We start from the raw sequence: 115343 nt of genomic DNA, 5'->3' as shown, positions 1-115343 counted from the left end.
CTATTTTGCACACATGTGTTCATATTTGCACACAATATAGTTACAAATTGTTTACAAGTATTCAAAATTGTATACTTGTATTCAAAATTGCAATCATAATGATGAAAATACTATTTGTTATTAATATCCAGTTCTGAATGTGAAGAAACATGAAAAAAGAGCATATAAAAAAAGGCTGTAAAAAAACAGCCCTTTTATGAATCCAGTTTAACAAATAATACTTTCAAATAATTACCTTCTTTGAAGGAGGAAGTTGTTTTAAAATCATTGGGCAAGGAGAATTCCTCTATAATCTTATAGGAACGACGAGAATCCTTACATGCTTGATCAATGAATGACTTAAATTTACGCATGTTAAACTTCGCGCAGTTTGTAGATGCTACAATTGTTCCTTTGCTGTCAGTAATAGAGATCGTATCCGTTAATAGAGAAGTATAATCTTTCTCTGCTCTAAACGTTCTTTTCTTAGAGCGTGCAAAACTTGGAGGGTCTAACACCACTAAATCAAACAATAGATCTTTTCGGTTAGCATATTTAAAGTAATTAAATACATCTTCTACAATAATATCGTGCGCTTCGTAATCAATCCCATTAAGGCTGAAATTTTCAATGGTTTTTGCATAGCTTCGGTTTGCTAAGTCCACACTTGTTGTATGTTGAGCCCCGCCTAAAGCAGAAAAGAGGGAGAAAGCTCCAGTATAAGAGAAGGTGTTCAGTACTCTCTTTCCTTCAGAGTATCGATCACGTATCGTCTTTCTTACTTCCCTTTGATCTAAGAAAACGCCAACCATTGCCCCTTCATTTAAATAAACCGCAAAATTAACTCCATTTTCTTTAACAATAATAGGAAATGAACCCCTCTCCCCTGCTACAAACTCATCCTCTTCAATGTACTGCCCCTGCTTCCCGAACCGTTTCTTTTCATAGACCGCCTTGTATTGTACAAGATTTTTTAACGCTTTAAGTACATATTCTTTAAAACAGTATGCCCCTTCACTATACCAATTGATTAAATAATATTTATCAAAGAAGTCAATGGTCAGGCCTCCAAAACCATCTCCTTCTCCGTTAAAAATACGAAATGCATTTGTATCCGGATCATTATATAGAAACTTTCGGTATCCTATCGCTTTTTTTATTAACTTTTCCATGAAGGATTCGTCAATCTGCACAGAAGGATCATTCGTTAAAATCCACCCAATTCCCTTATTTTGAAGGCCGTAATAACCTCTCCCAATAAAGCTGCCTCTTTCATCAGTTATTTCAACAATTTCTCCCTCAACAATATTATTATTAGTCTCAGCAAGGGAACCCTTGTGTAGGAGGGGGTATCCCCTTCTAAATTTGTTTACCTCTTTATTTTTAATTTTAATTGATTTCATAACGCTCTCCTGCTCTATAGTAATTGTAGTACTATGTTAAAGTTAATTATTCTCAGTTGCAAGAAGATCGGCTGCAAGCAGATTATTTTGAGTCCCGAAATATGATTGATAATATATACTCTGATAATAACCTTTTAATAAAGGAAGATGATTAGATGTCTAACAAACAGTTACAAGATATAAACTATTCTGTGCTGGACTTAGCACCCGTTTTAGAAGGAGGCAGTCCCGCTCAATCTTTTCAAAACACAGTGGACCTTGCTCAGCATGTTGAAAGATGGGGGTTTACGCGATATTGGATGGCTGAACATCACAATATGCCTTTCATCGCTAGCTCTGCCACATCTGTCGCTATAAGTCACGTAGCTCACCACACCTCTACTATAAGAGTCGGATCGGGCGGTATTATGCTGCCAAATCACGCCCCCTTAGTAATTGCAGAACAATTTGGCACTCTTGAAACACTTTTTCCCGGTCGCATCGACTTAGGACTTGGTCGTGCTCCAGGAACAGACCAGACGACGGCTCACGCACTTAGACGGCATTTAGATAGTAATGCGGAAAACTTCCCTGCAATGCTGGAAGAACTTCGAGGCTACTTTGACCCAAGTCTGTCTACTGGTATTAGAAGTGTACATGCTATACCTGGAGAAGGTCTTACAATACCCATTTGGTTGTTAGGCTCTAGCGGATTTAGTGCACAATTAGCTGGACAGCTTGGCCTTCCTTTTTCATTCGCCAGTCATTTTTCACCAAATAATACCATGGGCGCTCTAGATCTATACCGAAGGCATTTTGAACCATCAGACACGCTTTCTGAGCCTCACGTCATGGTAGGAGTCAATGTTATTGCCGCAGATACAGATGAGGAAGCTGAACGTCTTGCCACCTCTCTTTACCAGCAGTTTTTAAACTTAGTACGAAATACGAATATGCTACTCCAGCCCCCTGTAGATAACATGGATGACATCTGGATGGAGCATGAGAAACATGCCCTTGACCAGCAATTAGGAGCTTCTATTATAGGGGGACCAGAAAAAGTAAAACGTGAACTGCAGCAATTCTTAGATCGTACGCAAGCAGACGAAATGATGATCATTTCTCAAATTTACAATCATGATGCCCGAGTACGTTCCTACGAAATTGTAGCCGATTGTATGAAGAACTAAAACCAGCCATTACGGCTGGTTTTTTTGTATGTGTTTAACATATAACTAAAGGGAAATTAAATATAAATGAAATAGACTTCTGCTGGACATCGTACTCTTGAACTTTAGGAGGGAACTAATGATTGAACTTGTTGGCACCTGTGCTGATTGTGGAAAAGCCGTATACTGTAAAGATGGTTTTTTGGATGGAGTCATAGATGAAAATCAACATCTACTATGTAATCGATGTGTAGAAAATGAGAGCCAATAACGGCTCTCTCAGCTTGTAGAGAATTCTTAAAGAGTGTAAAATTCCTAGCATTAGCGAGTGTAAAGGGTTTGAGGAAACGGACTCCCTTTCCGCGGGCGAATGGTGTGCCTCCTCGGGCTTTATCAGCCCTCCGGGGTCACACCTTATTCCCATTTCCCGCAGGAGTCTCATCGTTTCCTCAAACCCTTTTTCGAAATAAATCATGAGCATTCATTTACTCAAGCTGTGAAAGCAGCGTTTGCAAAAGGCTATTCACATTACGAAGGTTTCAAGATCCCATTCTGGTAAAAGGAAAGGAAAAAGTGCCGACTCCTGCGGGACGAGCAGACAGGAGAAGCCCCGGAGGTCGCAGACCGAGAAGATTTTCCGTCTTGCCCCGAGGAAAGCGGCGCTTTTTTCTGTTCCTTTCTTCATACTTATATGAGGTACATCTTAGCTTTTTCGACAGACTGAGAGAGTCAATAGCGGCTCTCTTTTAAAAATCCTGAAAAAATTCACAAACCGTTTCTATCCCTTTCGTAAAGTTCTTAATATGAAAATGCTCATTAGGAGCATGTAAATTCTCTGAAGATAATCCGAATCCCATGAGAACTACAGGCGCATCTAAGACGCGCGAAAACACTTCTACTATAGGGATGGATCCCCCTTCTTTAGGAAATAGAGGACGGACCTTGTATACACGCTCATAGGCGTCAGCAGCTTTTTGAATCATAGGATCTTTAGAATCCAATGCTACAGGTTTAGCTTTGATCAGTTGATTTAATGTCACTTTGGAGCCTGCTGGTTTATAGTTTTGTACGTGCTGCTCTATCCGATTATAAACATCTTGAGGGTCCTGTTCTCCGACAAGTCGACAACTTATTTTCGCATAAGCTTTAGCAGGTACGATCGTTTTAATACCTTCCTCCTGAAACCCACCGCTTATTCCATTGATTTCTAAAGTAGGACGAATCCCGGTTCGTTCTTTAAAACTATATCCTTCTTCCCCATAAAAGCTGTCTAAGCCTAATTCCTCCTTCGTTACTTCTTCATCAAAAGGTATTTGGGATACTTCTTTCCGGAGTTCTTCTGTCACCTCGGGTACACCTTCATAAAAGCCCTCTACTGCAACCCGCCCTTTTTCATCATGAAAGGAATCGAGGAGCTTAACTAAGCAATGGACAGCGTTAGGCACCCCTCCCCCATAAGAGCCGGAGTGTAAATCTGTATGAGCCGTCTTCAAATCCAGCTCTAAAGCAAGAGCCCCTCTTAAGGAAGTACAAATCGCCGGCTGCCCTTTATCAATAAAAGAAGTATCGGAAATAAGTACAGCATCGGCTGCTAGCTTCTCTTCATTCTCATGAATAAATGGATCAAGGTTTGGACTAGCTACCTCTTCTTCTCCCTCAATGCAGAATTTTACGTTTATTGGAAGGCTGCCTTTCTCTTTCAATAAAAGTTCTACCGCTTTAATATGAATATAGAGTTGACCTTTATCATCGGTGGCCCCACGCGCAAAAATTTTATCATCCTTTATAACAGGCTCAAATGGGGGCGTTTCCCAAAGGTCAAGAGGATCAGCGGGCTGTACATCATAATGTCCATAAATAAGTACAGTAGGTTTCCCGACTGCGTGCATCCAATCAGCGTATACTATAGGATGCCCTTTTGTGTCGATGACCTCAACATTGTCCATTCCAGCCTTGTTAAGTGCATCACTCAACCACTCAGCTCCTCTATTGACTTCACTCTTATACTCAGATAAAGCTGATATGCTTGGAATGCTGAGGAACTCCTTCAATTCATTTAAGAACTGCTCTTTATGTAAATTAATTTTCTCCTTCATAGTAAGCCTCCTGGTTATATTTTCTTTAAGTATAACAAGTTTTTAACATGCATGTGATTCATCTCTATGTATGAATCATAGATATACCAGGAATTATATAAAAAAGCTCTTTAGTCATAGCTAAAGAGCTTATCTAACCTATTCTATATGGAATCAGCTATGCTGATTTACTTCAAGTACAGGGGTAGATTGGTTTGTGGGCTGAGTTAGTTTCTTTCTCTTTTTGCGAGCGGATAAAATATTTTCAACCGCTGCCATAATTAAAAACATAAGTAATACAGTTAAAGACAACATATAGAGAGATGTTAACATTCGATCCAAGCCCCTTTCTAAATAAAATCTTTGATATATTAACAAATCTCTCTATATAATACCAAAAAATCCAGTAAAGTAAATATAAAATTTATATTCTTTTAAATACTGCTGTTTACTCTAAAATACAATAATTGCACTTTAACAAAAAATAAAAACCCATTGTCCTTAAAGGCAATGAGTTTCCAATTATCATTATATTTATTATAGCAGTGATAGGATAAATCCAATTACTACAATCGCACCAATAATCATTAGAATCGTTCTAAGCACAAGTCAACACCCTTTCTTTATTGTTTACTGTTTACATACCTTATTTATCAGCCATTGAAACTGAAATTATACAAATTCCTTCATTTTACTCATATACTTTTTCAAACGAACTAAAAAAACCAGCCCTTACCGGACTGGTTTATACTTATGGGAGTACAGTTGATCCCATTAAATATCGATCACATTCTCGTGCGGCTTCTCTACCTTCGTTAATAGCCCATACGATCAAGCTCTGACCTCTGCGCATATCTCCGGCGGCAAAAACGCCCTCTACGTTTGTTTCATACTTGCCATATTCAGCATCTATATTTGAACGTTCTGTTGTTTCAACTCCAAGTTTTTCAATAAGATCCTGTTCTGGACCGCTAAAACCAATAGCAAGTAAGACAAGATCCGCTTTCCAAACTTTTTCAGTGCCAGGAATCTCACGGCGTGAACGATTTCCTTTTTCATCAAAAATCAATTCAACGTTTACCGTATGAACTTCTTTGACACGTCCTTCTTCATCTCCAACAAAGCGTTTTGTCATAACGGCATAGGCCCGAGGGTCACGGCCAAGGTTAGCATCTGCTTCGTTGTGACCGTACTCTACACGGTGAACAATAGGATATTGTGGCCATGGATTCGTTAAGTCATCACGATCTGCCCCTTTTTTATCATAAATATCAAACTGGGTCAGACTCTTACAATTATGGCGGACAGATGTAGCTAAACAGTCTGTTCCTGTATCACCACCGCCGATTACGATCACGTCACGGCCTTCTGCAGAGATGTAGTTTCCATCTTCTAGATTAGAATCGAGTAGACTCTTTGTGTTGGAGTGAAGGAAGTCCATCGCATAGTGAATTCCTTTTAAGCTTCTGCCATCCGTGTCTATATTACGGTGAACAGTTGCTCCTCCACATAAGATAACGGCATCGTATTCTTCACGAAGTCTGGACACAGGGTAGTGACGTCCTACTTCAGTGTTTGTAATGAATTTAATTCCTTCCTGTTCAAGGATATTCACTCTACGTTCGACCACTGAATAAGGCAATTTCATTTCAGGGATACCATACGTAAGCAAACCACCTACTCGGTCATTTCGTTCATATACAGTTACCCAGTGACCCGCTTTGTTTAATTGAGCGGCTGTTGCTAAACCTGCAGGCCCTGAGCCTACTACAGCTACTTTTTTGCCTGTGCGAGACTTCGGTGGTTCTGGTTTAACCCAGCCATTCTCGAAGCCTTTTTCAATAATCGAGCGTTCCACTGTACGGATAGCGACAGGAGGCTCATTAATCCCTAACACACACGCTCCCTCACATGGAGCAGGACATGCAAACCCTGTAAATTCAGGGAAGTTGTTCATCTCATGCTCTTTTTTCAATGCTTCTTTCCACTGACCGCGATAGACTAAGTCGTTCCATTCTGGAATTAAGTGATATACAGGACAACCAGTAGTTGATCCGTTAATTTCCATCCCAGTTTGACAAGTAGGAACGCCGCAGTCCATGCAGCGTGCCCCTTGTAATTGAGCTTCTTCATCAGTCAACGGAAGAGTATAGTCATCCCAATCTTTAGTACGCTCGGCAGGATCACGTTCTTTTTGTGATTGCCGCTCGTATTCCATAAAACCTGTAGGCTTTCCCATTTGTATCCCCTCCTGTTGATATTAGGCTTTAACCGGTTCCTTTGTGCCTTCTTCAAAGGCTGTCATTTCAGCGTCAAATTTATCTAAACCGCTCTCTCTAAGCACTTTAATACGTTGTTGCATAGTCAAATACGTTTCAGGGATGACTCGTTTAAATTTAGGAAGCATCTCTTCCCATTCATTTAAAATACGCTGAGCTTTAGGACTCTTTGTATATTCAACATGCTGTTGAATCATTTCATACAGATCTGTAATTTCTTCATCCTCTTCTAACAAGTCGACATGAACAAGTTCTTTATTGATCTTTTGATCGAAGGTGTTCGCTTCATCTAAAACATAAGCGACTCCACCAGACATACCAGCTGCAAAGTTACGTCCTGTCTCTCCAAGGACTACTACTTTACCACCTGTCATATATTCACATCCGTGGTCACCTACACCTTCAACAACTACTTCTACCCCGCTGTTACGTACACAGAAACGTTCACCGGCCAGTCCATTCACATAGGCTCTGCCATCTGAAGCGCCATAAAATGAAACATTACCTACGATGGTATTTTCTTCAGGAATAAACGTTGATTTACGAGATGGATGAACGATAATCTTACCACCTGAAAGACCTTTTCCAACATAGTCATTGGCGTCTCCGATTAATCGAAGCGTCATTCCTTTAGGGATAAAGGCGCCAAAACTCTGACCGGCTGAACCTTTAAAGGTAAGACTGATTGTATCTTCATCTAAACCTTTCTCTCCGTAGCGGCGAGTAACTTCGCTTCCAAGTATAGTTCCCGTAACACGGTGAATGTTTCGAATCGAACCTGTGCCTGTAACCTTTTCACCTTTTTCAAGTGCATTTTTACACATAGGCAGAAGTTCTTCTTTATCAATCGTTTTCTCTAAGCCGTGATCTTGTTTCTTCGTAGCATATCGTCCTACGCCTTCTGCAACTTCCGGCTTGTAAAGGAGGGCAGACAAGTCGACTCCTTTTGCTTTCCAATGATCAATGTCTTCATTTGTCTGGAGGACATCTGTACGGCCGATCATTTCATTTATTGTTCTAAATCCTAATTCCGCCATAATTTCTCTAGCCTCTTGAGCAACAAAACGCATAAAGTTTGCTACATGTTCAGGGTCACCTGCGTATTTCTTTCTAAGCTCCGGATCTTGAGTGGCGATACCTACAGGACAAGTATTCAAATGACACACACGCATCATTACACAGCCCAGGACCACTAAAGGAGCTGTAGAGAATCCGTATTCTTCTGCGCCTAACAAAGTAGCGACAACTACGTCTCTTCCTGTCATCATCTTCCCGTCCGTTTCGACAACAATACGATCACGCAGTCGGTTTAACAAGAGCGTCTGATGAGTTTCAGCAAGACCGATTTCCCACGGAAGACCGGTATGCTTCAAGCTCGTTCGAGGTGCTGCACCTGTACCGCCATCGTACCCGCTGATAAGCACCAGATCTGCACGCCCTTTAGCTACACCAGCCGCAATTGTTCCTACGCCAACAGCCGATACAAGTTTTACACTCACCCGAGCACGCGGGTTGGCATTTTTCAAGTTATGAATTAACTCCGCTAAATCCTCGATTGAATAAATATCGTGGTGTGGCGGTGGCGAAATGAGCTCAACACCTGTGGTCGAACCACGGACCTCCGCAATCCACGGATAGACTTTCTTACCTGGAAGGTGACCGCCTTCACCTGGTTTAGCCCCTTGGGCAATCTTAATCTGAATCTCATCAGCGTTGACAAGGTAATGACTTGTTACTCCAAAGCGTCCGGATGCTACCTGCTTTATAGAGCTGCGTCTGGAATCTCCATTTTCGTCTTGAGTGAAACGATCAGGGTCTTCCCCGCCTTCACCAGTGTTACTGCGTCCTCCTACACGGTTCATAGCTACAGCCAGGGCTTCGTGAGCCTCTTGACTTATCGAACCGTAGGACATAGCACCTGTCTTGAATCTTTGACAGATATCTTCAACAGATTCTACTTCATCAATTGGAATCGAATCCCGTTTCTTAAATGAGATAAGACCGCGCAAGGACTGCAGGTTATTCGTTTCATCCGTCAGCATCTTAGAATAAGACTGGAATAAGTTATAATCGTTTGTCCGGCACGCGTGCTGGAGTGTATGAATGGTTTTTGGGTTATACTGATGATCTTCTCCCTTTGCTCGATACTGATAGTCGTCGCCGGGATCTAGTGTTTTCTCGCTCTTACGTTCATTTCCATAAGCATTATCATGTCTCATCAGAACTTCTTTTTCAATCATATCCAGTTTAATGCCGCCTAATCGTGATGCCGTTCGAGTGAAGTAACGATCAATCACTTCCGGGTGAATACCTACAGCTTCGAAAATTTGGGCCCCTCGATAACTTTGGATCGTTGAGATCCCCATTTTAGAAAGCACTTTAATCACCCCATCGGTAACGGCGTTTACAAATCGGTTAACCGCAATATCTAAGGAGTCAACGTCAAGGTCTTCTTTATTAATAAGATCTTGAAGAGATTCGAAAGCAAGATATGGGTTAATTCCTTCTGCTCCATAGCCAAGCAATGCTGCAAAGTGATGGACTTCACGCGGTTCGCCAGACTCTAAAAGGATACTGACTTTGGTTCTTGTGCCTTGACGAATTAAGTGGTGGTGCAAACCAGACACTGCAAGTAAGGCAGGGATCGCAGCATTCTGCTTATTTACGCCGCGGTCAGAAAGAATCAATAAAGTGGTTCCTTTATTCACTTCTTCATCTGCTTTCTTAAATAGATCCTCCAAAGCCTGTTCCATTGAATTTTCTTTTGCTTCAAACAAGATCGAAAGCGTCTGAGACTGAAAGCCTTCCACGTTTTGTTGTCTTAATGCTTCTAATTGATCATCGCGTAATACAGGACTTTTCAGTCGAATCTTTCTACAGCTGTTCGGCTGAGGATCGACTAAGTTTCCTTCTGCTCCAATTGTCGTTTCTACCATTGTAATAATTTTTTCACGAATCGCATCAATAGGCGGGTTCGTTACCTGTGCAAACAGCTGTTTAAAGTAACTGTACAGCAGCTGCGGCTTCTTAGAAAGAACAGCCAGCGGAGAATCATAACCCATTGACCCTACCGGATCTTTACCGTCTGATACAAGCGGCTTCAAAATCTTGTTCAATTCTTCTGTTGTATAGCCAAATGCCAGCTGATGATCAATCAGGTTTTCGGCAGACTTCTCCTGTTGATTCGCAGGTTTTGGTAAATCCTCAAGATCCATCTTATATTCTTCCAGCCATTTTCCGTAAGGCTCTTGGTTTGCAATATCAAGCTTAATGTCTTCATCCGGAATGATTTCTCCCTTTTCCAGATCCACTAAGAGCATTTTTCCTGGATGCAGACGATCTTTGTATAAAATGTCATCAGCAAAGATGTCCAAAGCACCTACTTCTGATCCAAGTACAATCATCCCGTCTTTCGTTACATAATACCGCGCAGGACGCAGTCCATTACGGTCAAGGCATGCTCCAATCTGCTTCCCGTCTGTGTAAGCTAATGCAGCCGGACCATCCCATGGCTCCATTAGACAACTATGATATTCATAAAAGTCTTTCTTCTTCGGGTGGATGGAAGCATCATTTGCCCAAGGTTCCGGCACCATCATCATGGCTGTATGCGCCAGAGAACGACCGGATAAGTAGAGGAATTCAAATGCGTTGTCAAACATAGAGGAGTCACTACCGTTGGAATCGATAACAGGTAAGAGCTTCTGTAAGTCTTCGTCACTGAAATGTTCTGATTTGCAAAGTTCCTGCCTTGCTCTCATCCAGTTCACATTACCTCTAAGTGTATTGAATTCTCCATTGTGTATGGTAAATCTATTTGGGTGCGATCGTTTCCAGCTTGGAAATGTATTCGTACTAAATCGGGAGTGCACTAGTGCTAGTGCTGTTTTAAAATCCGGGTGATTTAAGTCGATATAAAATGAGTCCAGCTGTTCAGGTACGAGCATTCCTTTATAGACGATCGTGCTTGACGAAAGACTGCTGATGTAGAAATCATCATAGCCTTCCATTCTTGCGATTTCGATTTCTGCACGTTTACGAATGATATATAAACGGCGCTCAAGTTCCATCCGATCATTAATCCCTTGAGCCGGCTCGATAAATGCCTGACGAATGAACGGTTTCGTTTTCTTGGCATCATTCCCTACGAAAGAATCATTAATGGGAACTGTACGCCATCCTAGAAAGTTCTGCCCTTCTTCGGCCACAATTCTTTCAAAAATCTCCTTACAATGCATACGAGTTTCGTGGTCCTCTGGTAAGAAAACCATGGCTACTCCATATTTACCTTCCGGAGGTAATTCAATATCTTCTTTTTCACATTGTTTCTCGAAAAAGTAATGTGGGATTTGAGTCAGGATCCCAGCCCCGTCTCCAGTGCTGATATCTGCAGCCTGGCCCCCACGGTGTTCAAGGTTACAAAGGATAGTAATGGCATTTTCGACAATGCTATGTGATTTTGTTCCATTAATATTAGCAAGCATTCCGATTCCACAAGCTTCATGTTCATTCTCAGGATGATATAATCCTTGAGGAATTGGATATCCATTTTTTTGCATAGTGGTTCCCCCTCATCTACTCATTCTTGAAGTCTGCAAGCAAAAGTGACAAAATTCTGTTTTTTTCAGTTTGATAACAGTATAGCATGAAGAATAGCACTTTTCACGCTTAAATAGCGGTAGCATAGGGATTTTCGCTTAGTTTTCAGATAATTCCATCAAATTAAAAAAGGCTGTAAATCCTTGCAATGAATGGAGTTTTCTAAAAGTGCAATTATAATGTAAGCGTAACCATTTTTTCTTGAAAAAAATTTAGATTGAAAGATTTTCTAACAAGAATTTTTCTTTAATCTTCCATTTTATGCACGATATTCACCCATTTTTGTATAACCTTACACTGTTATGCAAAAATGAAAAAAAGGAGGCTGCTTACATAATGAAACGATTGAGAGATTATGACATTAAAATTGGTCAAATGCCCACTGGCAGACAAAATCTAATTACAGATGTAAACGGAGTGGTTGTAGGCCACTCCACTCTAAGTAAAGGGGATGTACAAACAGGGGTTAGTGCGATCCTTCCTCACCGTAGGAACCTATTTAAGGAAAAAGTTATTGGATCCTGCCATGTAATTAATGGATTTGGAAAAACTATGGGCTCTGTGCAGTTAGAGGAGCTGGGAACAATTGAAACTCCTATTATTCTAACAAATACACTTAGTGTGGGAGCAGCAGCTGATGCTGTGATCGACTATACGCTAAGAACAAATGCAGACATCGGCCGATCTACAGGTACCGTAAACCCAGTTATCGGAGAATGTAATGATATGGTTTTAAACGATATTCGCAAGCAAGCCGTTAATAAGGAACATGTTTTAGCAGCTATTGAAAATGCAGCTTCATCGTTTGAAGAGGGGTCAGTCGGTGCGGGGACTGGTATGGTTTGTTACTCTCTTAAAGGAGGGATTGGCTCATCATCCCGACTCATTCCATTACCTCATGGGACCTATACAATAGGTGTTTACGTCGTGACCAATTTCGGGCACTTACAAGACCTCACCATCAACGGCAACAACATAGGTCAAAAGTTAAATCACTTCCTGCATCAAGAGGAAGAAGCAGATAAAGGCTCCATTATGTTAGTTGCAGCTACAGACTTACCAGTTACAGACCGCCAGTTAAAGCGAGTCCTCAAGAGAAGTGTAATAGGTCTGTCTAGAACAGGGAGTATGATCTCAAATGGAAGCGGAGATATCGTAATTGGATTCTCAACCGCAGCCACTATACCTCATGAAAAGCCAGATGACTTACTGCACCTTGCCTATCTACATGAGGAAGAGCTGGACCCCGCATTTAGAGCCATCGGAGAAGCCGTTGAAGAAGCCATCTTAAATTCTTTAATAACTGCCGACTATATAATAGGAAGAAACAAAAACGAAAAACCCACGCTATCCTATCTAATGAAAAAATACAACATGCTGCTTTAAAAGCAAAAAGATGCCAGCCCTTAAGTGAGCTGACATCTTTTTATTAGTCTGAAGCCTCTTCTTTATCAGATGGAAGAATTAAAGGTTTAGGCTTACATTTGGTTTTCGTCAATTCGGATACAATGAAAATAAATACGAATGCCGCAATACAAGCTAATGTCCTAAATGGAAACAGAACAATACCTTCTGGATCTATCATTGGATAAGGCAGAAAAGCCGGAAGACCTAATGCGGGTTCTCCTCCACCTAATCGCAGGAAAAAAGCAACGGCAAATCCTGCAATGGACCCGTATAAATTAGCATTTTTATAGAACAGGGCCATTGTAAGTTGTGGAAATAAAATCGTATAGACTAAATCGGACGCTAAATACCATAACGTATATACACTTTGCACATTCAATGCAATAATCATTGCACCTACACCTACAAGGATAATCGTACGCTTAATGACCTTTTTCAACTTATCCTGACTTGCTTTAGGATTAATCAATGGACGGTAGATATTCCAAGAAGCCATAGAAGATGCAGACAGGATTGATGAGTCCATAGAGGACATAACAGCGGCAGCTAAAGCTCCCAGTCCAATCGCTGATACAAGCTCAGGTGTTAAATATCTTAAGACGTGCGGCAATACTACGGAAGCATTTTCAGGACTTGGCAGACCCATTCCTGCCCAGTCAATGTTATATCCTACAACTCCGATAATGACAGCTGGAATTGCTGCGATTATACAAATGATACCAGCTGTAATGGACAGCCACATAGCTGTTTTCTCATTTTTAGCAGAAAGAACACGCTGGAAATAAACTTGCCATGCAATACCGCCAAATATTAAGAGCAATGCATAATCAATCCAGTTCCAGTAATAATCGCCCCAGTCAGGATGATTCCACCCGTCCAATGGTGGAAATAAATTAGCATAAGAGCCCATCTCTACTGAGTAGTTCCCCCATGCTGATTCTAATCCGCCTACGTGTCCAAGTGTAAATGGAATAACTAAAATGAGACCTATTAAAAGGACAGCCATTTGGAAAACATCTGTATATGCAACAGCCCACATTCCGCCTGCTACAGTGTAAGCAATGGCAATAATACCTGACAAAATAATAGATGTAGTAAAATCAATGTTTAATATAGTGCCGAAAGTGGTTCCTAAAGCTGTAAGAATAGCCGCGCTCCAAAACATTTCTCCCAATAAAGCAGGGATATATAGAATTCCGGCCATTCGCTTCCCAAAGCGTTGATGCAAAGGATCAAGAATAGTCATAAATTCGTAACGGCGCATTTTTCTAGCATAGAAAATACCGCCAATAATTAAACTGAGCGCATAACCCCATGGGGCTTGTGCCCAAACAAGTCCGTCGCTGTAAGTAAATTCTGCCGTCCCATTCACATAACCTCCGCCTACCCAAGTAGCGGCCATAGTGAACATTGCGACACCAAGGGGGATGCTGCGCTTGGCAACCATCATATCTGAGAGGGAATTTGATTTTTTTGTAGCGTAGAAGGCTCCTACATAATAAACAAGAGCGTAGAAAACAATCATTGCAATAAATCCGCCATAATGGATGTTATCATTCGTTATAAAAATATAAATCATAAACAAGGCAACTACAGTTCCAAGAATTAATGCTGCTGCATTCTTTTTTAAGAATGACTGACTTTGATTTGTCTGTTCTGTCATCGACTTCACTCCTATTTTCTTGTTGTTTTCTGAATATTCTGTAACTTATAGAAGGCGGACGTCTCCTTAAAAATAACCACAGGTTATTTTTGGAGACTCATATTTAGTTTTTTTCTTCGTCTTCTATAGGGATAATCTCAAAGATTTCTCCACTTTCAATAGAGGCTACCATCTTCTGCAGCCAATGGTAGTAGGGCTTAGAAGCTTCCATTTGCCTGTAGATCAAGATTGCTTCTTCCCGCAAATCCTCTTCTACATCAGGATCTTCAATAAGATCATGCAACTCTCGCTGTGCTTTTTGAATGGCATCTAAATTAATTTTTGCTTCCCTTAACCATTTCTTTGAAAAAAAGTTGGCGAAAAACTGGAAGAAATTCTTCTCTGCCACGAAGGTTTGTCTACGAGTACCTTTTCGAAAAGTTTGCTTCACAATATCATAATCCTGCAACTTCTTAACTCCAGTACTCATGCTTGGTTTACTCATTCCGAGCTTTTCACGCATTTCGTCCAGCGTCATGTCTTTTTCAAAATACATTGTCCCATACAGGTTTCCTGCACTTCGAGTGACACCGTATAAATCCATCGTTTCAGCAATAGAATCAATGACCAAAGACTTCGCTTTTTCTATTGAATCTCTTGCCTGGTCTTCATGTTGGTTCGACATTTACGACCTCCTCCAAACCAATCTTATTAATTTCGTTAAGTTTTTTCTTTACAAACTTATCTTAACGAATAATCTCAGTATGTCAAAAATATAAAAAAAATTAAAACCGCCCCAAAGCCTATAACGCCATAGGCTATACACGAATTTATTTTTTTTTAGCTTTGACAATATATTTTCAAACTGATATTGTAAAATTCATTAAAAACGTTAAGTTTTTTCTTAATATTTTTTATAGAAAAAGATATAAATACACAGCTTGTTACACTCATCCGCCGTATTATTCAAATCAGTTGAAAAAGTAGGAAAAGAGATTCTAATTAGATATTTAAAAATCAGAATTCACAGTATACAAGCAATCATTATCCGTCTTGAGTTATACCGGCAGGAATTAGAGGAGGACAAATCAAAAAAATAAGAAATTACTTATTTGAATAAGTAATTTCTTCGGAGATTTAGCTGTTTTATTTGGAATAATCGAATTTAGAGAGAGTCAGTTACGTATATCAAAACAGCTTAAACACATTCACCTGTACTTGGAGTGAACGAATGCTTCGGTGTTTTACTATGAAGTTATAGCAGCAAAGGTACTCCGTGCCATCAAGTTTGAGGCCTTAAGATCTCCCTTTTTTATAAAAAAACTGCCCCGAACGATCCGCTCAGGGCAATTTACATATTTCATAGGATAGTGTCGATATTTCCCGGGAAATCATGCAGCTTTTGAAATAACCGTTTTTCGAGGCACAGATAAGACGGTTAATCCTCCTAAAATCAGTGCAATCCCCACCCACGATAAAAACGAAAACTCTTCTCCTACTAAAAAGACACCTAAAATCGCTGCTGTTAAAGGTTCAGCTAAAGAGAGTGTTACAGCTGTTGAACCTTGTACTTGAACCAGGCCTCTAGAAAACAAGAGATAAGCAAATCCCGTTGCTAACACACCGAGATGAAGACTTACAATGATTCCATTCTCGTTAAATACCCAGCTGCTGTCAAAGATGAACAATAGAGGAGAAAGCATAATCGCACTAGATAGAAAAACTATAGCCGCTACAGAAATCGAGGAATCAGATTTGACCAGCTTTTCACTGAGTAAGGTATATCCGGCAAACGACAGCCCTGCTCCCAGCGCAAACAAAATGCCTAAAGGATCAATAACTACATCTCCACTGTTTATGAATAGCATTATACACCCCATAACGGAAAGAAAAGTGGCTCCCCACCAGCGTATCGATTTTCTCCGTTTCCTTACGACCCAATCTATAGCCCCTGCCATAATTGGTGCGCTTCCGATGCCAACCACTGTCCCTATAGCTACTCCTGTCATACTGACTGCAGAAAAGAAAAATGGCTGGTAACAAGCCATACAAACAGCTGCCATCAGCACATATCCCAAGGATAATTTTTTAAATGATAGTTTATTTAAAGCGATAGCTGTTAAAGTTAAGAATGCACCACCTACGGCTAATCTCATAGCGCCTACCGATATAGGGTGACTATTGTCCAGAAAAGTCTGTGCCGTACCTGTTGTTCCCCATAATACAGCAGCTGATAAAACCATGAAGAAAGGAATTTTCTTTTTCAAACAACCACCCCGCATGCTTCAATTAAAAAACAATCGTTTTATTTTCATGTACAATCAATCGATCCTCCAGATCCCACTTCACTCCACGTGCGAGTACAATTCTCTCTACAGAACGCCCCATTTTCTTAAGGTCATTCACACTGTCTCTGTGATCCACACGAACGATATCTTGTTCAATAATCGGACCTTCATCTAAATCATTCGTAACATAATGAGACGTCGCCCCGATAAGCTTCACTCCACGATCGTACGCTCTTTTATGAGGGTTGGCCCCAATAAAAGCAGGTAAAAAAGAATGATGAATATTTATGATTTTAAAAGGATGTGCAGCCACAAAATCGGGCGTAAGAATCTGCATATAGCGTGCGAGTACAATCAAATCGATATCGTACTCCTTAAGTAATTTAAGCTGTTTCTCCTCTACTTGCTTGCGTATGTCTTTATTCGATGGGATATGGAAAAACGGCAGCCCAAAAGATTCTACTAACTCTTTACAATCCTCATGGTTACTAACCACCATTTTAATATCGGCAATTAAATCACCACTCTGCCACTCAAGCAGCAGTTCACGTAAACAATGCAGCTCCTTAGAAACAAAGATAGCTGTTTTCTTAACGTCATACGCACCTTTTAGTGACCATTCCATATTGAACGTTTCAGCTATGACAGCAAAATCTTTTTTTATTTCTTCCTCAGCTTCAGGAAGTCTGGAAGATTCAAATTCTATTCTCATAAAAAACTTTCCGTCCTGTGGATCTGTTGTATATTGGCTTGACTCAATAATATTCGCATCATTTTTATGCAGAAAGTGAGTGACGGATGAGACAATTCCCGGTTGATCAGGGCACTTAATAAGTAAACGTCCTGTTTGTTTGTTTTTCTCTTTATAGGCTTGGATTTGTTCTTTCGGATATGATTTCATGATGATTCTCCTTTTCTCATGTGGCCTCAAAGGGCTTACGTTAATTTTCTTTTTGGTGAAGAAGGGATTTTTAATCTTTCACGGTATTTAGCCACCGTACGGCGAGATACCTCAATTTTATATTCGCTTCTCAATTCCTCGGCTATCCGTTGGTCTGATAACGGTTTACGTTTATTTTCCTGCATAATCAACTTTTCAATCAATTCTTTTACATACCTGGAGGATACCGTCTCCCCTTCTTTGGTTTCAAGACTAGAAGTGAAAAATTGATCTAACCGAAAGAGACCATATGGGCTTTTCACGTATTTATCCGCCACTGTACGGCTGACCGTTGACTCATGCATCTCAACTTCTTCTGCTACTTTTTTTAATGTTAAAGGAGTAAAAGGACCTTTCTCCTTTGCATCTAAGTATCCGGTTTGCTTATCAATAATAGCTTGGGCCACTTTCAGCATGGTGAGTTTACGCTTTTCTATGCTGCGTATCAGCCAATTCGCTCGTTGATAGCATTGCTTTAAAAATTCCTCCCCTTCTTTATCTACCTTTTGACTATATGAAGTAATGTATACGCTCGGTTCGCCCCGCCTGTTTAAAGAGGCGGTGTACGAACCATCGATGTATTTCACAGTAAAGTCAGGCACAATATACGATTCACTGGGAGATAAAGGAAGCAACGGTCGCGGCTGGAGCGTTTTTACGTACTGGATAGAGGATTGAACGTCCTCAACCGAAACAGCTAATTTATCGGATAGCTCTTGTAGATAGCCAGCCGCTACTTCAGGCAGATAATGTTGAATAATCTTTTTAGTAATCTCGTTGTTATGATCACTCTCTTGTACTTGAAAAAGCAAAAACTCCTTAAAATCATAGCAGCCTGCTCCATTTGGTTCCAGCTTTTTTAACTGATTACGCAATTTCTCAATTTTATTAATATCTAATTGAAGACGATCAGCCAGCTGTTCATCTCTGTATGGTAAAAAGCCTTGCTCATCTAAGGAATCAATGAAATCGTTGAGCGTCCTGTAGTCTGAAGGGGCTAACAACAACATTTTTGCCTGCTCCAGCAAAGATTGTCTCCAGTCTTTTGAAACCTGTGGATAATCTTCAACCGTAAACTCTTGTGGATCGGGACCGCTCCCTTGCCCTTCAAGCTCTAATAGAGGATTCTCCATAGCTTGTTCTTTTATGAATTCATTCATCTCTTGATGAGAATATTGGAGCAAAGATATAGCTTGACGAAGCTCCTTAGTCATTTTCAACTGAGTGGTTTGCTTTTGATGTAAGCCAAGCTTCACTTTTTCCCTCCTCCACCTTAGAGTTATCTCTTATTTTCCTTGATATGATCGTATTTTTCAAGGATGACCGTACTTTTTTCAACGCTCCCCCTGCCTTACTAGAAGACAACCAGTCTCGTCGTAATAGATATGATTATAACAATGTACTCCTCCCTTGTTATAATGTTATTGTATGAAAATTCGAACACGGATGCCTTGAGTAAATGATTATAGAAAACTTCTCTAGAAAGGTGGATGTCAACAAGTGAGTAATAAACCAAAAATTCTCGTTCTAGGTGCAGGCTATGCAGGGATGATGACAACTAAAAGGCTTTCTCAGCAGCTCCGACCAGATGAGGCGGATATCACGTTAATTAACAAGCACAATTATCATTATTTAACAACGTGGCTGCATGAGGTCGCAGCAGGGACCACAACGCCAAATAGTTCAAGGGTAATGATCAGCGATGTCATCAATACAAAACGCGTACAGCTGCACTTTGATTCAGTTGTCGAGATTAAGAAAGATGAACAGCGCGTTATTCTAGAAAATGGAGAGCTCAGCTATGATTATTTGGTCATTGCTTTAGGTTTTGAAACAGCAACCTTTGGCATCCCCGGAATTAAAGAACATGCACTAAAAATTGAAAATATTGATAGCAGCCGGCACATTCGTGACCATATAGAATTTCAATTCGCCCGGTACAGCAGCGGGGCTGAAAAGAGTGAGGATGCTCTTAACATCTTAGTAGGCGGAGCTGGTTTTACAGGAATTGAATTTGTCGGAGAACTGGCAAAACGTGTGCCTGAACTATGTAAAGAGTACAATATCGATCGTAAGAAGGTCCGTATTATTAATGTAGAAGCCGCTCCTACTATATTGCCGGGTTTTGACGATGATTTAGTGGAATATGGACAAAAATCATTAGAAGAGCGAGGCATTGAATTTAGAATCGGCGCGAAGATCCAAGAATGTACAGAGGATGGCTTTATCATTGGAGAGAATTACGAAGAGATTAACGCCGGTACAGTTGTGTGGACGGGCGGCGTACAAGCTAATCCAGTGGTCGGCAGCTCAGGCTTTGACATTATAAAAGGCAAGGTGACCGTAAATAATGACTTGCGGGTGCCTAATTATGAAAATATCTTTATCATCGGGGACTGTTCCTGGGTAATGGATAAAGAAAACGACCGGCCCTTCCCGGCTAATGCGCAAAGCGCAATTCAAGAAGCAGAGACTTGCGCCACAAACGTTAAAGCTCTTATACGTAAGGAGTCTCTACAAGATTTCTCTTTTGATTATAAAGGGACTGTGGCTTCTCTTGGAGGAAGCGATGCGATGGGTACCATTTTTGACGATAAAAAGCTTTACGGCAAGAAAGCCAAAGCTATGAAGAACGTTATTGATGACCGCTATTTATTTTTAGTGGGCGGACCTAAGCTCGTTCTAAAAAAAGGGAAAGTGAAATTCTTTTAAATTTGGCAAGGAGGAAATCGTCTTATGAAAAAATTTTTTTGGCTGGTGACACTTCTATCTATAGCCGCGACTGTTCTTTATACAGCTGGTTGCCGTATATCAGAGGCCAACAGGGACTTTAGATAAACAAGACTAAAGCTGATACAAAATTGAATAAAACATAAAACAATTCGAACGATTCTACTAAAATCAGTTCGGATAATAGATACATTTGAAGCATAAGAAAGGTCAGCTCCCTTATCGGGTGCTGACCTTTTCAGTCTGTCAAAAAAGCTAAGATGTACTTCATATAAGTAGGAAGAAAGGAACAGGATTAAGCGCCGCTTTCCGCGGGGCAAGACGGAAAATCTCCTTGGTCTGCGACCTCCGGGGCTTCTCCTGTCCGCTCGTCCCGCAGGAGTCGGCACTTTTTCCGTTCCTTTAACCAAAATGGAATCTTGAAACCTTCGTAATGTGAATCCCCTTTTGCAAACACTGCTTTCACAGCTTGAGTAAATGATTTTCCCAGTGATCTATTTCGAAAAAGGGTTTGAGGAAACGGCGAGACTCCTGCGGGAAATGGGAATAAGGTGTGACCCCGGAGGGCTGATAAAGCCCGAGGAGGCACACCATTCGCCCGCGGAAAGGGAGTCGTTTCCTCAAACCCTTTACACTAGCTAATGCCAGGAATTTTACACTCTTTAAGGTTTCTCTACAAGCTGGAAAGGTCAGCTCCCTTATCGGGTGCTGACCTTTTATTAATGCATATGACGTAAAAGAAAACATTCAGAGGGCTGAACTTTTAATGTGAGCTGATCATTTTTTGTTTGAAAGATTCTCCGCTTATTATCTAAATGCTGCCATTTCCCTTTTCGGGCTGGAATGCTGACTTCTACTTCTTCATCCATGTTTCGATTCATTAGAAAAATGATATGCTCATCGTTTGCTTCATCCCCGAAATAATCAACTCCGTTAGCGGTCCATCGTTCAAAAGCAAATACATCCTGATGCAATTCAAGAGGCATCCAGCTGCCTGTGCGTAATGCTTTATGTTCTTTACGCCATGCGCCGATATTTTTATACCATGTCATAAGTTCATCTTCTTCTGCTCCCCAAGGGTAAGGTTTACGGTTGTCAGGATCTTCTCCACCCGTCAGACCTGCCTCATCTCCGTAATAAAGGGAAGGAACTCCCGGGAAAGCGTAAAGCCATAAACTAAGAGCTTTAACTTGCGCTTGAATAATTCCTGCTCTTTTTGCTTCCTCAATATTTACCGGCAGGAATTCATCAAGCATCGTTTTTATTCTCTCCACATCATGACTTGATAACATATTCATCAAAGCATAGAAATAGGGTTTCGGATAATGTTCACTTAAGGTCAATAAACGGCGGTTCACATAATAAGCGTCTACTTCACCTTTCATAAAATGAAGCATAAGGTCCCGCAGAGGATAATTCATTACTGAATCAAGCACTCCGCCTAAAAAGTAGTCTCTCCTCTTGCCGTAAGCTGACTTATTTGAAGCGTCTTCCCACACTTCTCCCAGCAGCACACTTGATGAATCTTCTTTCTTTAGCTGCTGATAGATTTGCTTAATAAGATCATCTGTCAACTCATCAGCTACATCCAGGCGCCAATGGTTTAATCCTGATTGCTGCCACGTTTTAATCACACTGTCCTTATCATGGATCAAGAAATTCTGATAGCTTTTATCTTCTTTATTCAAGGTTGGCAGTGTTCCTACTCCCCACCACGCCTCATATTCATCTGGATAATTATGAAACTGATACCACGAATAATACGGTGATTCCTTAGATTGATAGGCTCCAAGTGTGTCATATTCGTCTCTTTGGTTAAAATATTTACTATTGCTTCCCGTGTGACTGAATACTCCATCAAGCATAATTTCAATTCCACGTATCTTCGCTTCCTTGATCAAGTGTTCAAAATCTTCTTTGGTACCTAAAAGCGGATCAATTTTATGATAATCACCCGTATCATAGCGGTGATTACTCTCTGCTTCAAATATCGGATTCAAATATATAACCGTAACTCCAAGAGATTGAATATAATCCAGTTTCTTCGTGATGCCTTCCAGGTTGCCTCCAAAAAAATCCCAACGGACTACGCCGCCGTCTTCGTCCCTGATATAGTAAGGATCGTTTTCCCAATGAGTGTGCATTAAGCTCGACTTTGGCGCTTTCTTTAAGTCAGGTTCGTTCTCCCGGTAGAAACGATCTGGAAAGATTTGATACATCGTCGCGTGTTTCCACCATTTTGGTGTATCATATCGCTCATCGTATACTGTAATCTGCCAGGAGGGGGGGACTTGCTCATAAATAACCCCCTCCCCGCTCTCTTCAATGTTCACTCTTCCATAGTAATAGGTTGTATCTGTTGTAATAATTTCAAAGTAATACCAGACAAGCTGAGGCTCATCCGGCATCGCTACAACACCTTCGAAAGAATTGTACTGATGCTCCTCGCTATATAAATCCATCACCTTCGTGTGCTCTTGATCCGATTTATCTAAGATGTAATGAAGAACAACGCGTGACACATCGAGTCGGCTGTGAACATCAATCGTTAGTGTAACGTTAGAGCCCCGTGCTACAGCCCCAAAAGGCTCTCTATAATTTATATCAAAACTGTTATGGCAGATATCCATTTGTCTCACAAGAAGTCCTCCTTTTACGTCTTATTTTAGTATGCCGGTAGGCTGGATCTTCCAAATATCAGAGGCATATTCTTGAATAGTACGATCGCTTGAAAACTTACCTGAACGTGCAATGTTGATGAGACTCTTCTTATTCCATAGATTACTATCTTTATAATCTTTACCTATCCTGGCTTGCGTATCAATGTAACTAGCAAAATCCTTCAAAACGAAATATTCATCATTAAATGTAATTAGATTATCATAGATATCCTGAAACTCGGTTTCCCCTTTAGAGAACGGGCTGTAATGTATGAGTTGATCAAGAGTATGTCTGACACGATCATCCTGTTCGTATACTTGCCGCGATAAGTAATAGCCGTTTTTATAGTATTCCAGCACTTCATCAGAGCTTAATCCAAACGTATAAATATGGTCATCTCCGACGAGCTCATGAATTTCCACGTTTGCACCATCCATTGTTCCTAATGTAAGGGCTCCATTCATCATGAATTTCATATTACCTGTGCCTGAGGCCTCTTTACTAGCCGTAGAAATTTGTTCACTCACATTTGTAGCAGGAATAATCTTTTCAGCGAGAGATACAGAGTAGTTGGGCAGGAAGACGACTTTCATTTGTTGATTAACAGCTGGATCATTATTTACCACATCCGCTACGGTATGAATCAGCTTAATAACCTTTTTGGCAAAATGATAGCTCGGAGCAGCTTTTGCTCCAAAAATAAATGTGCGTGGTGTCATTTTATAGCGGCGGTCGGTTTTTAATTGATTATATAAGTGCATGATGTGCAAAGCATTTAATAACTGCCGCTTATACCCATGAAGACGTTTAATTTGAACATCAAAGATAGAGGCAGGGTCGATTTGTACCCCGGCATACTCTTTAATAAAAGCAGCTAGTTCTTCCTTCTTATGCTGTTTAATCCCATTTAACTCTTTAAGGAAGGAGCGATCATTTTTATATTGCATCAAGTCTTCCAGTCGTTCAGGTTCCTGGATCCATTGATCTCCAATTGAATCTGTAATCAGTTTCGATAAAGGTTCATTAGCATGAAGCAGCCAGCGTCTATGTGTTATACCATTGGTTTTATTATTGAATCGCTCAGGGAAAGTATCGTAAAAAATCTTCATTTCCCGTTTCTTTAGAATCTCCGTATGAAGCTTTGCAACTCCATTGATGCTGTGGCTACCCACTATAGACAGGTGCGCCATTTTCACAGATCCGTCTGCTACGATGGCCAGACTTGCGATACGGTCAAAATCTCCGGGATGCTTCTCCCATAGATATTGACAGAATCTTTCATTAATTTCTTCTATAATCATATAAATGCGGGGGAGGAGTGAACGAACCAAACCTACCGGCCAAGTCTCTAAAGCTTCGCTAAGTGTGGTGTGATTCGTGTAGGAAACGGAAGCCTGCGTGATTTCCCATGCCTCTTCCCAGCCTAGTCCATGATTATCCATTAATATACGCATTAATTCAGGTATTACGAGGGCAGGGTGAGTATCATTGATGTGTAAAGCAGCATGCTCTGGGAACGATGCCAAAGGCAGGTTTAACCGTCCAAAATTGCGAACAGCACTCTGTACACCGGCAGAAACAAGAAAGTATTCCTGCTTTAAGCGGAGTCTTCGTCCATCCTCATGGGAATCATCAGGATAGAGAAATTCTGAGATTTCTTCCAAAGAACGCTTATGTTCAAGAAAATTATTAAAATCATCATCTTTTGAAGCTTTTACCAGCGTATCATGATCAGTAGCTTCAGCTGACCAAAGCCTTAACGTATTGACAGTATCATTATCATAACCTGCTACAGGCACGTCATATGGAACAGCGCGAACCTGCTCATAATGATCATGATGACATTCGAGGCGGCCGTCTTGCGCTCTTACCATATCTACCTCTCCACCAAACCGAACTTCCACTGCTTCATCCGGGCGGCGCACTTCCCAAACGAATTCTCTCGCCAGCCAGCGATCCGGCAGCTCAACTTGATAACCGTCAATTATTCTTTGATCAAACATCCCATATTTATAGCGAATGCCATACCCATGTCCAGCGTAGCCAAGAGATGCCAGTGAATCCAGGAAACAGGCAGCCAGACGCCCCAGGCCTCCATTTCCTAAACCAGCATCGTTTTCTTCTTCTTCTAACTCAGTTAAAGAAAAGCCAAGTTCATTTAAACCTTCTTTTACTAGAGATAACAATTGCATGTTTAATAGATTATTCCCCAGTAAACGTCCAATTAAGAATTCCATGGAAAAATAATAGACTTGCTTTTCTTTACTCTCCTCATACTGTCTCATGGTTTTTAACCAATTTCGGTTCATTTCATCCTTTACGAGCGAACCAAGGGCACGATAAGCATCAACCTCTGAAGCTGATTCTATTTTTTTGCCTAAATCGGTTTGCAGTCTCTCAGAAAACGCCTGCTTAAAATCTTCTTTATTACTGAACATAGGGTGTCCTCCCCTTCGCGCCTACTCTATTGCTGCTTCATACAATTCACTGTAACGATTAGCGGAATACTTCCACGGATACTGACTTTTGGCCATATTTTTAACAAGTTGTTTCCAACACTCTATATCTTGATAAAATGATATGGCATGGCGAATTGTAAACAACATATCGTGGGCATTATAGTTAGTAAATGTAAAGCCGTTTCCTTCTCCAGTTTTCTCGTCAAATGATTGCACCGTATCAGCCAGACCACCTGTCTCGCGAACGATAGGAGCAGACAAGTAGCGAAGGGCTATAAGCTGACCGATACCACAAGGTTCAAAACGAGACGGCATTAAAAACAGATCGCTTGCTCCATAAATTTGACGAGATAAATCTTCATTAAACATGATATTCGCGGACAACTTATCCGGATACTTGGATTGTGCCCATTGGAGCATGTGTTCATACTCAGCTTCCCCTGTTCCCAGAACAACGATTTGAACATCTTCTTGCTCTAACAGATCCTCAAGGACTCTTCCCACTAGATCAAATCCCTTCTGTTCAACAAGGCGGGAAACGATTCCAATCATGGGGACATCTTTACGTACAGGTAAGCCAAGCTTTTCCTGCAGCCACATTTTATTTTGAGACTTTTTCAAAAGAGAGGTTCTAAAAGGAAAAGGCAGACTTTCATCCTTCATTGGGTTAAATGCTTGATTATCAATCCCGTTGACAATACCTGACAATTTGTCTGATCTTTCCCTAAGTACTCCATCTAGGTTTTCCCCATAATAAGGTGTTTGAATCTCATTTGCATAAGTTTTACTAACAGTTGTAATATGGTCGGCAAAATTCAGGGCACCTTTCATGAAATTGATGTTCCCGAAAAATTCTAACCCTCCTGTAGTCATCATATTCCCGTCGAAGCCAAGTAAATCATATAAAACGTCATCTGGATAAATTCCTTGATATTTTAAGTTGTGAATGGTAAAAACAGTTTTCATATCCTGAAATAAAGGATCGTTTCCATAGTGTGTATGCAGTAAAACCGGAATTAGACCCGCTTGCCAATCGTGGCAGTGAAGCACATCCGGCTTCCAGTCCATTTTTCGTATCATTTCCATAATCGCTTTGTTAAAAAAGACAAAACGCTCAGCTTCATCATCATACCCATACAAATTGGAACGCTTAAAATAATATTCGTTATCAATAAAATAAACGTGAATTCCATTATGTTCGATATATTGAACACCAGCATATTGGTTGCGCCAGCCAAGTTCAACGTTAAAGGTATGAATCGTCTCAAGCTGAACTTTCCAATCATCACTCATCGTTTCATACTTTGGAAGCACAACTCGAACATCATGCCCCTCTTCCTTTAAGGCATGCGGCAAAGAACCTAGTACGTCCGCCAGCCCTCCAGTTTTAATAAAAGGTGTACATTCAGATCCAATCATTAATATATTCATTCATTTTCATCTCCTTTTTCACATTAAACAAAAAAGGCTGCCAGAAACGTACGTTCAGACAGCCTCCTTTATCATATTTACATCGTTTTACTTTTCGCAACGACAAAAGGCTTTTCAGGTGCGCCTATAAGTGTGCGCCCGGACGAAATCGTACAGTCTTTATCAAGAATCACGTTCTCTAAAACCGCATTCTCCTCGATTTCACATCTCTGCATAATTATAGAGTTCTTAACGACTGCTCCCTTTCCTACCTTCACCCCTCGAAATAGAATGCTGTCCTCAATGTGACCGCCGACGACGCAGCCGTTGGCTACAAGCGTATTTGTTACATTAGAAGAACGAGCATATTTCGAAGGTGCTTCATTTTTAATTTTTGTATAGACAGGTGATTCTTCTTTAAACAACTCATCATGAGCGGAACGGTTTAATAATTCCTTACTGTTCCGGTAATAACTTTCCACGGAGTTAACCAGCGCATGACTACCTTCATATTCATAGGCATTAATATGAAGGTCTGGAAGTCTTCCTTTAATTCCATCAAGGAAAAAGTGAGAACATCCGTGAGCAATGCAATTTTCAACTAAATAATAAAGATAGTCTTTCTCGATGATATACATGTCCATGTATACATTAGAGCTTTGTTGATCATTATGAATGGAAACAACTCGATTGCTATCGTCAAGCGTCAATTTATGAGCAAGGTTGTGCTCCGGCTGAAGATCACGTACTTTTTTATAAACAACAGTGACATCGGCTCCCGACGCTTTGTGAGACTCCAATACATCCCGGTAATTAATATTACAAATGTTTTGTGAGCCTGAAACGACAATATAATCAGCTAGAGTTCTTTTGATAAAATCAATATTGTTATGAAAATGCTGTAAATCCCCTCTTGAAAGATCAGTAGGATCATTCCAGTCAGGCGGTAAAATAAATAAACCGCCGCGCTTTCTGTCCAAATCCCATGCTTTCCCTTGTTCCAGATGATCCATAAGGGAACGATACTTGCGCCGCGCAAATACAGCAACTGATTCGATGCGGGAGTTGGTCATGTTAGAGATAGTAAAATCTATCATGCGATAGCGGCCAGCAAAAGGAACTGCTGCTCCGCATCTAAAATAAGTTAGTTCTTCCAGCAGATCTTGTTCATGATCAAGGTTTATTATTCCGGCAATACGGTCCATATCATCACCCCTTACTTAATAATTGTGGCATAACTTGACGCCATTACACTGCCTTCTTCAGCCACTAACGTAATTTGACTATCCGGGCTAGCGTCTCCGATCACAGCATTATCCTCAATAACGCTGCCCTCTGAGATAATGGCGCGATGAATTTTTACATTTTTCCCTATTTTAACGTTTGGCATTATTACTGAATCTTTTATGACCGCACTGTCTTCGACGTGCACACCGTAGAAAATAACGGACGTATCAACCGTGCCATAAATGCGGCAGCCTTCATTAATCAGTGCATTACGGACGGTAGCGCACGGCGCAATGTATTGGGCAGGTTGATTAGGGTTTTTCGAGTAAATACGCCACACATGATCACTTAAATTTAACTCAGGCTCCTCTTTTAGAAGATCCATGTTTGCTTCCCACAAGCTGTCGACTGTGCCGACATCCTTCCAATACCCTTCAAATTTATAGGCGTGAAGGTGTTTTCCATCCTGAAGCATTGTCGGTATAATATCTTTCCCGAAATCATGAGAAGAGCTTTCTTTCTGTTCGTCTTCAAGTAAATATCTCTTTAATACTTCCCATTTAAAGATATATACCCCCATTGAGGCCAGGTTACTAAGTGGAAACTCAGGCTTCTCATCAAACTCTATAATTCTTCCATTATCGTCTGTATTCATAATTCCAAAGCGGCTGGCTTCATCCCATGAAACAGGAATAACGGAAATCGTAGAATCAGAATCCTGCTCGATATGCTCATCAAGCATGGCCCCATAGTCCATTTTATAAATGTGATCCCCTGACAAAATCAACACGTGTTCAGGTTCATAACGATCTAAGAATTCTATGTTTCGATAAATAGCGTTGGCTGTTCCTGTGTACCAGCCGCCGCCTTCAGACTGCATGAATGGAGGCAGTACAGAAACGCCGCCATAACTGCGATCAAGATCCCATGCAGACCCAATACCTATATAATTATTCAATATTAGTGGTTCGTATTGAGTGAGGACGCCCACGGTATCGATCCCAGAGTTCGAACAATTACTGAGAGGAAAGTCGATAATTCGATACTTGCCGCCAAAATATACGGCAGGTTTAGCAATTTTCTTCGTTAATGATTTTAGTCTTGTACCTTGCCCCCCTGCTAGGAGCATGGCTACGCATTCTTTACCTTTCATTCATTTTCCTCCTTTGGTGAACAAGTTCTTTTTAAAAAGCTGACGGCAAGAGGCGGGATTGTCATAGCTACATGCTGGTCTTGACCTTGCCACGGTTCATTTACCGTTTCTAAAGCCAATCCATTTGTCTGACCTGAACCCCCAAAGTGGGCTGCATCGCTATTAAAGATCTCTTTATAATGTCCAGTTTTAGGGACGCCCACCTTATAGCCGTGATAAACCTCTGGAGTGAAATTACAAACAACAATTAACTGATCCCCATCTTTCCGGCTGTTTCTCCCAAAGGAGACAATGCTTTGTTCGTAATTGTTAGGGTCGATCCAGAAAAACCCTTGTTCGTCATGATCCAGCTCCCATAAAGCCGGCATGTCGTTGTACAATTGGTGGAGCTGTTTGACATACTTTAATGTGGAAGCATGCGATTCATAATCCAGCAGCTCCCAGTCTAGATCTTCGAGATCTTTCCATTCATCGAATTGTCCAAACTCTGTCCCCATGATGAGCAGTTTTTTACCGGGATGAGCATACATGTATGCTATAAAAGCTCGTAAGTTCGCAAATTTCTGCCAATAGTCGCCCGGCATTTTGTTTAAAAGAGATTTCTTCCCATGAACAACTTCATCATGAGAGATTGGTAGAATAAAGTTTTCAGAAAAAGCGTAGAAAAAGGAAAACGTAATGAGATGATGATGGTGCTTTCGATGAATTGGATCCATTTCGATGTACTTCAGCATGTCATTCATCCAGCCCATATTCCATTTATAGTTAAAGCCAAGTCCTCCTAAATAAGTCGGGGAACTTACTTGAGGCCATGAAGTCGATTCCTCCGCCATCATAAGGGTGTCAGGAACTTCTTCAAAAATGGCTTCATTCAATTTTTTAATAAAAGCAACGGCTTCTAAGTTTTCTCTTCCACCGTATTCATTTAATTCCCATTGACCGTCTTCTTTGCCGAAGTCTAAATAAAGCATACTAGCCACGGCATCTACTCTTAGACCGTCCAGGTGGAATTCTTTCAGCCAATAAATAGCATTTGATATTAAAAAACTTTGGACTTCATTTCTTCCAAAATCAAAAGTCAGAGTCCCCCATTGAGGCTTTTCTGCCTTTATAGGATCTTGATACTCATATAAAGCTTCACCATCAAACCTTCGTAAGCCGTGCTCGTCTTTACAAAAATGAGCCGGAACCCAATCGAGTATGACTCCTATACCATTTTGATGGCATTGATCTACAAAGTAACGAAAGTCATCCGGCGTACCGTAACGGGAAGTTGCAGCAAAGTAGCCTGTGGTCTGATATCCCCAAGAACGATCAAAAGGATGTTCTGTTATGGGCAGAAGCTCGATATGTGAGTAACCCAGATCCTTAACATAAGGAATGACCATATCTGCATATTCCCGATAATTATAATAAACTTCTGTTTCAATATTTTTCCACGAACCTAAATGCAGTTCGTAAATGGAGATTGGAGATTCATAGATATTTATATTCTTACGCCTGTCCATCCACTGTTCGTCATTCCATGAATATTGATTGAGAGGATAAGTCACTGAGGCCGTATTTGGGCGCAGCTCACTAGAAAAGCCATAGGGATCGGCTTTTAGCCTCAAATGCCCATGTGGTGTTAAGATTTCGTACTTATAAACCGTTCCTTCTGTAATCTCTGGTATAAATCCGTACCAGATGCCATTTTCATTTAGCTTTTTTAACCGATGGCTGGTGCCATCCCAATTGTTAAAATCGCCTACAACGCTTACTTGCCTAGCATTCGGTGCCCAAACGGCGAATCGATAGCCTTCCTCACCGTTTTCTTCGTGGGGATGGGCGCCGAGGAGCTGATAGCTATAACGCAAATTTCCTTGATGAAATAAATAGAGATCGTGTTCAACAATTGTTTCGTTTAACACGCCATCACCTCCTTATGTCTGTGCTTATTATTAAGCATAAAATGTTACGGAACCGATTACAATTAATTTCTTGCAAAAAGTTCTGAAAATTATGAGTTATTTTGTCGAACCATGTATGACAACGCTTTCTAAATCGTAATCAGACAAATTATGACAAAAAAAGAAAGCGCGTGTTTCGCGCTTTTTGTTAAAGGTGGTATTTAACTGCTTATCCTTTTATGGCACCTTCTGTCATTCCTTTAGCTATTCGCTGCTGGAAGATCGCGTAGAGAATTATGACCGGAACAATCGCGATCGCAAGGCTGGCAAAAAGCGTCCCCCACGCATTGGTATACTGAGCTTCATTACTAATATAATCTATGGCAAGTGCGAGAGTATAATTTCCTTCGGATTGGAGGAAAATCAAAGCCATAAAATATTCATTCCAAAATTGGATGGCATTCATAATGGTGACCGTAATAATTCCCGACATGGATAAAGGAGTAATGATTTTCCAAAGTACTCCATAAGGCGATAAACCATCCATAGAAGCAGATTCTTCGAGAGATTTAGGAATAGTACTCATAAAGCTCGTTAAAACAAATATGGTGAAAGGAAGCTGACTAACGGCGTATACAATAGCCAGTCCATAAATATTATCAAGCAAATTGAAGCGCTGCAGGAGGAAAAACAAAGGGATCCATCCCAGCACCATCGGGATCATCATAGCTGAAATGTATACCGTAAATAGGATATGACTCCCTCTGAACCGTAACCGTTCAATAGCATAAGCCGTCGGTATAGCCATTACTAACGTAAGAACAGCTCCCAACACTGTTACAATTAAACTGTTGAAAACACTCGTATCAATATTAAAATCTCTCCAAGCACTTACAAAGTTATCCATATTAAATTGATCAGGCATTCCCCACGGGTTTGCATAAATTTCGCCATTCGATTTAAATGCCCCGATAAACATCCATAGGATAGGGTACAGAACAGCAATAGACCATAAAATGAGAGGAATTCTTATACCTGCTCTTCCTAATAACTGACCAACACTCTTTTTCTGTCGCACATTTCTTCCCCCCTGACTGAGTCCAGTTTAATATTCCACTCTCTCTCGACGCATAAGAAATTGTAAAATCAAAACGGTAATTAAAGAAATGACCAAAATCATAACACCAATGGTCGCGCCATAACCAAAATTAAATTGTTTGAACGCTTGCTGATACAAATAAGAGCCCATGACATGCGTCGAGTTGTTTGGTCCCCCTCCTGTCATTACTTGAACGATGATAAAAGAACCATTTAACGTTGTGATTACAATGTACAGGATTGAAATCTTGATTTGCGGCCAAACGAGAGGCAATGTTACTTTCCAAAATTGCTGCCATTCATTAGCCCCATCAATTTCAGCTGCTTCATAATAACTTTTAGAAACATTAGCAATCCCCCCCATAAGCATGAGCATAAACAATCCAATTCCAGCCCATACAGAAGGTAAAACAAGACTCGCTAATGCCCAGTCTTCATTCCCCAGCCACGCTCTCGTCCAGCTTTCCAGACCAATCGCTTCTAAACCTGAGTTGACCAAACCCATACTCGGGTTGTAAATAAACGCCCATAGTATCCCAATTACAACGACAGACATAATATTAGGAAAGAAAAATACGATGCGATAGAAAGGGGCTTCCTTAATTTTTAACTGAGTAAGAGCAACAGCAAAGAATAAGGCAAGCACCATTATTCCTACTATTTTTGTTCCTACCAGAAAATAGTCATGGTAAATCGTACGAGGAATAATAGAGTCGTTAAAAAGTTTTATGTAGTTTTCAAAGCCAATAAATGTTTTATCCTGAGAAGATCCTGACCACTCAAAAAAAGAATAATATAAGCCGCTGAAAAGCGGATAAAGGGTAAATATAGAAAACATAATAAAAGTTGGAACAAGACAAAACGCTAAAAACATATACTTTTGTTTTTTAGACTGTACCACCCAATCACTCTTTCTATAAGAAAATAAGGGTATGGGATATAAGGAATCACAGCCTCATACCCCATACCGCCATCATGTTATCTATTCATTGCTCTCACGATATTCGGCCGCAGCTTCCTCTGCTTCCTCCGTGAACTCTTCTGCTGTAATATTGCCAAGCATCAGCGAAACAAGTGAGTTACCAATAGGCTCTTCTAATTCAGAACTCATTGGGTGTGGTTTGTTGTTAATTTGTACTTGCTCTTCGTCATTAATCATTTCATTCGCTTCAATTAAATAATCTGGTACATCTTCGCTCTCAGAAAGGTCTACTCCGTTTAGGTTCATAATTGCCCCTGTATGCTCAGAGAAAGAACGAGCATATTCTTTCTTGAATACAAACTCCACAAAGGCTTGTGCAGCTTCAGGGTTTTCCGCTTCTTCAGCAATAGCCAGCGGACGCAGATCAGGAACAATAGAGTATGGCTCGCCGGAATTCTGCATTGGAGATGGAACAAACCCAAAGTCAAAATCATCTGGAACATCGTTAGCCATTTCATTAGGCAGCCAGAACCCTACAGGAATAAAGGCATTATCACCTAATAAAAAGTCCATTTGAGACTGGGTGTGGTTTAAAGCGCCAAAACCATCGTCAATATAGCCGGCTTCCTGCATTTCCTGAACTTTTTCCATAACTTCTACTACAGGTTCGCTCGTCCAGGCCCCTTCAGCACCAGTGATGACATCATTTAGCAGCTCATCCCCACCTGCGGCACCAAACGCTGGATAAAGCATTCCACGCAAGAAGTAGTATGGATGCTGTCCTGTTGTCACAAACGGAGAAATATCTTCACCTTCTTGAATTTCACCCATCGTATCCATGAAGCCGTCAAAGTCAGCTGGTACTTCATAACCTTTATCTTCAAACATAGCTTCGTTATACCACGTGCCCCACGTGTCAAAAACAAGAGGCAGGGAATAAATATCACCATCATAAGTAGCCGGCTCTACAATGAAGCTGTCCATAAGCGGCTCGCCATCCACTTCAACGTCCTCCACCCAATCGGATAAATCCATTAGCTGCCCGTCTTCTACCATTTGGGTTTCACTTGAACCCGCACCATCAATGTAAACAACATCAGGTGGATCACCAGACACCCAACGGGATCTCATTTCATCGTTTATATTTGGTCCCGCATGTTCAACAACTGAGACATCAGGATACTCTTCCTGAAAATCAGCAATTACTTCTTTCCACCAAGAATCCCCGTATCCGCCAACAAAGTATTGAAGTTCTAGCTCTCCTGAAACTTCTCCATCACCGGAGCTTTCCCCGCCAGCCTCATCTGTCGCAGAATCGTCGTCAGATGAACACCCTGCAGCTAAAGCGAGTGTAAGCAGACCCACTGAAAGTAATGAACCAGGACCTTTTAATAGCTTCTTCAAATTACTTCCCCCTTTGAATTTGTTAAGTATATGAAACGCATTAATAGTTTAAAAACTATTAATGTTGTTTCCAAACTTACGTCTTTTGCTTCAAAATATAAGATATGGCTTTCCTTACATACCCTTTATTTCTATGAATCGCTTCTATTGATTGCTGGTAATCAGCACCTGTTTCTATCATGACTACTGCAGGCTTAACTTCGTGGTTTGTCTTCTTTAGGACACTTTCCGCTTCTTCATAGGAGACTTTTGTAATCTCCATAATGGTCTTTTTAGCTCGTTCCATTAGTTTGTAATTGCTGGCATGTACGTCCACCATTAAGTTTTCGTGTACTTTCCCCAGCTGAATCATGGTAGTGGTACTAATCATATTAAGTATCATTTTGTGAGCTGTAGCTGCCTTCATTCTTGTTGAACCTGTCAAAACTTCCGGGCCTACAACAACCTCAATGGCGCAGTCCGCATGTTGACTGATTTCTGATTGCTCATTGCATGAAAGCGAGACCGTATAAGCCCCAATCCTTCGCGCATATTTTAGTGCTCCAATCGGGTAAGGAGTACGGCCGCTGGCTGTAATTCCTACTACTACGTCATGTTCTGTTAACTTCTTAGCTTCAATGTCTTCAGCGCCTTGATTTTCGTCGTCTTCGCAACCCTCGGCTGCGTTAAAGAACGCTCCATTACCGCCCGCCATAACGGCTTGCACCTTTTCTGATGAAGTCATGAAGGTTGGCGGACATTCAGAAGCATCCAGGACACCCAATCGACCGCTCGTGCCGGCACCAACGTAAAAAATTCTGCCGCCCTTAACCATTGAATCGTAAATTTTTTCTATCGAAGTTTTCACTTTAGGAAGAACAGCTGCTACGGCTTCTGCTACTTTTTTGTCTTCGTTGTTAATCGTATGTAATGCTTCCATGATTGACATTTGATCCAAGGTCATGCTGTTTTCATTTCTCTTTTCAGTAGTTAAACTTGAGAGCTCCATGAATGTGATCGTCTCCTTACCTATATGATCTTGTATCCCTGGAAAAGGGAGAAAAAAATACTTCTTGGATGGTTTCTAGTTGAAGAAGGGCAGGATGAAAGAAGAGTATGTAAAATCGGTTATGTAAGCGCTGTATTTTTTGTTTTTTTAAAATTGTGACAAATTAATGATTGACTTCATCATATTCTTTTTGAATTATTTTGTCAATGTTATGTTTTAAATATAGAAATTTTATTTCACTTAACTTAAAAAAAACCTGCTGAAGCAGCAGGACTCAACTGTTTTTCCGCAAGCTTTTTTCTTGCCTCCAGTTGTTCGTACCCCATTATGCCTCTGTCTAGCTTTGTCAACAGCTTGAAGGAGGCAGGGGCATTAGTCAAAAAACAAACATGTGTATAAACGCAGATGGTTAGCGTAGTCAAAATGCGAAGCCTCCTGCGGGAAGAGCACGAGCCGAAGAACCCGCCGGAAAGCGCAGTATTATGTCGGAGTGACTGTGCATTCTCATTACCATAAATAATCCGAACTGGTTCCTATACAACCAGTTCGGATTATTTTGTGCTTTATTCAGTTTTGACCCGTCCTAGTTATTAATCATCTGTTTGGTCTTCTACGAGACCTTCTTGGTCAGCAATTTGCCACGTGCCGAGACGACGCGAATCACCACCACCGAACATTTCTAATACTTCTTCATCTTTACGAATACCTAACCCTTGAATGCCCCCGTAATACAACGGCGAATCATGGGTAATGACGGAGTAATTCATGTCGCTGCGTAAGGCATCTAATGCCGTGTCTTCTACCATTCTTTCTAAATGAACAACATTATCCTCTGTATAGAATCGAGGCCTCATGATTGCTTCTTGCAGGTTTAAAGACTCACCGCTGTCTTTCCTTCCATATTCATATTGCAGGAACGTTTGAATCAGCATCGCTGGAATCCTTGAACCACCGGGAGATCCTAAGCCTAAGACAGGCTCTCCGTCTTCCGCAAAGATCATTGGAGAAACGAATGAACGAGGTCGTTTACCTGGTTCATACTCGTTGATAGCACCTTCAACCGTACTGAAGTTATTAAGCTGATTATTTAAGAAGAATCCATTCGTATAACGGCCCGACCCAAAGAATTCACCGAGGGAATTTGTAGTCGACACCATCATTCCATCTTTATCTCTTACTACAAAATGAGTGGTATTTCTTGAATCATTCAGCTCTCCAGGACTGTTAAAAAGTTCGGCTGAACTAGTAAGCCCGCTTCCCTCTTCGGAGAATTCCTGGTCAAATAAATCGTCCGTGTACTCTTTTGAGGTCAGCTCGTCTTGATCAATATTATCAAATTGAGGGTCTCCTAATGTGCTCACTCTCTCACTATACACTCGATCAGTTATTTTATTTACAAGATGTATATATACAGCTTGCCACTCTTCATCATTAATGACCGCTTCCATGTCCTCCGGGAGACCATCGGCTAAGAATGCTGGCAGTTCCCCGTTTTCATTTTCAAATTCTTCGCGAATCACTTCGTCAAAGTTTTCCTCTAATCTCTCCATCATTTGTAAAGCTTGAATCACAATAACGCCTGAGGTCGGAGATGATCCTGCATAGACGGTTTGATCTTTAAAGGTGCCTGCCGCTGCTTCTCTCCTTGCCACTTCATAGGCAGCCAAGTCTTCTTGTGGAAGTTCGAGTTCTGCTGATAACTGTTGACCTAACTCACCTTCATAAAAACCATCAGCACCATGATCTCGAATAACTTTTAACGTTTCGGCTAATTCTGTTTGAACAAGGTTTTCATTCATTGCGACCGGCTGGCCTTCAGGGTAGTAATTATTCCTCACATCGTCAGGGAGCATCAGATAGCGGTTTGAACTTTGAATTTGTTCATTAAATATTCGGCCGACTTCAAAACCTTCCTCCCCATATTCAATTGATCGAGCTAGTAAATCTGCCCATTCTTTATTTTCTCCGTAATCTTCATACAAGGCTTCCATTCCTTTTACAAACCCAGGGATGGCTACTCCTCTTTCCGGCCATCCTCCGCTCTCAGGGGCCGCTTCTCTATAATCATAGGTCATTGCTTCCTGATCAGGTTCTTGAACGACCATTTGACCGCCTCCGCCTATTCCAGACCCATAAGGTTCCACTACCCCTAATGTGAAGGATACTGCTATGGCGGCTTCAACAGCATTACCACCTTCATTGAGAACTTCCATACCTGCTTCTACAGCTAAAGGGTGAAGGGCACTGACGCCATAAACAAATGACTCTTCATCATCCGCACTAATCTCAACTGTTTCAGAAGGTTCTTCTTCTCGATAAGGCTCTCGAAAAGCATCAAACTCATCTTCGAAGTAGTAATTCCACCCGACTAAACCTATAAATACGATTACAGCGAGGATATTGGTGATCCTTAAATAATTCATGATTCAGACCCTCCGTAATCCAGCACGCCTGCTTTTTCCATATCAATGATAAGACGACTATCTTCAACTCTCCATAAATCTTTATCTAATTCCTTTCTTAGTGTGCGGAAAATTCGATAATCCCGATACGGCTTCAGGATCCCCTTTGTTTCTCGAGGCTTTGTATCTGTGATCTGCATAGGGATGAACGATAAATCAGCAGAACCGTCTTCTAAAAAGTCCAGCTGAGCCAGCGTGGATTCTTTCGTGCGAGACCATCCTTGATCAAATACAAAATTCCCTAAACTGTTCATCACTAAGGAAGTATTTTTGTTCGTTTCTACCACTGTGACAGGCTCTAATACGTGAGAATGGTGACCAATAATAATATCTGCCCCAATATCTGTAAGCAGCCACGCGAGATTCTCCTGCTCCTGGTTTGACCCTACCTGATACTCGTCTCCCCAGTGAGCATGAACAATAACCACATCTGCCTGTTCCTTCGCTTCTTTGATACGCCGTTGAAGTACGTCTAGTCCATCATTCGTTAAAACTCCTCCAACGTAGTCTCCTGCACTATAACCTTGAACAAATACATCGGTGAAGCCTAAAACGGCTGCCGAGTAGTTTTCGTTAATATCGAAATAAGAGATGGAACCTGCGTCCAGGACCTCTTCCTCTTCATCGCCCGTGTCAATCTGAGCTTCTCCTGAGTCAAGAATATCCCCTATACCAATTAAATCAATATCTGCGTCCCTCATATGATTCAAGGTTTCCGTTAATGACAAGTCCCCATAATCCATTGTATGATTATTGGCTAAGTTTACAGAGTCGAATCCGGCATTAATAAGCGCATCTTCTGCTCCTGCTTCCGCATAAAGGTGGATATCCTTATTATGTAATTCATAATCCTCCATTTGACTTTCAACTTCTGGATTGTTCGAATCAATGACTGGATTCTCAAAATTGCCCGTCGAATAATCAGATTGCTCAAAATAAGGAGTTACATAGGAAAATACGCGATCAATGGGTTCCCCTTCTCTTTGGGCTGCTTCCTGTACATGCCGCCCCAGCATCATATCCCCTACCATAGAAACCCGGTAGTCTACGTTATCCGGCCTCGTATTTTCAGGTATGGGCACCTCGTCAATTTTTTTATGAGCAAAAAAAGGAATAGATAAAAGTAAAGCCAGGATAATAGAGTGAGGAACAGCTTTCTCCCGGTGCTTTTTAACCCAAACCTGCATAAATGATTTAAGCTTTGTTTCTTTCATAAAAATAACTCCCCTACAGCAAATGATAAACAGTAATAAAAACAAATGTGAAAAACGCAATAACAAAGGTGGAGCTGAATGTAGGAATAACTCCTTGCTTTTGAATCGAGTTAGCAATTAAACCAGGCACAATAACTCCAATACCTCTAAGCTCCATCACTGGAAAGGGAGTGAGCGGATACAAGTAATCCATCGACATTTTCATTAAAACGCCAACCGTTAACATTGCAGCAAATTTTCTGCGTCCGTACAACACCGTAAACCTGGATAGCACTTGAGTCACCAGCAGATAAGTAAGTAAGCTGATTAATCCAACGACGAGCACATACATGACTTGATCAAAAATTAAAGCAAGGTAGCCGGGGACCACAAGACCCGCCGGCATAATGCCTGTTTTTTCTGCATAAAGCAAACTTAATAAAACGCCTATAACTATAGCTATATATAAATCCGTACCAAACACTAATTCTCCAACCCCTTTTTAAGCTCAACACTAATCTATTATTTATTCGTCTGATACTTTCTCTCTAGTAAATCAACTGAAAAGGATGACTCTTTTTTACTCTCCTCGTGTAATCGTGCTGGAGAATGTTCTTTCTTTTCAATGGCTTCTGCAAATTCCTCGCCGCCGCCATGGATATTCCCAACTCCATAAATGAGCGCATTCTTAGGCAGTCCGGCAACATAATCGACCGCTTTATCGATCGGCTGCTTTTCCAAATTGACAATATGTTTTGTTCTAATGTTACCTTCATCATAAGCAGTTAAAATAGGATGAGCTTCTTTCCCGATAACGACAAGACGGTCGATATCCATATGAGGCAGTACTTTTTCTGCAAATTCGATAGTTCGTTCTACACGATCATGTCTGCAATTCATCACAACCGTAACGTCTTCTGTCGGATAGCCTTGTTCTTTTATACGCTCCCAAATATTTAAAGTGGAAGTTACATCATTTGCTGCAAATCCATTAAAGAAGTATTTCGGACTTTTCGCATCTCCAAATGTATGCACACGCATAGCTCCAGGATCGACTGGAGCTGTGAGCATCCCTTTGAGAGCTACTTCTCGATCAATTTGCAGAATATCTGCCACAGCTAAGGCCAATGCGGCGTTTTGTGGAAAAATCATAAACGGGAATTTCTTTAAATAATTCTCATCAATTTCACTTTCATCCGCAACGATCACTTTCGTATTTTTCTTACGCGCAGCTTTTTCAAAAAAACGTTGATACGGTGTTTCTGGAATAATTAAATATCCATTGCGAGGAATAGTTGAGCTAAAAGCCTGAGCAATGTCATCAAGTGTAGGTCCCATAACGTCAAGGTGATCTTCCATTACATTTGTAATAATTGTAATGTTGGATTTCACAAGTCTCTCTTGAAAGATCTTTTGATATACCGGGTGTACAGCCATACATTCACTAACGAATGCCTCAGCTTTACGATCCGTCACTTTATGTACCATTTTTCTCTGCTCACTAATATTAGGACCCTGTAGACCACGAATGATCGGCTCCTCTTCTTCTGAATCCCAATAAAACATTCTGGCTGAAGTCCCTGTGGTTTTCCCGATTACTTTATCGCCATTTTCCTTTAAAATACCCATCACTAGTCGTGTAACGGTAGATTTACCACGTATCCCATTTATAAGTACCCTAGTAGGAATTTGTTTTAATTTACGATCCAGCGTAATTCTTTCCCGAAGTCCAAGAACAACAACAATCACTGCAAATATAAGCAAGTAAGTAAGTTCGTTCACAAATTCACCCCTTTATACCATCGAATAGTAATTTTTTTCCTTATTGACCTACAAATAAACCAAATTTCACCACTTTTTCGCTATTTTTATCGTAACATAATTTTATTACCCAGTTTAAACAAAATAGAATCCGGAAAATAAAACCATAAACAGAAAACTCTCACTCAAACTATAAGGAAAGGAAGAGGAAATTGTGTCGGTCATTTTAAAAAGAATTTATGATGAAGAAAAAAAACCAGGCGGCCACCGCATCTTAGTAGACGGAATTTGGCCAAGAGGAATATCGAAAGAACAAGCTGAAATTGATGAATGGATGAAGGAAATTTCTCCAAGCGCAGAGCTGCGGAAATGGTTTAACCATGACCCTGAAAAGTTCTCGGAATTTAAAAAACGTTATAAAAAAGAGTTGAACGGTCATTCTGATAAGAAATCATCTTTGGACAAATTGAGAAATATGGCGGATGGAAAACGTGTCATATTACTCTATGGAGCAAAGGATGAAACGCATAACCATGCTGTTGTGATAAAGGAACTCCTTGAACAAGATGATTAGAAGCGCAGAAGAAAACTCCCTTCCCGCGCTTTATAGCATCGAGCGAAGAAAAGGGAGTTTTTCTATGTGCTTTGTTAAGAGAAAAGGAATCAGCACCCCTAAAACTGCCGGAGGAAAATAAATTCCTATCCCTAAAAATAAATAACCGATCAACCGAAAGTATTCTGAAGCTTTTACGCCTTTCCGCTGGAATACGTGCATTTGTTCGATGAGACGGCGGTTCAAATCAAGCAAAACCCAGCCTACAAGCCCCGCCAATTGAAGTAATAAACCAGTATATAGTCCATTTAAAGCCACCATCGTAACAATAAAGAGAAGAATAAGAACACTGGATCCGAAGGCAGCCCACCTATAATAAGTCTGTCTCCAGCCCTTTTCCTCAACTGGAAGAATACTCAAAATCGGGTGTTCGCGAAACTGATCGATAAACAAGCTTGCAGCCACTTCGATATACACAAACATGGCAATAGGCAGCGTGACATACATCACCCATTCCGCCTGAATTGGCAGTATCACAATAATAGCAGCGCAGATGATTATTGTCTTCCACACATAACCAAATTGATGGTGAAAGTAATAACGCCAAAGACGATGATAAAGTTGGTGAATACTTGTAAAGCGCTGCTTTGCACGTCGAGTTCTCAGATAGGTTTGTAAAATCCCGTAGCGTTTAGGAGGTTTAATATGCACTTGTGTCATTTGACTGATTAATTGCACATTCCATACTCGTGCGTCGTTAACGTCCATGACACGTCCCCAATCAACACCTTTCAAACAACGAGGCACTAGATAAATATTTATGATGAGCAATGACAGGCCGAGAACCAAACCTATGAATCCTTCCTCTATACCTGAATGGATGATTAAAAAACGTAAGATTGCTATTAACAAAAAAATGGTTCCAATTGTGACGAGTTTTTTCCAGCGGGAGAGGGAAAAAAGCTTCCATTGAACTAACATGGTTAAACTAAAAAATAAAGAATACATGGCAGCTATATAAAATGCAAATGAAAACGTAAAAGGTGTCAGCCAGCTAATGACAAAAGCAAAAAGAAAAGCACCTAGCGTATGAAAAAAACCTCTTACAATGGCGATATGCCATATTAGATGACTTCTCGAGTGAGGCAGCATACTTACGTTCATCTCACTTGTAGTAAATGCAAGTCCAGGGTGGAAAAAAGCCTGAAAGCAAGCTCGAAGGACCAAGGCAAGGGGCAGCACCCATACCCATTCTTCCACACTTAACTGCCAGGACTCAATAATTGGAATAAAACGGTTAAGCCAGTCAGCCAGCATAACCAAAAACACAGATACGAGCACTACGACGTAGATAGCCAGTGTAAAATCAAACGTGAGCTGGAATGCTTGCTGATAAAGCTTTCGCTTCTTCTTAAAGCGCTGGCTTCGTACCCATCTATATACCTCCCATGTCGAGAAATTCATAATGAACCTCTCCGTTCCAGCTGTTCAAACTGTTCAATCGTCCCTGCAGAAGAAATCCGCCCCTCTTTTAACATTACAAAATCATTGGCAAGGTCGTGTACTTTATCCAATTGATGGGTGGTGAGCAATATACTTGTTCCTTCATCTCTTCGTTGCTTTAAGAGCTGTTGTAAATAAATACCCGCATATACATCAAGCCCCATAAACGGTTCATCAATAAGTAATAAGGGAACATCAGGTAACAGAGCACAAATGGTTTGTGCCTTTTGTCTCATTCCTTTGGATAACTCTTCCGGATAGTTATCAAGCTTATCCATGAGCTCGAAAGCCTCAGCATATGTTTGAATACGCTCAATAAATAAAGAATCAGGAATATCATAACTTTTTTGATACAGTTGGAAATGCTGAAAAACGGTTAGCTCATTAAGAAGAAGCGGCTCTTCTGGAATATAGCTGAACTGGTATTTATATTCGGTTAAATGTTCATCTTGATCAACTCCGCCAATTATGATCGTTCCTTCTCTTTTCTCTAATGACCCGATGATCGCCTTCATTAAAGTAGACTTGCCGGCACCATTGTGTCCTACTAATGCGGTAATCCGTCCTTGTTTAACCTCAAACGTCACTTCACTTAAAATGGCAGCGTCTCTAATCGTAATGTGGCAATTACTTACTTTTAAAACTGATTGAATGTCCATTTTAACTCCTCCGCCTATCCATTTTCTTTTAATACGTATATGTCAGGGGAATGGTTTCAATCATTAAGCCTAAAGAAAAGAGCGGAAGGTAAAAGGTCCTTCCACTCTCTTAATTCCCGCTTATGCCTGCTCTGTAACCTCGGTCAGCTGCTGAGAAGACGAAGCCACTTGGGTCACGGCATCATTAATTTCTTGGATAACTTGAGTAAACCTTTCCATCTCCTGTTCAATACCAGAATTGTATGCTTTGTTTTGGCCCATTGCCTCAACAATTTCTGTAAAGAAGCTATTTATTTGATCCATATTTTCAGTGCCCTTTACGATGAGCTGATCGATATCGCCGACGTTATTAGAAACCTTATGAATCTGTCCATTCGTTGACTGAATCAATTCAGATACCTCAGACACTGAACTCTTTGTTTGTTCAGAAAGCTTTCGCACTTCATTTGCTACGACTGTAAACCCCGCCCCATGCTCCCCGGCTCTTGCTGCTTCAATAGATGCATTTAGTGAAAGTAAATTGGTCTGTTCTGCAATGGAAGAAACGATTGTAACGATCTGACTTATCTCTTCAGCCGTTCCTTTTAACTTTTCCATTTCTTCTGTGATTTGTTTAATACTCTCTTGAATACGGTTCATTTGTTCTTGTTGTACCTCAAGCTGCTCTTTGCCTTCAGTAGATTGACCCTCTACATGTTGAGCAATCTCCGTCCCTTTTTTTGAATCCCCGAGGATTTTATCGCTCTGCTGGGTGAGGTGTTCCGTTGATGCACTTGCTTGCTGAGAAATAGCCGCTAATTCTTCTGACATTTCATCGATTCGACGATAAGCATCTGCTTTTTTTACTGCTTCTTCTTCACGGATCCGTTGATTTTCTTGTTCAAAAAGCTCCAGGACGATTTGCTGCTCAAAGTTTAATATTTTCGTTGTCGCTTGTATCGCTTTTCGATACTCACTAGTTTCTATAATTTCCTGGTCATAAATCGCAAGGATCGAGTTCAGCAGATCTTGAAAAGAACACATATACCACTTAGGCTCCAGTCCGATTCTTACGTGCACTTCAGCAATGATTTTTCTTTTATGAATAAACGCTTTATCAATGACCCCGTTAAACATTTCTTGAATGTGTGTTGTGAGTGTTTTTTTCAACCGGTCAACTGAGCTGGTATTCGAAATAATTCTCATCAATGTTCCTTCATGCTCTAAGTTCTTGTAGAACTGGGTAACAATCGTAGTAATATGTTTTTTTATGATCGGCTGCAATGATTTTAACACGAACAAGTCAGCCTCAGTCAGCTCAATCATTTGAAGCTGTTTATGAAAATCAGACCCTCGATCCATTTGAATTCTGCCTCGTGATGCAGGATTTAGTACATGAGCCGCTGCTTTTGGTTTCGTTTTAATTGCGAATAACGGGAACATTTTCTACCTCCATTACCTCATCTCATTTCTTTATATATCGGTAATATAACTTAAATCTTTAGGAGGCCTCCTAAATCTAAAAAGTGTAAAAAATGGATGAGTTCGTGTATGCTGAACGTGAAAAAGTTTAAGGGGGAATGAATGTGAGTACCATCGTTATTCATGGCTCTACGAGAGAAAATGGAAACACTGAATACTTAGCTAAACAAGCGGTTCATGAGGATGCTGTTCATATTTACTTAAGAAACCATCAAATTGACGGAATCATAGATGAACGTCATTCTAAAGAGGGGTTCAAGCCGGTCGCTGATGATCATCATTTCATTATTGATCAGATGCTGGCTCACGACGTCATCATTTTTGCCACTCCAATCTACTGGTACAGTATGTCCAGCCTCATGAAAACCTTTGTGGACCGCATCTCCCAATTAGTAAGAGAACCGGGTTATGAATCTTTTAAAGAGGATCTGAAGCAAAAAGAAGTGTACGTCATCGCAGTGGGCGGCGATAACCCCAAAATGAAGGGGCTTCCTCTTATCCAGCAATTTGAATACATTCTTCAATTTTTCGGCAGCTCACTCGCTGGCTATTTACTAGGGGAAGCGCGTAAACCCGGGGAAATTAAAAACAATTCGCTCGCTTTATCTGAAGCTCATTTACTAAAGAAAAAACTAAACCGTTCTTAGGAAGCATAATATAATCCGAACGATTTTATTGAAATCAGTTCGGATTATTTTTGTGCCAAGGAAGGACATCGCTCCGTCAAAATACTTCGCTTTCCTTGGGCACGGTCCCAGCTTCCTCGAAAGGCAAAGAGCGCTTTCCTGGGGGATTTTCGGCTCGTCCTGTTCCCAAAGGAGTCCGCATATTTTGACTACGCTAATGTTCTGCTCTTACATAATTAAGTTTTTATTATTCGATGTTTGTAGCAAAGCATTACTTATGACCCATCCTCCTCTAGCTGTTGATAAAGCTTAGACAGAAGTAATAAGGAATAGCCTTTCTATACCTTTTGCTCCATCGAAGGCCCTCCCTCTTAAGCACCGCAGCACTTTTTATGCTTCTTTCCACTTCCGCATGGACACGGTTCATTTCTCCCTATTTTTTTCTACCTTTTCAAAAGGCTTGCGATCGGAAGGCTGACTTGTCATGTTTAAGAATTGTTCTTCTCGTTCCTCCGCTTCACTTTTCCATAACATTAGATTAGGATGTTCACGGTTAATGACTTTAAAATAAGAATAGGCAGTCTCGTCCATATCCACCATTCCTGAGAATGCTCCTCTTTCCAAAAAATCTTCAACTTCTTGAAGGGTTTCTTCAGAGAATTGCAGGCACATCCCTTCAACGATAAGCTCACGAAGCTCTAAGTCCCTTGATGATTCTTCATATAAATTTTGTAAAACGGTTAACGCATAATCAGTTTTAGTTTCACTAATAACCTCGACTGGATAAATGAAGTCGTCACCTTTACATAAAGGGTAAAGCTCATCTACCACGGCGTCGGATTGAAAATAATTGAGCGTATTACCTGTTTCATCTAATATCAAATTCTCATCTACTGTAAGCAGCTTGGCTAACGTTGCGACGTAGCGGTCATCAGGGAAGTAACGCAGCGCATAGATGTTTAATAAACCATTATAGTCTAAGTAAGGAGCAGACATGGCCTCTTCCACTGCACCGATTGCTTCTTCCTCGGTTAACCACTCACGTTTAATTAATTCATCCATTGCCCGTTTAGCCAAATTGTGTACCCGGGAGCTGTAACGAGCAGATAAATCCTGAAGCAAATCAGCATAGATCATATATAGCTCTTCTTCTTCAGAGGCGTTTCGAACCTTCTCATAAAACGTCCAATCTTTATTAGGAATGTAAGGTTCAAGCTCGCTTCTATGTTCAAACAGTTTTTCCAGTTTTACATTAGGTACAAGATTTAAATAATTCTTACGCTCTTTTTTATCAGCATTTTTAAGGCATTTTATCCATTCACCGATTGAAGCTTCACCAAAGGTTACCTTTTCAATATTCGATAATACAGCCATCCGCCTTTCTTCAGACTGCCTGCTGTACTTTAAAAGCTCAGCCGTTATATTATCAGGAACATAAGGATAATTACTGATCGAATACATCAAAACACGAAATACCGTATCATCCTTTGTATGAATATGTTCTTTTATCCGCTGTAAAAATGGTTGCATGAACGCTCCTCCTTTTATTAAAATCTACTTTTAATAATCATACCATTTCTGCCGAATGTTTATTAGTTCAAGGGAAAAGCCAGAGGTCCCCGTCAGGAATTCCTCTGGCTCTATACTAACGTGTACCCCATACCTCTTCAGCAATCTCCACTACGTGGCGTATTTTCGCCCACTGCTCTTCTTCCGTTACATTGTTTCCTTCCTCTGTTGAAGCAAAACCACATTGCGGGCTTAAACAGAGCTGGTCTTTAGAAACATAGCCTGCTGCTTCCTCCAGTTGATTCTTTATTCGTTCCTTATTTTCGAGTTCCGGGAATTTAGAAGTAATTAAGCCAAGGACAATTTTTAAATCTTTGCGCTTCACGTGTTGCAGCGGCTCCAGCCCTCCGGAACGCTCATCATCAAATTCCAAGAAAAGTCCATCGACCTTTAATTCGTTAAACAACGTTTCTGATATGGCCTCATAACCACCAGAAGCGGAATACGTAGAACGAAAATTCCCTCTGCAAATGTGCATAGTAATAACCATGTCTTCAGGTCGTTCTGCAATTGATTGATTGACAGCCTGGACAAACAAATCACGTAGTCTGTCAGGATCCTGACCCCGCTCTTTGATTTTGTTCAACCCTTCTTCTGAGAAGAAAGCGGCCCAGGACGTATCATCCATCTGTAAGTATCGGCAGCCTTCATCATAGAAGGCTTTAATTGCTTTTTGATAAGCTTGTGTTAAATCACTTAGCAGTGTTTCTTCATCGGCATAGATTTCAGGGTTTATATCTCCTCTAAAGAAAAGCATATTCGGGCTGGGGATCGTAAATTTAGGGACATGCTCATCTCCAACGACAGAATGAAGAAACTTATAATCTTCTATCATGGGATGGTTATGAAAATCAACTCGATCAACGACCCGCACAGAATAAGCTTTCGTTTGAACGCCGCTAAACTGGATGCCTTCCTCCGGCTCATACCCTTCCACTCCGGCTAAACCTTCGAGAAAGTCAAAATGCCACCATGAACGACGCAAATCACCGTCAGTTATAGAAATAAGTCCGGCTTGTTTTTGCTTTTCTACTAATTTCCTAATCTCTTCATCTTCAATATTCCTTAATTCAACGGCTGAAATTTTTCCTCGTTCTTTTTGATAGCGGGCATCCTTAATCCGTTCAGGCCGCAAGAAGCTGCCTACATGGTCCGCATTAAATGGTGCTCTTTTTGTTTGAGTCACGTTCCCTCTCTCCTTTGTAATAAGTAAAAAATCACTTCTTTAATACGATGGCGCTTATTAATATGTACTACCTGCAGGAATCGTTGAACTAAATCTCAACTTCTTCTGATAAAGCTACACTTTATATTGTAGGGGCGATTGCAGCAACTTTCCAATAAAAAGGAAAGAGGAACATCTCTTATCTGCCCCTTTTTAAAATTGATCAAGCTGTTTGTAAGAATAGTTCACCAAAAATACACCCTGCTCATGGAAGGTTTGAAGACTTCTGCAAACCTCTATAACTGAACCTTCTCTCCCTTCACCTAGTTTCATCCATATATAGATTTTTTTTCAATTAAATACATGACAAGTGTCATACTCGTCACCTGACGTTTATGTCTTACAACTCTTTTACGTTTCTTCTAACATAGGAAGTACGAATTAATCGAACGTATAAGAGGAGTAATTAAAATGAGCCAACATAAACAAAAAGAGTTGAAAAAGAATGTAGCATCGTTTGCGAAACCCGATAATTCAGTTGGGATCCGCCAGTTAATTAATACACTTGTTCCCTTCTTCTTACTTTGGTTTGCTGCCTATCAAAGTCTGGCTGTATCTGCCTGGCTCGCTGTTCCTTTAGCTATGCTGGCTGGAGGGTTTGTCATTCGGATCTTTATTATTTTCCATGATTGTACCCACATGTCTTTCTTTAATAATCAAAAAGCGAACCGGATAGTTGGGACGATCACTGGAATTATTACTCTTTTCCCTTTTGAAAAATGGAAACGGGATCACTCGATTCACCATGCTACCAGCAGTAATTTAGATAAACGAGGCACAGGTGATGTATGGGTGATGACTGTTGATGAGTATTTAGAGGCTTCATCCTGGAGGCGCCTGGCTTACCGCTTGTACCGTAATCCGATCGTTATGTTTGGATTAGGCCCCCTCTATCTATTTTGTATTTCCAACCGTTTTAACCGAAAAGGGGCAAAGCGAAAAGAAAGGTTAAATACACATGTAACCAATGTTTCAATTGCGGCGATTTACGCCCTTCTCATCTGGGCCATCGGCTGGCAGGCATTCTTAATTATTCAGCTTCCGATTCTTTATGTTTCCGGAGCACTTGGAATATGGTTATTTTACGTCCAGCACCAGTTTGAAGATTCTTATTTTGAGGATGAATCAGAGTGGGATTTTGTTAAAGCAGCCGTTGATGGAAGTTCTTACTACAAGCTGCCAAAAATTCTGCAGTGGGTATCGGGAAGCATCGGTTTCCACCATGTGCACCATTTAAGTCCAAGGGTGCCGAATTATAAACTGGAGGAAGCTCATGAATCTACGCCTCCTTTACAAAAAGCAACGACGATTACCCTTCTTTCGAGCTTAAAGTCTATTCGATTCCGTCTGTATGATACGAAGAACAAAACTTTTGTCAGCTTTAAAGAGGTAAAACCGCTTCTTCAAAAGTCAAATCTACAAATGAATCATAAACGTCCAAGCTTCCAAGATAAATAATAATGCACAGAAACCCTATTCTCATTGCATCGAATAGGGTTTCTTTTGTTAGAATAAGAATAACGAAGCAAATGGAACTGTAAAGGAGAAGTATATGCAGAATTGGTATCAAATCATTCCAAAAAATACAGGATTAAGCACTTACATATGGATTATCTTTTGTTTATTGCCCTTCTTCTTTATATTTAGGTCTTCCTCGGTCACTGAAATCATTTTCGGGATTTTTATGATCATCCTTTTTTTCCTGGCCTACCGCCTTTCTTTTATTTCACATAACCGCATGGTTTATGTGTGGGTCAGTATTGAGATGGCGATCAGCATTATATTGACGCTATTATTTGGATATATTTATTTCTCACTATTTCTGGCGTTTTTTATAGGAAACATTCAAAGGTTAAGTGGATTTCTAACGTTATACATCGTCCACCTCGTAACGACAGTGGGAGCAATTGCTCTTTTGTTCTTTATGCAGAATGAAGCGCTGTTTCCTCAACTTCCTTTTATCATCATCTGCCTGATTGGTGTCATACTGCTGCCGTTTACAATGTATTATCGCATTAAACGCGAGAAGCTTGAAGACCAGTTAGAAGATGCAAATGAAAAGATTTCACAGCTTATGGTCATTGAAGAAAGAGAACGTATTGCTCGTGACCTTCACGACACACTTGGACAAAAACTTTCTCTGATCGGATTAAAAAGTGATTTAGCAGGGAAATTAATGGATAAAAATCCAACGGCAGCTCAAAATGAAATTCAAGACATTCGACAAACGGCTCGCACAGCATTAAAAGAAGTTCGTGAAATGGTCTCTAACATGCGAGGAGCAAAGTTACAGGATGAACTCTTACGAGTGCAGCAAATCTTAGAAGCTGCGGAAATTGAATTTAGGACAGAAGGAAACCCTGACCTTAAGAACACTCCCCTTCTCGTCGAAAATGTTCTCAGTATGTGTTTAAAAGAAGCTGTTACAAATGTAGTAAAACATAGTCATGCTTCTTCCTGTCACATCTTCATTGACCAATCACCAAATGAAATACTATTACAAATAAGTGATGATGGGGCAGGAGTTTCTGATAAAGTGCATACGGTAGAAGGACACGGTCTCCAGGGGATGCGGGAACGCCTGGAGTTCGTTAATGGCAGCTTAGAAATCAAATCATCAAACGGAACTAAACTTATTATTCGAGTACCGAATGTCATTCAACAACCAAAACAGGAGGGTATGGTGTGATACGTATCGTTATTGCAGAAGACCAGCGTATGCTGCTTGGGGCGCTTGGCTCCCTGCTTGACTTAGAGGAAGATATGGAAGTCGTCGGCACAGCTCATAACGGAGAGGAAGCCTGTGACCTCGTAAAACAGCTTCAGCCCGATATTTGTATAATGGATATTGAAATGCCCGTCAAGAGTGGGTTAGATGCTGCCGAAGAACTAAAAAACGAACCTTGTAAAATTATTATTTTAACTACGTTTGCTAGAGCCGGATACTTTGAACGTGCGCAGAAAGCAAGGGTAAGCGGCTATTTATTAAAAGACAGTCCGAGCGAAGATCTTGCCAATTCCATCCGGACGATAATGGACGGAAAGAGAATTTTCGCTCCTGAGTTAGTCGATATGGCCTTTGGCAACGAAAACCCTTTAACCGAGAGGGAAAAACAAGTCGTCCAGCTTATTGCAGACGGGAAGAATACAAAAGAAATATCTAAAGAGCTATTCATAACGACAGGAACTGTCCGAAATTACGTTTCTGTCATCTTAGATAAACTCGAGGTCAGCAATCGAATTGAAGCCGTCTCCCGCATAAAGGAAAAAGGTTGGTTTAAATAAAAAAGCAGCCAAATTGGCTGCTTTTTCTATTGTTCCTTTTCATATTCTTCAAGCATAATAATCCGCTCCATCATGGTTGGGTGACCGTAGCGGAAAAATTTCACGAGGGCTGGAGGATTCACCTCACTGCGCCCATTGATCGTCAGCTGTTGAAAAGAACCGATTGCCGCTTCTCGATCCGGCCTCATTTCAATAGCATATTCATCTGCTGATCGCTCTGCCTGCCGAGAAATGGCTGATTCAATAGGTGTAGAAATGATAGATAAAACCGTCAATAGTAAAAATAAAACAGGAAGAGAAGAAATATCGGAAACACTTTTCACCCCAAACTCGTCTCCCCACTTACGAATGACGACATGTAACAGTAGATAGGTGATATATAAGCCTGCCAGACTGGAAAGAATTACTCCTCCTAGATTCATATACAAATGGTTCATGACGTAATGTCCAATCTCATGAGCCATGATAAATAAGGTCTCGCCATCATCGAGTTGATTCAGGGTCGTATCCCACAGTACAATGCGCAAATTAGAACCAATGCCATTAACGTATGCATTCATCGCGTTCGTTTTCTCTGACATATCCACTTCAAAAACACGATCGGCCGGGATATCCGCCTGGTGAGCTAAGGTTAAGATTTTTTCTTCTAACACGGGATCCTTGAGCTCTGTAAACTCATTGTAGAGAGGATCGATCCATACAGGCTGAATATACATCATAAAGGTAAAGAACGGAATGAGCAGCAGCCACGCGTAAAGCCACCACCGTTTTTGTGTCTTTTTCATAAGAATATAAAGCACTGTAATTAAAAGACCCATGATGATAAATCCGACCCAAAAGCTAATAAGTTCATCTCTCATCCAGCTGGAGAAATTCTGGGTTGAGATCCCGTACTGAAAGGATAAGCGATACCCTATAAAATCAAGCGGGAAACTGATTAACCATACCACAGTGGAAAGCAGCAACACGTATATAGGAATCTTAATAAAAGATAACTTCGAGACCCGTTCCCCAAACCGCTTAAAGACGGGGGACCAGCCAAACACGAGCACAGCTATGTATATAAGGATTTCAAATGGCAATCCAATAAAATAAAGCAGGTTACGGTATTGTGAATATTCTTGGCTGAGCGCCATTTCTTGGGCCGTCATAAATGTAACTGGATCTGCTGCAGATCCTTTGTAGGCTTGCGGAACGTCTGGACTCGTCCAATGAAACAAATACAGATAGAAAAAAAGCACATATACCGGAAACAATACGAGCGTACTTAAGACTAAGCGCTTTTTCATTCTTTTTCCCCCACCCATTTTTCTACTCTTTACTACTTGTACGATTTCTTCCTTTATTTATACCACTCTTTCCAAATTAAAATGAGTAATTTCAATAAAAAAAGGAAAGGCATGGGCCTTTCCTCAGTCTATCCAAAAAGCTAAGATGTACTTCATATAAGTATGGAGAAAGGAACAGGAAAAGCGCCGCTTTCCGCGGGGCAAGACGGAAAATCTCCTCGGTCTGCGACCTCCGGGGCTTCTCCTGTCTGCTCGTCCCGCAGGAGTCGGCACTTTTTCCTTTCCTTTTACCAGAATGGAATCTTGAAACCTTCGTAATGTGAATATCCTTTTGCAAACGCTGCTTTCACAGCTTGAGTAAATGAATGCTCATGATTTATTTCGAAAAAGGGTTTGAGGAAATGGCGAGACTCCTGCGGGAAATGGGAATAAGGTGTGACCCCGGAGGGCTGATAAAGCCCGAGGAGGCACACCATTCTCCCGCGGAAAGGGAGTCCGTTTCCTCAAACCCTTTACACTCGCTAATGCCAGGAATTTTACGCTCTTTAAGGTTTCTCTACAAGCTGAGGAAAGGCATGGTCCTTTCCTCTTTTTATGCTACTTCACGAGCCTGCCGTTTTTTCCTGCGGTGGCGGACCACGTTAATTTCTGCCCCTATCATTAAGATCATCCCAGTGATGAAGAACCAAAGCATGAGGATGATAATCCCCCCGAGACTTCCATATGTTGCAGAGTAGTTCGCAAAATTACTCACATAAAAAGAAAAGATAAGCGATACAACCTGCCATAGCACGGCTGTAATGACAGCTCCCGGTATGATTTCTTTGAATGGAAACGTTTTGTCCGGCGCAAAGTGATAAAGTGCCATCAGCGTTCCAGCCATAATCACAATACTGACTGCCCAGCGCAAGACTTGGAAAAGAACGACTGTTTGTTCTGGTAAGTTCAGAACATCTCTTAATGTAGAAATGATGACGTCCCCGAAAATAGGAAGAGCCAGTGCCACAGCAATTGATACAATCATACCGATCGTAAGTAAAATCGATAGAAGTCTTACTTTAATAAACGATCGTGACTCCTCTACATTATAAGCAATGTTGGAAGCCTGGATGAACGCATTCACCCCGCTGGAGGCTGACCACAATGTACCTAGAATACCTGCCGTTAATAAGCCGCCGTTTGGCTGTTCTACGAGTTCTACAATATTTTCTTCTAAAATATCAGTTGCCTGACCTGGTACAACATTTTGTACAAATCCCATAGCCTCTTCAGCGCTGATGTTTAAATAAGGTAAAATAGATAAAAGCAAGATAACTAAAGGAAAAATCGCTAACAAATAATAAAATGCTTGGGCTGCCCCTAACAAAGGCACATTATCTCTTTGAAATTCAGCGAATACTTCCTTTCCATAGTTGATTATTTTTTTCATAGATAGGAGACCTCCTAAAATCCTGTTGTATAGGACTATCCCCGTTCAGTACCTTTTTCTAACCTATCATTGTAAAACAAGGGCCCATTCATCGATTTGTAATATAAATATAATAAATTACTTCCGCTTAAAACGGCTGCCTTTGCTTTTTTCCTTAAGGCGTTTTCGCTTGTCTTTTACCTTTTTTTCCTGAGCAGCCGTTGCTTCAGGATCTCGCTTAATTGAAGTCACCTGATCTTCTTCTATCGTCACTTCAAACCAATCATTCGGCTTACTTCCTTCAGGAAGGATATCTTTATCTAAAACAAGTTCCTTATTGTGAGCTTCTACAAGAAGAACAGCATATTTCTCTTCTTCTAATCGATCAAACACAGCTTTCATTCATTAGCCTCCTACACAAGCCAAACCTTGTGCTTTAATTTCATCTATTCTAGCAGGACCAATTCCATTAATTTTAGTGAGATCATCAACCGATTGGTAAGGTCTTAACTCAATTAAATCTTCTGCACGGGCAGGACCAATCTGCGTAATATCCTGTACCTCTTCTATCGAAGCATTATTAATATCCACGCAGGCTCCAGAAGACTCAGCTGTTTCCTGCCCTTCTTCCAATTCTTCTGATGACTCGGCATCACTTTCTGATTTATCTTCACTAGATGGTGTAACGGACCCTTCTTTTTCCGGTGTTATTTCATAGTTTTCTCCATCTGTTGTAACTTTCACCGTCCCGTGAACGTCTGTTCCATACAACTCTACTCCTGCCTCTTGAACTCTTTGCACAATCTCTGCACTAGGATGACCATATTGATTGCTTTCTCCTGCGCTGTAAATCGCTGCCTCAGGGTCTACAGCTTGTAAAAAAGCTTCACTAGTAGAAGTCGAGGACCCGTGATGACCCAATTGCAAAATTTCTGCCTCCACGTTTTCCGCTTCGTTCAACATTCGTGACTCCTCTTCTGCTTCAGCATCACCTGTGAAAAGAAAGTCAACTTCTCCATACGACATTCTAAACGAGAGAGATTCTTTATTTGTATTGCCTGTTACAGTCTCAGGATACAATGTTTCTATGGCTAACGGACCGATATCAAACATATCTCCTGTTCTCGGTTCATCGTATTCGATACTAGAGTTTTCTATGGTATGAAGCACCCGTTCATGCGTTTCTGATGTACTCTCATTTCCTGACATCCACACTTCCCCCACGTTAAACTCGCTGATGACTTGATCCATTTGACCAATGTGATCGGCATCTGGATGTGTGCCTACAGCAATGTCGATCTGCTCAATATTGCGGCTATGTAAATAGTTAACGACACTGTCACTATTCCAATTTCCAGCGTCGATTAGAATCCGAACCGGCTGGCCGCTATCTTCAAACTCAAGTAACGTAGAATCCGCCTGGCCGGCATCTATAAAATGAGCGGTCAGTTCTGAAGAAATTTCTTCTTTTTCCGGCTTCTCTTCCTTTGTTTCTTGAACCTGCTCTTCTTCTTTTTCTACCGCTTCTTCTTCAATTTGTTCTTCCGAGGCCCGGGATTCCTCATCTTCAGCTTCTTTCTCAGTTTCACTCTCTTCTTCTAAATCGTTATTGTCAGTTTCCTCAGACTTTTGAGTGTCTTCTGCCTGGTCTTTCTGCTCTTCTTGTGTCTCCTGGTCGTCGGCTGAGCCAGTTGATTCTTCCCCACAGCCTCCAGCTATGAACAATGTAAGGGCGCTAAAAAAGATAAAAAATGAATTTTTGAACATACCGTACCTCCTATTTTCTTTATCTTATCATAGGAAAAATTCAATTTTCCCACCAAAAGGTGATGGATTTATTCAAAAGCACTTTCAATGTACAAACCCTTCTCCACCTTCCTGAATAGAATAGTAAGGAAAGGAGGAGTTCCAATGGATTGGGAAAGCAAGAATAGAAGAAGGTCCGCACAGGACAAACTTGATTCTTTCTCTCAACGCTGCTGTGTCAAATTAAAGCCGAAGCACAAATGTTGCTGCTGTTGCTGCTGTCACTGCAAACATCGTCACCATAGAGAGGAATAACCTCTCGTGTACCTGGTACACAACTATATCCCGGCTGTACCTGGTACGCATAATATGCAACCGAGTGCACTATTTCACAAGACAATTTTGCACAACTTTATATCTAATTTTTACAATATTCTGTATTTGTAGTTGTTTTTTTACAAACGTTAATTATATAATTAGTGCAAGCGGTTTCACAAAAATAGAGGGAGGATGATTCAGTGAAAAGAAAGTCTAAGTACATTTCAACTTTTGCAGCAGTCATTGGTTTGAGCTTCATTCCTTTTGGATCTGGAGATTTAAAAGCAGAAGAAGGAGAAGATACCGTACGAATCCATTATGATCGTGTGGATGAAAGCTACAACGATTGGGGACTTTGGTTGTTTGAAGATGTGGCCCTGCCTTCTGACCAAGTGGGTGATTGGCCCACAGGAGCGACTAATTTCTCAGATGAACAGATTGGTGAAAGTGGAGCTTATATGGACGTAGAACTAGCGGAGGATGCGGAAGATATTGGATTTGTGGTCGTGAATACAGAAAATGAGGACAAGGACGGCAATGATAAAATCTTTGGCAGCGTTGATCAGTATGATGACCTTTATATTCGCGAAGGCGATGACACGGTCTATACAAACTCAGAATATTTACCTGAGCTTGGTCTTAACGCAGCGGAGATTATAAACGAAAATACCCTGGAAATCCTTTTCTCTTCGACAGAGGGGTTAAACAAGGAAGTTCTTCAAGAAGGAGTAACCATCAAGGATCGGAATGGCGAGGAAGTCTCATTTGAAGAAGCAACTATACATGAAGATGGCAAAGTAGAAATCAGCGGGACGTTTGATGTGGAAGCCGCTCCTTACGAAATTACATTTAACGAAAAGTCAACGACAGCCAATGTAAGCTGGCGCTACATCGATGATACATATGCCTATGATGGGGAACTGGGTATGACCCTTCAGGAAGATGGCAGTGCCAACCTCAAATTTTGGTCGCCTGGAGCTGACAACGTCTCTGTAAAACTTTACGATAAGGATAACCAAGATGAAGTCGCAGCGAATGTAGACATGAGCTTGGAAGATCGCGGTGTTTGGAACGTAACGCTTGATGAGAGCAATACCGGGGTCAATGACTTAACAGGTTATTACTATCACTTAGAAATTGAACGTGGGGGCGAGACGAAAACTGGGTTAGATCCTTACGCTAAATCCATGGCTAAATGGAATAATGAAGGCGATGACCCGATTGGAAAAGCAGCAATTGTCGATCCATCTTCCATTGGGCCAGCATTAGAGTATGCGGAGATTGATGGGTATGAAAAACGAGAGGATGCTATTATTTATGAAGTCCACGTACGTGACTTCACTTCTGATCCGAGCATTGAAAACGAACTGAATTCGCAATTTGGAACGTTCGAAGCTTTTATTGAAAAGCTTGATTACATTGAAGATTTAGGAGTTACTCATATTCAACTGCTTCCTGTGATGAGCTATTTCTTTGGGGATGAAGGGGCAAGCGCAGAGCGTATGCTCGACTATGATTCCGATGACAACAATTATAACTGGGGTTACGATCCGCAAAGCTATTTCTCTCCTACAGGAATGTATTCGGAGAATCCGGATGATGCGGAACTTCGAATTCAAGAACTTAAACATTTAATTGATGAAATTCATAAGCGTGACATGGGTGTGGTATTAGACGTCGTATACAACCATACGGCTGATGTAGGCATTTTTGAAGACTTAGTTCCAAACTACTATCACTTTATGGATGCAGACGGTACTCCGCGGACTAGTTTTGGAGGCGGCCGCTTAGGTACCACCCATGAGATGTCTCGAAAAGTATTAGTGGATTCTATTAAGTACTGGGTCGATGAATTTAAAGTAGATGGATTCCGCTTTGATATGATGGGCGACCACGATGCCGAAAGCATTCAAACTGCTTATGATGAAGCCAAAGAATTAAACCCTAACATTTTAATGATTGGAGAAGGATGGAGAACTTACGCTGGTGATGAAAATGGCGGGAATGTTCAGGCCGCTGATCAAGACTGGATGAAGGATACGGAGAGTGTCGGCGTTTTCTCTGATGATTACCGTAACGAGTTGAAATCCGGATTTGGAAGTGAAGGTGAAGCACGCTTCTTAACTGGGGGGCCACGTAACGTGCAGCAGATTTTTGATAACATCACGGCAAAGCCTCACAATTTTGAAGCTTCAGATCCTGGAGATGTAGTACCCTACATCGCAGCTCATGATAATTTGACCCTTCACGATGTGATTGCTCAATCCATTAAAAAGGACCCTGACGAACACGAGGAAGAAATACACGAACGCATTCGTCTTGGTAACTCCATGGTGTTGATGTCTCAAGGTACAGCCTTCCTTCATGCCGGGCAGGAATTTGGCCGCACGAAGCAATTTAGAGCAGAAACAGATGAAGCGCCTTACAAATCAACGTACATGGAAGACGAAGAGGGCAACCCATTCATCTACCCTTACTTCATCCACGATTCTTACGATTCAACGGATGCAATTAATAAGATTGATTGGGAAAAAGCAACGAATTCCGATGATTACCCGATCCACAATTTAACGCGTGAATATACGACTGGTTTAATTGAGCTGCGCCGCTCTACTGACGCCTTCCGGTTAGGGACGATGGACGAGGTGGATGAGAATGTGACGAAGCTGAATGTTCCTGAGATAGAGGAAAACGATTTGGCTCTAGCATATAAAGCCCAATCTACAGACGGCACTGGTAATTATTTTGTATTCGTAAATGCGGATGAAGAAGAGCGCACCTTTACGATGGAAAATTATAATCTAGCTCCGGGTAAAGCTATTGTAGATGATGATGAAGCAGGAACAGATAAAGTAAGTGAACCGACTGGATTTAGTAAGAATGCGAACGAAATTACGATTGATCCTTTAACGACGGTGGTCGTAAAATGTGAGCCAAAAGGAAACGGAAACGATCCATGTGAAAAGCCTGGTAAAGGGAAAAATTAATAGATAACAAAAGAAGATGCTGGGACATAACCAAATAAAACATAAAATAATCCGAACGATTCTGGAGAAATCAGTTCGGATTATTTATGTTAATGAGACTCCACACCACCGCTCCGTCAAAACACTCCGCTAATGATCTGCGTGTATCCAATCGTTTGTTTATTGACATTTTTGCTTTAGTTATTTCCCGGCCTCTTTCAGCTTGTAGAGAACCACCAAATTTTCTACAAACTTTTTTCTTGCCACCAGGAGCGCAGGCCCTTCCCGTTCCCCGGACGAGCGCCCGAGCAAAACCCACGCTCGGCGATCTCAGAGCACTCGTTCTTCCACAGGAATGGAAGGGTCCAGGCTCCTTTAAATTTCCTTAAGTCAGGAAAAGATACTTAAGAGTCTTTTTCCTATCTTGACAGGCAGCCTGTTCCTGGCTTTTTCTTTTCCATGATAATGATCGCTTATAGAAAAAGGGTTTAGGAAATGGTGAGACTCCTATGGGAGATACGAATAAGGTGTGACCCCGGAAGGCGTTAGCCTAGCCTGAGGAGGCACACCATTCGCCCATGGAAAGGGAGCAGTTTCCTAAACCTTTTCCTCCTGCCAGGAGTGTTTACCCTTTTCTCATATTATGCTTTCGTACGATAGGACGTCATGTGTGACTGTAGTGTCTCATCACTTCCAAATAGGAAGTGCTTTTTCATATTTGGAGAATACGTGGAATTAACTGCCTCGCGCCCCACGGTTTCAGCAACTTCACGAAGCATACTAGGTGAAGCCCCACAGCATAATCCAAAATAATTCACGCCGATGTCGTGTGCTTCCTTCGCCCATTGCGCCAGCTCATAGCGGTTGCAATACAACGGATCAAGTGACGTAGGGAACGTTGTTTCTGTCGGCAGGCTGCAAGAACAACCGCCATCAGGCAAGTTAAAGAATGTAGGATGCTCCTCAGACGTTCGATAAGGGATAGGCAGTGCCCCTACATAGCCTTCCACTTCTTCGCGAATTTTTTCAATATAAGGCTGCATGGTGGCTGGGCCGCGGAAACAGTTCATTCCTACAACTAAAGCGCCATGTTCTTTTAACAGGCGGCAGCCTTCTTCCACACTATATCCGTCGCGGAGAACATTTTCTCCCATTAATCCGAATGTAATAACCGCAGGCAGGCCTTGTTTTTGAATTTCTTCTAATGCAATTTTCGCTTCCTCATAATAGTAGAACGTTTCCCCATTAACAAAGTCGACCTCTTCTTCTTTACACCATTTTACCATCTCCGCAAACATTTCACGGACGGTTTCTTTTGAGGCAGGATCCTCAGGATTGAATAAATTCGTATTTGAAATGTTTCCTGCCACAAGCGCTTCCTCTTCTGGATGCTCTTTTGCTACTTCTTTAGCTAAACGAATGGCCTGTCGATTTAAAGGTTCAAGCAAATCTTCCTTTTCAATGATTCTCATTTTTTCTCGGTGCGCATTATACGTAAATGCCAGTACCACGTCTGACCCCGCAAGCATATAATCACGATATGTTTGCTTTAAGGCTTCAGGGTTATCAAGTGCTACCTCTGGAACGAAGGAGCCTGCCTGTAAATACCCTCTTCGTTCAAGTTCAAATAGATACCCTTCCCCACAAATGACTGGACCGTCCTCTAATCGTTGCTGCAAGCTTCTCTTCATTTCCATCATCCCTTCTGCTGTCTCATCTAAAATTACATAGAAAAATCCCTCTTCCGATTAAGAAGAGGGATTTTGTGAGTTTCGCTCGCCTCCTCTTATCTTTCAGACGCATGACGTCTGTAGGAATTGGCACCTTTTTCAAGCCGCGCTTGAAAGGTTGCCGGGCATCATAGGGCCTAGTCCCTCTGCCACTCTCAATAAGAGTTTTAAATGTAATTATTCTCGTATTATAAAGACTTACTCCTTCACGCGTCAACCTATTTTTTGAATATTTTCAACATAAATGATCATACAATTGTAAAAAAAGGAGGACAAGTATGGAACGTTCATTTCATATTCTTAAATTTTTAAAATTCACCGTGGCATTTGTTTTTATCACCTCTGGCCTTATGAAGGTGGTCAATACCGAACTGGCTGATTACTTCGCCGGTTTAGCCCTCCCCTACCCCTTAGAGACGATGTATACCGTGGCCTGGGTCGAAATTGCAGCGGGCTTGCTGCTATTATTTAATAAGTACATGAAGACGGCGTTACTCGCTTTAATGGTGATTATGATTGGAGCGCTCGTGTTGACAAAAATTCCAGCGCTGCATGCTGGGTTCATCCATGCCCTTTTCAGTGCCAGACTCGACATCGTGATGCTCGTACTGCTTATGATTCTTTTCCGATTCCGTGTAACCACCTAAAAAGGGCCAGAAATAGTAAAGCAATGGTGTCAAAAAACGAACATTCGTATAAACGCAGACCCTGAGCGCAGTCAAATCACCGCAACAGTGGAACAGCTCTATTGCAGCGAGGGAGCATAAGGGTACCAGGTACCGAAAAGCAGTAAAAGAGCGAAGTGCCAAGTGTGAATTTCGGTACCTGGCACCCAGAGCCGAACGGATTTCAATAGAATCCTTTGAATTATTACGCTTTATTCAGTTTTGTACAAGCCTGTGCTATCACAGGTTTTCTAAAAAGACGCGAATAACATCTGCCCCGCCTATGGCTGTCCCAAGCGAACTTCCGATATTCGCCAATACAATAATGAGCAGGATTCTTGTTACTTTATTATCCCAGAACCCTTTCACGCTCGATACATCTTCAGATAAATTTTCAAAATCCTTAACGTTAGGACGTCTAAAATAAGCTTGGACAAACCCGGCAAACCAACCTGCCGCAATCAAGGGGTTCAAAGAAGTAATCGGTGCGGCAATAAACGCTGTCAGCACGGCAAACGGGTGGCCTAAAGCGACTGCAGCGCCTATAGCAGAAAAAGATCCGTTCCATAAAATCCAGCTAATCGTCTGCTGAGTTCCTGCAGCCGGGTTAGACATAAATGTATAAACAATAATGGAGATAATAAACAAAGGAATCGCCCATCCGATCAGCTTAGGCACCTTTGATTTAGGCGGACGCTGGGTCAAACGATCTAAATTATGATCTTTATAAATTTGCTCTTTAATTCCAGGCACGTGCGCAGCACCAAGCACAGCTACAATTTTCTTCCCGGGGGCCTCTTTAATTTTTTGAGATAAATACTGATCACGTTCATCAATTAACGGCTTCTTCAAGCGCGGAAAATTTTCCGTAAAATCCTGGAGCATGGCATCAAGCATGTCTTTCGATTTTAACTTTTCAAGCTCTTCTTCAGAAATTTTTTCATTGCTGAAAATACTAAATACGATCTGCATAAGAAGTTTGGCTTTGCCCCATGCCCCTAAGTTCCCCCAGATCCGTGCAAACGTAATTTGGATGTTACGATCGGCCAGCACAAGGGTCGCCCCTGTTTCATCTGCAGATTCAATGCCTTGAATCATTTCCTGGCCTGGCTTAATGCCCATTTGTTTAGCCATCCGTTTTTGAAAAGAAGAGATAACCATATTAACTAATAGCAAGGTTGCCTTCTTTTGTTTAATCACATGAAAGATATCCGTGTCCTGCCATTTATTTCCGTCTTTAATGGATTGATAACGCTGCTGATCGAGCTCTACACAAACCGAATCAGGCTGTTCATATTCAATCACTTCTTTGACTTGTTCTGCACTTTTTCTAGAGACATGAGCCGTACCTATGAGAATCAATTCTTTATCATCTAAAAAAATTCTTGTAATGTTTTCTTCACTTATCGACATTCGTACCTTCCTTTATGGTGCAATCTATGCATTTCATTGTTTACTACCACTTCCCATATTAAACTACATTGAAGCAAATGAGAATGAAAAATGAGCCGCACTTTCAGCTGACCATACATTTATAGGTTATGTTCACTTCCAAAGTGGGTAAAATAAAAATAATCCAGCAAAACTTGTGAACATTATGTGTCTTTTTCAAGAACTTTTTGTTACAATAGAAATATATAAGAATACGCTTACATTTAAGTCCTTAAAAAGGAGTTGTTTTTACATGGATGTTGTAATGATTTTCTTGATGCTTTCAACGATTACACCTTTCTTGTTTATCAAACTGAAAAAAATGCCTTTAGCGATTGCCCAGTCAGTTTTATTAGTCGGAATGTGGATGTATTATTTCCAGGCTGTATTTAGTACAGCACCAGCCGCATTTTCACCTTTATGGATCATTTTTTACGCTGGATTACTCCTCTCGCAGATTGCCTGGATTATGTTTATCATTTATGTGATAAGCACACAAGAGGACAAATGGCAGAAGAGTTATCAATAATAATGAAACAAATCCCACTCCCTGAGAACAGGAAGTGGGATTTTTTGTGGTTCTATTTTAAACGGTCTGCTTCTCTTCGGATCGTTTTTGCGCATGAAACAATTGAATGATCGCCTGAGAAAAGGCTACAGCTGCCAGAACGTAAAGTAACAATTTTGGCGTATAGCTTGTATACATAGCTCCCCATAAAGAGAAGGAAGTAATTAGAATGCACAGCATAAAACCAATGACGTGTTTGCTCGAAATCTCCGAAGTCACATCATTCTCTTGATTGTAAACTTTCTCATTGATTTGCAATGATCTCACCTACCATACTTAGTTAAAACGTTCCTAAACAGCACTTAGTGCCCTTCGTGTTCACCGTCATCTTGTTGTTCTTGGTCATCATTTTCATGTTGTTCATATTGATGATCTTCTTCATCATGATTGTGCGTAAAGCCAAAGGACATGGTAAAGAGTGAACCTGCTACTACAATCGCCGCTAATACAGCGCCGTGGAACATCATGTTCCATGGAACGTGCCCATTTTTACTTTCAAATTCGACGACGTGCATGAACATAAACAATTGAATACCGGCCTGGATTACTGCAAGAATCATAATTCCTGAAATAATCCACATGGTAGAAAGATTTGAGCCAAGAGCTGTCCATGTTGCCAGTAAAGTTAAAGCAATGGATAAAACAAAGCCGATAACATGCTGGGTTGGAATACGTTTATTATGATCCGTCATACTAAACCACCATCCCTATTAAATAAACACTCGTGAAAATAAAGATCCACACGACGTCCAAGAAGTGCCAGTACAGTCCTATGATAAAGAACTTTCTGCTTGTTCTTGGTGTTAATCCTCGCTTCGTTACTTGAATCAGCAAGAGAATCACCCATCCAATACCAAGCGTTACGTGCAGTCCGTGTGTCCCAGCCAATGTAAAGAAGGCTGACCAAAAGGCACTGGACTGAAGAGTAGCTCCTTCATGGGCATAATGGATGAATTCGTAGATCTCAAAACCGAGAAAGGATAAACCTAAAACTAAAGTTACAATCATCCAATTACGCAAGCCTTTAACTGAACCTCTGCGCATTTCATGGATAGCTAATCCACATGTGAAACTACTTGTTAACAACAGGAACGTCATAACGAGTACAATTCCTGGCTCAAATAATTCAGCTGGAGGGGTAGAATCAGCCGTTCTGCCAAATAATACAGCGTAAGTGGCAAAGAGAGTCGCAAACAAAACAATTTCTGCTGCCAAGAAGATCCAGAATCCAAGAATCGTCATCTGACCTTCTTCGGTTCTATATTCCAATGGGCCTGTTTTCAGCTCGTGAGAACTCATATTATAACCCCCTTGCCGAGCGTTCAGTACGCTTAATTTCATCTACTTCGACGTGGTAACCTTCGTCGTAATCAAAGGAACGTATAACCATCATCACAATACCAGCAAGTAAGCCGGCAATGGCCATCCACATCCATTCAAACACAACCCCGAAACTTGCAATAGCTAAGAATCCCATAAATATGATCGGCTGTCCTGTGTTACTAGGCATGTGAATCGGTTCTAATTTGTCTTCTTCAAACGTCGTTTTTCCTTCTTCCTTCAGTTTCACATAGGCATCCTGGCTATCCACATGCGGAACTGTAGCGAAGTTGTAGAAAGGAATTGGTGTCGGCGTCGCCCATTCAAGCGTACGTCCGTCATCCCAGCTGTCTCCTGATGTTTCTCGTTCACTATAACGATAGCTGTAAACGATCGTGAAGCAGAAGATAGCAAAACCTACTCCCATTCCAAATGCCCCTACGGTAGAGATGACATTAAGCGGCATCCATTCTGGAATGATCGTAAAGACACGACGCGGCATTCCGTCCAATCCTGCAAAATACTGCGGGAAGAAACAAACGTGAAAACCGATGACGAAAAACCAGAAGCTCCATCTGCCGAGTCTTTCGTTGAGCTTGTGGCCAAACATTTTCGGATACCAGAAAATAAGACCTGCGAAGCAAGCAAAAACTGTACCTGCAATCAATACATAGTGGAAGTGTGCCACTAAGAAATAAGAGTTGTGGAACTGATAGTCCGCAGATGCCATACCGAGCATAACACCGGTCACACCACCGATAACGAAACTCGGAATAAAGGCAAGCGCCCACATCATAGCTACGGTATTGTTAATCCGCGATTTATACAGCGTTCCTAACCAGTTGAATATTTTCACCCCGGTTGGTACGGCAATCAACATCGTTGAAATGGAGAAGACAGAGTTTACAAAAGCACCGGCACCCATCGTAAAGAAGTGGTGTACCCATACTAAGAAACTTAACCCCGCGATTAAAATAATCGCCCATACCATAGCTTTATAACCAAACAATTGTTTACGTGCAAACGTAGAAATAACCTCTGAGAAGATTCCGAATGCAGGAAGTATAACAATATACACTTCAGGGTGTCCCCACATCCAGAACAAGTTTGCCCACATCATCGGCATTCCTTCACCAGTTAACGTAAAGAACTGAGCTCCGAAAACACGGTCAAGCGTCATAAGTGCTAAAGCAACCGTTAAGATCGGGAATGCAAAGACGATAATAAATGATGTGATTAACGTAGACCACGTAAAGATTGGCATTTGAAACATTTTCATGCCGGGCGCACGCATCTTAAGAATGGTTACCATAAAGTTAACCCCTGATGCGAGCGTACCTATACCTGATAATTGCAGTCCCATTAAATAGAAGTTTTGCCCAGGACCGGGGCTCATGGCCGCACCCGCTAACGGTGTATAGCTTGTCCAGCCGGCATCTGGTGAGCCGCCGATAACAAATGAAATGTTAAACAACATCGCACCAAATAGGAATGACCAGAAACTCAACGCGTTTAAATATGGAAAAGCAACGTCACGCGCACCGATTTGCAATGGTACGACAACGTTCATTAACCCAATAAGAAACGGCATCGCCATAAATATAATCATCACTGTACCGTGAGTTGTAAATATCTCATCATAGTGCTGAGCATTTAAGAAGTTCATATTTGGAAAGGCAAGCTGGGTACGCATCATAAGCGCATCGGCTCCACCTCGGAACAACATTGCTAAAGCACTAAGAATATACATAATTCCTATTTTTTTATGATCAACGGTCGTTAACCACTCACGCCATAACCAGCCCCATTTTTTGAAATACGTTAAAATGAATAGGATCGCGGCGGACACAAGGACAATCGAAACCATCCCGGCATATATAAGCGGTTCGCCCGTAACGAAAAATTCGTCAAGCTGCATAGTTGCTCACCTGCTTTCTATTAATGACTTTCATGATCATCATCGTTCTCTTCATCCATGAAATCTTCGGCTTCTTGATCGCTATATAAATGCATAAGCTCGCCGTATAAGTCATAGTGTCGGTTAACAGCATAATCACGACCATCGTTCGTCCCGTGATCCACCCACTCTAAGTGAGTTGAAGAAAACTCTGCTTCAGTTGTAAGACCCGGTTTAAGTAACTCATCATACTCTTCCTGAGTCAATTCGGGAGCTTCATTTTGAGTTTGTTCTACCCAGTCATTGTAATCCTCTTCACTTTCGGCATAGACTTCGAAGGTATGCTTCGTAAAGCCTTCCCCGTTAAAGTTCGAGTTCCTGCCATCGTAAACCCCTTCTTCATCCGCTTGTAAATAAAGGGTATTTTCCATTCCAGCCATGTTATATTTCTGACCGCCTAATCGAGGAATCCACAGGGCTGCCATCGAGTCAGCCGATGACAACTTAAATTCTATGGGACGATCTGTTGGAATGTGTAAATAGTTTACGGTTTCTATGTCCTCTTCAGGGTAGCTGAAGAACCATTTCCAATCAGCTGCTGTTGCATAAACGACAAGTGGTTCCTTGGTATCTTCTGTTGCCGCCTCTTCCGATTCAGGCGGTTTTTCTAACTCAAACAGCGTTTCTACCGTCGGTATACTCAATGCAACCACGATAATGAAAGGAATCACAGTCCACACGATCTCAATCATCGTGTTGCCGTGCATATGCGGGTCATAGTCGCTTTCTTTTCGGTTCGGGTTCGTATCCCGATACTTGTAAACGAAATAAGCGAAAGGCACACACACGACCACCACGATAAATAACATAAGAATTATGGAATATATTATGAGATCGTTTTGAGTTTGAGCCACCGGACCTTTTGGATCAAAAACAGCCATTTGACTGCACCCGCTCAAAAACAAGACAAGACTGAGTGGAAGTAAAATCAGTCCTCGTTTGAAGAATTGCTTCATGCTTTTCACTCGGTTACACTCCTTTTTTTCTTTATTTAAAGGTTCTGCCGCATAAAAGTTAATAGATTGCGTTTTAACTGAAAGTAGTATAGCAAAAATATGACGAAATGAAATAAAGTTAATGAAATTGTCATTGATCGCTCACAACTTTTTAAAGTTTTGACGAAAAATCGTCACTAATTTGGAAAATTTTAATCATAATGGCGGGGATATACGGCGAATGAATTGAAGGTTGTAGAAATTACTCATTACATCTGTAAGTATCCTTAAATGTTTTGAATCAAACCTATTAGGGAATCTCTTCACAAATGTCACATTTAAAATTATAAAAAACAGATATCCCCCTTGTATTCAATTACCAATTCTGTTATAGTTCAGGCAACTAAATAATTTCTTTCTTCAACTTTTTGAAGAGAGGATAGAGGTGCGAAGACCATCAGTACACAATGTGAGGACGATGAGGTCCCTGGATCATTGTGAAAAGGGGGATTTGCCGAAGCGGAAAGAAACTCATACTCTTGATGCTGGTTCTGCTGTTGAATAAATACAGGACTGTCATATAGGAAACTATATGGAGGGCTATCTTTGCAGAAACGATGCGACAAACAATCGATTTCTACAGCAACAACGATACCCTTCGTTGTTGCTTTTTTGCGCTTACACTCGTACAGCCCGTCCCACCTCTATATTTAAAATTTTAAGAAAAGGGTGTGAAGTTATGAATTTTGGCCAAGTCTTAACAGCAATGGTCACTCCGTTTGATCAAAAGGGCGAAATTGACTTTAATGCAACTCGAACATTAGTTAATCATTTAATTGAAAATGGTACGGACGGATTAGTTATCGGAGGCACGACTGGGGAATCGCCTACATTGACTTCTGATGAAAAAATTGAATTTTACCGCTATGTAGTTAAAGTCGTCGATAGACGCGTGCCTGTTCTTGCAGGTACAGGCTCTAACAATACACACGCTTCAATCAGTTTAACGCAAGAGGTTGAAGAAACAGGCGTCGACGCTGTCATGCTCGTTGCTCCATATTACAACAAACCATCGCAGGAAGGGTTGTATCAACACTTTAAAGCGATCGCCCAATCCACCAGCCTGCCTGTGATGTTGTATAACATTCCAGGAAGGAGTGTAGTGAACGTGCTTCCTGAAACGATTGTACGTCTGTCCGAAATCGACAATATCGTTTCCGTTAAAGAATCAAGCGGTGATTTGGACGCGGTTACAGAGATTATCAGCCGGACAGCGGATGACTTCACTGTGTACAGTGGAGATGATGGGATGACTCTGCCTATCCTTTCTATTGGCGGGACAGGCGTTGTCTCAGTTGCTTCCCATGTAATAGGAAATGAAATGCAGCAGATGGTTCATAGTTTTAATGATGGAGATGTCATGTATGCAAGTGCGATGCACCGCAAATTGCTGCCTGTTATGAAAGCTTTGTTTGCTGCTCCAAGTCCTTCTCCTGTCAAAGCCGCTTTAAATATGAAAGGGATTTACGTAGGCAATGTTCGTTTACCTATGCTCCCTCTTACGGCAGAAGAGAAAAACGAATTGCAAAAGATGCTTCCTGATCAAAATATTGAAGCCGTTGGCTAATGATCAGAAAACAGGCTGGGACAAAACTGAATAAAGCTTAAAATAATCCGAACGATTCTTCTGGAATCAGTTCGGATTATTTATATTACATACATCGAATATACGCCGCTCCGTCAAAATGCTTCGCTTTCCTTGGGCACGGCCTCAGCTTCCTCGGAAAGCAAAGGGCGCTTTCCTGCGGGTTTTCGACTCGTGCTGTTCCCAAAGGAGTCTTCGCATTTTGACTACGCTCATGATCTGTGTTTATACAAATGTTCGTTTTTTAACAACTTTGCTTTACTTATGTCTCATCTTCGTTAGATCACTTTTTTAATAACCGCTCCACACCAATCTCTTTTTCTTCTTCCAAAAACATTTCTACCCTTATATTTCCTTTCTGTATTAATAATTCCTTCACCTCTATGCATATTTATAATTTTTCTAAAAATTTTGTCGAATAGGGGTGCAATTTAAATATAATCTGTTATAATACATAAATAACGGAACATTAAAGGAAATTGTCCTTAAATAAAAGGAGGTTCTTTTTTGAACACCATCAAAGAATTAATTTCATCAATAGAAAGCGAAATCATCAACATTCGCAGAACCTTACACAAGAACCCTGAATTAGCCAATGAAGAACATGAGACCTCTACTTTAGTGAAAGAAAAATTATCGGATTATGGTGTGAAATGGGAGGCCGGCTTCGCTGGAACGGGGGTTCTCGGAATTATTGAAGGGAATAAACCGGGCGGAACAGTGGCCCTTCGAGCAGATATGGACGCGCTCCCTATTCAAGAAGCCAATGATCATGAGTTTATTTCTGAGAATAAAGGAAAAATGCATGCGTGCGGACATGATGCACACACGGCTATGCTTCTAGGGGCCGGCTACGCGTTGGAAAAAGTTAAGGATGAGATTAACGGAACAGTCCTGTTGGTTTTCCAGCCCGCTGAAGAAAATTCTCCACATGGAGGATCGAAACAAATGATGGAGGATGGAGTTTTTAATACATTTACCCCCGATGTCATTTACGGACAGCATGTGTGGCCGGGCCTCCCTGTAGGTAAAGTCGGAATTCGTGATAAAGAAATGATGGGCGCATCCGATCGTTTCAAAGTTACCATTAAAGGAAAAGGCGGCCATGCGAGTATGCCTCATGAAGGAAATGATGCACTGATCGTTACCAATCAAATCATATCCAGTCTGCAGACGATTATAAGCCGGAATATGAATCCACTCGACTCTGCTGTCGTTACGGTTGGGAAAATTGAAGGGGGTTACAGCTATAATGTCATCCCTGATCAAGTCACATTTGAAGGAACGGTCCGCACCTTTAAACCTGAAGTCAAAGAAAAAGTGAAGCAGCGATTTCACACGATCATTGAGCAGACGGTCTCAGCTTTTGATGCAGAGTCCAACATTCAATACCTTGACGGCTATCCTGCCACGATCAATACACCAAAATGGGCGGAACAAGCCAGGGTTACTTCCAAGAAGCTTCTTGGTGAAGACGCTGCCCCCGCCCTCGATCCTGCTTTAGCAGGTGAAGATTTTTCCAGATTTCTGCTCGAGTACGAAGGAGCGTTCATATGGCTTGGGACTCAAATCGAGGAGTCCGCAAATCAAAAGCCCCTTCACGACCCTGGTTTTAAACTTAATGAAAAAGCATTGCCGCTAGGAAGTGAATTTTTAGCAGCTGTAGCTCTTGATACACTGAAGACTCTTACGTAGGGAGAGAAGGAATTTGGCGATAAATTTAAAACATTTTTCTAAAACAATTGAACCCTCACTCCTGCAGTGGCGGCGTCATTTACATCAATATCCTGAGCTAGGATTTATGGAATACTATACAACTTATGTCATTGGAGAAGAACTGAAGAAGCTTGGATTTACCATTCATTGCGGCAAAGAAGCCTTAGAAAGCGACGCCCGATACGGTGTACCTGCCGAAAATGAACGTGCTGAGAATGAGAAACGGGCCCGAGCGATGGGTGTTCCAGAGGAGTGGATGGCGGCCGTGCACGGCGGTCACACAGGAATTGTCGCTGTTTACGACACAGGGCGGAGCGGTGATCATCTTGCTTTTCGCTTTGATATTGATGCACTGCCTATAGAGGAAGCTGAGCAGGACAAGCACGTGCCTTTTAAAAAATCTTTTATATCTAAACAAAAAGGCGTCATGCACGCGTGCGCTCACGACGGTCACACGACAATCGGCCTTGGTCTCGCTCAATTTATAGCCGAGCATCACATGAAGCTGAACGGAAAGTTTACACTGCTCTTCCAGCCTGCTGAAGAAGGCGGCCGCGGTGCTAGAGCTATGACGGAAAAAGGGTGGCTCAGCGGTGTAGATGCGTTTTATTCAGGCCATATCGGAATTCAATCTCTGCCCGTCGGAACGATTGCTGCTACGACGAGAGGATTTCTCGCATCATCTAAACTCAATGTTCATGTTAAAGGTCAATCTTCCCATTCAGGTATGAAGCCTGAAGCCGGCCGTAATGCGTTATTAGCAGCAGCGACCGCAGCGACCCAGTTACACTCGATTTCACGTCATAGTGAAGGTATAAGCAGAATTAATGTCGGTAAACTGATCGCAGGGAACGGCAGAAACATCGTTTCAGACCGCGGCTATTTGGAACTGGAAACTAGAGGAGAAACACAGAACATTAACGAATATATGCAAAAGGAAGCGCGGCGAATCATTGAAGCATCTGCTGCCATGCACAACGTAGAGGCTCAAATCGAATTTGTTGGAGAAACCGAAGAGTTACATTGTGACGAGTCACTCATTCCATTAATCACGAACGCCTGCCAAACCAGCAACCTCATTCAAAAAATTGAACCTTATGCCCTCGTCTCTGGTTCTGAAGACGCCAGCTTTATGATGAATGAAGTACAAAAGCAGGGCGGTAAAGCCACTTACATGTTATTTGGTACTCACTTACCGGACAATCACCACTCTCCTCATTTTGATTTTGAAGAGGAAGTGTTAACTGTCGCGTTAGATGCCTACATCCACATTGTGAAAGGAGGAAACGAGATTGCCTGACCTTAAGAACTGGCTGGAAAAAAACTTATTAAAACTCAATCTAGTCGAAGAAATGGACTACGAACAAGGATTTTCAAGACTCAGCTATACAAAAGAAGAAAAACAATCTCACCACATGTTTCAATCGATCGCTCAAGATCTTGGGTTAGAAGTAAAAGCCGATCAAGCGGGAAACCAGTGGGCTACATGGCATATTGATGATCAAGCCCCTACAGTTGCTGTAGGTTCACACGTCGATACGGTTAAAAACGGCGGCGGCTATGATGGAGTGGCCGGGGTCCTTACTGGATTAGCTGCTATTAAAGTACTCAAGGATCAAAACATGAAGCCAGTTAAAAATATAAGCGTCATTTGTTTTGCTTCTGAAGAATCCGCTCGATTTGGTGTTTCCACTATTGGAAGTAAAGCCATATCTGGGTTACTGGATAAAGAGGATATCGCTTCCGTAAAAGACGCAGACGGCATTACCATTAAAGAAGCAATAGAAGATTTCGGTCTCTCCTGGGAAACGATTGATCAAGCTGAGGTGCCCGAAAGCAAGCTGGAGAGTTTCCTTGAGCTCCATATTGAACAAGGGACTCAAATTGAAACTAATGAGGCGGATATCGGGATCGTTCGAGGTGTAGCATGTCCAATCCGGCTGCAGGTCACAGCTGCAGGGATGGCGAATCATACAGGAACGACCCCGATGAAACGTCGATCAGACGCTTTTGCGGCTATCGCTCCCCTTGTCACATTTGTTGAAGAACAAGCGAACCTCTTAAACACAGAACAGGACATCCCCCTCGTCGCTACAGTTAGTACCGTCAGTGTTGAACCGAACGTCATGAATGTAATTCCCGGGGAAGTTATATTAGGCATAGACATCCGTAGTGTAGACGATTCGTTGAAAAAAGAATTAGCAGACCGCATCCAGGCGTACTGCCGTAAAATTGAGGAAAAACGCTCGGTAGACATTCATATCCACACCCTGGTCGATAATCCATCCGTATTCCTTGATCCTAAAGTTGTGGAAAAGCTTACGAAAGTTACTGAGAAAATCAACTACAAACCTTTTCACCTGGATAGCGGTGCGGGGCACGATGTTATGAATATGGCGAATAAGTGGTCAACCGGCTTACTCTTCATCCCTTGTGAAGAGGGAATCAGCCATCATCCTAAAGAATTCGCTTCGATAAAAGATTTAGCGAAAGGAATGCAGGTGATTGCTGAATATTTAAAAGAGGAAACTGGTGAGCGCTTGTGAAAACAAAAATAGGTGTCATCGCCCCGCATGATTCATTGCAGCGAATCATGTACGTGGCCAAAGAATTTAAAGATATTTCATTTGTCCCCTACCCTTATGAGCAATTAGAAGAAGTCTCCACCATTTTAAAAGATCACCGAGGTGAGGTTGATCAATGGTTTTTCTCAGGGGTGTTAAATTACACTTATGCGATAGAGTACGAACTGATTACAGCAGAGGAAGGGGCTTTCCCCCCTCTGCACGGAGCAAGCTTTTTCGGTATTTTACTAGAAGCCCAGCTTAATTTAAACCAAGTATTTCGACAAGTCAGCATCGATACGATTACCAATGAAGAATTCGATAAAATCCTATCCTACTACCAACTAGAAGATTTAACCTACTATACCCATCCTTTTGAAAGCGGCAAAAGCGCGGATGAACTCGTTGAATTTCACACTGAATTATTTGACCAGGGAAAAGCGGAAGTTGTCATCACTTCCATTAAAGACGTATACCTCCGATTAAAAGAGAAGAGCATCCCGGTCTATCGTGTAACACCTTCCTATTTATCGATTAAAATGATTATTCAGTTTTTGGAAGAACGAGCACAGTCCAACCTTTACCGAAACTCACAAGTTTCAGTCATAGGCTGCCGGATTGAAATGGATCCAGAAAACCTCGAAGAACTCTATTATTCTTTTAAAACAAAATACCAGGAGTTAGACGTAAGACGGCAGCTTTTTGAAATTGCTGAAAAGACAAACGGCTCCGTAATGCAAATGGGAGATGGACTTTTCTTTATTTTTACAACACGCGGAGAATTAAGTACAGAAACGGAGGGGGATTTATTTTCCTTAATCGATGACATACGTCTGCAGAGCAACTTACAGCTTAAAGTAGCTATTGGATTTGGAGAAACCGTATTACAGGCTGAGCAGCACGTAAGACTAGGCTTCCGCCACATCAAAGAGTACGATAAACCGATCCTTCTAATTGTTGACGATGATCAATCGATCTCAGCAAGACAGCAAGAAGAACAAATTAACTACAGTACGACAGAGATCGGCCCCTCGTGGAAAGAAAAAATGAAAGACGTCAATCTCAATCCGGGGGTGGTATCAAAAATAGTATCTTACTCCAATCACTACCGGCGCGCACAATTCTCCTCGCAGGATCTAGCCCGCTGGCTGAAAAGTACAGAGAGAAACGGCAGGCGGATTCTTGCAGAAATGGAGAAAGTCGGCATCATTGAACAGGCTGGAGAATCGCAGTCTGGCGAAAGAGGCCGGCCAAGGAAAGTGTATCAATTTACAGGGAATTAACCGACAGGGAATGAGCAGCACCACACAATCAGTTTTATTTTTATATATAAACGGAAGAGCAAAGGAAATCTTCCTAAAATAAAGGAGAGGTGAAAGACATGAGTAAGACGACTGGAGAGAAAACAAATAAAGGAATGACCAGATTCCTTAATGGTATAGAAAAAGTAGGGAATAAATTACCCGAGCCCTTTATGTTGTTCGTATATCTTGCCGCATTCACCATTGTATTTTCATGGGTGATTTCACTGTTTGGTGTAACGGTTGAAGAGCCGGGAACTGGTGAAGAAGTAGCCATTCAAAGCCTTATTTCTGGAGATGGACTGGAGTACATTCTCACATCCATGCTCGATAACTTCACCGGATTTGCCCCGCTCGGCCTCGTACTCGCTATGATGTTAGGGATTGGCCTTGCTGATAAAGTAGGACTTCTTGAAACAGCGATCAAGAGTACGATTCTAAAGGCACCTAAATCCTTAGTCACTTATGCCGTTATCTTCGTCGGGATCATGGGTAACATCGCTTCAGATGCTGCCTTCGTAATTGTACCGCCGCTGGCTGCTATGGTCTTTTACACGATTGGCCGTCATCCGCTTGCTGGTTTAGCCGCTGGTTTCGCCGGTGTGGGATCTGGTTTTACGGCTAACTTTATGATTACCGGAACGGACGCCTTGCTTGCCGGGATCTCTACAGAGGTAATGGAAAGCATGGATGCAGGGGTGGTCGTTACACCTGTCGATAACTGGTACTTTATGATTGCTTCCGTTATTTTGTTATCTGTCACAGGTGCTTTTATTACTGAGAAAATTATTGAGCCACGTCTTGGTAAGTATGAAGGGGATGCTGGTAACGCGCTTGAAGAAAGTACTGGATTAGAGTTAAAAGGTTTTCGTAACGCTGCCATCGCCGGACTAGTCTATATGATCATTATTGTAGCAGCTATTGCATGGCCGAATTCTGCTCTAAGAAGTGAAGAAGGCGGACTCGTTCCTTCCCCATTTTTAGATGGAATTGTGCCAATTATCTTATTTTTCTTCATTATCATTGGTATTGCGTACGGGGTTACTGTTAAGAAAATCACTTCCAGCCGCGACATTTCAGGATTCATGGGAGAAGCGATGAAAGATATGTCCGGATTTATCGTCTTAATCTTTGCCGCTGCCCAGTTTATCGCATACTTTGACTGGACGAATATCGGAACGTGGGTGGCTGTCAGCGGAGCGAACTTCCTGCAGTCAATGGATATGACCGGCCTTCCGATTGTCGTTGGATTCTCCATTTTAACAGCGTTTATGAACCTGTTAATCTTTAGCGGCTCGGCGCAGTGGGCTTTAGAAGCTCCAATTTTCTTACAAATGTTCTACTATCTAGACTATCACCCGGCATTTATTCAAATGGCATATCGTATTGCTGACTCGTCTACAAACATCATTACTCCGATGAACCCATATATCATCGTAGTGCTGGCGTTTATGAGAGAATACAACAAGAAGGCTGGCTTAGGAACGTTAATTTCGTTAATGCTCCCATACAGTATTATTTTCTTCGCCATCTGGATTGTTCTATTGCTTGTCTTTGCCATCTTCGGTATTCCATTTGGACCGGGAATTGGTGTAAACCTTTAATCGAATTTCAAAAGAGCTGCGGACCTTTACGGGTTCGCAGTTTTTATCTGTTACACGTTCTTCATCACTTTCTTCGTCATTCCACACCGTTCGCATTGATAGATAGCCATGGACTTCATTTCATCGTCCCACCTGATATGTTTGTTTTTGTGAAAACCCATGCGGCATAGGAAACTTCCATGACGCTGCGCGCGACCGCGCGCTATAACAATGAGAACTAATCCAATCGTGGCAAATATGCTGAATGGAATGAGAGTGAAACGACTGCTTGACCCCCATAATAAAAAACCTATCAGCAGCACAGCGACCCCTGTCGCTTCTATTTTTTTTAACATTCATTCACTTGCCTCCTTGCTTTTCTTATCCCTTATTTTTCCTCAAGTAAACCTTTTCCTGCCATAAAAAAAGGCCCTTCAAACTGAATAATTTGTTGTGAGGAGGGTATGAATCATAGATAAGGTAATTTGTATGTAACGGAGGGATCGTATGAATCGGGGTATTATTACTTCAATTTCGGCGATTGTTATCGCCCAAGGTTTAAAAATAGTGACACATAAAAAAGTAAGCGGCAAATGGGATTGGAAGCCGATTCTTCAAACAGGCGGAATGCCCAGCTCCCATTCGGCCGGAGTGGCTTCACTGGCGACATACGTGGCAGCTAACCGCGGCACCAGACACATCGAAACAGCGCTTGCCGTCGTATTTGGTGCCATTGTCATGTATGATGCACAAGGAATTAGACGCCATACCGGCGAAATTGCGAGGCTGGTCAATGACCTGGAAGATAATATAGAAAAGATTTCTGGTGATTTTCCAAGCTTAGAATTTGTTAAAAGAGAAAAGGAACTAAAAGAGCTTCTTGGTCATCAGCCCGCTGAAGTGGCTGTCGGTGCTCTCTTTGGATTTTTATATGGCTTAACATCCGCTAAGCTGGAGGATCGAAAACACAGCGAATAAGTTCCAATAATGGGCCGGGTACCAGGTACCGAAATTCACATTTGGCGCTTCGCTCTTTTACAGCTTTTCGGTACCTGGTACCCTTATTCTGTTATTTTACTTCTACAACCCAATCGTATGGATCTTCTACGTTTCCTTTTTGAATGCCGGTAATCGTATCATAAAGCTTTTGTGAAAGCTCTCCGATTTCGTGATTATTGATCGTCATCTTCTTCCCTTGCCAATTCAATTCACCTACAGGGGAAATAACGGCCGCTGTTCCAGTACCGAACGCTTCTTCAACTTCTCCGCGCTCATAAGCCTCATATAATTCATCAATGGAAATCTTACGTTCCACCACTGGAACCTCCCAATCTCTCAGCAGCTCTAAAATCGACATCCGCGTAATCCCTTTTAAAATACTGCCGCTTAGAGCCGGTGTAACAACTTCTCCATTAATCTTGAAGAAGATGTTCATACTGCCCACTTCCTCTATATAGCGCTTCTCAATGCCGTCGAGCCATAATACATCAGCACTACCTTCCTTATACGCATTCGACTGCGCCTGATAAGCGGAAGAATAGTTTCCGGCCGTCTTCGCCATTCCGGTTCCACCTTTGACTGCACGAGTGAACTCGTTTTCCACTTTAATTTTCACAGGATGAATTCCTCCTGAGAAATAGGATCCAACAGGTGAAAGAATGATCATAAATTTATAGGTTTTCGAGGGAGCTACCGCTAAATTTGGATCCGTGGCAATAATAAAAGGGCGAATGTAAAGAGAAGTTCCATCTGTAGCAGGAACCCAGTCTTTTTCAATTCGAATCAGTTCCTCCAGGTGGCTCATTACCTCGTCTTCATCAATGGGAGGAATGCTTAAACGATCGCTTGAACGATTAAGACGCTCGAGATTTTTTTCCGGTCTGAACATTAAAATACGGTCCCCGTCCGCACGGTACGCTTTTAACCCTTCAAATACCGTTTGTCCATAGTGAAAAATCATGGCTGCCGGATCAAGCGTGACAGGCTCATAAGGCACAATCCGCGGCTCGTGCCACCCTTTGTCTTCCGCGTAATCCATGACAAACATATGATCCGTAAACGTTGAGCCAAATGGAATCTGATCTTTTTCCGGCTTTGATTTAAGATTTGTACTTTTTACAATGGTCAATTCATTAGCAGTCATCAGCAATACTCCTTTTGTCGTTATGTTAAAAAGGTCCACCTTTTAGTAAAGAGCGGACGTTTATATTAGTATCCATTGTACGCTGAACAGCGCTCATTTTAAAGTCTTTAGCTCTGTCATTCTTTAATGCAGTACAGAAAGTGGGTCATGGGGAGACAGGGTGTATTAGTGGGGATAATCAGCGTTTGCTTGGCGATCACATAATAAGTCAGGTCACCTAGGGGTGAATCCGTCCCATTTATGTTCGAAACGATCAAAAATCACCTCCATCCGCAGACAGAGGTGACCTATTTTATAGAATGCCGATCGATGCTAGTAAAATGACAACAGCTACGGAAATCACAGGAATAAGCACTGCTACGATGAAAATATCTTTATAGCTGTCTTTATGGGTCATCCCCGTAATCGTTAACAGCGTTAAGACGGCTCCGTTGTGAGGGAGGGCATCCAGTCCTCCGGAAGAAAGCGAAGCAATCCGGTGAAAGGCTTCTGGACTTATTCCCGTATCCATTGCAATTTCATAGTATTTCGAACCTAAGGCTTCAAGGGCAATCCCCATACCGCCTGAAGCAGAGCCAGTGGCTCCAGCCAGGACGTTTACTGCGATGGCTTCAGAAATGAGCGGATTCCCTCGTACGCCCATAAGCACTTCGGTTAACTTATCAAATCCTGGAACTGCCCGGACAACAGTACCGAATCCAACGGCAGCACTTGTATTAATGATCGCAATAACCGAACCGCCGGCACCGCTGTTAATCGACTTTACGAACTTTTTAAACTTCGTAAAGTTTAAAACCATAATAAGCAGAATACCAGAAATCAACGCTACCACGATGTCCCAGTTAAATAAATTTAAAGTAATCAGTACAGTAAGCAGCGGCAGAATCGATAATAGAAAATGAGGAACTTTTTCTCCTTCTTCTACGAGATTGTTATCTTTAGGTTCTGTAAAATATTCCCCTTTGCTTGTAAGCTGTTTTTCACGCCAGCGTAAGTAAAAATAACCGCCGACCGCCATGACCAACGCTGCAATAACCCCCATGGCAGGAGCCGCCGTCGCATTGGTTCCAAAATACTCCATCGGAATTAAGTTTTGAATCTGCGGGGTTCCTGGAATGGCAGTCATCGTAAATGTAAAGGCACCAAGAGCCACCGTGGCCGGGATCAGCCGGCGTGTAATATTGGCTTCCCGAAATAGGGAAATGGCTAATGGGTAGACAGCAAATACAACTACAAACAAGCTTACTCCGCCGTAAGTTAAAACGGCTGCAGAAGCGAGAACGCCGAGAATCGCACGTTTCGTTCCTATTACTTTAGTTAAAGCAACAGCAACTGACCGTGCCATCCCCGTATCTTCCATCAGCTTCCCAAACACAGCTCCGAGCATAAAGACAGGAAACCAGTCTTTTGCGAAGCCGACGAAACCTTCCATATACGTATTTTTATAGGCATCGAGCAGGTCGAGTCCGCCTGTTAAAGCAACTACTCCTGCTGCGATCGGCGCCACCCAGATGATCGACCAGCCTAAGTAGGCGAGCGCCATCAGGACAGCAAGACCTAATAATATTCCGAGCATAGCTATTCCTCCTTTAGAAAATAGATCACTAGATGGCTTCCACGATCATCGCAATGCCCTGTCCGCCGCCAATACATAACGATGCCACACCGTATCTCTCGTTGCGCCGCTTCAATTCTTTGACGAGCGAATATAGAACTCTCGTGCCGCTTGCGCCAATCGGATGACCAAGAGCGACTGCCCCGCCATTGACGTTTACTTTCTTGCGATTCAGCCCCAGTTCTTTTTCTACAGCCAAATATTGAGCAGCAAAAGCTTCATTTACTTCCACTAATGCCATATCATCAAGGGTAAGGCTTGTTTTAGCTAAAGCATTTTTAATGGCTGATACGGGACCAATGCCCATGTAAGCCGGATCTACTCCAGCGAGGCCATAACTTATCACTTTTGCAATTGGAGCTAACCCCTTCTCCTCCACAAAGTCTTCACCAGCAACGACGACAGCCCCTGCACCATCGTTAATGCCGCTTGCGTTGCCGCCAGTCACTGAACCATCTTTCTTAAAAGCAGGCTTCAGTTTCCCGAGCGCCTCTGACGTGGTATCTTCTCGTATATGTTCATCTTCTTCTACAAAAAACGATCCTTTCCTCGACTTTACTTCCACCGCGGCAATTTCTTCAGACAGGCGTCCCCTTGCGGCAGCGGCTCGCTTATGACTGATAGCTGCGTACTCATCCTGGGCTTCCCGGGATATTTCATATTGCTCGGCTAAATTTTCAGCTGTCACACCCATGCCGCCGCCAATGTATTCGTCCGTCAATGCTGCCCACAGCATATCGTCTACTTTAGGCGCGGCCAGCTTTGTCCCAAAGCGGCTGCCTCTTAACGCGTGAGGAGCAAGACTCATACTTTCCACACCACCCGCCAGCGCCGCATTCCCATCTCCAAGCTGAATCGATTGAACGGCTGAAACGACCGATTGCAGTCCCGAGCCGCACAGCCGGTTCACAGCTAATGCAGGACTTGATACAGGGACTCCTGTTTCAAGTGCAATATGTCGAGCTAAATACGGCGCATTTTTCGCCGAGTGGATCACGTTTCCGATAATTGAAAAATCAATATCCGTGGCTTGAATACCGCTTCGATGGATAGCTTCTTTACTTGCGGTCACGCCTAGCGTTGTCGGATCCACATCTTTTAACGATCCTCCAAAACTTCCAAAAGCGGTTCGGGCACCTTCTAAAATATATACATCCTTCATAAAAATCCTCCTTTATTATTGAGCGGTATAGCCGCCATCAATGACGACGGCTTGTCCTGTAATCCCTTTGGCCTTTTCACTCGCTAAGTACAATGTATAATCCGCAATTTCCTGAACAGCTAATAAACGTCTCTGAGGCACTAACGGATAAATAACTTCTTCGAGTACTTTTTCCATTGAAACATTGCGGTTCGCTGCCAGATCTTCCAGCTGGTTACGTACAAGCGGCGTATCCACATATCCCGGACAGACTGCATTCACCGTAATGCCGTGCTCCGCTCCTTCTAGCGCAGTTACTTTGGTTAAGCCAATGACGCCGTGCTTTGAACTGTTGTATGCAGCTTTACCTGCAAAACCGATCAAACCATTGATCGATGCCATATTAATGATTCGTCCAAAGCCCTGTTTTTTCATAATCGGGAATACGTGCTTCGTCGCCATAAATGGAGCGACTAGCATTACGTTCGTAATGAACTGGAACTTCTCCGTTGGAAATTCTTCTACAGAAGCGACATGCTGGAGACCCGCATTGTTAATTAATACGTCAAGCCTTCCATAATGCTGAACGGTTTGATCAATCGCTGCTTTTAACTCCTTTTCATTCGTGACATCACACTTCACACCGATACAGTCAAACCCTTGATTTTGCAGCTCATTTGCCACTTCATTCACTTTTGTTTCATTAATATCGCTGAAGGCCACGCTGGCTCCTTCCTTCGCAAAAGCGACTCCGATTTCATAACCAATCCCGCTGGCTGCTCCTGTAACGAAAATCGTTTTCCCCATCTCTAACCCCTCCTCGTTTTTTAAAAAGATGTCTCCCATAAGTTGGGATGGACGCGCAGGCCAGCTTCTGTTGACTGCTTAATTTCTTCAACGGTCCACCCTTCAGCAGCCTCGACTAATTCAAGTCCTGTCTCCGTGACATCAATAACCGCACGCTCGGTAATGATCCGGTCAACCACTCCCTGTCCGGTTAATGGCAGGTGACATTGCTTTAATATTTTCGGCTCCCCATGTTTGTTTACGTGATCCATAATGATCACGATTTTCTTTGCACCGTGAACGATGTCCATCGCGCCGCCCATGCCTTTAATCATCTTGCCTGGAATCATCCAGTTCGCCAGGTCTCCCTGCTCTGATACTTCCATGCCTCCAAGAATGGCAAGATCCAGATGCTCCCCCCGGATCATGGCAAAAGATTCGGCACTGCTGCAGTAAGAGGCCCCTGGAGATGCCGTTACCGTTTCTTTTCCTGCGTTAATTAAGTCTGGGTCGACTTCCGACTCATAAGGTGAGCGTCCGATGCCTAACAATCCATTTTCCGATTGAAGTACAACGTCTTTGTCCTCCTGGATATAATTCGCCACCATCGTCGGCATGCCAATGCCTAAATTTACATAGTAACCGCTTTCAATTTCCTGCTCAGCTCTTCTTGCAATCTTTTCTCGAACGACTGCTTTATCCAATTTTACTGCCATTAAAATTCCCTCCTCTTATTATGCCTCTGCTCGAACGGTAAGACGTTCAATCCGCTTTTCCTGCTCTCCTTCAATTAACCCCTGCACATAAATGCCCGGTGTATGGATATGCTCTGGGTTGAGTTCACCAGTTTCGACCAACTGTTCCACCTCAGCGATTGTTAACTTACCCGCTGCTGCCATCATCGGGTTAAAGTTTTGTGCGGTTTTGTTATAAATTAAATTGCCGTAACGGTCTCCTCTGGCAGCCCGCACCAGGCTGAAATCAGCGCGCAATCCAGTCTGCAGAAGATAGTCCTTTCCATCAAACGTCCGTACTTCCTCCCCTTCGGCCAGCGGGGTTCCGACGCCGGCAGGGGTATAAAATGCCGGTATTCCTGCTCCCCCTGCACGAATTCGTTCAGCCAGCGTCCCTTGAGGTGTAAGTTCAACTTCAAGCTCTCCTGCCAGTACTTGACGCTCGAATTCTTTATTTTCACCTACATAAGAGCCAATCATCTTGTCGATTTGTTTATTTTTCAACAGCAGACCGAGCCCCCAGTCGTCGACACCGCAATTGTTTGAAATAATGGTTAAATGCTTCACTTTCGATGCCACTAAAGCTAAAATTAAATTTTCCGGTATCCCTACAAGACCGAAACCTCCCACCATAATCGTTGAATAATCTTTGATTTCACTTACAGCTTGTTCAAATGATGGATAAATGGTTTTCATCATCTATTCACTCCCTTCACTTTTATATATGCAAGAATCATGCCAACTTCAAAAACAGCCGTGAACACAGATAGACAAGGACTATAATCATTCGACAAGTCCAACCCGCTTTCCGAAATCGTGGAAAGCAGGATTATTTTTGCGAATCCAATAATGAAAACCCTTACAACAACAAAAAAAGAAACCATTCCAGCATATTGGAATAGTTTCCGGCTTTCTGGAATGGCTATAATTGATACTTTTTCACTTTTTCATAAAGACTGGATTTCCCAATTTGAAGAGCTTTAGCAGCTTCCGCCTTATCTCCGTCAACTCTCTTTAAGGTTCGCTCGATTGCCTGCTTCTCTGCTTTCTCAATCATTTCCTTAAGACTGTCTCCCTCTTCAAACGTGTAGGTTTTCTTTTGAATATGGTCAGGTAAGTCCTCGACTTGAATCATCTCTGTATTTGTTAAATGAACGGCCGCTTCAATCACATTTTCAAGTTCTCTGACGTTACCGGGCCACTCGTACTGCTGCAAGCACTGGTACACCTCTCGATGGAAATCAATGACGCGCTTACCCATTCGTTCTGTTACTTTTTGCAGTAAATATTTAGACAGCACACGCAAATCTTCCGGCCGCTCCCGAAGAGGAGGAATTTTTACTTGCACGACATTTACACGATAAAATAAATCCTCTCTAAACTGCTGGGATTGAATCAGCTTCTCAAGCGACTGATTGGTCGCCGCAATAATCCTTACATCAATCTGCTCCGGCTTTACTGCGCCGACGGCTTCAACTTCCCCTTCCTGAAGCACACGCAGGATTTTCACTTGCGCATGAAGCGGCATATCTCCGATTTCATCTAAAAATAGCGTACCCCCATTCGCAAGCTGAAACTTACCGGGCTTTCCTCCCTTTTTCGCCCCGGTAAAAGCTCCCTCTCGATAGCCAAACAGTTCAGATTCTAGTAAATGCTCGGGAATCGCCGCACAGTTCACCTTAATAAAAGGCTTGGTGTGGCGTTCACTCAGCTGATGAATGCTGTGCGCAAACAACTCTTTCCCCGTGCCGCTCTCCCCTCTCAGCAAAATAGACACATCACCAGGAGCAAGCTTCATTATCTTATTTTTTAACTTGTCCATTTCAGGGGAGCTGCTCACGATATCATGCAAAGTATACGTCGCGCCATTTTGATCATTCATTTGCTTGCGGTACGCTTCAAGTTCCAGCAGTAATGCTTTTATATGACTGTTCATTTTAAGCCATTCTTCCGTGTCACGAAAAAGCACCATGCCAAGTGCCCCTACAATATTTCCATCTGAACGGAGAGGGATGCGGTTTGCGACCATATATTTGCCGCGAATCTCCTGCAAATCCGCCATTTCCTCTATTCCTGAATCTGCCACGATGTGCATTCTCGTATTATCAATCACTTCTGTGACATGCTTGCCCTTTACTTCTGATTTATCCAACTCGAGAAAGCGGCAGTAGCCTTCATTCATATAGGAAATGTATCCTTCGCGATCTACTATAACAATGCAGTGATTAGCGTTACCGAAAAAGGTTTCAAAAATATCATCTTTATAATCATCTAATATCGATAACATATAAGCCCACTCCTGTGTTAACGTTTTCATTGTTCTTCTATTAAGAAGTCTATCACTTTTCGGGTGCTTCTTCTATATCATGAAAGATTTCGACAAGAGTTATAGAATTATCTTAAGTCATTAATAAAAAGACACCCGGTTTGGATGCCTTTTAGATTGTAGAGAAACTCCACCTTTTCTTTTAAAAGTACGGCAAAAGGCTGCGGGAAATGGCTCGCTTACCACGGGCGTGCGGTGAGGTTCCTCCCATACCTTTCCCTTCGCCTTCTCTCCAGTTTTGTACTCTTTCAGTTTATAAAGGTTAAACTCTAATTAAGAAAGACCTGACAACTATTCGAATTGGATTGGGTCTTTCTGTATTTAGCAGTCAACGCTTCGTCAACATACTTCGCTTTCCTGTGGGGTCTTCAGACTCGTGCTGTTCCCGCAGGAGTCTTCGTATGTTGACTACGCTGCAAAATATACATTTTGAATGAACGTTAATTATGCGTCTTTTCAGAGTTAAAAGCCAAACCTTTCCACGTGCTATTCTGTAATCATCTCAAGCTCAACTGGTACAAATTCTTCTACTTCTTCGCCCCCGACTACTTTTGCAGCTGTAGTAATGGCTTCTTCGCCTATTAATTCAGGCTGCTGGGCAACTGTTGCGTCCATTCGTCCTTCTGAAACCGCATCCCGTGCGTCATCGGTTGCATCAAACCCTACAACTACGACTTCATCAGCTAGATTATTGGATTCAAGCGCTTCAATTGCACCTAACGCCATTTCGTCGTTATGAGCAAAAACCGCATCGATTTCACTGTTGCTTTGAAGTATATTCTCCATTACATTAAGGCCGTTCGAACGATCAAAGTCAGCAGACTGCTGTGCCACTACTTCGATGCCATCCATCTCGTCCACGATATTGTGGAAACCTTCTCCCCGCTCACGTGTTGCGGAAGCTCCGGAGATTCCCTCTAGTTCAACAACGTCCCCTTCTTCCTCCATTTGTTCTGCAATAAATTCTCCCGCCATTTCGCCGCCTTCCACATTGTCTGAAGCAATATGTGTAGCTACTTCTCCCTCATCGGCCGTACGGTCCACAGTAATGACTGGAATATCCGCACTATTCGCAGATTCAATGGCAGAGGAGATCGCTGAAGAATCAGTTGGGTTGACTAATAAAACATCAATATCCTGCTGAAGAAGGTCTTCAATATCACTAATTTGCGAAGCAGAATCATCCTGAGCATCTGCCGTCGTAATTTCATAACCCGCTTCTTCTGCAGCCGCTTCTGCCCCGTCACGCAGCGATACAAAGAATGGGTTGTTCAATGTGGAAATTGACATCCCTATTTTGATGGACTCACCTCCATCACCGGATTCATCGTCTGAAGAGCTGCCCGGGCTTTCTGTAGAACAAGCTGTCATTACCAATACTAAGCTAACAAAGCCAATCGTTTTCAACCATTTTTTCATGTTACTTTTCCTCCTTATAATAAATTATTTGGATCTGCGATCGAGCACAACAGCCAGCAGAATGACTCCGCCTTTTACAATCTGCTGATAAAATGAGGAAACGTTTAATAGATTTAACCCGTTATCGAGCACCCCTATAATCAACGCTCCTATTAACGTACCGGTGATCCATCCTCGCCCTCCCGTAAGGCTTGTCCCACCGAGAACAACAGCAGCAATGGCATCTAATTCATACATCGTGCCTGCTGTGGGCTGTGCGGAGTTTAACCGGCTCGTGAGGATAATGCCTGCCAATACCGAAAGCATACCTGTAATGGAATAAACCCAGATTTTTACGCGGTCAGCTCTTATCCCCGATAAAATCGAAGCTTCTTCATTACCCCCTACTGAATAAACGTGTCGGCCAAACACTGTATTTCTTAGAATAAAAAACAATACGCCAAAAGCAATCAACATTAAAATAACGGGAAAAGGAATACCAAATACATAGCCTTTACCAATCATTTCAAAGGAGAAGCTGTCAGAAAGACCTGTAATAGGGCGGCCTTCGGTATAAACGAGAGTAGCTCCACGGAAAATCGTCATGGTCGCTAATGTTGCTATGAAAGGAGCCACTTTTCCTTTTGTAATAATCAGGCCGTTCACAGCCCCCATGAGTAAGCCAGCCAATAAACCGATAAAAACTGCTAACATAGGATCCATACCGCTTGAGAGCATGCCTGCGGTAAGTGCACTCCCAAAGGCAAGAATAGAGCCGACGGACAAGTCGATTCCTCCTGTTAATATGACGAACGTCATTCCAAAAGCAATCAGTGCATTAATGGAGATCTGCCTTAACAGATTTAATATGTTGTTCAGCGTAAAAAAGCTGTCGCTCGTAAAGCCGAGGATGACCACAATGAGGATCAGCCCTATTAAAGGACCAAGCTGTGATAGATTATTTACTATTTTTTTCTTCATCCGTTATTCACCTCCTGTAGCAGCATGCATGATCTTCTCTTGATCTGCTTCGCTTTTGTTAAAAATTTTCCTCACTGTTCCTTCATGGACGACCATGATTCGGTCGCTGACTCCGAGGACTTCCGGTAATTCAGAGGAAACCATAATAATGGCAACGCCCTGTTCAGTTAATTGATTCATAATGGTATAGATTTCTTTTTTGGCTCCAACATCGACGCCTCGAGTAGGTTCATCTAATATAAGCAAGCGCGGTTGAATCCCCAGCCATTTAGCAATGACCACTTTCTGCTGATTTCCTCCACTTAAAGATTTAACCTCCTGTTCACGACCCGTTGTACGAACGTGAAGCTTTTTAATTAAATCATCAACTAACTCATTTTCTTTTGAGTTTGAAATCCAGCCGTTTTTAGAAACCGTTTTCAAATTTGTTAAGGCCACGTTCTCTCGAATGGATAAGTTAAGTACGAGTCCTTCATCTTTTCGATCTTCTGTAATGAATCCTATGCCAGCTCTTATCGCGTCACGTGGATGTGTTATATTTAACGGCTTGCCATCAAGAAGCAATTGTCCTTTGGATTTTTCAGCTGAACCAAAGATTGTTTCCATAATCTCTGTACGTCCTGCACCCATCAGCCCTGCCACACCCAGAATTTCTCCTTCTTTGACTTGAAAGTTTATTCCTTCAAACCAATCTTCCCTTGCTAAATCTTTAACCTCTAATAATGTTTTGCCAATCGCACCAGATCTCTCAGGAAAACGCTCACCTAGTTCTCTGCCGACCATCATTTTTACAATCTCATCAAAGGAAGTGTCTTTTGTTTGTTTTGTGCCAATGGATCTGCCATCTCGCAACACCGTAATTCGATCACATATTTGAAATATTTCTTCCATACGATGGGAGATGTAGACAATGCTCACCCCTTGTTTTCGAAGCGACTCAATGACTTTAAATAAACTTGTGATTTCCCGATCCGTTAAAGCGGCTGTTGGCTCATCCATAATAATCATTTCTGCATTTGTTGAAATCGCTCTGGCAATTTCAATCATCTGCTGCTTCCCGACAGATAATCTTCCAGCTGTTTCATTTGGGGATATATGGTCTACGCCCAGACGTTTTAAGTTTTCGAACGTTTGAATATGCATCTCTTTTTTTCGCAGGATCCCTGTTTTGCCAATTGCTCGTTCTTTTCCTAAAAACATATTTTCAGCCACCGTTAAGTGAGGGATGATATTTAATTCTTGATGAATGACGACAATGCCTTGCTTTTCAGCTTGTTTCGGGTGGGAGAATTCAACCTCGTTCCCCTTTACAGTAATCATGCCGTTGTCTCGCGGATGAATGCCTGTTAATACTTTGACGAGGGTCGACTTTCCCGCTCCGTTCTCACCCATTAACGCATGGACTTCTCCCGGTTGAACGGAAAAGTTCACTTTCTGTAATACATGGTTGCCTGAAAAGGATTTATCAATTTCCCTCATTTCTATAAGCGGCTCTTCATTCAAATCACTCACCCCATTTCTTAAAAAATCACTCCTGCATGTAAAATAAAATTAGAATAAGGCGTTGCTTCTCCCGTCCTAATAACGGCCTTTGCATCTTTTGCTGCTTCCTTCAACTCCTCATGGGGAACTTTGAGCACATTACTAGAAGTAAAATCATTCTGCATTTCCATAAATATCCGCTTATTATTTCGTTCCATTTCTTCAGCTACCGTTACGGCTTCTACTTCCATATCTTCAAGCAGTGTTCTTACTACTTGCAGCACACCGGGTGTTCCGAGGGAAAGCGAAACGTCAATACATTTCGTCTGGTCAGGAACAGGCAGGCCGCAATCTGCAATGACAATTGTATCTGTATGTCCCAGTCGTGCTAAAACATGAGCGATCTCTCGATTTAATACCCCGTGCTTTTTCATATTTCGTCTGACCTTTCTATGATGAAGTTTTCAACCCCGCTTAACGTCGGCATGCCTCCCTGTGCCCCTTTCTCAGTTACAGACAAAGCAGCTGCTGCATTCGCAAAGGAGACGGCTTTCTTTAGGGAAATGCCTTTAGCAAGCTGAGTCGCTAATGCTCCATTAAACGTATCTCCAGCTCCTGTTGTATCTTTAACCAGTACAGAATAACCAGGAATATTCACTTCTTTTCCATTGATATAGAGGGAAGACCCTTGTTCACCCTTTGTTGTAATCCACTTCTGCAATAAATCATCATCAATGAGATCCTGTTTAAAAAGTTCAGCTTCCAGCGCATTTGGCGTCATATAATCCACTTGATTTAAAATTGATGACGGCAAAGGCTGATAGGGAGCAGGATTTAATATAACGGGAATACCTGCCTCTTTAGCAATAGTCACCACATAAGAAATGGTGTCAAGCGGGATCTCCATCTGCAGGAGGATGACGTCGCTTCCTTCAAGGGCTGACCTGTGCCTTTCTACGTAGGAAGGTGTAACTGAGCGATTCGCTCCTGGAGCAACGATTATCCGGTTATCGTTGTTGGATAATATAATGGTAGCGGTTCCCGTAGATTGTTCCCCGATGAGTTCCGTTGATGACGTATCTATTCCCTCTTTCTGAAGGTGTTCCTTTAAGCTGATGCCGAACACATCGTGCCCGACAGCTCCCACCATTTTAACGTCACTTCCTAATCTTGCTGCTGCGACAGCCTGATTTGCTCCTTTTCCACCCGGATACGTAGCAAAGCTTTCACCTAATACCGTTTCTCCCTGGTTAGGTATGACAGACGTTGAAACCGTTAAATCCATATTAATACTGCCGACTACACATACCGTAGGTTTTTCGTTCATTCCTGATTCTCCTTCTTTTTCCGAGTCGAATCTCGTTCAATAAGCTTCACGGAAAATTCTTCGACTAACGTCTTAGATTCATTTTGTTCGACTTGATGAATAAGTATTTCTGCGGCACGTGCCCCAATTTCATAAATAGGCTGAGCCATCGTCGTTAATGCAGGTGAGGTGGTCTCTCCAAGTTTGATTCCATCAAATGAAATAATGGAAAGTTCCTTTGGTACGGACAGCCCTAAAGATTCTGCTGCTTTGATCGCTCCTACTCCCATTAGATCATTGGCTACAAATAAGCCATCAATTTCAGGGTGTTTTGTTAAAAGGGATTCTGTCGCTTTTTTTGCCCCTTCAAAATGATATTCTCCCTGTTCAATCCATTCAAAGCTAAACCATTCCTCCTTTTCCACTACATCCAAGTAACCTTTTAGCCGCTGCCTCGCATTACTTACGTTCTCGGGCCCCGCCACATGAGCGATTCTTTGACAGCCGAGACCTTTTAAATACTGAACGGCTTCTTCAGCCCCCTGCCGGTTATTTACAGTTACGGATGATATATTGGAATGGATAATACGGTCCAACGCCACGGCAGGTATATCAAAACTTTCAATGTATTCGGCCGTCATTGTACTTGAAACAATAATGATTCCATCCACCGACTTTTGCTTTAATGCGTCTAAATAAGCCATTTCCTTCGTAAGATCATCATCTGTATTACATAAAACAAAGGTAAATCCTTGTTGTTTGGTCATATCTTCTACTGCACGTGCCAGCTCCGGAAAGAAAGGGTTCATAATATCCGGAACAAACAAAGCAATCATCTTCGAGCGTCCTTTAAACAGACTGCGCGCTACATCATTGGGGCGGTAATTCAGCTGTTTAATTGCTGCAGCCACTTTTTCTTTTGTATGATTCGACACATAACCATTTCCATTAAGAACACGGGAAACCGTCGCAACTGAAACTTCAGCTAACTTTGCTACATCTTTAATCGTGGACATTTCGGCCAATCACTTCCCTGTTTTCATACATGTGTAACCCGTTACATATTACTTAAAAAAATATTAACCGTACATATGTAACCCGTTACACACATGGTAAAGCGCTTTCATTCCGTTGTCAACCTTTACTTTTCAATCATTTATAGTTGTTTCGCTTCCTAATTGGGCTCAACAACTAAACAAAACCCCCATCCACTACTCAAGGAAATATATCAAAGGGAGTGTGATTTTATGTACAATCCATACTGGCGGAACGGTCACCCTGGTTCTTATCATTATCAGTCGACTTCTCCATCGAACGCTTCCGGTGCCCGACTTTTCAGCCTTATTACCATGGCCTGGAGTCCTGCAGAGACCGGTGCTTTCGATTAGGGTATAGACCTGGAACTATGGAATGGAGAAATTGCATCCATGGCTGCATGGGTAACTAATAAACCGGAAAGGCTGAACCATTGAGCACCATTACAGGGAAATTCTATGTCTTGCAATCAAAAAAAGCCTTAATTTTAGACGAACACGTCCAAAATTAAGGCTTACATAATCTATAAATCAATCACTTCCTGTGATTAGCAAATCGTCTTTTAAAACGGTTAGCACAGATTCAGGTGTGACTTCTTGTCCAGGCATCATATCGACGTGAGTAATCGTGCCGCTTACGCCCACACATACTTCCACGACTTTTTTATCTTCTGTTTCGATTAAAAACAACGGTTCCCACTCATAAACATAGGCTTCGTCATTAACAAAAATTTCCTTAATCGATCCGTAGCAAGGACTGTACACCTTTTCGAGTACTTCTTTCATGGTTTCGCTCCTTTTTATAGTCTTCCCTCCTGCATAAGGCAGAGGGTCTTCTAACTTTTCCGGCTGACCTTGTACCATTTGATGGATTAATCTACTATATTCATCTGATAGCCAAAGCATTACTTAAGTAGAAAATTATTTAAAAAATTACCGGATTGCTTTTAGACCACGGACCATTTTAAACCGATTCCTATTCTAAAATCAAGACCTAATTCTGCACAATTTCCACCGCTGAAATGAAAGGGTTTTAATGGAGTTAAATGAATTACAAGAGAGTAAGAATATGTCATAATAGGAAGATGGTGAGTTTTTTGTAGTTTGATAGAAATAGGTGAAAAACATGGAGGAACAACTTTTAAAAGAAGCAAAACAGTTTCAGAAGGAACGGCATTGGTTTAAAGCTGTTCAGCTGTATGAGCAATATATAAAAGTGAATAAAGATGAGATAAATGAAAGCGTCTATGCTGAGTACGCCAGAAGTCTTCGAATTAATAGCCAAACAGACAAAGCGATAGCCACACTTGAGAATGCTCTAACCCATTACCCGGGTAGTGAACGTCTGCTTTTAGAGTTTCATAACCTCTATGACTTTTTAGGTGAATGGGACTCAGCTGAACGGGCAGCTCAATCATTAGTGAAGCTGAGCCCTCATAAAGCCAACTATCACTTTCGCCTCGGTCGAACCTATTCCTTTTTAAACAAGAAAAACAACGCGAAGAAATGCTATCAGAAGGCACTTGAGCTGGTTCATCAATGTTCTTTTGATGAGTTGATCTCAAGAATTCAAAGTGGGTTTATCAAAGATAATCAAAAAGTAAAGACAAGATACATTTTTATTGATGGGAAGAACAACTTAGGGGCTTTCATCCATAAGACAGGTCAGAAGACATTTTTCACAAAGATCGCTAATTATACGAATGCTCAGAACGGTGCAGGCCGAGAAGAGAACTATTATAAAGAAGTGCGCCAGGCGTTTCCGCAGCTTCAATCCGTTTCCCCTCAATACATCGATGCGCAAGTTATTGATAAGATTTCTTATCTTACAATTGAACGGTTAGAGGCTTCCCCTGTAACGCTGGAAAACAGCCAGCTCGTCATTGAAGCGGCACAGAAAGCTGCCTCTGTCCCTTACAGTCGGCTAATCGGCCGTTACCCTATTCCCAATTACGTTTTTCAATTTAAAAAGGGACGAGCTATTTCAGTCGTACACTTTTTCACCCATATCCATGAAAAAACGTACAATGAAAAAATGTTTGAATCGATTCAAACAATCATTACACAATATAATTATTCAAATACCATCAAGCACTTAATGAAAAGACTTCAATCTGCGGTTATGGACAATCAGTTATACCAACGGATAAGTCCTGAGGAACATTATACGTTACAGCACGGGGATTTGGCGTTCCAAAACCTCATGGTTGATAGAAAGGAAGGCACCGTAAAAATAATAGACTGGCCATCGTATACGGCAGCTCCGCACTTTATCGATATTGCGCGGTATTTCACCAGTATAAAAGCCACGTATGAAGAAGTGAAAAACCTTTATTTATTGAGGGATTCTTCCAGCAGTACACTGCCACCGATTGAAGAAGTATTCTTCTTGTATGCATTAATCGTTTTCTATTTTCAAAAGTTAGGACCGATCACCAGCGCTTCACGGTTATCAGAATTTATACTACCTGCCTTAGAAGATTTAGAGCAAATGATTTTACATATACAACACGAGGAGAAAGGTGATGAAATGAAAAAAACATTCAATGCTCAACAATTAGAGGAAAAAGAACTACAAATTCAGCAGCTCAAGCAGAGAAATAAAGTTCTTTCTAATGAAAGAAGTTTTTTTCAAGACCGATTGACAAATCTTCAAAACAGTAAGTCCTGGAAAATCACACGTCCTCTACGGTTATTGACAGAGGGACGATTAAACAAAAATAAATCCTATTAAATCATGCTGGTCAGCTTCAGGGCTGACCTTTTTCCTTATAAGCCAGCTTTCGAATCACTTTTTCATGCTGAGGATAGCTGCCTAATAGCTCATCCTGTGAAAACAATTCAAAGTCTGCAAAATCAAAGCCGGGTGATACCATACAGCCTGCTAAAGCAAATGTGTCCTGGTCTCTTACTGAAGACCCAAAGATCGTGTGCTTCGGCACAACAAACTGAGGAACCTCCCCTTGTTCCACCTGCAGTCCTAACGTTATTTCCTCATACTCTCCTGCCGGGGTAATCATGTGAATAGTTAATGAGCTTCCGGCGTGAAAATACCAGAGCTCGTCCGACTGTAATCGATGAAGGTGGGAAACATCCTCCGAACGCAGTAAAAAATAAATACTCGTGTAAAGCTGACGTTCACCGTGTTCAAATGAGGCCGACAGCTCCGACGCGTAAGTGGGTTTATAAAAACCTCCTTCTGGATGAGGTTCCAGCTGCAGCTGTTTGATATATTCTTCTGCTTTCACTAACACTCCTCCTTATAAAAGATGTTCATTTATTTTATCATGTTTGACGCAATAAACCATTTTTATTGCCAGCTCCCTCGTAAACACCTTCCCTATGCCTAAAGACTTAAAGTGTTCCATCATAATTGTGAGCGGATAAGAATAGAATTTGTATATTGACATGACTTCTTATAAAGGAGGGAACAGGCCCAAAGCTGCAAAAAGTTACTAAATTGGGTTAAGGGGGAATCAAATGTCAGCATCACGAATCTTAAAATGGGTAACAGGCGGACTTGAAGCTATACTAGGTATCCCCATCCTTGGAGGTGCCATTATTATCTCGCTATTATGGATACCGTTAGCGGTTATGCTTGTTTTACACATTGTTACTCTGATTCTAACCTTGCAATCAAAGGGACCAACGAGAGGGAGCATTCTCGGAATTATCGCCTCCGCCATCGGATGGATTCCGGGCGTCGGCATGGTGATGCACATCCTTGCTGCTACTTTTCTTATGATTGACGCAGCCAAAAGGGATCCAGAGCCTGAAGTGGAAGCGGCTTAAAAGAAATAAGAGACTGGGAGAATTAGGCATAATATAATCCGAACGATTCTATTTGAAATCAGTTCGGATTATTTACGTGCCAGGAATTGATTTACTATCGCTCCGTCATACCACTTGAGGCGCTGCTGAAGATTCTTCTTTTCTAACCTAAAAGAGCCTTAGTTGAATTTCACGAATCGCTTTTCAGTGGATGCTTGCCGCGGGTACGCTCACCGCGCCATCAACAGAGAACAACATTGGAAAGCATAGAGAGCATTCCCACAGGAGTCTGCGTGTTTTGACTACTACGCAATGAACGGCGTTTTCACGATTCAGTCTTCAGTAAGGCTTTACTTATTCCAAGCTTGTTTCCACTTTTTATTGCAACCTTTCCCCTTGTTTATACTTTGTGATATCGATACAAAAGACAACACGCCAGCCTTCCGGGTCTTCAAACGTATAGCTCTTATCCTTCCAATATGGATTCACCGGTGCTACAGGATAGATATCATAGCTCACTAACTTCTGGCGCATTGCTTCAATTTGATCGAGTGAGTTAAAATAAAACACGAGCAGGTGATCTTCCGACGGAGCTTCTGCTGTCGTTTTATGTTCACTTTGCAGAAGCTCAAGGTGGACCTTTTGATCAGGCAGACCAAACAACATTCCGTGATAACCATTGTGGTTAAATTCACCAATTTTCTCAAGATCCAGCACTTGTTCGTAAAAGGTCCGCATTTCCTCAAGCTTATTTGTTGGACGGGCAATTCTCATGTAATTCCAAGCTTCCATTAATCGTCCCCCCTTTTCGTCACTTCTCCAGTACGATGACTCCCCCGCAGTGAGAGACCGGGTGAAACTTGCACGTACAGATGCCTTTTAACCTGTCACTCAATTCCTCGACGACAAAATAGAACTCATCCTCGTCCCATACATCTATATTCTCAAGCCTGCACGCTTCAAGCTGCCGGCGTGTTGGAAAAGCAACGTCGCCGATAAAAATTTTCCCGTTCTCTTTCAATAGAGGGAGTATATCGTTAATGACGCTTACCTTCTCTTCCTCTCTTAAATGATGTAAAGCATACGTGCTAATGATGGAATCAAAAACTTTCGAGTGAACTTCGCCGGGAAGGCCTTTTGAAATGTCCCATTCAATCAGCTGTGCATCAGGCATCTTAGATTGCGCAATAGAAATCATTTGCTTTGAAAAATCGAGGCCTATGATTTCGTGGTTATGCTCATAAAGCTTGGCGGCTAACACACCTGTGCCAAACCCAATATCCAAAATAGTTGATTGGTGCGGCTGCATCACTTCGTTATAAATATAAGCTAAAATCTGTTTGTATCCCGCAAAGGGGTACTGGTTATTATCTTCACTTATTTGGACAGTCTTATCGTAGTGATCTGCCCATAAGTCAAATCCTTTTTCGTTTAACATGAATGCTCCTCCAATATCGCTGATTTGTTGAGCAGCATTATGCGCTCGACGATCAGCCGTTTATTTCTTCTGTATTTAATGTTTTCTCGTTCTGTTTTATGTATTTCATATCATCAGCCACCTTTTTCATAATTATTTAAATTTTACCACTATAAAAAATGAATGTCATATGCAGCAAAATGTTTCACGTGAAACATTTTTGAAAATCATCCAGAATGGCGTACCGTTTTTTTACTGCGAGGGTTAGAACAATTGCATGTACAAACAAAAAGCTAGAGCCTTCGTCTTCCAGGCTCCAGCTTTCTGTTTCGCGAAACATTCTCTCTCTATCCTCTGTCTCTTAATTATATACTTTCCCCTTCTCCCTCAAGACACCTTACTCAACTTTCATCCTGTTTTCCTTTGACGGTCTAGTTCATTTAAAAGTTCATCCAGGGACTGTGATATTCTTACTAGCCGGGGGTCTTGAGGATTTTCTAAATAAAGCTCCTGCATCGCTTTTCTCAGAAGCTCCACTTGCTCTTCCAAGTCATGAATGTTGATGGTAACACCCCCATTTAAACTATTTACCCAATTTTTCAGCAAAATAACTTTTAAATGGTCAGTGTCATACGATTGACATTTTTGTAAATTAATTGTGCTTTTTTATTTATTTATGCCTATAAAATGGTTTATTTTATTGGAAGAAGTGGTACAGTCTAAAGTTAGCAACATAAGCAGGCGAGTAAAGTCTTAAACAAATATGGTTCAAGTTATTGTAATTGAGACGTATCTACCTTTTTTATAACCAGTGTTCTCTATTGCTTTCCATCGTCATAGAGGTCACTTTTTTTATGAAAAATATTAGTCTGTTTCTTTGTACTCAGGGGTATGAACATATATAATAGATTGATAGATCATTTTGACTAGTCCGTTTATTAGGCAAAATTTGATAGTGACAATGTAGTGAGGGAGATGACAAATGAAGAGAATGAACGTCTTGGTAACTGGCATAGGTGGCCCAACTGCTCAAGGCATCCTGCAGGGCTTAAGAGAAAAAGATAACGTCTACATTATTGGAGCCGACAGACGACGCGTCACTTCCGGCAACCAGTTTTGTGATAAAACGTATCAAATTCCTCGATTTACTCAGGAAGGGGAATACAAGAAAGCGATAGCTGAGATCGTCGAAAATGAAGAGATTGATGCGGTTTACCCTTCCCTCCATGAAGAGATTGATATTTATGAAGCCTTTCGAGAAGAACTTCCGGCTGCAGTGGCCCTTCCTCAAAGCAATCATTTTGAAATCCTCATGAATAAAGAAAGCATTTATGAATATTTAATTGAAATGAACCTGGCTTCCTATGTCCCACGGTATGTTGGGTTTAACCATCCAAAAGAACTGCTTCAGCTTGCAGACACTCATTTTCCACAAGATGAATATATCGTCGCAAAACAAGTAGAAGGTCATGGTGCTATGGGGTTTGCTATATTAACAAGCCGCGATAATTTTTTACAAGCTTTGAAAAAAGGACAGAATAAAATCATAGATTTAGAAGATTACTGTGAAGTAGAAGCTGACGAACGCCGGATTGCCATGGAATACCTGGAAGGAATGGAGTACAGTGTTGATGTTTTTATCCATAAAGGAAACGTCGTTACAGCTGTGCCCCGGGAGCGTGATGGAGTATCCAGCGGGCTTGTGTTAGATGGTAAGGTGGTTTATAACGAAGAACTGATCGAAGCAGCCACGACGATTACAGAAAAGCTTGTAACAAATGGTTTTATTAACTTACAGTTCATTCAGTCGGAAAAAGGCTACAAACTAACAGATGTAAACCCCCGCTTTTGCGGAAGCCAAATTATGAGCCTCGGCGCAGAAGTGAATTTTCCATATCTTTTTTTACAGTACAATGTGTTAGGGGAGTATCAATCTGTCGACCCGAAATGGAATATGAGAATGATCCGCTATCGTGATCATCTTTTTGTGGATGAAAATAAAGACACGACTTCTTCATAAGGAGGTTTGTCCTTTAAGCTCAGCTTGTAGACGTTAGAGAGTGTTAAAGGTTTTAAGGAACGGAAAAAGAGCTGACTCCTGCTTTCCGTCTTGCCCCGCGGAAAGCGACGCTTTTTCCTGTTCCTTTCTCCATAATCATATGAAGTACATCTTAGCTTTTTCGACAGTCTGCGAGGTCGGGACATAACTAAAGCAGGGATGTCAAAAAACGAACGATTGTATACACGCAGATCATTAGCGTAGTCAAAACACGCAGACTCCTGGGGGAACAGCGCGAGTCGAAGATCCCACAGGTAAGCGCTCTTTGCTTTCCGCAGAAGCTGAGGCCGTGCCCACGGAAAGCGGAGTGTTTTGACGGAGCGATGATGTGGAGTCTCATTAACATAAAATAATCCGAACTGATTTCTACAAAATCATTCGGATTATTTTATGTTTTATTCAGTTTTGTCCCATGCTCTTCCTTTTTATTTTAGTGTTGACAAAATGTCAACATCCATGTATTTTTTTACTATCGCAGTTAAGGAGAGAGAAAACATATGAGCCGATATAAGGACAGGAGTCAGATAGGCAGCCACTTAAAGCTCCTTCTTAAGAAAAATAACTTATCAATGCGCAAATTAAGTGAAAGAACCTCTATAGATACAGCAACTATTTCTCGTATTATTAATGGAAAACGGGAAGCCAATCTTCATCATTTAGAGAAGTTTGCCCATGCCTTCGATGTTCCCCTGCGCGATTTACTGGCAGCTGCTGGATATGAGCCCTTTCATAAACTTGAATCAGACTTGGAATCAGTCGTTCAGCAAATGACAGGTGACTCTGAAAGCTTTACATTGGAGGAAATTGAGGAACGGCTGACGGAGTACGAGCGCCTCTCATCAAAAGAAGAGGGCAGACAAACGATCCTAAAAGACTTCCAAGAGAAATATAAAAGTGTTGGTAACGGCGGTTCCTATATTCAACATCTATTAAGCTTCTATGAACGATTTCAAAATAAAAAAAGCACGGCCAGGGAACGTGCTTTATTAGGAAGTGCGCTTATTTACTTTATTTTTACGATGGATGCGATTCCTGATTATATGTTCCCAGTAGGCTATATAGATGATGCCATAGCCATTCAATACGTGCTTCATGGGCTGTCAGATAAAGCCTGAGATTGAATAACACTATAAGAGACAACAATGAATTTAATTAATTGTACCCTGGAAGAACTGTGAGGTGAACCTATGTTTAGCAAGTTAAAAAAGATAGATTTACCGTTAGTTGCGGTTCTACTATTTCTCGCATCTATCGGTATTATTATGGTCTTTAGTGCTAGTTACCCATTAGCCGATAGAGTTTACAATGATTCCCATTATTTCTTTAAAAGACAATTCATTTGGGCGGGAATTGGACTTCTTTCATTCCTGGCAGCTGCTCTTCTCCCCTATCGTCTTTATGGAAAATTGAGCCCATTCCTCGTGTTGTTTTCTTTTTTCGTATTATTGCTCGTTCTCATTCCTGGTATTGGGTTAGAGCGCAATAACTCTCAACGTTGGATTGGTATTGGACCGATGATCTTTCAGCCTACAGAGGCGGTAAAATTATGTATGCTCATCTATTTTGCTCATATTTATGCGAAAAAACAGCGTTACATAAACGAATTTAAACGTGGAGTCCTTCCACCCTTATTAATTCTAGGCGCGATTTTCTTACTCATCCTTCAACAACCTGATTTGGGATCCGCCTCTCTCATCCTCGTCTCATGCGGTTTTATCGTGCTGTGTTCGGGGGTTAAAGGAAAACATTTATTTATGCTGGGCAGTATCGCAGCGGTAGGAATCAGTTATTTTGCTTATTCCTCTCCTTATCGGATGCAGCGCCTTCTGTCGTTTGTAAATGTATTTGATGATCCCTCAGGGGAAGGCTATCAATTGGTGAATTCTTATTTTGCGATTGCTAATGGCGGTTTGTTCGGCAATGGTATCGGAAACAGCATTCAAAAAACAGGGTATCTGCCAGAATCTCACACAGACTTTATCATGGCGATTATCATTGAAGAGACGGGCATTTTAGGATTGGCCTGTGTCATTTTATCCTACGTATTTATTATGTATCGAGGCGTTTATATTGCTAACCGGGCGACCAATCATTTTCAACGGCTGTTGGCGATCGGATTGACCTTTCAAATAATGCTTCAGGCTGCCTTTAATTTAGGAGCTGTATCGGGATTGCTGCCTATTACAGGCATTACTCTCCCTTTTATAAGCTATGGCGGCTCTTCTCTTGTATTTACGATGATATCTGCCGGAATTTTAGTGAACTTATCTGCTGATCTGATTCCACAACCGTTTCCCAAACGAAGCGTTCAGGAACAGCCGGCTGCTACTTTATAAAATGTTTAGTAAAAGGAGAATACAGGGTAACATAGATCTTTAATGACACAATTCAAACAGGGGGGTCAGGCTATGTCTTTAGCGATGACAGAAAATGAAATCACTCTCGCCCTTATTCAAACACTTAAAGACGGAAAAAGGCGTGCTTTTCAAGAGCTTGCGGATGAACTCCAGCCTTATGACCTGGCTCAGCAGTACCAGCACCTTCCTGAGAAGCACCGCAATAAATTTCTGCTTTATTTGCCAATCGCTCAGCTGACAGAGTTAATGAGAGAACTTAAGCAAGAAGATCAGCTTAATATTTTACAAAAGCTAGGGATAGAGAAATCATCTAAAGTGTTAGATTTAATGGAGAATGATGACTTAGCTTCCCTGCTTACGGACCTTGAACCAGAGAAAATTGAAGAATTGCTATCAGAAATGAAAGATGAGGAATCACAGGTCGTCCAGAACTTAATGAACTACCCGCCGGAAACCGCCGGGAGAATTATGAACAATCGCTACGTATGGATTCCACAGCACTATACGGTCCGTGAAGCCGTGGAAAAGCTGAAGGATTTTGCTGAACTGGCTGAGTACTTGAACTACTTGTATGTGATCGATGATGACAAAAAGTTAGTAGGCGTTGTCTCCTACAAAGACTTAATCCTGGGTGAGCTTCAGGATAAAGTGGAAGATCTCATGTTCAGCAGGGTCGTCAAAACTGAAACCATGACCGACCAGGAAGAGGTAGCCCGTATCATCAGCCGCTACGACTTTGTCTCCTTACCCGTAGTTGAAGAGGATAATAAACTGGTCGGGGTCATTACCGTAGATGATATATTAGATGTGGTTTATCAGGAAGCCAATGAAGATATTGAAAAGTTATCTGCATCCGGGAAGGCGATTGACTTTAATACAAAGCCGGTCACTGCTGCTTACCGCCGTCTGCCATGGTTAATTTTACTGCTGTTTATCGGCCTTATCTCCGGAAGTATTATTAGTCGATTTGAAAATACGTTAGAGACCGTGGTTGCGCTTGCTTTCTTCATGCCGATGATTGCGGGCATGACCGGCAATACAGGGACACAGTCCCTGGCTGTCGTCGTTCGGGGACTTGTTTCAGAGGATTTAGATGTTAAACAAGTGGTACGATTGATCCTTAGAGAATTATGGGTGGGCATTATTATTGGTTTGACTTGCGGCGTTCTTATATCGATTATCGCCTATGTCTGGCGCGGCAATATAACCCTTGGTTTAGTGGTCGGCGTTTCCCTGCTGCTGACATTAATTATTGGCACGATCGCCGGCACAGTAATTCCACTCATTTTATATAAATTTAAAGTGGATCCTGCAGTGGCTTCCGGTCCTTTAATTACAACTATTAATGATATTCTATCATTATTGATTTACTTTGGGATCGCGACAGCTTTTATTTCCAGATTAATGTAGCAGACGCTTTTTTATAACATTCTCCCAATAAAATAACCCAGAAAAGCAAGAGAAATTCCGCCGCCATAGCTAATAACTTGATAAAGAACGAAGGTTTTCCACTTTTTATCGAGATGAAGCTGAATGCCTTCCAATTTAAAAGTGGAGAAAGTGGTTAATGATCCCATCACCCCTGTTCCGAACAGAAGATAGATGGTTTGAGAGGCTTCCGTTCCAACAATGAGTCCCAGGCAGAAGGAGCCGGCTAAATTTACGATTAGCGTAGCTGCAGGCAATTGAAAGGAATAGTTTTTATTCACAAATTGGCTGAAGGCAAAGCGCAAAATTGCGCCGGCACATCCCCCAGCCCCGACAAGTAATAATTGAACGACGCTCAAACCGTCCCCCTCCTTTTCCCGATAGAATAACCCAGTCTTGAGAACAACAGTCCGCCTACAATGCTAACTGCAACATAAAGAAGACCTAATAAAAAGCTTCCCCTTTCAAATAACGCCACCGTTTCCACACTTAACGTTGAAAAGGTGGTAAATGAACCAACAAAGCCTGTTCCAATCGCTGCTTTCAGCGCAGGTGAAACGGCATATTTATGCACTAGCTCAAAGGTAAACCATGCCAGCAGGAAACTGCCGATTAAATTAACCGACAATGTAGAATACGGAAAATAGACATCCACATCATAGAGAAGAACTCCAATGATATATCGCAGGCATGCACCCAGGAAACCTGCGGCTCCCACCCATAAATAAACCATGATCAATACCCCTTTACTATCAAAAAAACCCGCCGGCAGCCAAAAAGCTTACGAGCAGGACTCAATTATATGAATGATTTTCATTTCTATAGCCATTATATTCCTCTATCCTGCACCAATCAACTTCGAAAGGCAATGGGAGCTCTCCGTGAACCAATTCTTATGTTTTATAATTGGTAATACTGGATAAACTACCCTTAGTTTCAAAAAGGAGGAGTATAAATTGAATACTTATTTTAAAATGTCATTAATGGCACTTATGGCCATATTTATCCTGGCTGGCTGTGGTGATAACGATGAAACCAGTGACCCGCCTGAAGATGAAACTTCGGAAAATGAAGAGAGCGGCGGTGATAATGGAGCCAGCGAAAATGAAGATGGCATGAGTGAAGAAGAAGGAAACAGTGAAAATGGCACGAGTGAAGAAGGCGGAGACAGCAGTGAAGATCACTCCTATGCATTCACAAATTTCGAACTCGAGGTAGATTATAGTGATCAGTCTTTTGAAGCTGATTATGAAAAAGAAGATGATGGCACTGAGGCAGAGTTAAATGATGAAATGAATGACAAAGACCTGTCTGGTGACGAGGCGATGAATGAGCTGGCTCCTGTTTTTGACGAATTTACGTTTGATCAAGAAACAGCAGATGAAGACGTTATTCAAGAAGTTCTAGACGGTTTTTCTCTTGATGACAATTATGAAGAGTTCGAGCTGGACGTAACTTTTGAAGACGGCACAGAAAAAGAATATCAGAAAGAATAAATTAAAAAAGAGTGTGGGTGACAAGCCCCTTTCTGTTAAATAGCGAAAGACCCGGGCCAATTCCAAAGAATGGTTCGGGTCTTTCATAGTTTTACATTAAATATGGAATATCCACACAAATAACGGCCCGATCACCGATCCAAACACCGCACTTAAACTCATAGCTACAGAACTCATCGAAGCATGTTCTTGTCCGTATTCAAAAGCTTTCGACGTTCCAAGCGCATGGGAAGCACTGCCAAATGCCATTCCCATGCCAAGCGCACTTTTTATTCCTATTAATCGAAGGAACAATGGTCCTGCTACAATCCCGGTAAAGCCAGCAACCATTGTGAAAACAATCGCCATTGAAGGAATACCGCCGATTTCAGCAGCCACGGGAATGGCCACCGGGGTCGTTAACGATTTCGGGATCATCGTTAAGAGAAACGTACGATCCACCCCAACCAGTTTGGCAAACCAGTATCCGGTCGTTAATGCGGTAAACAGCCCGGCCAGCACGCCCATCATAATCGGAAGCATGTATTTGGAAATGTCTTTTCTCTGCCGGTACATCGGATAGGCCAGTGCGACAACAGCCGGTCCTAGAAATGAATCAATCCACTTGCCTCCTGTCATATAACTTTCATACGGGATTTGAAAGATAACAAGAGTCGAAGCAATGATAAGGGTTGAAGTAAGCACAGGTACAAACAAAGGATTGTACAAGCGAGCGTACAGCCGGCTCATCAATACAAAGGTACCGATTGTAAAAGCAATCATGAATATGGCAAACATACTACTTCGCTTCCTTTCTGCTCTGTCTCAGCTGGAAGAACTGGCTGACCCATCCCGCCGCTGCCATGGTGGCCAATGTACTAATGATGACAATGATCACCAGCAGCATTCCTGTCCAGGACAGGAAATCAGGATAGTTAATAACCCCCACCGTAGCCGGAATAAAAAACAGCGGCAAATACGTTAAGATTAACCGCGCCCCATCTTCAATCCATTCCACCGGAACAATGTGAAAAGCTAAACCCGTAAACAGGAGAAGCAGACCAATGATGCTTCCAGGGATCGGGAGCTGCAAGAGAGACTGGATGCCCTCACCTAAAAAATAAATGCCGTACAATACGGCTAGTTGTATAATTGTCTTTATGATTTTCATATCCATAACCTTTCTTTCCTAACTACATTCTGCTTCTTCCTTCGAACGCCGAAGTGGAACACTTTTCAAAATACCACTTCTACAGAAGATGTCAATTCTTAACTCTATGAAGAACAAAGGCAGAAACAAAATCACCTGCCACAGGTCGCATATGACGCTGGATCTGGACTTAAAAGATATATCTCCACTGCTTGCCATTTAATTATTTCCTGGACAAATTAAACAACCCTGGAATGTTCCTTCTCTGCTGCCGTTTTGCCGTTTGTTTAAATTCATTCGTTTTTGTATGAGGAAAAGGAGAGGTGGTAAAGCTGAAACCAAACACATGTAAAGGAGCTTTTGAAAGTGAATGAGCACAAAAGTCATCATATGGTGATCGGTATTATTACAGGAATTATGATTGCGGTCGGTTATCAAGTCGGTAAAGCTCTTACAGAGGAGCTGATGCTTAGTGTGTCAGCCGCTTTAGCAGCCGGGTGGATCACTCGTCGAATCGGTTATGCGGTTGCCCCTTCTTCCCGCAGCAGTTAAACATCAAGCTCTACTTTTTTCATAGGATGAATAGGCTATTGATGGTACTTCGTATGAGAGGAGAACGCGTATGTATCATCAAAACGCCGATCAACTAGCACGGCAAGCTGCTCAATATGATTTAATGTCAAATTATTATAAGTACATTGATCCGAATAAACACATGTATTACTATCAAAAACATTTTGAATGCATGCAGCAGTTGATGAATCAGCGGCAGAACAATTTAGGTATGGATGGAAATTCGAGGGTACGTGTCCTGCATGCCTCTCCAGATGCACCTGCCGTTGATGTTTATGTAAATGGACAACAAGTGCTGCAAGGGATTTCTTACAAACAATACAGTGATTATTTAAGTATGCCGGCGGGCCACTATCAAATTGATATATTTCCAGAAGGAGAATCGAGCGCTCCTGTTTTATCTCAGATGGTAGAGGTAGCTTCTGGAAAAATGTATACCGCAGCAGCGGCTGGTCCAGTAGAAGAATTGCAGCTTATGGCTGCTGTAGATAGTGAAGGAGTCTCTCCTGGAAAAGCCAAGTTGAAATTCTGGCACTTATCCCCTGACGCCCCTGCTGTTGATATCGCTGTAAAAGGTGGAGACGTGCTTTTCCGTAATGTTCCGTTCGGTAAATCGACCCGTTATGTAACAATTTCACCCACCACGGCAGATTTGGAAGTCCGAGTGGCTGGTTCTTCTAACGTTGCGCTTGATATTCCGGATGTTTCCTTAAATCCTAATCAGTCTTATACGGCTGTAGCTGTCGGGCTTGCAGGAGGGGATCCTCCACTCGAAGCTATTTACTTAAAGCCATAAAAGGTTTAAGAGGTCACGGAAACAAAAGCTTTCAAATATATATGTTTCCTTAAGACAAAACGGTCTGTATGGACATAAAACCATACAGACCGTTTTCAGTTTTTCAGCAGTCCCCTCTTGGCAGCGGTTTTTTTGAACTCATTGGACTCTTTCCTCACCTCTATGTCAAGAAACGAATACGATGGAGCATACAGCTCTGAAAACAGAGGAGTGAAGCAGATGGCAATTGTTGATCGGTCTTTTTTTATTTATACGGTTCAGCCGGGCGATACGTTATATTCCATTGCGGCAAGGCTGGGGAGTCAAGTTCCTTTAATCGAATCGGCTAATGCCCTCTACCCGCCTTTTACCGATCCCGGTCTCATCTATCCAGGGCAGGTCCTCGTCATTCCCGTTTTTCATCATAATCAAGTCAATCAAATTATCAGCCAGGGAGATACACTCTATCAACTTGCACAAAATTATTCAGCGAGTACCGATTTAATTCAAGGATTAAACCCTGAAATCCAACACCCTGATTTTATTTACATCGGCCAGGTGATTCGTGTTCCTGTTTTTATCTATGAAGTCGTGCAAGGCGATACATTAAACAGCATTTCTCAGCAGCTTGGCTTCTCTCTATCTGCCGTTCTTCAAGCGAATCAAAACCGGCCCGGCTTTTCTCCCGACGTGATCTTTCCAGGCTATCAATTAATCATTCCCTATCCATCATCGCGAAATATGATCGTTCTCCGCCCTTTTCCCGGAAGTAAGGTGCGCGATGGGCAAACGTTAAGCGGATACGCACGTGCTTTTGAAGGCAGTATTCTCTATCAATTAAAAGACAGCAGCGGCCAGAACATTATTCGAGAAACAGCAGGTCAAACCTCTGCCGGCGGTCCCTCCTATGGTTCGTTCTCTGAATCTTTGAATTTTGAACGCCTGCCTGCTGCTCCTTCCGGGGAATTGTGGGTCTATACGAGAAGTGCTAAGGATGGAAGTATACAGGATTTAGTGAAGGTGAGTGTAAGATTTTAAATAATAAGTAAGAATTGAGGAAATTAGAATGAGCTCTTCTATTGATTATACGTCCCCATCTGCCCAATTTACGTTTGACGTCAATCAGAGTCCGCTTTTTGTAAAAGATCAGCAAAACTATATTAATATTTTAGGCATTCAGCAATTAAATACGCTGCAAAATGTATCGCTGTTAGATATCTTCTTAAGTCCAGGCAACGTCGTTGAGCCTCACTACCATCAAAATGCCGCTGAATTGGTTTACTGTATATCTGGAGCGGCTGTCGTATCGATGTTAAACCCTTTTACGAAGGAGATTCTTAACTTCTCCATTACGCCAGGGCAAGTGGCGAATGTCCCCAAAGGATGGTGGCATTATGAAACAGCAACTAAGGAAAATACACATCTGCTTGCCATATTTGATGCCGATACGCCGGAGGTTATCCTCGGGTCAGATATATTAAAATTCACGCCGGCGAATGTAATGGCTCACACGTATTGCATGGATGAAAAGAAATGGAAAGAAACAACTGCTCCTGTGAAGCCGACCACCTATATCGGACCTTATACGGATTGTGAAAAGCAGCCTCAGATGATGCCGTACCAGCAGCCTGTGAACTATCAGCCGTATCGTCCATACCCTTATTTTTACTAGCATAAGGGTAGCAGGTACCGGAAAGCTGTAAAAGAGCGAAGTGCTGAGTGTGAATTTCGGTACCTGGTACCCGGCATACGATGCAACATAAATAATCCGAACTGATTTAACAAAATCGTTCGGATTATTTATGCTTTATTCAATTTTCTACCAGTCCGTGTATATTAAAAATCAAAGTTGTCTGGATTTCTATCTTCATCAGACAGTTCGAAATCATACACATCCGCATTTGAAAGAATACGATGTTCTTTCGTTGATTTAGGAATGACCACGATCTCATTCTCCAAGTTCCAGCGCACAATAATTTGAGCAGTTGTTTTTCCATATCGAGCAGCCAGGTCTTGAAGGACCTCGTTTTCTAGAATCTGCCCCTGCATCAACGGCGACCAGGCTTCCAGCTGAATCGCATGCTTTTGACAGAAATCGTGCAGTTCCTTTTGAGTCAATCGGGGGTGGAGCTCTACTTGATTAACCATTGGTGAGATCTCTGCGTCCTTCATCACCTCTTCTAAATGATGAATGTGAAAGTTACTAACACCAATAGCTTTAACCCGGCCTTGTTTATACAGTGTCTCAAGAGCACGCCACGCCTCTTTGTATTTTCCTTCCACCGGCCAGTGAATTAAATATAGATCTAAATAATCTAATCCAAGCTTACTAAGACTCGTTTCAAAAGCAGCGATCGTTTCATCATATCCCAGGTCGTCATTCCATACTTTTGACGTTACAAAAAGATCTTTACGATCGACTCCATTTTCTTTAAGTCCTTCTGCAATTCCTTGACCGACGCCTGCTTCCATAAATGGCTGCGGTATCAATGCTGCGGTAACCGTGGCGGATAGCCGATTTTACAGCTTCCACAAGGATAGGCCCTTCCTCTACTTTAAACACTCCAAGACCGAGTCCCGGCATATTTACTCCATTGGATAATGTGGTTGTGTCTTGTACATTTTGTTTCATTTTCATTTCCTCCTTTAATTTAGCAAGCTTTTTTCTCTGTAAAATTTCTCTGCAATCGATCGTTATTCTCGAGTTTTAAACTCCATCCTGTGAGTAATACAGCTGATGTAACCATCACACCACCAATCCATCCTGTATGAATAAGACCAATAGATTCCGTAATAATCCCGCCTAAATACGAACCAATCGCGATTCCTGCATTAAAAGCAGCGATATTAATAGCCGAGGCTACATCGACTGCACTTGGAACAAAACGTTCGGCAAGCGTCACGACATATACTTGAAGTCCCGGTACATTCATAAAGGCAAACAACCCCATCAGGACGATACTGATTAACCCTGCAGCTTTAAATGGAGCTGTCAGCGAGACGGTAAACAATACGACGGCCTGTATGATAAACATGAAAAACAGCGCCCGTACGGGATGATGGTCTGCCAACTTCCCGCCTGTCATATTTCCAATGGCTATCGCAATGCCATAAACGAGCAGGATGACGGTAACGGTATTGGCGCTGAATCCTGTTACTTCCTGTAATAAAGGAGATAAATACGTAAACGCTACAAATGTTCCACCGTACCCTAATGCGGTAATGGTAAAAACGAGCAGCAGACGTCCATTCGTAATAAGCTTCACTTGATCACGTAAATACGTACGAGCTCCCGTTTTTAATCCCGATGGAATAAGAACGCTGTTGGCGATTAAAGCAATAACCCCAATCCCGACAATCGTTAGAAAAGCGATTCGCCAGCCGAACTGCTGACCAAGAAATGTCCCAAAAGGCACCCCTGTAACAGTCGCCACGGTCAGCCCGGTAAACATAATGGAAATCGCGCTCGCTCTTTTATTTTCCGGAACTAAATTAGCAGCAATAGTAGACCCAATCGACATAAATACGCCGTGAGAAAAAGCGGAGATGACACGGGCAAAAAGGAGTACCCCTACACTTGTTGCTCCAGCCGCCAGACTATTTCCGATAATAAAGATCACCATAATCCATAATAATAAAGATTTTCTCGACATCCTCGAAGTCAATGATGTCAGGATCGGCGCTCCAAAGGTTACACCAAGAGCATAGAGCGAAACGGTTAAACCTGCTGTCTTCACTGATATATTTAAATCCTCTGAAATGAGAGGTAAAAGTCCGACACTAATAAATTCAGTCGTCCCAATAGCAAACGCACTCACCGCTAAAGCGAGAAGACCGAGAAAGCTTCTCTTTTTATCAACACTCATGAACTTTCCTCCTAAAAAGATATATTTTATTGCCGGCAAGTGTTAGTATGATCTATAGTTAAAATAAAAGGAAGTACGCACTTTAAAGTTCTATAGATACCTTAAAGTACTATAGGTACTTTTTAGTACCTGTGAAGGAGGAAAAATATATTGGAGAAAAAGAAATACAATATAGGCGTAGAAGCAACCTTGGAAGTGATTGGCGGTAAATGGAAATGTGTGATCCTCTGTCATTTAACCTATGGGAAGAAACGAACGAGTGAACTGAAGCGCCTGATGCCGAACATTACGCAGAAAATGCTCACTCAGCAGCTGCGCGAGCTCGAAGATCACGGCGTAATCAACCGCATCATTTATAATCAAGTACCTCCGAAAGTAGAATATGAATTAAGCGACTATGGATGGAGCTTACAAAGTATACTGGATTCTCTCTGCGCCTGGGGGGAAGGACACATAGAGAAGGTGCACGGAGACAAGTCCGAAGTATTAGAGGAAAGTGTTTTAAATGAATAAAAAAATCAGCCGACGCGCACCATGCGAAGGCTGATTTTTTATGATGGAACATACTACATATCTTCCACAACGATATAGGTTGCTTTTACAGGACCGTGAACACCGACAATTAAGTTCATCTCAATGTCCGCACTGTTGCTCGGTCCTGTTACGAAGCTGACGCAGGAGGACACAGGGTTTCCTTTGCTTTCTTCGGCGTGAATCAGCCTACCTGCCTGGGTCATGCGCGGCACGAGCGTACTTTTAGGAACAATTGCGATAAAGGTTTCAGGAAGAAGACTGATCGAGCGGCCGTTAAATCGATCGTTAAACAGCGCTACGGTCCCTGATTCGGCAAGTGTTAAGTCACTGAACACAATGCCGGCGCCGGCGCGTTCGGCAAATTCCACATTGCTCCGGCCTTCCTGTTCATCCCATACACGCACCTCATAGCCTTCGCCGCTTAACTGATCGTAAAACGTATCCATGCCGCTCACTTGATTACGAGGCCCTCCTGCCGCTACGACCGAACGGACGTCATAAGCTTTCAGCACCTCACGTAAAACTTCGGGTAAGGTTTCAACGGTGGCTTTCTCCAGGTTGGTATGAATGACTTCACATTGCTTCTCCAATACGTCGACGAGTTCATCTGCCGTTGCCCCTGCAAGCACGCGATCCTGGGGTTGCACAGAGTAGACCGGCGGTTCAACTTCTGTCCGCCGCGGCCTGCCGAGCTGCTCAGCAATTTCATCTAAAAAACTCTCGCGGTGATGAATGGTCATCCGTCATTCCTCCTCTTCTCCCGTTGTTTGTACCAGCTGCGGAAGCTTTGCCGGGCAGGAGCAGGGAAGTCCCTTGAGTCCGTCCATCCTTTAAGCGGTCCCGGTCCGTTTGAGATGTAGTCATCTTCTGTCCACGGCTTTAAAGCTGTGTGCGCCATTTTCGTACTCAGCTTGTAGGCAGCTGAAGTGGAAGCCCATTTTGCATAACCCTTCATCATGACGCCTTCTGCTTTTGATCCCATATTCTCGCGCTCTACAATAATTTCCCGGTGACGGATTAAATGCTCGTGAAGTGGTATTTTGACCGGACAAGCTTCGGTGCAGGCTGCACACAACGTCGAGGCATACGGCAGATCTTTATGATCTTCATAGCCGTCAAGCAGCGGGGTCAGCACTGCGCCTATCGGTCCAGGGTAAATGGAGCCGTATGAGTGACCGCCGACGTGGCGATATACCGGGCAGGCATTAATGCAGGCTGCACAGCGAATGCAGTGCAGAGCCGACTGGAACTCCGTGCCGAGAATCTTCGAGCGGCCATTATCCACGATGACAAGGTGGAAATCCTCGGGTCCATCGACTTCTTCTTCCAGTCTCGTCCCTGTCAGCGCCGTAATATAACTCGTCAGCTTTTGTCCGACAGCGGCCCGGGTTAATAAACTAACCACCACTTCAAGATCCTCCCACGTGGGCACAATCCGCTCCATTCCCATAACGGAAATCTGCGTATCGGGAAGCGATGTGACCATACGCGCATTGCCTTCGTTTGTTACAAGGGTGACAGCACCGGACTCAGCCACAGCAAAGTTACACCCGGTCACACCGATATCAGCTGAAAGAAAATCCTGCCGGAGCTGCTCTCGCGCAAACGCGGCGAGCTCTTCCGGCTGATCCGATCCTGTATAGCCTTTCTTCTCCACAAATGTTTCACGAATTTGTTCTTTGTTTTTATGCAGGGCAGGGGTCACGATGTGAGAAGGCGGATCTTCATCCAATTGGAGAATCCACTCGCCTAAATCAGATTCGACGACCTCACACCCGCTCTCTTCCAACGCTTCATTTAAGCCGATTTCTTCCGTCACCATCGACTTTGATTTCACGACTTTCTTCGCTTCTTTTTCTCGAGCAATTTTCTGAACGTATTGATTCGCATCCTCTGCCGTTTTAGCAAAATACACCGTGCCGCCTCGCTTTTCCACCTGTTCGCTCAGCTGGTGCAAATAGTAATCGAGGTTTTCCATCGTGTGGCTGCGTATTTCTTCTCCGAGCGTGCGCCATTCTTCCCAGTCACCAAGATCTTCCGCGGCTTTCAAACGTCCCGACCGGAATCGCCCCTGCGCCGAAGAAACCGCCTGCCGCATAAATGCATTGTCTATGCCATCCTGAATCCGCTCCGCGTACGTCTGCTTCCCAATTTTTATGCTCATCTTTCCACTCCTTTCTTATTGACTGTTCAGCACCTGTGCAATATGCAGCACTTTAACGTCCTTGTCGTTGCGCCTTAAACGTCCGCCCATATTCATAAGACAGCCCATATCGCCGCCAATTAAGTATTCGGCTTTCGTTTCGGTGATATGTTCAGCTTTTTCATGAACCATCTGCTCAGAGACAGTTGCATTCTTTACGGCAAAGGTACCGCCAAATCCGCAGCAGTCTTCTTTTAGCGGGAGGTCGATGATTTCTAGTCCTTCCACATTCTCAAGTAAAATGCGCGGGGCGTCTGTCACCCCGAGCAGGCGGGTCATATGGCAGGAAGGGTGATACGTAGCTTTGCCTTGAAAAGTCGAGCCAACATCTTTTACCTCAAGCACATCGACAAGAAACTGGGTCAGCTCATATGTTTTCTGAACGAGGGTTTCTGCTCGTTCCTTCCATCCAGGCTCATCGTCCAGTACCTTCGGATATTCCTTCAGCATGTGCACACAAGATCCCGATGGGCCAACAACATATTCACTTGCTTCAAAGGCTCTAATCATCTGCTTCATCGCCTGCTTTGATTCCTTAACGTAGCCGCTGTTGTAAGCCGGCTGGCCGCAGCACGTCTGCCCTTGAGGAAAATCAACTTCACAGCCAAACCGTTCCAGCAGCTGCACCGTATCTTTCCCGACATCCGGCGTCAGCGTGTCACACAAACATGTTATGAACAAAGATACTCTCATCTCCGCCCCTCTCCCTTTCCTCGTTTAAATTTTTAAATATTGGTTTAATGAAGCTTCCACATGGCTTAAGTGGTTATACATGGCGTCTTTTGCCCCTTGCTCATTACGCTCGGCTACCGCAGCAAAAATCTGCCGGTGCTCTTCAAGCAGCCGCTCCGTCCCCTCTTTGGTATGAAGCAGCTTTCTTGTTTCCCTCATTGCCTGCACCATGATATCCGCGACACTCTTCATTAGATGAATAAACATTTGATTATGCGTCGCCTGCACGAGTGCGACATGAAATTCAAGATCAGCCCGATCGCCCAGCTCGCCGTTTCCTTTCGCTTCTTCCATTGCAAGAAGGGCATTCTCCATCGGCTGCAAGTCTTCCTCGGTACAGTGAAGCGCAGCCAGGCCTGCCGCCCCTACTTCAAGAACGTGGCGTACCTCAAGCAAATCCTTCACATCCTCACGCTTCATTAAAAATGCTACTGAGACGGGCAGCGAAAACCTGGACGCATCGAACGCTTTCACGTATGTTCCTTCCCCCTGGCGCATCTCAAGAATGCCCATCGCCCGTAAAGCACTCAAGGCCTCACGAATAGCCGAACGACCAACATTAAAGCTTTTTGCTAAATGTTCGACGCTGTCGAGCTTGTCTCCCGGCTTCAAGTCGCCTTCTTTTAATGATTCAAGCAGAGCATCAGCGACTTGCTCATAAATTTTTTTCGAACGAACGGGTTTGTATTCCACAACTATGACCTCTCTTACACTTTAGTTAGGTCATCAGATGACCTGTTTTACTATATTGTAGGCTCTTTAACTGGAAATAACAAGGAAAGGAGAGATAGAGAGCGTCTGCAAAAATTACATGAACAAGCTTATTCCCAAGGCTGCAATTCCGGCTGCCGCACCATAGAGAAGCGCCGGTCCCAGTGTTTTTCGAATAATATCGCCTTCTTTTCCAGAAAGTCCGA

At 42.1% G+C, this 115343-nt stretch carries 102 protein-coding genes, 1 pseudogene and 2 riboswitches (1 of these 105 only partly in view); of the genes and pseudogenes, 32 read left to right on the top strand and 71 right to left on the bottom strand.

What is annotated here, in order from left to right:
* Positions 1 to 194 precede the first annotated feature (194 nt).
* A complete protein-coding gene (locus ACGTNH_RS01725) occupies positions 195 to 1382 on the bottom strand; it encodes a class I SAM-dependent rRNA methyltransferase (protein ID WP_394584602.1) in 1188 nt (395 codons plus the stop codon).
* Between the two features lie 155 nt (positions 1383 to 1537).
* On the opposite strand from ACGTNH_RS01725, the gene ACGTNH_RS01720 reads away from it, so the two are divergent.
* Positions 1538 to 2551: an LLM class flavin-dependent oxidoreductase gene (locus ACGTNH_RS01720; protein WP_394584600.1), complete on the top strand. Its 1014-nt coding sequence runs from the start codon at positions 1538 to 1540 to the stop codon at positions 2549 to 2551.
* A 118-nt stretch (positions 2552 to 2669) separates the two neighbouring features.
* Positions 2670 to 2801 (top strand): hypothetical protein, encoded by a 132-nt coding sequence (locus ACGTNH_RS01715; RefSeq protein WP_394584598.1) that lies wholly within the window; start codon positions 2670 to 2672, stop codon positions 2799 to 2801.
* A gap of 475 nt (positions 2802 to 3276) precedes the next feature.
* On the opposite strand, the gene ACGTNH_RS01710 is transcribed toward ACGTNH_RS01715, so the two are convergent.
* The 4 genes from ACGTNH_RS01710 to gltB form a co-directional block, all read right to left on the bottom strand.
* On the bottom strand, positions 3277 to 4626 hold the full coding sequence (locus ACGTNH_RS01710; protein ID WP_394584596.1) for a dipeptidase: 1350 nt from the start codon (positions 4624 to 4626) through the stop codon (positions 3277 to 3279).
* 153 nt (positions 4627 to 4779) lie between these two features.
* On the bottom strand, positions 4780 to 4938 hold the full coding sequence (locus ACGTNH_RS01705) for a hypothetical protein (protein WP_394584595.1): 159 nt from the start codon (positions 4936 to 4938) through the stop codon (positions 4780 to 4782).
* A gap of 418 nt (positions 4939 to 5356) precedes the next feature.
* Positions 5357 to 6844 carry a glutamate synthase subunit beta gene (locus tag ACGTNH_RS01700; RefSeq protein WP_394584593.1) on the bottom strand — a complete coding sequence of 496 codons (1488 nt, stop codon included), beginning with the start codon at positions 6842 to 6844 and terminating at the stop codon, positions 5357 to 5359.
* Between the two features lie 21 nt (positions 6845 to 6865).
* A complete protein-coding gene (gltB, locus tag ACGTNH_RS01695; RefSeq protein ID WP_394584591.1) occupies positions 6866 to 11443 on the bottom strand; it encodes a glutamate synthase large subunit in 4578 nt (1525 codons plus the stop codon).
* Between the two features lie 376 nt (positions 11444 to 11819).
* Between gltB and ACGTNH_RS01690 the strand changes: the two genes are divergently transcribed.
* Positions 11820 to 12869, top strand: a complete 1050-nt coding sequence (locus ACGTNH_RS01690; protein WP_394584589.1) for a DmpA family aminopeptidase — start codon at positions 11820 to 11822, stop codon at positions 12867 to 12869.
* A 43-nt stretch (positions 12870 to 12912) separates the two neighbouring features.
* Here ACGTNH_RS01690 and ACGTNH_RS01685 read toward each other — a convergent pair whose 3' ends face one another.
* The 5 genes from ACGTNH_RS01685 to rpoN all read right to left on the bottom strand — a co-directional run bounded on the left by ACGTNH_RS01685 (position 12913) and on the right by rpoN (position 19016).
* Entirely contained in the window at positions 12913 to 14553 is a 1641-nt protein-coding gene (locus ACGTNH_RS01685) for a high affinity choline transporter 1 (RefSeq protein ID WP_394584586.1), read from the bottom strand.
* Between the two features lie 103 nt (positions 14554 to 14656).
* Entirely contained in the window at positions 14657 to 15217 is a 561-nt protein-coding gene (cudC, locus tag ACGTNH_RS01680) for a choline uptake/conversion transcriptional regulator CudC (RefSeq protein ID WP_394584584.1), read from the bottom strand.
* A 706-nt stretch (positions 15218 to 15923) separates the two neighbouring features.
* Positions 15924 to 16799 (bottom strand): EamA family transporter, encoded by an 876-nt coding sequence (locus ACGTNH_RS01675; RefSeq protein WP_394584581.1) that lies wholly within the window; start codon positions 16797 to 16799, stop codon positions 15924 to 15926.
* Positions 16800 to 16821: 22 nt separating this feature from the next.
* On the bottom strand, positions 16822 to 17721 hold the full coding sequence (gene purU, locus ACGTNH_RS01670; protein ID WP_394584580.1) for a formyltetrahydrofolate deformylase: 900 nt from the start codon (positions 17719 to 17721) through the stop codon (positions 16822 to 16824).
* 35 nt (positions 17722 to 17756) lie between these two features.
* A complete protein-coding gene (rpoN, locus tag ACGTNH_RS01665) occupies positions 17757 to 19016 on the bottom strand; it encodes an RNA polymerase factor sigma-54 (RefSeq protein ID WP_394584579.1) in 1260 nt (419 codons plus the stop codon).
* Positions 19017 to 19260: 244 nt separating this feature from the next.
* Between rpoN and ACGTNH_RS01660 the strand changes: the two genes are divergently transcribed.
* Positions 19261 to 20472, top strand: coding sequence for an NAD(P)/FAD-dependent oxidoreductase (locus ACGTNH_RS01660; RefSeq protein WP_394584578.1), 1212 nt, complete (start codon positions 19261 to 19263; stop codon positions 20470 to 20472).
* A 737-nt stretch (positions 20473 to 21209) separates the two neighbouring features.
* Here ACGTNH_RS01660 and ACGTNH_RS01655 read toward each other — a convergent pair.
* The 14 genes from ACGTNH_RS01655 to pgsB all read right to left on the bottom strand — a co-directional run bounded on the left by ACGTNH_RS01655 (position 21210) and on the right by pgsB (position 41138).
* Positions 21210 to 23120, bottom strand: a complete 1911-nt coding sequence (locus ACGTNH_RS01655) for a glycoside hydrolase family 13 protein (RefSeq protein WP_394586105.1) — start codon at positions 23118 to 23120, stop codon at positions 21210 to 21212.
* A gap of 30 nt (positions 23121 to 23150) precedes the next feature.
* Positions 23151 to 25589 (bottom strand): glycogen/starch/alpha-glucan phosphorylase, encoded by a 2439-nt coding sequence (locus ACGTNH_RS01650; RefSeq protein ID WP_394584577.1) that lies wholly within the window; start codon positions 25587 to 25589, stop codon positions 23151 to 23153.
* A gap of 21 nt (positions 25590 to 25610) precedes the next feature.
* Entirely contained in the window at positions 25611 to 27041 is a 1431-nt protein-coding gene (glgA, locus tag ACGTNH_RS01645) for a glycogen synthase GlgA (protein WP_394584575.1), read from the bottom strand.
* 77 nt (positions 27042 to 27118) lie between these two features.
* Positions 27119 to 28225, bottom strand: coding sequence for a glucose-1-phosphate adenylyltransferase subunit GlgD (gene glgD, locus ACGTNH_RS01640; protein ID WP_394584574.1), 1107 nt, complete (start codon positions 28223 to 28225; stop codon positions 27119 to 27121).
* A gap of 11 nt (positions 28226 to 28236) precedes the next feature.
* The gene (locus tag ACGTNH_RS01635) at positions 28237 to 29400 is read right to left on the bottom strand and encodes a glucose-1-phosphate adenylyltransferase (RefSeq protein ID WP_394584572.1); all 1164 of its coding nucleotides are present in this window, start codon (positions 29398 to 29400) and stop codon (positions 28237 to 28239) included.
* Positions 29397 to 31310: a 1,4-alpha-glucan branching protein GlgB gene (gene glgB, locus ACGTNH_RS01630; RefSeq protein ID WP_394584571.1), complete on the bottom strand. Its 1914-nt coding sequence runs from the start codon at positions 31308 to 31310 to the stop codon at positions 29397 to 29399. The genes ACGTNH_RS01635 and glgB overlap by 4 nt, the downstream gene beginning before the upstream one ends.
* A gap of 208 nt (positions 31311 to 31518) precedes the next feature.
* The gene (locus ACGTNH_RS01625; protein WP_394584570.1) at positions 31519 to 32367 is read right to left on the bottom strand and encodes a carbohydrate ABC transporter permease; all 849 of its coding nucleotides are present in this window, start codon (positions 32365 to 32367) and stop codon (positions 31519 to 31521) included.
* 27 nt (positions 32368 to 32394) lie between these two features.
* Complete coding sequence (locus ACGTNH_RS01620) at positions 32395 to 33288, bottom strand: carbohydrate ABC transporter permease (RefSeq protein ID WP_394584569.1); 894 nt, start codon at positions 33286 to 33288, stop codon at positions 32395 to 32397.
* 81 nt (positions 33289 to 33369) lie between these two features.
* Positions 33370 to 34713 (bottom strand): ABC transporter substrate-binding protein, encoded by a 1344-nt coding sequence (locus ACGTNH_RS01615; protein ID WP_394584567.1) that lies wholly within the window; start codon positions 34711 to 34713, stop codon positions 33370 to 33372.
* 76 nt (positions 34714 to 34789) lie between these two features.
* Complete coding sequence (gene murQ / locus ACGTNH_RS01610; protein WP_394584565.1) at positions 34790 to 35701, bottom strand: N-acetylmuramic acid 6-phosphate etherase; 912 nt, start codon at positions 35699 to 35701, stop codon at positions 34790 to 34792.
* A gap of 590 nt (positions 35702 to 36291) precedes the next feature.
* Positions 36292 to 38124, bottom strand: a complete 1833-nt coding sequence (locus ACGTNH_RS01605; protein ID WP_394584563.1) for a gamma-glutamyltransferase family protein — start codon at positions 38122 to 38124, stop codon at positions 36292 to 36294.
* Complete coding sequence (locus ACGTNH_RS01600) at positions 38121 to 39377, bottom strand: CapA family protein (protein ID WP_394584561.1); 1257 nt, start codon at positions 39375 to 39377, stop codon at positions 38121 to 38123. The genes ACGTNH_RS01605 and ACGTNH_RS01600 overlap by 4 nt, the downstream gene beginning before the upstream one ends.
* A gap of 13 nt (positions 39378 to 39390) precedes the next feature.
* Positions 39391 to 39840, bottom strand: coding sequence for a poly-gamma-glutamate biosynthesis protein PgsC (gene pgsC / locus ACGTNH_RS01595; protein WP_101842105.1), 450 nt, complete (start codon positions 39838 to 39840; stop codon positions 39391 to 39393).
* Positions 39841 to 39878: 38 nt separating this feature from the next.
* Positions 39879 to 41138 (bottom strand): poly-gamma-glutamate synthase PgsB, encoded by a 1260-nt coding sequence (gene pgsB, locus ACGTNH_RS01590; RefSeq protein ID WP_394584558.1) that lies wholly within the window; start codon positions 41136 to 41138, stop codon positions 39879 to 39881.
* Positions 41139 to 41331: 193 nt separating this feature from the next.
* Between pgsB and ACGTNH_RS01585 the strand changes: the two genes are divergently transcribed.
* Positions 41332 to 41691: a DUF488 domain-containing protein gene (locus tag ACGTNH_RS01585; protein ID WP_394584555.1), complete on the top strand. Its 360-nt coding sequence runs from the start codon at positions 41332 to 41334 to the stop codon at positions 41689 to 41691.
* Between the two features lie 30 nt (positions 41692 to 41721).
* Here ACGTNH_RS01585 and ACGTNH_RS01580 read toward each other — a convergent pair whose 3' ends face one another.
* From ACGTNH_RS01580 to ACGTNH_RS01570, 3 genes are all read right to left on the bottom strand, one after another.
* A complete protein-coding gene (locus ACGTNH_RS01580; RefSeq protein WP_394584552.1) occupies positions 41722 to 43134 on the bottom strand; it encodes a hypothetical protein in 1413 nt (470 codons plus the stop codon).
* Complete coding sequence (locus ACGTNH_RS01575) at positions 43131 to 43832, bottom strand: ABC transporter ATP-binding protein (RefSeq protein WP_394584550.1); 702 nt, start codon at positions 43830 to 43832, stop codon at positions 43131 to 43133. Before ACGTNH_RS01575 ends, ACGTNH_RS01580 begins: the two co-directional genes overlap by 4 nt.
* Before the next feature lie 120 nt (positions 43833 to 43952).
* A complete protein-coding gene (locus tag ACGTNH_RS01570; RefSeq protein WP_394584548.1) occupies positions 43953 to 45254 on the bottom strand; it encodes a globin-coupled sensor protein in 1302 nt (433 codons plus the stop codon).
* Positions 45255 to 45397: 143 nt separating this feature from the next.
* Here ACGTNH_RS01570 and ACGTNH_RS01565 point away from each other — a divergent pair, with 143 nt between their 5' ends.
* Positions 45398 to 45940 (top strand): flavodoxin family protein, encoded by a 543-nt coding sequence (locus ACGTNH_RS01565; RefSeq protein WP_394584546.1) that lies wholly within the window; start codon positions 45398 to 45400, stop codon positions 45938 to 45940.
* 350 nt (positions 45941 to 46290) lie between these two features.
* On the opposite strand, the gene ACGTNH_RS01560 is transcribed toward ACGTNH_RS01565, so the two are convergent.
* From ACGTNH_RS01560 to ACGTNH_RS01550, 3 genes are all read right to left on the bottom strand, one after another.
* Complete coding sequence (locus ACGTNH_RS01560) at positions 46291 to 46356, bottom strand: SEC-C metal-binding domain-containing protein (protein ID WP_394586104.1); 66 nt, start codon at positions 46354 to 46356, stop codon at positions 46291 to 46293.
* Complete coding sequence (locus ACGTNH_RS01555) at positions 46343 to 47449, bottom strand: hypothetical protein (protein ID WP_394584544.1); 1107 nt, start codon at positions 47447 to 47449, stop codon at positions 46343 to 46345. The genes ACGTNH_RS01560 and ACGTNH_RS01555 overlap by 14 nt, the downstream gene beginning before the upstream one ends.
* Before the next feature lie 115 nt (positions 47450 to 47564).
* Positions 47565 to 48695 carry a 5-methyltetrahydropteroyltriglutamate--homocysteine S-methyltransferase gene (locus ACGTNH_RS01550; RefSeq protein WP_394586103.1) on the bottom strand — a complete coding sequence of 377 codons (1131 nt, stop codon included), beginning with the start codon at positions 48693 to 48695 and terminating at the stop codon, positions 47565 to 47567.
* A 429-nt stretch (positions 48696 to 49124) separates the two neighbouring features.
* On the opposite strand from ACGTNH_RS01550, the gene desA reads away from it, so the two are divergent.
* The 3 genes from desA (at position 49125) to ACGTNH_RS01535 (ending at position 51998) form a co-directional block, all read left to right on the top strand.
* The gene (gene desA, locus ACGTNH_RS01545) at positions 49125 to 50171 is read left to right on the top strand and encodes a Delta(5) desaturase DesA (RefSeq protein WP_394584542.1); all 1047 of its coding nucleotides are present in this window, start codon (positions 49125 to 49127) and stop codon (positions 50169 to 50171) included.
* 94 nt (positions 50172 to 50265) lie between these two features.
* On the top strand, positions 50266 to 51402 hold the full coding sequence (locus ACGTNH_RS01540) for a histidine kinase (RefSeq protein ID WP_394584540.1): 1137 nt from the start codon (positions 50266 to 50268) through the stop codon (positions 51400 to 51402).
* Entirely contained in the window at positions 51399 to 51998 is a 600-nt protein-coding gene (locus tag ACGTNH_RS01535; RefSeq protein ID WP_394584537.1) for a response regulator, read from the top strand. Before ACGTNH_RS01540 ends, ACGTNH_RS01535 begins: the two co-directional genes overlap by 4 nt.
* Before the next feature lie 26 nt (positions 51999 to 52024).
* On the opposite strand, the gene ACGTNH_RS01530 is transcribed toward ACGTNH_RS01535, so the two are convergent.
* The 4 genes from ACGTNH_RS01530 to ACGTNH_RS01515 all read right to left on the bottom strand — a co-directional run bounded on the left by ACGTNH_RS01530 (position 52025) and on the right by ACGTNH_RS01515 (position 56462).
* Complete coding sequence (locus ACGTNH_RS01530) at positions 52025 to 53287, bottom strand: M48 family metallopeptidase (protein ID WP_394584534.1); 1263 nt, start codon at positions 53285 to 53287, stop codon at positions 52025 to 52027.
* Positions 53288 to 53879: 592 nt separating this feature from the next.
* On the bottom strand, positions 53880 to 54716 hold the full coding sequence (locus ACGTNH_RS01525; RefSeq protein ID WP_394584532.1) for a YihY/virulence factor BrkB family protein: 837 nt from the start codon (positions 54714 to 54716) through the stop codon (positions 53880 to 53882).
* A gap of 117 nt (positions 54717 to 54833) precedes the next feature.
* Positions 54834 to 55097 carry a DUF3006 domain-containing protein gene (locus tag ACGTNH_RS01520; protein WP_394584530.1) on the bottom strand — a complete coding sequence of 88 codons (264 nt, stop codon included), beginning with the start codon at positions 55095 to 55097 and terminating at the stop codon, positions 54834 to 54836.
* Between the two features lie 3 nt (positions 55098 to 55100).
* Positions 55101 to 56462, bottom strand: a complete 1362-nt coding sequence (locus ACGTNH_RS01515) for an MBL fold metallo-hydrolase (RefSeq protein WP_394584529.1) — start codon at positions 56460 to 56462, stop codon at positions 55101 to 55103.
* Positions 56463 to 56959: 497 nt separating this feature from the next.
* Between ACGTNH_RS01515 and ACGTNH_RS01510 the strand changes: the two genes are divergently transcribed.
* Positions 56960 to 59746: a pullulanase gene (locus ACGTNH_RS01510; protein WP_394584526.1), complete on the top strand. Its 2787-nt coding sequence runs from the start codon at positions 56960 to 56962 to the stop codon at positions 59744 to 59746.
* Between the two features lie 620 nt (positions 59747 to 60366).
* On the opposite strand, the gene ACGTNH_RS01505 is transcribed toward ACGTNH_RS01510, so the two are convergent.
* Entirely contained in the window at positions 60367 to 61416 is a 1050-nt protein-coding gene (locus tag ACGTNH_RS01505; RefSeq protein ID WP_394584525.1) for a homocysteine S-methyltransferase family protein, read from the bottom strand.
* 92 nt (positions 61417 to 61508) lie between these two features.
* Positions 61509 to 61620: riboswitch (SAM riboswitch) on the bottom strand.
* Between the two features lie 113 nt (positions 61621 to 61733).
* On the opposite strand from ACGTNH_RS01505, the gene ACGTNH_RS01500 reads away from it, so the two are divergent.
* Positions 61734 to 62102: a DoxX family protein gene (locus ACGTNH_RS01500; protein WP_394584523.1), complete on the top strand. Its 369-nt coding sequence runs from the start codon at positions 61734 to 61736 to the stop codon at positions 62100 to 62102.
* Positions 62103 to 62360: 258 nt separating this feature from the next.
* Here ACGTNH_RS01500 and ACGTNH_RS01495 read toward each other — a convergent pair whose 3' ends face one another.
* On the bottom strand, positions 62361 to 63533 hold the full coding sequence (locus ACGTNH_RS01495; protein ID WP_394584522.1) for a TraB/GumN family protein: 1173 nt from the start codon (positions 63531 to 63533) through the stop codon (positions 62361 to 62363).
* 271 nt (positions 63534 to 63804) lie between these two features.
* Here ACGTNH_RS01495 and ACGTNH_RS01490 point away from each other — a divergent pair, with 271 nt between their 5' ends.
* Positions 63805 to 64080, top strand: a complete 276-nt coding sequence (locus tag ACGTNH_RS01490) for a spore morphogenesis/germination protein YwcE (protein ID WP_394584521.1) — start codon at positions 63805 to 63807, stop codon at positions 64078 to 64080.
* Between the two features lie 57 nt (positions 64081 to 64137).
* Here the strand turns inward: ACGTNH_RS01490 and ACGTNH_RS01485 are convergent, their stop codons facing one another.
* Genes ACGTNH_RS01485 through qoxA form a run of 5 tightly spaced genes read right to left on the bottom strand, consistent with a single transcriptional unit; the run spans position 64138 to position 68352 of the window.
* Positions 64138 to 64377 (bottom strand): cytochrome C oxidase subunit IV family protein, encoded by a 240-nt coding sequence (locus tag ACGTNH_RS01485; protein WP_394584520.1) that lies wholly within the window; start codon positions 64375 to 64377, stop codon positions 64138 to 64140.
* Positions 64378 to 64421: 44 nt separating this feature from the next.
* Positions 64422 to 64811 (bottom strand): cytochrome aa3 quinol oxidase subunit IV, encoded by a 390-nt coding sequence (qoxD, locus tag ACGTNH_RS01480; protein ID WP_394584519.1) that lies wholly within the window; start codon positions 64809 to 64811, stop codon positions 64422 to 64424.
* Position 64812: 1 nt separating this feature from the next.
* Complete coding sequence (gene qoxC / locus ACGTNH_RS01475; RefSeq protein ID WP_394584517.1) at positions 64813 to 65418, bottom strand: cytochrome aa3 quinol oxidase subunit III; 606 nt, start codon at positions 65416 to 65418, stop codon at positions 64813 to 64815.
* 1 nt (position 65419) lies between these two features.
* The gene (qoxB, locus tag ACGTNH_RS01470; protein ID WP_394584516.1) at positions 65420 to 67357 is read right to left on the bottom strand and encodes a cytochrome aa3 quinol oxidase subunit I; all 1938 of its coding nucleotides are present in this window, start codon (positions 67355 to 67357) and stop codon (positions 65420 to 65422) included.
* Positions 67358 to 67377: 20 nt separating this feature from the next.
* Positions 67378 to 68352, bottom strand: coding sequence for a cytochrome aa3 quinol oxidase subunit II (qoxA, locus tag ACGTNH_RS01465; RefSeq protein WP_394586102.1), 975 nt, complete (start codon positions 68350 to 68352; stop codon positions 67378 to 67380).
* 411 nt (positions 68353 to 68763) lie between these two features.
* Positions 68764 to 68942: riboswitch (Lysine riboswitch) on the top strand.
* 128 nt (positions 68943 to 69070) lie between these two features.
* Here qoxA and dapA point away from each other — a divergent pair.
* From dapA to ACGTNH_RS01435, 6 genes are all read left to right on the top strand, one after another.
* On the top strand, positions 69071 to 69958 hold the full coding sequence (gene dapA, locus ACGTNH_RS01460; protein ID WP_394584515.1) for a 4-hydroxy-tetrahydrodipicolinate synthase: 888 nt from the start codon (positions 69071 to 69073) through the stop codon (positions 69956 to 69958).
* A gap of 525 nt (positions 69959 to 70483) precedes the next feature.
* A complete protein-coding gene (locus ACGTNH_RS01455; protein ID WP_394584513.1) occupies positions 70484 to 71671 on the top strand; it encodes a M20 metallopeptidase family protein in 1188 nt (395 codons plus the stop codon).
* 13 nt (positions 71672 to 71684) lie between these two features.
* On the top strand, positions 71685 to 72992 hold the full coding sequence (locus ACGTNH_RS01450; protein ID WP_394584512.1) for an amidohydrolase: 1308 nt from the start codon (positions 71685 to 71687) through the stop codon (positions 72990 to 72992).
* Complete coding sequence (locus tag ACGTNH_RS01445; RefSeq protein WP_394584511.1) at positions 72985 to 74238, top strand: M20 family metallo-hydrolase; 1254 nt, start codon at positions 72985 to 72987, stop codon at positions 74236 to 74238. The genes ACGTNH_RS01450 and ACGTNH_RS01445 overlap by 8 nt, the downstream gene beginning before the upstream one ends.
* Positions 74235 to 75539 carry a hypothetical protein gene (locus ACGTNH_RS01440; RefSeq protein ID WP_394584510.1) on the top strand — a complete coding sequence of 435 codons (1305 nt, stop codon included), beginning with the start codon at positions 74235 to 74237 and terminating at the stop codon, positions 75537 to 75539. The genes ACGTNH_RS01445 and ACGTNH_RS01440 overlap by 4 nt, the downstream gene beginning before the upstream one ends.
* A 98-nt stretch (positions 75540 to 75637) precedes the next feature.
* Complete coding sequence (locus ACGTNH_RS01435; protein ID WP_394584509.1) at positions 75638 to 77161, top strand: AbgT family transporter; 1524 nt, start codon at positions 75638 to 75640, stop codon at positions 77159 to 77161.
* A gap of 50 nt (positions 77162 to 77211) precedes the next feature.
* Here the strand turns inward: ACGTNH_RS01435 and ACGTNH_RS01430 are convergent, their stop codons facing one another.
* Positions 77212 to 77496, bottom strand: a complete 285-nt coding sequence (locus ACGTNH_RS01430; RefSeq protein WP_394584507.1) for a hypothetical protein — start codon at positions 77494 to 77496, stop codon at positions 77212 to 77214.
* Positions 77497 to 77647: 151 nt separating this feature from the next.
* Between ACGTNH_RS01430 and ACGTNH_RS01425 the strand changes: the two genes are divergently transcribed.
* On the top strand, positions 77648 to 78118 hold the full coding sequence (locus ACGTNH_RS01425; RefSeq protein WP_394584506.1) for a divergent PAP2 family protein: 471 nt from the start codon (positions 77648 to 77650) through the stop codon (positions 78116 to 78118).
* A 91-nt stretch (positions 78119 to 78209) separates the two neighbouring features.
* On the opposite strand, the gene ACGTNH_RS01420 is transcribed toward ACGTNH_RS01425, so the two are convergent.
* The 13 genes from ACGTNH_RS01420 to ACGTNH_RS01360 all read right to left on the bottom strand — a co-directional run bounded on the left by ACGTNH_RS01420 (position 78210) and on the right by ACGTNH_RS01360 (position 92068).
* Positions 78210 to 79283 (bottom strand): branched-chain amino acid aminotransferase, encoded by a 1074-nt coding sequence (locus ACGTNH_RS01420; RefSeq protein ID WP_394584505.1) that lies wholly within the window; start codon positions 79281 to 79283, stop codon positions 78210 to 78212.
* A gap of 292 nt (positions 79284 to 79575) precedes the next feature.
* Positions 79576 to 80859 carry a GntP family permease gene (locus ACGTNH_RS01415; RefSeq protein ID WP_394584504.1) on the bottom strand — a complete coding sequence of 428 codons (1284 nt, stop codon included), beginning with the start codon at positions 80857 to 80859 and terminating at the stop codon, positions 79576 to 79578.
* A gap of 28 nt (positions 80860 to 80887) precedes the next feature.
* A complete protein-coding gene (locus tag ACGTNH_RS01410; RefSeq protein ID WP_394584503.1) occupies positions 80888 to 82060 on the bottom strand; it encodes an acetyl-CoA C-acetyltransferase in 1173 nt (390 codons plus the stop codon).
* Positions 82061 to 82075: 15 nt separating this feature from the next.
* Positions 82076 to 82846 (bottom strand): 3-hydroxybutyrate dehydrogenase, encoded by a 771-nt coding sequence (locus ACGTNH_RS01405; RefSeq protein ID WP_394584502.1) that lies wholly within the window; start codon positions 82844 to 82846, stop codon positions 82076 to 82078.
* A 20-nt stretch (positions 82847 to 82866) separates the two neighbouring features.
* The gene (locus tag ACGTNH_RS01400) at positions 82867 to 83541 is read right to left on the bottom strand and encodes a 3-oxoacid CoA-transferase subunit B (protein WP_394584501.1); all 675 of its coding nucleotides are present in this window, start codon (positions 83539 to 83541) and stop codon (positions 82867 to 82869) included.
* Between the two features lie 18 nt (positions 83542 to 83559).
* Entirely contained in the window at positions 83560 to 84255 is a 696-nt protein-coding gene (locus ACGTNH_RS01395; protein ID WP_394586101.1) for a CoA transferase subunit A, read from the bottom strand.
* Positions 84256 to 84481: 226 nt separating this feature from the next.
* Complete coding sequence (locus ACGTNH_RS01390) at positions 84482 to 85846, bottom strand: sigma-54 interaction domain-containing protein (protein ID WP_394584499.1); 1365 nt, start codon at positions 85844 to 85846, stop codon at positions 84482 to 84484.
* A 525-nt stretch (positions 85847 to 86371) separates the two neighbouring features.
* On the bottom strand, positions 86372 to 87304 hold the full coding sequence (rbsB, locus tag ACGTNH_RS01385) for a ribose ABC transporter substrate-binding protein RbsB (RefSeq protein WP_394584498.1): 933 nt from the start codon (positions 87302 to 87304) through the stop codon (positions 86372 to 86374).
* Positions 87305 to 87328: 24 nt separating this feature from the next.
* Positions 87329 to 88264 carry an ABC transporter permease subunit gene (locus tag ACGTNH_RS01380; protein ID WP_394584497.1) on the bottom strand — a complete coding sequence of 312 codons (936 nt, stop codon included), beginning with the start codon at positions 88262 to 88264 and terminating at the stop codon, positions 87329 to 87331.
* Positions 88265 to 88267: 3 nt separating this feature from the next.
* Positions 88268 to 89743 carry a sugar ABC transporter ATP-binding protein gene (locus tag ACGTNH_RS01375; protein WP_394586100.1) on the bottom strand — a complete coding sequence of 492 codons (1476 nt, stop codon included), beginning with the start codon at positions 89741 to 89743 and terminating at the stop codon, positions 88268 to 88270.
* A 41-nt stretch (positions 89744 to 89784) separates the two neighbouring features.
* Positions 89785 to 90180 carry a D-ribose pyranase gene (rbsD, locus tag ACGTNH_RS01370; RefSeq protein WP_394584496.1) on the bottom strand — a complete coding sequence of 132 codons (396 nt, stop codon included), beginning with the start codon at positions 90178 to 90180 and terminating at the stop codon, positions 89785 to 89787.
* The gene (gene rbsK / locus ACGTNH_RS01365; RefSeq protein WP_394584495.1) at positions 90177 to 91073 is read right to left on the bottom strand and encodes a ribokinase; all 897 of its coding nucleotides are present in this window, start codon (positions 91071 to 91073) and stop codon (positions 90177 to 90179) included. The genes rbsD and rbsK overlap by 4 nt, the downstream gene beginning before the upstream one ends.
* On the bottom strand, positions 91070 to 92068 hold the full coding sequence (locus ACGTNH_RS01360) for a LacI family DNA-binding transcriptional regulator (RefSeq protein WP_394584494.1): 999 nt from the start codon (positions 92066 to 92068) through the stop codon (positions 91070 to 91072). The genes rbsK and ACGTNH_RS01360 overlap by 4 nt, the downstream gene beginning before the upstream one ends.
* Positions 92069 to 92299: 231 nt before the next feature.
* On the opposite strand from ACGTNH_RS01360, the gene ACGTNH_RS01355 reads away from it, so the two are divergent.
* The gene (locus tag ACGTNH_RS01355; RefSeq protein WP_394584492.1) at positions 92300 to 92440 is read left to right on the top strand and encodes a hypothetical protein; all 141 of its coding nucleotides are present in this window, start codon (positions 92300 to 92302) and stop codon (positions 92438 to 92440) included.
* 177 nt (positions 92441 to 92617) lie between these two features.
* Here the strand turns inward: ACGTNH_RS01355 and ACGTNH_RS01350 are convergent, their stop codons facing one another.
* Positions 92618 to 92872, bottom strand: a complete 255-nt coding sequence (locus ACGTNH_RS01350; RefSeq protein WP_394584491.1) for a biotin/lipoyl attachment domain-containing protein — start codon at positions 92870 to 92872, stop codon at positions 92618 to 92620.
* A gap of 340 nt (positions 92873 to 93212) precedes the next feature.
* Here ACGTNH_RS01350 and ACGTNH_RS01345 point away from each other — a divergent pair, with 340 nt between their 5' ends.
* A complete protein-coding gene (locus ACGTNH_RS01345) occupies positions 93213 to 94820 on the top strand; it encodes a hypothetical protein (RefSeq protein ID WP_394584490.1) in 1608 nt (535 codons plus the stop codon).
* Between the two features lie 16 nt (positions 94821 to 94836).
* Here ACGTNH_RS01345 and ACGTNH_RS01340 read toward each other — a convergent pair whose 3' ends face one another.
* Entirely contained in the window at positions 94837 to 95340 is a 504-nt protein-coding gene (locus tag ACGTNH_RS01340) for a cupin domain-containing protein (RefSeq protein WP_394584489.1), read from the bottom strand.
* A gap of 226 nt (positions 95341 to 95566) precedes the next feature.
* Here ACGTNH_RS01340 and ACGTNH_RS01335 point away from each other — a divergent pair, with 226 nt between their 5' ends.
* Positions 95567 to 95878 (top strand): hypothetical protein, encoded by a 312-nt coding sequence (locus ACGTNH_RS01335; protein WP_394584488.1) that lies wholly within the window; start codon positions 95567 to 95569, stop codon positions 95876 to 95878.
* Positions 95879 to 96235: 357 nt separating this feature from the next.
* Here ACGTNH_RS01335 and ACGTNH_RS01330 read toward each other — a convergent pair whose 3' ends face one another.
* The 3 genes from ACGTNH_RS01330 to ACGTNH_RS01320 form a co-directional block, all read right to left on the bottom strand.
* The gene (locus ACGTNH_RS01330) at positions 96236 to 96649 is read right to left on the bottom strand and encodes a VOC family protein (RefSeq protein ID WP_394584487.1); all 414 of its coding nucleotides are present in this window, start codon (positions 96647 to 96649) and stop codon (positions 96236 to 96238) included.
* A 19-nt stretch (positions 96650 to 96668) separates the two neighbouring features.
* On the bottom strand, positions 96669 to 97295 hold the full coding sequence (locus tag ACGTNH_RS01325) for a class I SAM-dependent methyltransferase (RefSeq protein WP_394584485.1): 627 nt from the start codon (positions 97293 to 97295) through the stop codon (positions 96669 to 96671).
* A 387-nt stretch (positions 97296 to 97682) separates the two neighbouring features.
* Positions 97683 to 97811 carry a Spo0E family sporulation regulatory protein-aspartic acid phosphatase gene (locus ACGTNH_RS01320; protein WP_394586099.1) on the bottom strand — a complete coding sequence of 43 codons (129 nt, stop codon included), beginning with the start codon at positions 97809 to 97811 and terminating at the stop codon, positions 97683 to 97685.
* A gap of 445 nt (positions 97812 to 98256) precedes the next feature.
* On the opposite strand from ACGTNH_RS01320, the gene ACGTNH_RS01315 reads away from it, so the two are divergent.
* From ACGTNH_RS01315 to mgtE, 4 genes are all read left to right on the top strand, one after another.
* Positions 98257 to 99294, top strand: coding sequence for an ATP-grasp domain-containing protein (locus ACGTNH_RS01315; protein ID WP_394584484.1), 1038 nt, complete (start codon positions 98257 to 98259; stop codon positions 99292 to 99294).
* A 536-nt stretch (positions 99295 to 99830) separates the two neighbouring features.
* Entirely contained in the window at positions 99831 to 100448 is a 618-nt protein-coding gene (locus tag ACGTNH_RS01310) for a helix-turn-helix domain-containing protein (protein WP_394584483.1), read from the top strand.
* A 72-nt stretch (positions 100449 to 100520) separates the two neighbouring features.
* The gene (ftsW, locus tag ACGTNH_RS01305; RefSeq protein ID WP_394584482.1) at positions 100521 to 101669 is read left to right on the top strand and encodes a putative lipid II flippase FtsW; all 1149 of its coding nucleotides are present in this window, start codon (positions 100521 to 100523) and stop codon (positions 101667 to 101669) included.
* A gap of 72 nt (positions 101670 to 101741) precedes the next feature.
* The gene (gene mgtE / locus ACGTNH_RS01300; protein ID WP_394584480.1) at positions 101742 to 103100 is read left to right on the top strand and encodes a magnesium transporter; all 1359 of its coding nucleotides are present in this window, start codon (positions 101742 to 101744) and stop codon (positions 103098 to 103100) included.
* An 11-nt stretch (positions 103101 to 103111) separates the two neighbouring features.
* On the opposite strand, the gene ACGTNH_RS01295 is transcribed toward mgtE, so the two are convergent.
* Positions 103112 to 103477, bottom strand: coding sequence for a fluoride efflux transporter FluC (locus ACGTNH_RS01295; protein ID WP_394584478.1), 366 nt, complete (start codon positions 103475 to 103477; stop codon positions 103112 to 103114).
* Positions 103474 to 103851: a fluoride efflux transporter CrcB gene (gene crcB / locus ACGTNH_RS01290; RefSeq protein WP_394584476.1), complete on the bottom strand. Its 378-nt coding sequence runs from the start codon at positions 103849 to 103851 to the stop codon at positions 103474 to 103476. The genes ACGTNH_RS01295 and crcB overlap by 4 nt, the downstream gene beginning before the upstream one ends.
* Before the next feature lie 223 nt (positions 103852 to 104074).
* Here crcB and ACGTNH_RS01285 point away from each other — a divergent pair, with 223 nt between their 5' ends.
* On the top strand, positions 104075 to 104614 hold the full coding sequence (locus tag ACGTNH_RS01285) for a YusW family protein (RefSeq protein WP_394584475.1): 540 nt from the start codon (positions 104075 to 104077) through the stop codon (positions 104612 to 104614).
* Between the two features lie 96 nt (positions 104615 to 104710).
* Here ACGTNH_RS01285 and ACGTNH_RS01280 read toward each other — a convergent pair whose 3' ends face one another.
* On the bottom strand, positions 104711 to 105391 hold the full coding sequence (locus ACGTNH_RS01280; protein ID WP_394584474.1) for an LrgB family protein: 681 nt from the start codon (positions 105389 to 105391) through the stop codon (positions 104711 to 104713).
* 1 nt (position 105392) lies between these two features.
* On the bottom strand, positions 105393 to 105770 hold the full coding sequence (locus ACGTNH_RS01275) for a CidA/LrgA family protein (protein ID WP_394584473.1): 378 nt from the start codon (positions 105768 to 105770) through the stop codon (positions 105393 to 105395).
* 339 nt (positions 105771 to 106109) lie between these two features.
* On the opposite strand from ACGTNH_RS01275, the gene ACGTNH_RS01270 reads away from it, so the two are divergent.
* From ACGTNH_RS01270 to ACGTNH_RS01255, 4 genes are all read left to right on the top strand, one after another.
* Entirely contained in the window at positions 106110 to 106295 is a 186-nt protein-coding gene (locus ACGTNH_RS01270; protein ID WP_394584472.1) for a hypothetical protein, read from the top strand.
* A gap of 70 nt (positions 106296 to 106365) precedes the next feature.
* Complete coding sequence (locus ACGTNH_RS01265; protein ID WP_394584471.1) at positions 106366 to 107112, top strand: DUF4397 domain-containing protein; 747 nt, start codon at positions 106366 to 106368, stop codon at positions 107110 to 107112.
* Between the two features lie 219 nt (positions 107113 to 107331).
* Positions 107332 to 108129, top strand: coding sequence for a LysM peptidoglycan-binding domain-containing protein (locus ACGTNH_RS01260; RefSeq protein ID WP_394584470.1), 798 nt, complete (start codon positions 107332 to 107334; stop codon positions 108127 to 108129).
* Between the two features lie 28 nt (positions 108130 to 108157).
* Positions 108158 to 108763 (top strand): cupin domain-containing protein, encoded by a 606-nt coding sequence (locus tag ACGTNH_RS01255; protein ID WP_394584469.1) that lies wholly within the window; start codon positions 108158 to 108160, stop codon positions 108761 to 108763.
* Between the two features lie 164 nt (positions 108764 to 108927).
* Here the strand turns inward: ACGTNH_RS01255 and ACGTNH_RS01250 are convergent.
* Together ACGTNH_RS01250 and ACGTNH_RS01245 are read right to left on the bottom strand one after the other, a co-directional pair.
* A pseudogene (locus ACGTNH_RS01250) lies at positions 108928 to 109723 on the bottom strand (aldo/keto reductase).
* Positions 109724 to 109742: 19 nt separating this feature from the next.
* Entirely contained in the window at positions 109743 to 110957 is a 1215-nt protein-coding gene (locus ACGTNH_RS01245) for an MFS transporter (RefSeq protein ID WP_394584468.1), read from the bottom strand.
* A 150-nt stretch (positions 110958 to 111107) separates the two neighbouring features.
* On the opposite strand from ACGTNH_RS01245, the gene ACGTNH_RS01240 reads away from it, so the two are divergent.
* Positions 111108 to 111470: a winged helix-turn-helix transcriptional regulator gene (locus ACGTNH_RS01240; RefSeq protein ID WP_394584467.1), complete on the top strand. Its 363-nt coding sequence runs from the start codon at positions 111108 to 111110 to the stop codon at positions 111468 to 111470.
* Positions 111471 to 111523: 53 nt separating this feature from the next.
* Here ACGTNH_RS01240 and ACGTNH_RS01235 read toward each other — a convergent pair whose 3' ends face one another.
* The 5 genes from ACGTNH_RS01235 to ACGTNH_RS01215 form a co-directional block, all read right to left on the bottom strand.
* Positions 111524 to 112138 carry a LutC/YkgG family protein gene (locus ACGTNH_RS01235; protein WP_394584466.1) on the bottom strand — a complete coding sequence of 205 codons (615 nt, stop codon included), beginning with the start codon at positions 112136 to 112138 and terminating at the stop codon, positions 111524 to 111526.
* A gap of 89 nt (positions 112139 to 112227) precedes the next feature.
* Positions 112228 to 113655 (bottom strand): LutB/LldF family L-lactate oxidation iron-sulfur protein, encoded by a 1428-nt coding sequence (locus ACGTNH_RS01230; RefSeq protein WP_394584465.1) that lies wholly within the window; start codon positions 113653 to 113655, stop codon positions 112228 to 112230.
* Between the two features lie 15 nt (positions 113656 to 113670).
* Complete coding sequence (locus ACGTNH_RS01225; RefSeq protein ID WP_394584464.1) at positions 113671 to 114387, bottom strand: (Fe-S)-binding protein; 717 nt, start codon at positions 114385 to 114387, stop codon at positions 113671 to 113673.
* A 24-nt stretch (positions 114388 to 114411) separates the two neighbouring features.
* Entirely contained in the window at positions 114412 to 115119 is a 708-nt protein-coding gene (locus ACGTNH_RS01220) for a FadR/GntR family transcriptional regulator (RefSeq protein ID WP_394584463.1), read from the bottom strand.
* A gap of 114 nt (positions 115120 to 115233) precedes the next feature.
* Positions 115234 to 115343: the final stretch of an L-lactate permease gene (locus tag ACGTNH_RS01215; RefSeq protein WP_394586098.1), read on the bottom strand. The gene runs 1477 nt beyond the window's last position; only the last 110 of its 1587 coding nucleotides appear in the window; the start codon falls outside the window, past its right edge; it ends in the stop codon at positions 115234 to 115236.

The organism is Halobacillus sp. B23F22_1 (genome assembly GCF_043497005.1).
In the GTDB taxonomy this organism is placed as follows: domain Bacteria; phylum Bacillota; class Bacilli; order Bacillales; family Halobacillaceae; genus Halobacillus_A.
The sequence above is the reverse complement of the archived record's forward strand: the minus strand, read 5'-3'. Positions and strand labels throughout refer to the sequence as shown.

Coding starts and splice junctions, on each gene's coding strand:
- ACGTNH_RS01725 (WP_394584602.1), bottom strand. CDS start 1,382: ATGAAATCAATTAAAATTAAAAATAAAGAGGTAAACAAATTTAGAAGG.
- ACGTNH_RS01720 (WP_394584600.1), top strand. CDS start 1,538: ATGTCTAACAAACAGTTACAAGATATAAACTATTCTGTGCTGGACTTA.
- ACGTNH_RS01715 (WP_394584598.1), top strand. CDS start 2,670: ATGATTGAACTTGTTGGCACCTGTGCTGATTGTGGAAAAGCCGTATAC.
- ACGTNH_RS01710 (WP_394584596.1), bottom strand. CDS start 4,626: ATGAAGGAGAAAATTAATTTACATAAAGAGCAGTTCTTAAATGAATTG.
- ACGTNH_RS01705 (WP_394584595.1), bottom strand. CDS start 4,938: ATGTTAACATCTCTCTATATGTTGTCTTTAACTGTATTACTTATGTTT.
- ACGTNH_RS01700 (WP_394584593.1), bottom strand. CDS start 6,844: ATGGGAAAGCCTACAGGTTTTATGGAATACGAGCGGCAATCACAAAAA.
- gltB (WP_394584591.1), bottom strand. CDS start 11,443: ATGCAAAAAAATGGATATCCAATTCCTCAAGGATTATATCATCCTGAG.
- ACGTNH_RS01690 (WP_394584589.1), top strand. CDS start 11,820: ATGAAACGATTGAGAGATTATGACATTAAAATTGGTCAAATGCCCACT.
- ACGTNH_RS01685 (WP_394584586.1), bottom strand. CDS start 14,553: ATGACAGAACAGACAAATCAAAGTCAGTCATTCTTAAAAAAGAATGCA.
- cudC (WP_394584584.1), bottom strand. CDS start 15,217: ATGTCGAACCAACATGAAGACCAGGCAAGAGATTCAATAGAAAAAGCG.
- purU (WP_394584580.1), bottom strand. CDS start 17,721: ATGAAATCATATCCGAAAGAACAAATCCAAGCCTATAAAGAGAAAAAC.
- ACGTNH_RS01655 (WP_394586105.1), bottom strand. CDS start 23,120: ATGGATATCTGCCATAACAGTTTTGATATAAATTATAGAGAGCCTTTT.
- ACGTNH_RS01650 (WP_394584577.1), bottom strand. CDS start 25,589: ATGTTCAGTAATAAAGAAGATTTTAAGCAGGCGTTTTCTGAGAGACTG.
- glgA (WP_394584575.1), bottom strand. CDS start 27,041: ATGAATATATTAATGATTGGATCTGAATGTACACCTTTTATTAAAACT.
- glgD (WP_394584574.1), bottom strand. CDS start 28,225: ATGGACCGTATTGCCGGAATAATAAACCTTGATCATGAACAAGATCTG.
- ACGTNH_RS01635 (WP_394584572.1), bottom strand. CDS start 29,400: ATGAAAGGTAAAGAATGCGTAGCCATGCTCCTAGCAGGGGGGCAAGGT.
- murQ (WP_394584565.1), bottom strand. CDS start 35,701: ATGGAGCTCTCAAGTTTAACTACTGAAAAGAGAAATGAAAACAGCATG.
- ACGTNH_RS01605 (WP_394584563.1), bottom strand. CDS start 38,124: ATGAATTATTTAAGGATCACCAATATCCTCGCTGTAATCGTATTTATA.
- ACGTNH_RS01600 (WP_394584561.1), bottom strand. CDS start 39,377: ATGAAAGAAACAAAGCTTAAATCATTTATGCAGGTTTGGGTTAAAAAG.
- ACGTNH_RS01580 (WP_394584552.1), bottom strand. CDS start 43,134: ATGAATTTCTCGACATGGGAGGTATATAGATGGGTACGAAGCCAGCGC.
- ACGTNH_RS01575 (WP_394584550.1), bottom strand. CDS start 43,832: ATGGACATTCAATCAGTTTTAAAAGTAAGTAATTGCCACATTACGATT.
- ACGTNH_RS01570 (WP_394584548.1), bottom strand. CDS start 45,254: ATGTTCCCGTTATTCGCAATTAAAACGAAACCAAAAGCAGCGGCTCAT.
- ACGTNH_RS01555 (WP_394584544.1), bottom strand. CDS start 47,449: ATGCAACCATTTTTACAGCGGATAAAAGAACATATTCATACAAAGGAT.
- desA (WP_394584542.1), top strand. CDS start 49,125: ATGAGCCAACATAAACAAAAAGAGTTGAAAAAGAATGTAGCATCGTTT.
- ACGTNH_RS01540 (WP_394584540.1), top strand. CDS start 50,266: ATGCAGAATTGGTATCAAATCATTCCAAAAAATACAGGATTAAGCACT.
- ACGTNH_RS01530 (WP_394584534.1), bottom strand. CDS start 53,287: ATGAAAAAGCGCTTAGTCTTAAGTACGCTCGTATTGTTTCCGGTATAT.
- ACGTNH_RS01525 (WP_394584532.1), bottom strand. CDS start 54,716: ATGAAAAAAATAATCAACTATGGAAAGGAAGTATTCGCTGAATTTCAA.
- ACGTNH_RS01520 (WP_394584530.1), bottom strand. CDS start 55,097: ATGAAAGCTGTGTTTGATCGATTAGAAGAAGAGAAATATGCTGTTCTT.
- ACGTNH_RS01515 (WP_394584529.1), bottom strand. CDS start 56,462: ATGTTCAAAAATTCATTTTTTATCTTTTTTAGCGCCCTTACATTGTTC.
- ACGTNH_RS01505 (WP_394584525.1), bottom strand. CDS start 61,416: ATGAAGAGAAGCTTGCAGCAACGATTAGAGGACGGTCCAGTCATTTGT.
- ACGTNH_RS01500 (WP_394584523.1), top strand. CDS start 61,734: ATGGAACGTTCATTTCATATTCTTAAATTTTTAAAATTCACCGTGGCA.
- ACGTNH_RS01495 (WP_394584522.1), bottom strand. CDS start 63,533: ATGTCGATAAGTGAAGAAAACATTACAAGAATTTTTTTAGATGATAAA.
- ACGTNH_RS01490 (WP_394584521.1), top strand. CDS start 63,805: ATGGATGTTGTAATGATTTTCTTGATGCTTTCAACGATTACACCTTTC.
- qoxD (WP_394584519.1), bottom strand. CDS start 64,811: ATGACGGATCATAATAAACGTATTCCAACCCAGCATGTTATCGGCTTT.
- qoxC (WP_394584517.1), bottom strand. CDS start 65,418: ATGAGTTCTCACGAGCTGAAAACAGGCCCATTGGAATATAGAACCGAA.
- qoxB (WP_394584516.1), bottom strand. CDS start 67,357: ATGCAGCTTGACGAATTTTTCGTTACGGGCGAACCGCTTATATATGCC.
- qoxA (WP_394586102.1), bottom strand. CDS start 68,352: ATGAAGCAATTCTTCAAACGAGGACTGATTTTACTTCCACTCAGTCTT.
- dapA (WP_394584515.1), top strand. CDS start 69,071: ATGAATTTTGGCCAAGTCTTAACAGCAATGGTCACTCCGTTTGATCAA.
- ACGTNH_RS01435 (WP_394584509.1), top strand. CDS start 75,638: ATGAGTAAGACGACTGGAGAGAAAACAAATAAAGGAATGACCAGATTC.
- ACGTNH_RS01430 (WP_394584507.1), bottom strand. CDS start 77,496: ATGTTAAAAAAAATAGAAGCGACAGGGGTCGCTGTGCTGCTGATAGGT.
- ACGTNH_RS01425 (WP_394584506.1), top strand. CDS start 77,648: ATGAATCGGGGTATTATTACTTCAATTTCGGCGATTGTTATCGCCCAA.
- ACGTNH_RS01420 (WP_394584505.1), bottom strand. CDS start 79,283: ATGACTGCTAATGAATTGACCATTGTAAAAAGTACAAATCTTAAATCA.
- ACGTNH_RS01415 (WP_394584504.1), bottom strand. CDS start 80,859: ATGCTCGGAATATTATTAGGTCTTGCTGTCCTGATGGCGCTCGCCTAC.
- ACGTNH_RS01410 (WP_394584503.1), bottom strand. CDS start 82,060: ATGAAGGATGTATATATTTTAGAAGGTGCCCGAACCGCTTTTGGAAGT.
- ACGTNH_RS01405 (WP_394584502.1), bottom strand. CDS start 82,846: ATGGGGAAAACGATTTTCGTTACAGGAGCAGCCAGCGGGATTGGTTAT.
- ACGTNH_RS01400 (WP_394584501.1), bottom strand. CDS start 83,541: ATGGCAGTAAAATTGGATAAAGCAGTCGTTCGAGAAAAGATTGCAAGA.
- ACGTNH_RS01395 (WP_394586101.1), bottom strand. CDS start 84,255: ATGAAAACCATTTATCCATCATTTGAACAAGCTGTAAGTGAAATCAAA.
- ACGTNH_RS01390 (WP_394584499.1), bottom strand. CDS start 85,846: ATGTTATCGATATTAGATGATTATAAAGATGATATTTTTGAAACCTTT.
- rbsB (WP_394584498.1), bottom strand. CDS start 87,304: ATGAAAAAATGGTTGAAAACGATTGGCTTTGTTAGCTTAGTATTGGTA.
- ACGTNH_RS01380 (WP_394584497.1), bottom strand. CDS start 88,264: ATGAAGAAAAAAATAGTAAATAATCTATCACAGCTTGGTCCTTTAATA.
- ACGTNH_RS01375 (WP_394586100.1), bottom strand. CDS start 89,743: ATGAGGGAAATTGATAAATCCTTTTCAGGCAACCATGTATTACAGAAA.
- rbsD (WP_394584496.1), bottom strand. CDS start 90,180: ATGAAAAAGCACGGGGTATTAAATCGAGAGATCGCTCATGTTTTAGCA.
- rbsK (WP_394584495.1), bottom strand. CDS start 91,073: ATGAACGAAAAACCTACGGTATGTGTAGTCGGCAGTATTAATATGGAT.
- ACGTNH_RS01360 (WP_394584494.1), bottom strand. CDS start 92,068: ATGTCCACGATTAAAGATGTAGCAAAGTTAGCTGAAGTTTCAGTTGCG.
- ACGTNH_RS01355 (WP_394584492.1), top strand. CDS start 92,300: ATGTACAATCCATACTGGCGGAACGGTCACCCTGGTTCTTATCATTAT.
- ACGTNH_RS01350 (WP_394584491.1), bottom strand. CDS start 92,872: ATGAAAGAAGTACTCGAAAAGGTGTACAGTCCTTGCTACGGATCGATT.
- ACGTNH_RS01345 (WP_394584490.1), top strand. CDS start 93,213: ATGGAGGAACAACTTTTAAAAGAAGCAAAACAGTTTCAGAAGGAACGG.
- ACGTNH_RS01335 (WP_394584488.1), top strand. CDS start 95,567: ATGTCAGCATCACGAATCTTAAAATGGGTAACAGGCGGACTTGAAGCT.
- ACGTNH_RS01330 (WP_394584487.1), bottom strand. CDS start 96,649: ATGGAAGCTTGGAATTACATGAGAATTGCCCGTCCAACAAATAAGCTT.
- ACGTNH_RS01325 (WP_394584485.1), bottom strand. CDS start 97,295: ATGTTAAACGAAAAAGGATTTGACTTATGGGCAGATCACTACGATAAG.
- ACGTNH_RS01315 (WP_394584484.1), top strand. CDS start 98,257: ATGAAGAGAATGAACGTCTTGGTAACTGGCATAGGTGGCCCAACTGCT.
- ACGTNH_RS01310 (WP_394584483.1), top strand. CDS start 99,831: ATGAGCCGATATAAGGACAGGAGTCAGATAGGCAGCCACTTAAAGCTC.
- ftsW (WP_394584482.1), top strand. CDS start 100,521: ATGTTTAGCAAGTTAAAAAAGATAGATTTACCGTTAGTTGCGGTTCTA.
- mgtE (WP_394584480.1), top strand. CDS start 101,742: ATGTCTTTAGCGATGACAGAAAATGAAATCACTCTCGCCCTTATTCAA.
- crcB (WP_394584476.1), bottom strand. CDS start 103,851: ATGGTTTATTTATGGGTGGGAGCCGCAGGTTTCCTGGGTGCATGCCTG.
- ACGTNH_RS01280 (WP_394584474.1), bottom strand. CDS start 105,391: ATGTTTGCCATATTCATGATTGCTTTTACAATCGGTACCTTTGTATTG.
- ACGTNH_RS01275 (WP_394584473.1), bottom strand. CDS start 105,770: ATGGATATGAAAATCATAAAGACAATTATACAACTAGCCGTATTGTAC.
- ACGTNH_RS01265 (WP_394584471.1), top strand. CDS start 106,366: ATGTATCATCAAAACGCCGATCAACTAGCACGGCAAGCTGCTCAATAT.
- ACGTNH_RS01260 (WP_394584470.1), top strand. CDS start 107,332: ATGGCAATTGTTGATCGGTCTTTTTTTATTTATACGGTTCAGCCGGGC.
- ACGTNH_RS01255 (WP_394584469.1), top strand. CDS start 108,158: ATGAGCTCTTCTATTGATTATACGTCCCCATCTGCCCAATTTACGTTT.
- ACGTNH_RS01245 (WP_394584468.1), bottom strand. CDS start 110,957: ATGAGTGTTGATAAAAAGAGAAGCTTTCTCGGTCTTCTCGCTTTAGCG.
- ACGTNH_RS01230 (WP_394584465.1), bottom strand. CDS start 113,655: ATGAGCATAAAAATTGGGAAGCAGACGTACGCGGAGCGGATTCAGGAT.
- ACGTNH_RS01225 (WP_394584464.1), bottom strand. CDS start 114,387: ATGAGAGTATCTTTGTTCATAACATGTTTGTGTGACACGCTGACGCCG.